The following is a 115343-nucleotide window of genomic DNA, read 5'->3' as shown; positions in this document are numbered from 1 at the left end:
GCTGTGCTCGACGACCTCGGGGGTCATGGCGCTCGACTCCGAGGAGTTGAACGGCAGCATGAGCGCGACCTGCACGTACGGCTCCGGGTTGCCCTCCGGCTCCTCCCACTGGTCCTGGACCCGCTGGTTCTCCTCCGCCACCTTCCGCACCAGTTCCGCTATCCGCTCGTCCGGCCCCTCCGCGCCCGGCTCGAAGGCCGGCGACTCGGCGGTGGCGTCGGCGACGCCGACGCACTCCTCGCCCTTCGCCGACTCCACGAGCCCGTCGCCGCACGGGTCGCCGCCGCCCAGCCGGACCACCAGCAGCACCGCCCCCGCGGTGACGGCCGCGAGGGCCAGTACCGCCAGGATCGCCTTCTCCGCCCGGCCCAGCGGGCGCCGCCTCCGGCCCCGCAGGCGTCGTCTAACGAATGCCATCGCCCCTCCCCTCCCCGCCGCCGTTCCGGTCCCCCGCGACCGAGTCCGGCGTGCGCAGGTCCTTGATCGCCGCGGGCCACTCCTGCGACGCGTCGTACAGCGTGCTGTTGCCCGTCGGGTGCTTCAGCGACAGGAAGTCAAGCTCCCGCCCGACCCGGCCGCGCAGGTGCGCGTCCGGTACGGACAGCGGGTCGGCGGCGAACCACACGGCGTGCAGCAGCCGGTTGACCGAGCGCTGGACGGAGTCGCCGACGAACGTGCCGTCCCGCTCCCCCGACGCCGTCGCCCGGCAGGCGTCGGCCCACGCGGGGTCGGGCGGGTGCGGGGCGGTGGCGATGTGCCAGAGGTCGTCGAGCCAGCGCTCCGCGGCGGCGTCGCGGAAGGTGTCGGCGAGCCACCGCACGGGCCCGTCCGGGAGGCCCGCGGCCAGTTCGTGGTGCCGGGCGGTGGCGGGCTCGCCCCGGCCGCCGTGGTGGTCGCTCAGCAGCTCGTGCAGCTCCGGCCAGGACACCGGCGGGTCCGCCGCGCGCGCCGGGCGGCGGCGCAGCTCGTGCACGAGCACGGCGCGCAGGAAGTCGTCGGCGACGAACGGCCGCCCGGCCTGCGGCCACTGCTCGGCGCGCAGGTGGCTGCGTACCGTCTCGACCGCGCCTGCCTGGTGGTCCCGGGTCAGGTACGCGGTGGCCAGAGCGCGCGCCGCGGCGGTGTCCTGGGCGACGCACAGGAGCACGAGGTACGCGCTCAGCTCCGCGGCCGGTACGAGCGCCTGGAGCATCTGCTCCGTCACGTGCTCCCCGCGCAGCCGCAGCCGCGCCAGCTCGTGCGTCTCGACGCCCGCCGGCTCCGGCGCGGCGTCGAGGGCGTCGTAGAAGATCCGGCAGCCGAGCGGGCTGCCGCCGGTGAACCGGTGGACGGCGCGGGCCACTTCCTGGGGCACCGCCCGCTCCTCGCCGACGTGCATCATCGACAGCAGCTCGGCGCGCTCCAGCGGCGGCAGGGGCAGGACGACGAGCCCGGCCGAGGCGGAGCCGCGCACCCGGCGGCGCCAGCCGGCCAGCTCGGGCACGTCGGCGAAGGTCCACCGGGTGGCCGAGGCGAACCGCGCGCCCCGCGGCTCGCCGAGCGCGGTGGCGAGCACGACGAGCGGGTCGGGGCGCTCGTCGGCGTCCGTGCGCCGGGAGAGCAGCAGGTCGAGCAGGTGCGCGCCGGCGGGGGTGTGGACGTTGTCGAGGAGGGCCAGCGGGCGGGGCGCGGCGTTGAGGTTCCGCCAGCCGCCGTACGCGGCGCGCAGGTCCTCCAGCAGCGCTTCGACGAGGTGGCCCTCGGTGCGCGTGCGGGTGTCGTCGCCGAGGTGGAAGCCGCGGCACAGGACGGTGAAGACGTTGTCGCCGCCGCGGCCCGCGGCCGGCAGGCCGTCCAGGCCGGCGTACCACTGGCGCGTCGCGCGGTTCTCCCGGAAGCCCAGATAGCGGTCGGTGAAGAGGTGCACGCCGGCGGCGGCGATCGGCCCCAGCTCGTCGCTGCCCCAGCCGCCGATGAGGTCGACCACGTCGCCGGGCCAGGAGCGGGCCCGCTCCTGGTCCTTCTCCAGCCCGCAGTCGACGAGCAGGTCCACCATCCGGTCGCGGGCGCACGCCTGCTCGTCGAGGTGCCCCCGGTGCCAGGCGCTGACCGCCACCAGGCCGGTGAGCAGCCGGGGCAGGCGGAGCCTGCCGAAGCCCGGGCGGTGCGTGCACAGGCCGCGGGCCAGGGTGGTCAGCAGTTCCGCGGTGGGCGAGGTGTTGGAGACCGCGGCGTCGCCGTCGTAGACGTCGGCGCAGTCCACCGCGGCGACGGGGACGCGGTCCCCGTACGCCTCGCGCACCTCGTCCAGCACGGCGGTGCGGCCGCTGCCGTGGCCGCCGTGGAGCAGCACGAGGGGCAGCTCGCCGCGCGGCTCCTGCCGCACCGTTTTGGTCTTCGTGTGGTGCAGCCCCACCATCCGGGGCACCAGCTCGTGCAGCACGGCATCACGTCCGTACAGGGTCAAGCTCCGCTTCCCTCCCGTTGCACGGCGGCGTCCCGGTCAGCCGAGCATGCTGCCGAGTCGTCCCGCCGTTTCGAGCAGAATCTGGCGGCCCGTGGTGTCCGGGGCGCTGCCGAGTTCGTGGCGCACCCGGTCGAACAGCGCCCGCAGCCGGCCCGGCCGCCCCTCCTCGGCGGCGCGGCGCATGTCGTCGGCGTCCCGCAGCAGGAGCCGCAGCCGCTCCTCGCCGAGGCCGAGCGCGGGGCCCCGGTCGGCGAGTTCGTCGGCCAGCCGGCCGGCGACGGTGACGGTGCTGTTGTTGATGACGGTGACGTCGCCCTCGACCCTGCCGATGGTGACGCCCGCCGGGGCCCGGTCGCGCTCGCGGCTCAGGAACGCGGCGAGGCCCCGGCCCTCGTGGCCGCAGTCCAGGCCGCGTTCGGTGAGCTTGACCTGCCCGGTGACCACGTCGCCGGTGACACCGGCGTCGAGGAGGTCGAGCATGCCCAGGGTCTGTAACGAGCGGGCCGCGGCGAGGACTTCGTCGGCCCGCAGGGCGTCGCCGTGGAAGAAGACGTGGTCGGCGACGAAGAAGTCGCGCAGCAGCAGCGCGTCGTCGCCGCGGTGCTCGAAAGCCCAGCGCAGCACCGCGTCCTCGGCGTACGCCTGGCGGGCGCCGGGGTCGCGGCGCTCGCGCTCCAGCCGCAGCGCGCGCTCGTGGCCCTCGGGGCGCAGGGAGGTGTCGGCGGGGACGTGCTCCGGCCACTGGTGGACGTCCACCAGGCCGCGGTCGGCCAGCGCGGAGATGACGGCGGAGACGCCGAGGGCCGGCTTGTTCTGCTCCAGGCCGAACGCGGCGGTGCGCACGGGTACGTCGGGCCGGTGGCCGGACTCCTCCAGCAGCCACAGCAGCAGGCGTGCCTCGTAGCGGCCGAGCTCAAGCCGGCGGTCAGCCATCGACGCGTAACCTCTGTTCTGCGTGCGGTCGTTGGGGATGCGCACGAATCTACCTATGTTGGCCGCCGGTCACCAGTTCGTTGCCGTACGCAATCGCCGCACTGCGGCCATCTCGCAGCCGTCCCGTAGCGGGACCGCGACCTGCGGGCGGCTCCCCCGCCGCGGCGGAGGCCCCCGCTACGGCAGCACCGCGATGCCGTCCAGTTCGACGAGCGCCTCGGTGTCCCAGAGCCGGGTGACGCCGATCAGCGCCATCGCGGGGTACGTCTCGCCGGCCAGCCGGCGCCAGATGCGGCCGAGTTCCGGGGCGTGGGCGCGGTAGTCCTCGGGGTCGGTGGCGTAGACGGTGACGCGGGTGAGGTGGGCGGGCTCCCCGGCGCAGGCGCCGAGCGCGGTGAGGAGGTTGCCGAGCGCCTGCTCGAACTGGGCCGGGAGGCTGTCGCCGACGATGCGTCCGGCGCCGTCGAGTGCCGTCTGCCCGGCGAGGAAGACCATGGTCGAGCCGGTGGCGGTGACGGCGTGGCTGAAGCCGGAGGGCCGGGCGAGGGCGGCGGGGTTGACGCGGTGGACGGACACGGCGGCGGGGTTCCCTTCGGTGGGCACGGGGCTCTGGTCGGCGGGCGAGGGGCGGGCGGTGGGCCGCGGCGGCGGTCGGGGGGCTGTCGCCGGCCGGGGCCGGCGTACGGGCCGGGGCCGGCCCCGTGCGTCCGCGGGTCAACTGCGGTACAGCTCCTTGGCGATGATGCTCCGCTGCACCTCCGTCGCCCCCTCGTAGATGCGCGGCGCGCGCACCTCGCGGTACAGGTGCTCCAGCAGGTGACCGGCCTCAAGTGCGCGCGCCCCGTGGATCTGCACGGCCGCGTCGACGGCCGCCTGCGCGGTCTCCGTCGCCAGCAGCTTCGCCATCGCCGACCGCCGGGCGACGTCCGGCGCGCCCGCGTCGTACGCCGAGGCCGCCGCGTACACCAGCAGCCTGGCCGCCTCAACACGGGTGGCGGTCTCGGCGAGGGTGTGCGATACGGACTGGAGGTCCTTCAGGGGGCCGCCGAACGCCTCCCGCCGCCCGGCGTGATCCAGCGCCGCGTCGAGCGCCGCCTGCGCCATGCCGACGGCGAACGCGCCGACGGAGGGGCGGAAGAGGTTGAGCGTCGCCATCGCGGTGCGGAAGCCGCCGTCGACCTCGCCGAGCACGTCGGCGGCGGTGACCGGGACGCCGTCGAAGCGGAGCGTGCCGATGGGGTGCGGGCTGAGCATGGCCAGCGGTTCGCCGGTCAGCCCGGGGCGGCCGGCGGGCACGAGAAAGGCGGTGACGCCGCGGGCGCCGGCGTCCGGCGTCGTGCGCGCGAAGACGGTGGCGACGTCGGCCTCCGGGGCGTTGGAGATCCACTTCTTCTCGCCGGTCAGCCGCCAGCGCCCGGGCCCGTCCGGCTCGGCGGCCAGCCGCAGCGCCGCCGCGTCGGAGCCCGCCTCGGGCTCGGTCAGCGCGAACGCTGCGACCGCGCGCCCGGCAGTCACCTCGGGCAGCCAGCGCTCCCGCTGCGCGGGGGTCCCGGCCTGGACGACGGGGTACGCGCCGAGCCCCTGGAGCGCGAGCGCCGTCTCGGCCTCGGTGCACTCGCGGGCCAGCGACTCGCGCAGCAGGCACAGCGTGAGCGCGGAGACCGGCCCGGCGGCGGGGAACACCCGGGCCAGCAGCCCGGGTTCGCCGTCGTCGCCGGGGGCGCCGAGGGCGGCGAGGAGCGGCCGGTTGACGCGGCCGGGCTCGCCCGCCTCGGCCAGCGGGCGCAGCCGCCGGGCGGCGAACGCGCGCAACTCGGCGCACCACGCCTGCAGCCCGGGGTCGAGCGCGAAGGGCCGCGGCTGCGGCTGGTGCTGCTCCGACATGCGGTACTCCTCTCTGCCGGTGGCCCGCCGTCCCGGCGCCGTCCGCCGTCCGGGGCGGTCGGGCCGGGCGCGGGGGCGGCGTCCGGTGCGTAACGGCGCGCGTGTCCCTGCGCGTGCGAGGTCCGGCCGGGCCGGATATCGCGGACTGTTGACTGTCGTCACGCCAACGCTACGCTCCATGAGGTACCGCAGGGCAGACCTAGGGGGCGTACCGACATGCAGCTCAAGCCTTCCGCCCACGCCGACACCTTCGCCCGCGACCACCTCCCGCCGTCCGGGCAGTGGCCGGACCTGGTCTTCCCGCTGCCCGGCCTGCGCTATCCCGACCGGCTCAACTGCGGCGCGGAGCTGCTCGACGCCACCGTCGAGCGGTTCGGCGCCGGCCGGCCCGCCCTGCACACCCCCGCCGGCGAGATGTGGACGTACGGCGAACTGCAGCGCCGCGCGGACCGGATCGCGCACGTGCTGACCGACGATCTCGGCGTGCTGCCCGGCAACCGGGTGCTGCTGCGCGGACCCACCACACCGTGGCTGGTGGCCTGCTGGCTGGCCGTCATGAAGGCGGGCGCGGTCGCCGTCACCGTGCTGGCCGCGCAGCGCGCGCACGAGCTGCGCGGGATATGCGAGATCGCGCGGGTACGGCACGCGCTGTGCGACGCCCGCTCGCTCGACGACCTGGTCCGGGCGGAGGTCGCGGACCTGACGGTGGTCCCGTACGGCGGCGATGACCCCGGCGACCTTCTGCGCCTCGCCGACTCCAAACCCGACGCGTACGCGCCCGTGGAGACCTCCGGCGACGACGTCGCGCTCATCGCCTTCACCTCCGGCACCACCGGCCGGCCCAAGGGCTGCGTCCACTTCCACCGCGACGTGCTCGCCATCGCCGACACCTTCTCCGTGCACGTGCTGAAGCCCGTCCCGGAGGACGTCTTCGCGGGCAGCCCGCCGCTGGGCTTCACCTTCGGCCTCGGCGGCCTCGTCGTCTTCCCGATGCGCGCCGGCGCCTCGGCACTGCTGCTGGAGCAGGCCGGGCCCGACAAGCTGCTGCCGGCGATCGCCGAGCACCGGGTGTCGGTGCTGTTCACCGCCCCCACCGCGTACCGGGCGATGCTCGACGGGCTCGGCACGCACGACACCGGCTCACTGCGCCGCTGCGTGTCCGCGGGCGAGAACCTGCCGGCGAACACCTGGCGGGAGTGGCGCGAGCGCACCGGGCTGCGGATCATCAACGGCATCGGCGCCACCGAGATGCTGCACATCTTCATCTCCGCCGCCGACGACGACGCCCGCCCGGGGGCGACGGGCGTGCCGGTGCCCGGGTACGAGGCGCGGATCGTGGACGCGGACGGGGACGACGTCCCCGACGGGGAACCCGGGCTGCTGGCGGTGCGCGGGCCCACGGGGTGCCGGTATCTGGCGGACGAGCGGCAGCAGGAGTACGTGCGGGACGGCTGGAACCTCACCGGCGACACGTATGTGCGCGAGCCCGACGGGTACTTCCGGTACGTGGCGCGCGCGGACGACATGATCATCTCGGCGGGGTACAACATCGCCGGGCCCGAGGTCGAGGACGCCCTGCTGCGCCACCCCGACGTGCGCGAGGCGGCGGTCGTGGGGCGGCCGGATGCGGAGCGGGGCACGGTGGTCGTGGCGTACGCGGTGCTGCGCGAGGGCGTGGTGCGGGGGCCGGAGACCGAGGCGGCGCTGCGGGAGTTCACGAAGGGCGAGATCACGCCGTACAAGTGCCCGAAGGAGATCCTGTTCACGGACGCGCTGCCGCGGACGCCGACGGGGAAGCTGCAGCGCTACCGGCTGCGGGAGGAGCAGGCCGGGCGGGCCCCCGGGAATCGCTAGAGTGATCGAGTGGCAGCCGAACGAACCCCGCGGTCTCTGATCGTCAGCTTCTACGGCGCGTTCGGCCGCGGCGGCCCGGACGCCGGGCGGGTGCCGGTGGCGGCGCTGATCCGGCTGCTGGACGCGGTCGGCGTGGACGCGCCGGCGGTGCGCTCGGCGGTCTCCCGGCTCAAGCGGCGCGGGCTGCTGGTGCCCGTACGGCACGCGGGCGAGGCCGCGTACGCGCTGTCGCCCTCGGCCCGCACCCTCCTCGACGACGGCGACCGCCGCATCTACCGCCGGGAGGCGCCGGCGGGCCCCGGCGACTGGCTGCTGGCGGTCTTCTCGGTACCGGAGTCGGAGCGCCGCAAGCGCCACGTGCTGCGCTCCCGGCTGACCCGGCTGGGCTTCGGCCAGGCGGCCCCGGGCGTGTGGATCGCACCGGCGCACGTCGCGGAGGAGACCCGGCACACCCTGAGCCGCCTCGGACTCGCCCCGTACGTCGACCTCTTCCGGGGTACGCACGAGGGGTTCACGCCGACGCCGGAGGCGGTGGCCAGGTGGTGGGACCTGCCGGCGATAGCGAAGCTGCACGAGGCGTTCCTGGACGCGCACGAGCCGGTGCTGGAGCGCGCGTCCGCCCGCACGGCGGGCCCGGACGCGTACCGCGACTACCTCCTCGCCCTCGACGCCTGGCGCCACCTCCCCTACGCGGACCCGGGCCTGCCGCGCGAGGTGCTGCCGCCGGACTGGCCGGGTGCCCGCGCGGCGGAGGTCTTCGCGGCCCTCGACGACCGCCTGCGGGCCCCTGCCACCCGGTTCGTGGCCGCGGCTCTGCACGCACCGGGCCGGCCGGCGCGCTGAGTCGCCGCCGCGGCCGGCCGTGCGCGGGCGAGCCGGGAGCCACGGGAGCGGCCCGGCTCAGAGGCGGTCCCGCGCCCGCAGCAGGTACGCGCGTTCCGCGGCGTTGCCCGTGGCGGCCGCGGCCTCCGCGTACTCCGCCGCCGCCTCCGCCGTCCGCCCCGTGCGGCGCAGCAGGTCGGCCCGTACGGCGTGGAAGACGTGGTACCCGGCGAGCGGCAGGGCGTCGACCTCCGCCAGCGCCGCCGCCGGGCCGGCAGTCTCGGCGACGGCGACGGCGCGGTTCAGCGCCACGACCGGGGTGGGGGCCATGGCCATGAGCTGGTCGTAGAGCCGCACGATCTGGTGCCAGTCGGTGGCCGCGGCGGTGCCGGCGTCGCTGTGGACCGCGTTGACGGCGGCCTGGATCTGGTACGGGCCGGGGCGGTTGCGGCGCAGGCAGCGCCGGACCAGGGCCTGCCCCTCCTCGACGAGCCGCCGGTCCCACCGGTCCCGGTCCTGGTCGGCGAGGAGCACGAGGTCCCCGCGGGCGTCCGTACGGGCCGGGCGCCGCGCCTCGGTCAGCAGCATCAGCGCGAGCAGCCCCAGCGCCTCCGGCTCGTCGGGCATCAGCCCGGCGAGGAGCCGGCCGAGCCGGATGGCCTCGGCGCCCAGGTCCGGGCGGCCGAGGACGTCGCCGGAGCCGGCGGTGTGGCCCTCGTTGAAGATCAGGTAGATCACGGAGAGCACGGCGCCCAGCCGCTCCGGCAGGTCCGCGTCCCGCGGCACCCGGTACGGGATGCGCGCGTCGCGGATCTTGCCCTTGGCCCGTACGAGCCGCTGGGCCATCGTCTTCTCGGGGACGAGGAACGCGCGGGCGAGGTCGGCGGTGGACAGCCCGCCGAGGAGCCGGAGCGTGAGCGCGACCCGGGCGGCGGGGGCGAGCGCCGGGTGGCAGCAGGTGAAGATCAGGCGGAGCCGGTCGTCCTGCACGGGCGTCTCCTCGGCGGCCGCCGCGCTCTCGGCGGGGTCTTCCGCGTACGCCGCACCGCCGCCCGCACCGCCGCCCGCGGCGCCGTGGAGCAGCGCCGCCTGGGCGTGCCGGTGCTCGCGGGTGGCCTCGCGGCGGAGCCGGTCGAGGGCGCGGTTGCGGGCGGTGGTGATGATCCAGCCGGCCGGGCTGGGCGGCAGCCCGTCCGCCGGCCAGCGGTCCGCCGCGGCGGCGAAGGCATCCTGGACCGCCTCCTCGGCGGCGTCGATGTCGCCGAAGCGGCGGACCAGAACCGCGACCGCGCGCCCGTACTCCCGGCGGAACACCCGGTCGATCTCCGCGGCGGACGTGTGGGACGGCACGCGGGTCAGCCCTGGGCCCAGTCGTGGAAGGGCCGCACCTCGATCGGCAGCAGCCGCACCGCGGCCGCCTCCTTGCGCGCCCAGAAGAGCGCGGCGTCGAGGTCGGGCACGTCGATGATGGCGAACCCGCCGAGGTGCTCCTTCCCCTCGGCGTACGGCCCGTCCGTGGTCAGCACGTCCCCGTCGCGCATCCGCACGACGGTCGACGCCTCGGGCCCGTGCAGCCCGCCGTCGAAGACCCACACCCCGGCGGCCTTCATCTCGTCCTTCACCGCACCCAGGTCCCGCATGATGGGATCCAGCACCTCGGGCGGCGGCGGGTCCCCGACGGGCTGGTGCATGGCGAGCAGGTAGTACGTCATGACGACTCCTCTTCGGCGGCCGGCCCCGTGCCGGCCTCTCACCCTCTACACGAACGGCACCCGCCCGTATCGACACCGACGCGCGGTGATTCTCCCCCGTCCCGGGTACGGGCCGTCGACGGGAGCGGCGGCACCGCGTCAGTCCCACCCGAATTGCCCGGTTCGCGGCGATCGCCGAGGATGGGATGCGGCAATGCCGCGCTCCTCCGCGGCTGCGAACCCCGCGGGAAGGGACGTCCGGACATGCCCGTATGCACGACGCGCGACGGTGTCGACATCTTCTACAAGGACTGGGGCCAGGGCCGCCCCGTGGTGTTCATCCACGGCTGGCCGCTGAACGGCGACGCCTGGCAGGACCAGCTCAAGGCCGTGGCCGACGCCGGGTTCCGCGGCATCGCGCACGACCGGCGGGGGCACGGGCGGTCCACGCCCGTCTTCGGCGGATACGACTTCGACACCTTCGCCGACGACCTGAACGACCTGCTCACCGGTCTGGACCTGCGGGACGTCACCCTGGTGGCGCACTCCATGGGCGGCGGTGAACTGGCCCGCTACATCGGCCGGCACGGCACCGGGCGGGTGCGGTCCGCGGTGCTCCTCTCCGCGATCCCGCCGCTGATGCTGCAGACGCGGGACAACCCCGAGGGCGTGCCGCAGCAGGCCTTCGACGACATCAAGGCCGGCATTCTCCAGGAGCGCTCCCAGTACTGGCAGGACGCGGCGGTCCCCTTCTTCTCCGCGAACCGCGAAGGCACGAAGGCGACCCGGGGCAACAGGGACGCCTTCTGGTACATGGCCATGTCCGAGACCATCGAGGGCGGCGTCGCCTGCGTCGACGCCTTCGCGGCCACCGACTTCCACGACGACCTGCGGAAGTTCGACGTGCCCACCCTCGTCGTCCACGGCGACGACGACCAGATCGTGCCGATCGACGCCACCGGCCGCAAGACCGCCGAGATCGTCGCGGACGCCGAGCTGAAGGTCTACGAGGGCGGCAGCCACGGCATCGCCCTCGTGCCGGGCGACAAGGAGAGGTTCAACGCAGACCTGCTGGCATTCCTGCAGAAGTGACGCCCCGCAACCCGCACCCCCCACCCGGAGCAGCGCGATGAGCGACCCGATCAGCACCGACAACACCGGAGCCCCCGTCGAGAGCGACCAGTACTCGCTCAGCGTCGGCGCAGACGGACCGATCCTCCTCCAGGACAGCTATCTGATCGAGAAGATGGCCCAGTTCAACCGCGAGCGGGTGCCCGAGCGGGTGGTGCACGCCAAGGGCTCCGGGGCGTACGGGACCTTCCAGGTCACGGGCGACGTCAGCGAGCTGACCCGGGCCCACGTCTTCCAGCCCGGGCACCGCACCCGGATGCTGGCGCGCTTCTCCACCGTCGCCGGCGAGCACGGCAGCCCCGACACCTGGCGGGACCCGCGCGGCTTCGCGCTGAAGTTCTACACCCACGACGGCGTGTACGACATGGTGGGCAACAACACGCCGGTCTTCTTCATGCGCGACCCCAGCAAGTTCCAGGACTTCATCCGTTCGCAGAAGCGCACCATCGACTCGGGACTGCGCGACAACGACATGCAGTGGGACTACTGGACGCTCTCGCCGGAGTCGGCGCACCAGGTGACGTACCTGATGGGCGACCGCGGGATCCCCAGGACCTACCGGCACATGAACGGCTACGGCTCCCACACCTACCTGTGGACCAACGCCGCCGGCGCCCGCACCTGGATCAAGTACCACTTCAAGAGCGACCAGGGCGTCGCCCACCTCAGCGACGCCGACGCCGCCGCGCTGGCCGGCGAGGACGCCGACTTCCACCGCCGCGACCTGGCCGAGTCGATCGCCCGCGGCGAGGCGCCGTCGTGGACGCTGTACGTGCAGGCGATCCCGTACGACGACGCGCCGGACTACCGCTTCAACATCTTCGACGTGACGAAGACCGTCCCGCACGGCGACTACCCGCTGATCGAGGTCGGCCGGATGACCCTCGACGCCAACCCCGAGGACTACTTCGTCCACATCGAGCAGGCCGCCTTCGAGCCCAGCAACCTGGTGCCCGGCATCGGCCCGTCGCCGGACAAGATGCTCCAGGCGCGGCTCTTCTCCTACGCCGACACCCACCGCTACCGCATCGGCACCAACTACGCGCAGCTGCCGCCCAACCAGTCCGAGACCGAGGTCCGCTCGTACGCCAAGGACGGCGCCATGCGCTACCACCCGCCCAACGTGGCCCGCCCGTACGCGCCCAACTCCTACGGCGGCCCCGCCGCCGACGAGGAGCGCTACAACCGCCCGGCGCGCTGGACGGTGGACACCGCGGAGATGATCCGCGCCGCCTACACCCTGCACGCGGACGACGACGACTTCACCCAGCCCGGCACGCTCGTGCGCGACGTCCTGGACGACGCCGGACGCGACCGCCTGGTCGGCAACGTCGTCCGGCACCTGCAGAACGGCGTCAGCGACCCCGTGGTGCAGCGCGCCGTCGCGTACTGGCGCAGCATCGACCTGCGCACCGGCGACAGGATCGCCGCCGGCGTCCGCCAGGTCTGACACCCGCGGCAGGGGCCGTGCCGCCGGCCGCGGTCAGCGGCCGTCCAGCGTCAGCCTCGGCTTCGGCCCGTCGGTGCGCCCCGTCGGCGGCCTGCGGCTGCCCGCGCGGTACGGCGCCGGCCACGGGGCGCCCGGCCCCGTGTAGCCCTGCTCCGCGGCGGCGTGGAGCGTCCAGTTCGGGTCGTACAGGTGCGGGCGGGCCAGGGCGCACAGGTCGGCGCGGCCGGCCAGGATCAGGGAATTCACGTCGTCCCACGAGGAGATCGCCCCGACCGCGATCACCGGGATCCCCGTCTCCGCGCGGATGCGGTCGGCGTACGGCGTCTGGTACGAGCGGCCGAACGCCGGCTGCTCCTCGGCGACGACCTGGCCGGTGGAGACGTCGATCGCCGCCGCGCCGTGGTCGGCGAACGCGCGGGCGACCGTGACCGCGTCGGCCGCGGTGGTGCCGCCCTCGGCCCAGTCGGTGGCGGAGATCCGCACGGTCAGGGGGCGGTCGGCCGGCCACGCGTCGCGTACCGCGTCGAAGACCTCCAGCGGGTAGCGCAGCCGGGCGCCGAGGTCCCCGCCGTAGGCGTCGGTGCGCTGGTTCGTCAGCGGGGACAGGAAGCCGGAGAGCAGGTACCCGTGGGCGCAGTGCAACTCCAGCAGGTCGAACCCGGCGCGGGCGGCGCGCCGCGCGGCGGCGGCGAACTCCTCGCGGATCTCGTCCATGCCGGCGCGGTCCAGCGCGCGCGGCGTCTGGTTCAGGCCCGCGCGGTACGGCAGCGGGGAGGGGGCGACGACGGGCCAGTTGCCGTCCGCCAGCGGCTCGTCGATGCCCTCCCACATCAGCTTCGTGGAGCCCTTGCGGCCGGAGTGGCCGAGCTGGACGCCGAGCGCGGTGCCGGGCGCGTGGGCGCGTACGAAGTCGGTGACGCGGCGCCAGCCGGCCTCCTGCTCGTCGGACCACAGGCCGGTGCAGCCGGGGGTGATGCGGCCGCCGGGGCTGACGCAGACCATCTCGGTCATCACCAGTCCGGCGCCGCCCAGCGCGCGGGCGCCGAGGTGGACGAGGTGGAAGTCGCCGGGCAGGCCGTCCTCGGCGACGTACATGTCCATCGGCGAGCAGACCACGCGGTTGCGCAGCGTCAGGCCGCCGAGGGTGTACGGCGTGAACATCGGCGGCGTGCCCTCCGGCACCCCCGCCTCGCGCTCGACGGAGGCGACGAACCCGGGGTCGCGCAGCCGCAGGTTGTCGTGGGTGATGCGGCGGCTGCGGGTCAGCAGGTCGAACGCGAACTGCCGTGGCGGGCGGCCGAGATGGCGCGCCAGGTCCTCGAACCACTCGCGGCTGGCGTGGGCGGCGCGCTGCGTCGAGGCGACGACGGGCCTGCGCTCCGCCTCGTACGCGGCGAGCGCCGCCGGCACGTCGGGCTGCTCCTCGACGCACGCGGCGAGGGCGAGGGCGTCCTCGACGGCGAGCTTGGTGCCGGAGCCGACGGAGAAGTGCGCGGTGTGCGCGGCGTCGCCGAGGAGGACGACAGCGCCGCCGCCGGGCGCGGGCTCGTGCCACCAGCGGTCGTTGACGACGGTGCGGAACGCCGTCCACTGCGAGCGGTTGCCCGTCAGCGGCCGGCCGCCGAGCGCGTCGGCGAAGTACGCGGCGCACCGCTTGGCCGTCTCCTCCTCGCCGCAGGCGTCGAGCCCGGCGCGCCGCCAGACCTCCTCGCGCATCTCGACGATGACGGTGGAGGCCCCTCCCGAGGACGCGGCCGACGCGGCCGGCACGGCGTACGGGTAGCCGTGGAGCTGCATGACGCCCGCGTCGGTCTCGACGATCTCGAAGCGGAAGGCGTCGAACGCGAACGGCGCGGACAGCCACACGTACCGGCAGCGGTGCTCGGCGATCCGGGGGCGGAAGACGCCGGCGTGCGCCTCGCGGGTGGCGCTGTTCACGCCGTCGGCGCCGACGACGAGGGCGTGGGTGCGGGCGAGTTCGGCGGCGGGCGGCGCCTCGGTGCCGAAGCGCAGGTCGACGCCGAGGTCGCGGCAGCGCTGCTGGAGCACCGCGAGCAGCCGGCGGCGGCCCAGCGCCGCGAAGCCGTGGCCGCCGGAGCGCTGGACGGTGCCGCGGTGGACGATGTCGATGTCGTCCCAGCGCACGAACTCCCGCTGCAGCGCGGCGTAGACGACGGGGTCGGCGTGCTCGATGCCGCCGAGGGTCTCGTCGGAGAGCACGACGCCGAAGCCGTACGTGCTGTCCGGGGCGTTGCGCTCGTAGACGGTGACCGCGCGGGCGGGGTCGAGCCGCTTGAGGAGCGCCGCGGCGTACAGCCCGCCGGGTCCGCCGCCGATGACCGCGGTCCGCACGGCGCTCAGCGCCCCTGCCACGCGGGGGGCCGCTTGCCGGTGAACGCGGCGTGGAACTCGGCGTAGTCGTCGCTGTTCATCAGCAGCGCCTGGGTGGCGGCGTCCATCTCGACGGCGGCGGCCAGCGGCATGTCCAGCTCGGCGGTGAGCAGCGCTTTGGTCTGCGCGTACGCGAGCGCCGGCCCGGCGGCGAGCCGGCGGGCGAGCGCCTGGGCGGCCTCGTCGGCGCGGCCCTCGTCGGCGAGTTCGCTGATGAGGCCGATGCGCTCGGCCTCGGCGGCGCGCACGGCGTCGCCGAGCATCAGCAGCCGGGTGGCGTGGCCGAGGCCGACGACGCGGGGCAGCAGGTAGGCGGCGCCCATGTCGCCGCCGGAGAGGCCGACGCGGGTGAAGAGGAAGGCGAAGCGCGCGGAGTGGTCGGCGACGCGGAAGTCGGCGGCGAGCGCGAGGACGGCGCCGGCGCCGGCGGCGACGCCGTGCACGGCGGCGACGACGGGGAACGGGGCCTCGCGCAGGGCCCGTACGACCTGCCCGGTCATGCGGTTGAAGTCGAGCAGCCGGCCGGTGTCCATGGCCAGGGTGGCGCCGATGATCTCGTCCACGTCGCCGCCGGAGCAGAAGCCGCGGCCGGTGCCGGCGAGGACGAGCGCGCGGGTGCCGCCGGTGCGGGCCAGCTCGGCGATGAGGTCGCGGAGGTCGGCGTACGCCTCGAAGGTCAGCGCGTTGAGCTTCTCGGGGCGGTCGAGCGTGACGGTGACGACGCCGTCGTCCTCGGTGACCCGCAGGTGGTCCCACTGCTCGGTGCGGGCGGCGGATCCGGTGAACGGGCTCATCGTGCGCGGCCCCTGTCTGCAGACGGTGGCGGGCGGTGGCGGTAAGCCGAAGTTATCACCCGTACGTGACTGTCGTCACGACCGCGCGATACGGGACCGGGCGCACGGGTCCCCGGGGACCGCTCCGCGGAGCGGCCCGGCGCGCGTGGACGGGGAGGAGGGCGTGAACGGACGGGCGGGCGGCGGGGGTCAGCCCAGGGTGGCGACCATGAGCGCCTTGATGGTGTGCATCCGGTTCTCCGCCTCGTCGAAGACGACGGAGTGCTCCGACTCGAAGACCTCGTCGGTGACCTCCAGCGACGTCAGCCCGTGCCGCTCGTGGATCTCCCGGCCCACGGCCGTGCCGAGGTCGTGGAAGGCGGGCAGGCAGTGCAGGAACTTCACGTCCGGGCTGCCGGTGGCGCGCAGCACGTCGGCCGTCACCGCGTACGGGCGCAGCGCCGTGATCCGCTCGTCCCACACCTCCTTGGGCTCCCCCATCGAGACCCACACGTCGGTGGCGACGAAGTCCGCACCCGCCACCCCTTCGGCGACGTCCGCGGTGAGGGTGATCCGCGCGCCGGAGGCGGCGGCGAGCCGGCGGGCCTCGGCGACGACGGCGTCCGCGGGCCAGTACGCCTCGGGCGCGACGATGCGCACGTCCATGCCGAGCAGGGCGGCGGTGACGAGGTAGGAGTTGCCCATGTTGAAGCGGGCGTCGCCGAGGTAGGCGTACGCGATCTCCTCGGCCGGCTTGGGGCTGTGCTCGGTCATCGTGAGGACGTCGGCGAGCATCTGCGTGGGGTGCCAGTCGTCGGTCAGGCCGTTGTAGACGGGCACGCCCGCGTACGCGGCCAGCTCCTCGACGGCCGCCTGGGCGGCGCCGCGGTACTGGATGGCGTCGTACATCCGGCCCAGCACCCGCGCGGTGTCCTTCACCGACTCCTTGTGCCCGAGCTGCGATCCCGCCGGGTCCAGGTACGTGGTCGACGCGCCCTGGTCCGCCGCCGCGACCTCGAACGCGGCGCGGGTGCGGGTCGAGGTCTTCTCGAAGACCAGGGCGACGTTCTTCCCGGCCAGCCGGCGCCGCTCGGCGCCCGCCCGCTTCTCCGCCTTCAGCGCGGCGGCCAGCGAGAGGAGGTGACGGAGCTCCTCGGCGGTGCAGTCCAGCTCCTTGACGAAGGTCCGGCCGGTGAGGTCTATCGCCATGGTCCCGCGCTCCTGAGATTCTATGCGTGCGAACGCATCACTATACAGACCCTAGACCGGGCCGCGCTCGACGGGGCAGCTCATGCAGCGCGGGCCGCCCCGGCCCCGGCCCAGCTCGCTGCCGCGGATCTCGATCACCTCGATGCCCTGCTTGCGCAGGAACGTGTTCGTCGTCGAGTTCCGCTCGTACGCCACCACCACGCCCGGCTCCACCGCCAGCACGTTGCAGCCGTCGTCCCACTGCTCCCGCTCCGCGGCGTGCACGTCCTGCGTCGCCGTCAGCACCCGGATGCGGTCCAGGCCGAGCGCGGCGGCGATGGCGTTGTGCATGTGCTCCGGCGGGTGGTCGGTGACCTTCAGGTCGTCGCTGCCCGAGCCGGGCTCGATCGTGTACGAGCGGAGCATGCCCAGGCCCGCGTACTGCGTGAACGTGTCGCCGTCGATCATCGTCATCACTGTGTCGAGGTGCATGAACGCCCGCGCCTTCGGCATGTCCAGCGCCACGATCGTGCGCGCGGAGCCCGCCGCGAACAGCCCCCGCGCCAGCAGCTCCACCGCCTGCGGCGTGGTGCGCTCGCTCATGCCGATGAGCACGGCGCCGTTGCCGATGACCAGGACATCGCCGCCCTCGATGGTCGACGGGTAGTCCTCCTGGCCGCCGGACCAGACGTGGAACCCGCCGGACGCCGGCCCCGCGAACAGCGGGTGGTGCTTGTAGATCGCCTCGAAGTGGACGGTCTCGCGCTGCCGCGCCGGCCAGCGCATCGCGTTGATCGACACCCCGTCGTAGACCCAGCAGGAGGTGTCCCGGGTGAACAGGTGGTTCGGCAGCGGGCCGAGGAGGAAGTCGTCCGGGTCCATCACGTGGAAGCGCACGGACGCCGGCTCCGCGAACCCGTCCAGGTACTCCCGCTTCGTCATCCCGCCGACGAGCGCCTCCACGAGCGCCGCGGAGTCCAGCGACTCGAACGTGGAGCGGAGCTTCTCGGTGGCGAGCGGCCCGTACTCCTTCTCGTCGAAGACCCGGTCGAGGACCAGCGCCCGCGCCTCGGGGATGTCCAGGCTCTCGGCGAGCAGCTCGCCGAAGAGGTGCACCTGCACGCCGCGGTCGCGCAGCACGTCGGCGAAGCCGTCGTGCTCCTCGCGGGCGCGGCGGACCCACAGCACGTCGTCGAAGAGGAGGGCGTCCTTGTTGCGGGGCGTGAGCCGCTTCAGCTCCATGTCCGGCCGGTGCAATATCACGCGGTGCAGGCGGCCGGCCTCGGAGTCGACGCGGAATGTGGGCGCTGGCATGGGATCAGACTGCCACGCGGGGCCGCGCGCGGGGCAGAGGTTCACCGACGGCGTCACGGCGCAGCACCGGCGGTCCCGGGTCGCTGCTCGGTGCTGCCGCAAGCTGCTGTTGCGTTCGAGCGCACTCCAGCTCGTAGGGTCCGCACCGTTGCGACGACGAGCACCGACGAAGCGAGGAGAGCCGCATGCGCCACCGCGTTCTGGGCGGAACCGGCATGGAGGTCAGCCCGTACTGCCTGGGCACGATGATGTTCGGCTCGGTCGGAAACCGCGACCACGACGACTGCGTGCGGATCACCCATGCCGCGCTGGACGCGGGCATCAACTTCGTCGACACGGCCGACATGTACTCGGCCGGGGAGTCGGAGACCATCGTCGGCAAGGCGCTGAAGGGCCGGCGTGACGACGTGGTGCTCGCGACCAAGGTCTACTTCCCGATGGGGGACGGGCCCAACAGGGGCGGCGGTTCGCGGCGCTGGATCGTCCACGAGGTGGAGGAGAGCCTGCGGCGGCTGCAGACGGACCGGATCGACCTCTACCAGGTCCACCGCCGGGACCACACCACCGACATCGAGGAGACGCTCTCCGCCCTGACAGACCTCGTCCGGCAGGGCAAGATCAGGGCGTTCGGCTGCTCGACGTTCCCCTCCGACGAGGTCGTCGAGGCCCACCACGTCGCCGAGCGCCGGGGCCTCATGCGGTTCCGCACCGAACAGCCGCCCTACTCCCTGCTGGCCCGGGGCGTGGAGCGGCACGTACTGCCGGTGGTGCAGCGCCTGGGGATGGGGGCGCTGACCTGGAGCCCGCTGGCCTCCGGCTTCCTGACCGGGCGCTACCGCAAGGGGCAGGCCCTCGACCTGAGCACGGGACGGCCCACCCTGAACCCGAACCGCTTCGACCCGTCGTCGCCGCTGACCGCGGCGAAGCTGGAGGCCGTCGAGAAGCTCGTCGACGTGGCCGCCGAGGTGGGCTGCTCGCTGCCGGAGCTGGCGGTCGCCTTCCCGCTCGCCCACCCCGCCGTGACGTCCGTGATCATCGGCCCGCGCACCATGGAGCAGCTGCGGAACACGCTCGCCGGCGCATCCGTGGCGCTGGACGACGCCGTGCTCGACCGGATCGACGAGATCGTCCCGCCCGGCACCGACGTCTACCCCCCGGACGGGGCCTGGACCCCGCCGTCGCTCACCGAGCAGGCCCGGCGGCGCCGCCCGGCGGCTGCCAGGTCCGCCGCCTGAGGCACCGGACGGGCGGCCCCGCGCGTCCCGGTCTCCCGGGGGCGCGGGGCCGCGCCGTCCTCACAGCCGCGGGTCGACCGGCTCCGACTCCAGCGCCAGCACCGCGAACACCGCCTCGTGCACCCGCCACAGCGGCTCTCCCGCCGCCAGCCGGTCCAGCGACTCCAGCCCGAGCGCGTACTCGCGCAGCGCCAGGGAGCGCTTGTGCCCCAGGTAGCGGCTGCGCAGCCGGGACAGGTTCGCCGGGCGGGTGTACTCCGGGCCGTAGATGATGCGCAGGTACTCCCGGCCGCGGCACTTCACGCCCGGCTGTACGAGCCGGCCCTCCCCGTTCCGTACGAGCGCCGCGAGCGGCTTGACGACCATGCCCTCGCCGCCGGCCGCCGTCAGCTCCTGCCACCAGCGCACGCCCGCGGCCACCGACGCGTCGTCGCCCGTGTCGACGAACAGCCGGCCGGTGCGCTGGAGGAGGCCGCTCGCGTCGTGCTCCACCAGGCGGTCGAGCAGGGCGAGCTGGGTGTCGTGCGGCTCGGTGGCCAGGTTGCGGCCCTCGGCGGCGAGGAGCTGGAACGGGGCCAGGCGCACGCCGTCGAGGCCGTCGACCGGCCAGCAGTAGCGGCGGTACGCGGCCGAGAACGCCTCGGCGTCGCCGGCCCGCTCACGCTGGCGGGCGAGGAGAGCGGCCAGGGCGGTCGCCGGGTCGGGGTCGCCGGCCCCGTCCGCCTCGCCGGCCCCGTCGCCCCCGGTCCCGGGCGGGGGTGCGGGTGCCTGCGGCGCGGCGGCGGCCAGGCGCGTGTGCGTCGCCTCCAGCGCCGCCAGCGCACCGGGGAACGCCGCGCGCGACGCCGCTCCCACGGCCGCGTACTGCTGGCGCAGCAGCCCGCCCGCCTTCAGCGACCACGGCAGCAGTTCGGCGTCGAGGAGCAGCCAGTCCGTGCCCAGCTCGTCCCAGAGCCCGGCCACCGTCGCCGCGTCGCGGACGCGGGCGAGCACCTGCTCGGTGCGCTCGGCATCGTCGAAGAACGGGCGGCCCGTGCGCGTGTGCAGCGCACCCGTCACGCCCGTGCCCGCGGGCAGGCCGAAGCGCTTCTCCGCGACGCCCGCGTCCCGGCACACCAGCGCCACGGCCCGCGAGCCCATGTGCTTCTCCTCGCACACCACCTGCGCCACGCCGTCCGCGCGGTACGCCGCGAACGCCTCCGCCGGGTGCTCCAGGTGCCCCTCCTCCGCGGAGGTGGCGGTGGGCGCCATCGTCGGCGGCAGGTAGAGCAGCAGCCGCGGGTCGACCGCGAAGCGGCTCATGACCTCCAGCGCCGCCGCCGCGTTCTCCTCCCGTACCGCGACACGGCCGTGCTGGCCGGTCTCCACGACGCGGCGGCCGTGCACGTCGGCGAGGTCCAGCGGGCGGTCGCCGGCGGTGCCGCCGGCCGCCGCGCCGTCCGCCGCGGCGCCCGGTCCTGCGGCCGCGGCGGCGAGCGGCTTGACCGGCTCGTACCAGACGCGCTCCGCCGGCACGTCGACAAGCTCGCGCTCCGGCCAGCGCAGCGCGGTCAGCTTGCCGCCGAAGACGCAACCCGTGTCGAGGCAGATCGTGTTGTTGATCCACGACGCCTCCGGCGTCGGGGTGTGGCCGTAGACGACGGCGGCGCGGCCGCGGTACTCCTCGGCCCACGGGTAGCGCACCGGCAGCCCGTACTCGTCGGTCTCGCCCGTGGTGTCCCCGTACAGCGCGAAGGAGCGCACCCGGCCGGACGTGCGGCCGTGGTACTTCTCCGGCAGCCCCGCGTGGCTGACGACGAGCCGGCCGCCGTCGAGGACGTAGTGGCTGACGAGCCCGTCGACGAACGTCCGCACCCGCTCGCGGAACCCGGGCTCCGCCTCCTCCGCGCGCTCCAGCTGCTCCACGGTCTCGGCGAGGCCGTGGGTGATCCTGACGTTGCGGCCGTGCAGGAGGCGGCCGAGCTTGTTCTCGTGGTTGCCGGGCACGCACAGCGCGCTGCCCGCGGCGACCATGCCCATCACGCGGCGCAGCACGCCGGGGCTGTCCGGGCCGCGGTCCACGAGGTCGCCGACGAAGACAGCGGTGCGGCCCGCGGGGTGCACCCCGTCCTCGTACCCGAGGTCCGCCAGCAGCGTCTCCAGCTCGCCCGCGCAGCCGTGGACGTCGCCGATGAGGTCGAACGGGCCGGTGAGGTGGGCCAGGTCGTTGTAGCGGCGCTCCAGGACGACCCGGGCGGCGTCGACCTCCTCGGTGCCGCGCAGGTGGTGCACGGTGCGGAAGCCCTCGCGCTGCAGCCCGCGCAGGCCGCGGCGCAGCTCGCGGCGCTGCCGCGGGATGACGTGGGCGCCCATGCCGGCGCGGTCGGGGCGGGCGGCGTTGCGCTCGCGGCAGACGCTCTCGGGGACGTCGAGGACGATGGCGACGGGCAGGACGTCGTGCTCGCGGGCGAGGCGGACGAGCTGGCGGCGGGCCTCCGGCTGGACGCTGGTGGCGTCGACGACGGTGAGGCGGCCGGCGGCGAGGCGCTTGCCGGCGATGTAGTGCAGCACCTCGAAGGCGTCGCCGGAGGCCGACTGGTCGTTCTCGTCGTCGGCGACCAGGCCGCGGCAGAAGTCGGAGGAGAGGACCTCCGTGGGCTTGAAGTGGCGGCGGGCGAAGGTGGACTTCCCGGAGCCGGTGGTGCCGATGAGCACGACGAGGGAGAGGTCGGGGACGCCGAGGCGGCGGGGCTCGGGCGCGGTGCCGGTGCCGGGTGCCGGGGTGGTGTCGCTCATGACGCCTCCTTCGGGGTGTCGGTGCGGGTGCGTGCCGTCTCGGTGTCCGTGCGGGCGTCGGTGCGGGTGTCCGTCCTGGTGAAGACCGCGAGCTGGGTGGGGGGTCCGACCTCCGGGTCGTCCGGGCCCACGCCCGCGTACGCCACGGCGTAGCCGAACCGCGCCGCCACCGGGCCCGCCCAGTCGCGGAACTCCGCCCGGGTCCACTCGAAGCGGTGGTCCGCGTGCCGGACGTGGCCGGCGGGCAGGGACTCCCAGCGCACGTTGTACTCCGAGTTGGGGGTCGTCACGACCACCGTCGCGGGGCGCGCGGAGCCGAAGACGGCGTACTCCAGGGCGGGCAGCCGCGGCGGGTCGACGTGCTCGACGACCTCGCTCAGCACGGCGGCGTCGTAGCCCGCGAGCCGGCGGTCCGTGTACGTGAGCGCGCTCTGCAGCAGCGACACCCGCGCGGCCTGGCGCTCGCCCATGCGCTCCAGCCGCAGCCGGCGGGCGGCGGCGGCGAGGGCGCGTACGGACACGTCGACGCCGACGATCTCGGTGAACCGCGTGTCACCGAGCAGCTCCTTGACCAACTGGCCCTGGCCGCAGCCGAGATCCAGCACGCGGGCCGCGCCGGCGGCGCGCAGTGCCTCGGCGATGGCGGCGCGGCGCTGCACGGCGAGCGGCACCGGCTTCTCCTCGGTGTCCGTCGTCTCGTCGACGGCGTTGTCCAGCTCCTCCGGCTCCGCGTCGTCGGACTCGGCGAGACGGGCCAGCTCCAGCCGCTCCAGCGCCTCGCGGGCCAGCGACCAGCGGCGGGAGAGGTAGCGGCCGGTGATGAGGCGCTGCTCCGGGTGGTCCTCCAGCCAGCCCTCGCCGGCGCGCAGCAGCTTGTCGACCTCGTCGGGGGCGACGCCGTAGTGCTTGGCGTCGTCCAGCACCGGCAGCAGGACGTACAGGTGGCGCAGGGCGTCCGCGAGGCGGACCTCGCCGTCCAGGACGAGCGAGACGTACCGCGAGTCGCCCCACTCGGGGAAGGCCGGGTCGAGCGGCACGGCGTCGGCGGTGACCTGCCAGCCCATGGGCGCGAAGAGGCGGGTGACGAGTCCGGGGCCGCCGCGGGCGGCGACGGCGGGGACCTCGACGCGCAGCGGCAGAGGCTGCGCGGCGCGCTCGGGGTGGGTGCGGCTGGAGCCGGCCATGGCGGTCCGGAAGACGCGGCTCAGCGCGACGGCGAGGAGGGACGACGCGGCGTAGGGGCGGTCGTTGACGTACTGCGCGAGGGCGGAGTCGGGGCTCTTGCCCTTGCCGCCCCTGCCCTTGCCCTTGGCGGCCCGCACCAGGCCGACGGGGTCCACCTCGAGGAGGAGCGCGGCGGTGCAGCGGGCGGTGGTCGCCTCGGGGTAGAAGACGTGGGCCGTGCCGCGCGAGGTGGCGAACTCCTGCGCCTTCCCGGGGTGCTTGTGCAGGAGGAAGCCGAGGTCGGTGGCGGGCGCGGCGTCGGTGCCGGTCGCGGTAATGGTCAGGAACACGTGAGCGAGTATTCCGCGGCGGGCGGGGCGGGGGCCATCGGGTTTCGGGTGGCCGGGCGGATCAGTGCAGTTCCGCCGCCAGGGCGGCGATCGACTCCGGGCCGACGCGGCAGCAGCCGCCCAGGGCCGCCGCGCCCGCGCGGCGCCAGCCCGGCGCGGCGGCCGGGTCGAACGAACCGGGGCCCCGCCAGGTACGGGTTCCAGCGCTCCAGCCCTCGCCGCTGTTCGGGTACGCCACCACCGGCTTGCCCGTGACGCGCGCCGCCGTCTCCACCGCGTACGGGACATCCTCCGGCGCGCAGCAGTTGACACCCACCGCCGCCACCCCCGGCTCGTCCGCCGCGAGCGCGAAGGCGTCGGCCAGCGGCTCGCCCGCCCGGGTCCTCCCGCCCGCGACCGTGTACGACAGCCATGCCGGCACCCCGAGACCCGCCGCCGCCCGCAGCAGCGCCTCCGCCTCCGCCGTCCCCGGCACCGTCTCCAGCGCCAGCACGTCCGGCTCCGCCGCGGCCAGCACCTCCAGCCGGGGCCGGTGGAAGCGCGTCAACTCCGCGACGCCCACGCCGTCCCCGTACCGGCCGTGGTACTCCGAGCCGTCCGCCAGCATCGCCCCGTACGGGCCCGCCGACGCCGCCACCCACACCGGACGCGGCGCTTCGTCCGCCACCCGCCGGGCCAGCGTCACGCTGCTCGTCAGCAGCCGGGCCGCCTCCTGCCGGCCGGTGCCCCGGCGCGCGAAGCCCTCGAACGTCGCCTGGTAGCTCGCCGTCAGCAGCACGTCGGCCCCGGCCCGTACGTACGCGGCGTGCGCGGCCTCGATCTGCGCCGGTTCCTCCGCGAGCACCCGGGCCGACCAGAGCGCGTCGCGGAGGTCGCAGCCCTGCGCTTCGAGCTGGTTCGACAGGCCCCCGTCGAGGACCAGCGGCGGGCCGCCGCCCGCGGCCCGCGCGACCGCCGCGGCGAACGGCACGCCGGGTCTCAACGCCTGTCCCCCGCCCCGCTCTCCTTCTGCGGCGGCGGGAACCGCTCCTCGTTGCGCTCGATCTTCGCCGTCAGCGCCGCCAGCGGGTCCACCCCCACCGCGGAGCAGAACTGCAGCAGGTACGACAGCACGTCCGCGACCTCGTCCGTCACCCGGTGCGCCGCGTCCGGGTCCGCCATGATCCGCGCCGACTCCTCGGGCGTGAGCCACTGGAAGATCTCCACCAGCTCCGCGGCCTCCACGCTCAGCGCCGCGGCCAGGTTCTTCGGGGTGTGGTACTGCTCCCAGTCCCGGGCCGCGGCGAACGCCGCGAGCCGCTTCTGCAGAGCCTGCACGTCGTCGGTCATACGCCCCTGTCTACCACCCGGTCCTCCGCCCCCGGCCGCGTACCGCCCGGCGCTAGTGCACCCAGCGCCGGAACCCCGACTCGGCGTCGACGGTGTTGCCCGTGATCGTCGCCGCGTCGTCGCCCAGGAGCAGCCGTACCGCGGCCGCCGCCTCGTCCGGCGTGTTCCACGTCCCGCGGGGCAGCGCCCGGCCGACCTGCGCGGCCAGCTCCGCGCCCGCCCAGCCCGTGTCCGTGGGGCCGGGGTTGACGCAGTTCACGGTGATGCCGCGGTCGACGAGGCTGTCGGAGAGCGTCAGCGTCAGCTGCTGGAGCGCCCCCTTCGTGGCGGCGTACGGGATCTCCTGGCTCATCGGCGCGAGGTGCTGGCCGGAGGTGAACAGCACGACCCGGCCGCCGCCCCGCTCCTTCCCCGCCGCCGCGTCGTACTGCTCCGCGAACGCCTGCACCAGCAGCAGCGTGGCGCGGACGTTCACCGCCCAGCACAGGTCCAGCTCGGCGGCCGTGAGCTTCTCCAGGTCGTACGTGGAGCTGCGGGCGTGGTTGACGACGAGCGTGTCCACCATCCCGTACCGCTCCCCCGCCGCGGCCAGCAGCGCGCCGGGGGCGGCGGGTTCCGCGAGGTCGGCGTGCGCGTAGGCGAGGCGGTCGCCCTCGCCGCCGAGCGCGGCGGTCACGGCGGCGGTGCCGCCGCGGTCGGCGCCCCAGGGCATCTCGTCGTCGTGCGGCGTCCAGCCGTGCGCGAACACGCGCGCGCCGTCGGCCAGCAGCCGGCGGGCGATGGCGAACCCGATTCCCTTCTCTCGGCTCACGCCGGTGACCAGTGCGGTCCGGCCGTCGAGGGGCATGTGCGCTCCGTTTCGCTGTCGTTCGTACGTCACCGGTCCGCGACGGCCGCGTCGGCCGCCGCGGGCAGTGTGATCTCCCAGGTGTTCACCGCGAAGTACACGACCATGCCGTGCCGCTCGTAGAGCGCCGGCGCGCCGGACTCGTTCCCGGTGTCGACGCCGAGCCCGACGGTCTCCCGCCCCCGCCCGGCGAACGCGGCGAAGGCGTGCCGCAGCAGCAGGCCGCCCAGGCCGCGGCCGCGGGCCTCGGGCAGGACCCCGAGGGTGGAGATCCAGCCCATCGCCTCGCGGTCGTCGCGCGCCAGCAGGGCGCCCGCGTCGCCGAGCCCGTCGACGTGGGCGATCCAGACGAGCGACCAGTCGAGGCTTGCGTTGGCGGGGTCGGCCAGCCAGGTCTCGTAGCTGTGCGGCTGGAAGTCGAAGTGCTCGGACATGGCGCGCTGGAGCAGGGCGTGTGCGCGGCGCCGGTCGGGCTCGGCGGTGCAGTCGCGCAGCCGCACGCCGGGCGGCGGGACCGGGACCGGGGCTGGTGCTGGGGCCGGGTCCGGGGCGGCGGCGTTTCCGGTGGCGTGTGCAGCGGTGGGGGCGAGGTCGCGGGTCAGGACGTGGTAGCGGCGTACGACGTGCCAGCCGCGGGCGTCGAGGAGCGCGGTGTCCGTCGTGGGCGCGGTGTTGAGGTGCAGGTGGACGACGGCCCGGCGGAAGCCGTTGGCGGCGGCCTTCACCGCGGCCCGGGCCTCCATCAGCTCCAGCAGCCGCAGCCCGGCGCCCTGGTGGCCGGGCAGCACGTAGTGGTCGACGTCGATGCGCTCGGCGTACGATTCGTCCCAGAGCAGCCCGTACGCGACGAGGGTGCCGGCTTCGTCGAAGGCCAGCCACGAGTTCTGCGGGAGATCGGCATCGGGGTGCCCGAGGTCCGCCTCGACGGTGTGCAGGTCCGTCTCCGGACGGCCGACCTCCAGGACGTCGATCTCGTTCAGGAGCGCACAGATGGCGGGGGCGTCGTCGAGCCGCGCCGCCCGCACGGTGAGTGGCATCCGCCAACTGTCCGGGGCCGGCCGGCGGTCCGCAACACAATTTCGCACGGCCTGACGACTGACGGACACGACCTGACGACTGACAGATTCGCGAATCTGAAATCTGACAGCCGTCAGGAACCTGGCCCATAGGCCAACCCCTCACCCCGCCGTCGCCGCCCCCTCCTGCCGCGGCGCCGGCCGGTTCGGCAGCGCGACCGCTGTCGCGCACTCCGCCTCCGCCAGCGCCGAGTCGCTCACGGAGCCCACCACCCGGATGTGCCCGCGCTCCGCCATCCGCCCGCACAGCGCCACCAGTTCCCCCGCCTGCCGCCCGTCGAGGCACCGGTCGAGCCCGTCCGCCACCACCGTCAGCACCTGCCGCGCCGGCAGCACCTCCGACGCCGGGTCGACGGCCAGCACCCCGGGCCCGGTGAGCAGCACCAGCGCCAGCGCGAGGTAGCGCAACTCCCCGTCGCCCAGCGTCTCGACCGGTGTGCTGCGCCGCCCCGGTTCGCGCCGCAGCACCGCCCGCACCAGCCCGTCCCCGTACTCCTCCGTCGTCAGGTCGTCCACCGGGCCCGCGCAGCCGCCGCGCAGCGCGTCCAGGAGCGCCGCGTGCCGGGTACCGCATTCGTCGCGTACGCGGCGCAGCACCGCGGGGAGGTTGCGGCAGTCGGGGGCGAGTTCTTCGCCGCCGATGGGTACGGCGGTGGCGGCCCGCATGTGCGCGGGGTGCGGGTCGCAGGGGTAGACGGAGCGCAGTGCGAGGACGGCTTGTTCCGCGGCGGCGAGCACGAGCCGCTCGCCGTCCGTACGGCCGCCGACGCGCAGTGGTAAGAGGGCCGTGCCGAGCCGGTCGTCGGGCAGCGGGGCGCGGGTGACGGGGGCGGAGCCCGCGGTGTGCCAGGACGCCTGGACGCGGTCGCGCCGGGGGTCGCGCAGTGCGGTGGCGAGGAGGGTGTGGCCGGCCCCGGTGAGGCGTTCGCCGACGATGCGCAGTTCGGGTTCTGCCTGGACGGCGACGTCGAGCCGGATGTCGCCGAGCGGGCCGCGGACGGTGCAGCCGAGGCGGACGCCGCGGCGGCCGGCGGCGTCGGGCTTGGCGTTGTGCGGTACGCAGGCGGCGGCGCCGCCGGGCACGGACGCGAAGGCTTCCTCCAGGGTGGCTCCGGCACCGAGTCCGGCCAGCACGCCGCATGCTTCGAGTGCCGCGGTCTTCCCGCTGCCGCTGCCGCCGGTGAACAGGGTGAGGGGTCCGAGCCGGAGCCGGGTGCCGCGGTGCGATTTGAAGGCGGACAGGCGCAGTTCGCCGAGGGTGGCCCGGTCGGTGCGGGGGTTGCGTGCGCCGTGGGCCGTGCGCGGGATGGTGGGGGAGGTCATGTCCCGCGACGCTATTGAGCCCGTCCCGAGCCGAACCGTTCCGGCAGCGCCACCTTCGCCCGAACGGGCGAGCCCCCGCGATTCGGCGGAGGCTCGCACCGCGGGCAGGGTAAGGCGGCGCGGGGCCGGGCTCACCCGTGCACGTGGCCTGCTGCACCCGCGCACGGGGGCCGGCTCACCAGCCGTTGAAGTCGTGGCCCTCGGCCGGCTGTCCGTCGGCGTCGTAGGTGCGCAGTTCGTCCGGATCGACTCCGCCTTCCGGTCCGGCGGCCGTGAACCAGCGCCCCGGCGATCCCGCCGCCTCGACCAGCTCCAGCTTCGACACGGTGCCGTTCTCCCACGCGATCTCCGCGCGGTCGACCCCTTCGGGCACGTAGCCGTAGAGCAGCTCGACGGTCCTCTCCTCGGCGTCGGCACCCTCGTTGCCGTCGCCGTCGAGGTTGCTGCCGGATACGTGCATCCGGTCGTTGCGGCCGGTGAGGACCCGTCCGCTCACGGCGGTGTCCCGTGGGTTGCCGTCCACCGAGACGTAGATGTAGAACCAGGACTTTCCCGGCGTGAAGGGCAGCTTGTCCTCGCCTTTGACGGGGGGGTGGTTGGCACCGTTCCCGACCTCGAACGGCATCTCGGTGTCGCTCTCGTACATCGCCCGGATCTGGTTCCAGACGTCGTCCTCGTCGGCGGCGGCCGCCCAGATGTCGACCTCGACGCGGAAGCGGTGGCCGTCCGCCGTGCCTTCGCCGAGGACCGCGTTGGAGGGCCGTGTCACCCCGGGCCCGGCGGGGGAGGGTGTCGCGGGCGGGACGAGGACCGCGGTGGGCTGACGCTTTTCGTCGGCATCCGGCAGTCCTCCCAGCGCGGCGGTGACGAGGCCGCCGCCGACCAGGGCGGCTGTACCGAGGGCCAGCCTCCTTGCGTTGCGCCGGCGGCGTGCCGTGCGCAGTACTGCGGTGGTGGGGACCGGGGTGATGACCACCTGGTCCGCGGCTGCCGCGAGTCGTTCCGGCAGAGCTGTGTCGATTCCGTCGTCGTGCACGTCCCTCACCTCTCTTTTCCGGCGGCGCGTTCGCGGACGTGCACCGTCGGCTGCTTCAGGGCGGGTGATTTCCGCAACTTGGCCAGTGCCTTGGCCGTCTGGCTCTTGATCGTTCCCGTCGAGCAGCCCATGGCTGCTGCCGCCTCGTCCACGCTGAGGTCCTCCCAGTAGCGCAGGACGACGGCCTGCCGCTGTCTGGGCGGCAGCGCGAGCAGTGCGGGCAGCAGCGCGAGGCGGTCGTCCGCCTGGGCGATGCGGTCCCGGTCCTCGGTGTGTTGCGTTCCTTCCGTGCCGCCGCTCTGCCCGTGGGGCAGTTCGGGTCGCCTGCCGTGGCGGAAGCGGCGGGAATGGGCGTTGATGAGGATCCTGCGGACGTACGCGTCCGGGTCCTCGGCCTGCGTCACCCGCCGCCAGGCGACGTACGCCCGTTCCAGTGCGGTCTGTGCGAGGTCTTCGGCGGCGTGCTGCTCGCCGGTCAGCAGGTATGCGGTACGCAGCAGCCGGGGCCAGCGGCTCGCCATGAAGCCCTGGAAATCGGCGTCCCTCTCACTCTGCTCGGCAGTCATGGGCACCCCCTTCACCCTTCAGAGTCCGCGGGGCGCGAGATGGGTTGCCCGTGGGCGGGGGTGAGTCGGAGTGGGAGGGGTGGTCCCCGGCGGGTCGCCGGCCGGCGTCGGCCGGCGTCCCGTCAGGTGCGGTGTGCGGTCAGCGGCTTGCGACCGGTTCGACTTCCGTGCCGACGGGGGCGAGGAGGAAGACGTTGCGGTCGACGCGGTGCATGCTGCTCTGGATGCCGAAGGTGACGCCGCTGGCGAAGTCGAGGATGCGTTTGGCGACGTCGATCTCGGCGCCGGTGAGGTCCAGCAGGACGGGGACCTGCGCTATCAGGTATTCGGCGACGCGCCGGGCGTCGGCGAAGACCTGGCAGCGGATGACGACGAACTGCCGCTGGTCGGCGTCGACTTCGGGGTCGTCGAGGGCTTGGTGCCCGGTCCAGGAGGGCCATTCGTTGCCGCGCAGGGGGACGACTTCGGCGAGCCCCTGCCACTGCTCGTCGGTGACGTCATGTCCGGTCAACGTGCCTCCTCGCAGTTTCGCGTGTTTCCCGGTGCGGCCATCGCGCGATTCTATCGATGGGCCGAACAGGTGACCGCGCAGGGACACACGGGTTTCCGGGTTTTTACGTCCCGGCTGCCCCAAGGTCAGCCTGGGCCCGGCGCAAGCAATTGCGAGGATTGACTTGGGTGTTGGGGGCGGCGGACGATCGGGCGGGGTCCCCAGGCGGCAACCCGGCCGGGTCCGTACGCCGTGCGGCCGACGGCGTGCGTGGTCCGGCCGGGTGCCGACCGCCCGCGGATGCCGGGCAGTTGCCGGGGCGGGCCGGGGGCGCCGGTGCGGCGTGTGTCAGTCGCGGCGGTACTGGGCCGGGGAGTTCTTCGTCGCCTCGTCCTCGTGGCTGCCGGGGGTGCCGCGGTCGACGTGGAACGTGGTGAGGGTGGTGACGGGCGAGTCGGGGTCGCGGCGGTCGCCGATGACGCGCATGTGGGCGCTGAAGCGTTCGGGGGTGACGTCGTAGACGTCGTAGCCGTAGCGGTTGCCCTCGAAGTACTTCAGGTGCGGGTTCGCGGCGCCCATGACGGGTCCGTTGGTCTGGTTCCAGTCCGGTGAGTACGCGCCGGAGGTGACGGAGTGCGCGGTGAACTCGGTGCCGACGAGCGGCGATTCGGGGTCGTCGTAGTCGGTGCGGATGTCGTCGACGAAGGCGGAGTGCCAGTCGCCGGTGACGACGACGAGGTCTTCGAGGCCGGCGGCGTGGGCGTGCTGGAGGACTTCTCTGCGTTCGGCGAGGAAGCCGTCCCACTGGTCGGTGAACATGTACGGGCCGCCGGGTGAGCCGCGGAGCTGGCTGAGCATGATCGAGTTGGCCCAGACGTGCCAGCCGTCGGGGGCGTTGTCGATGTGCTGCTTGAGCCAGTTCTTCTGGTCGGCGCCGAGGATGGTGCCGTCGGGGAGGTTCTGCGCGGAGCGGTGGGAGCGCAGGTCGAGGATGGTGAGCTGGAGGAGGCCGCCCCAGTCGCGGACGCGGTGGATCTCGGGGTCGGGGAGTGCGGAGTCGCCGAAGGAGTCGCGGTGCGGCATGTGTTCGTACCAGGCCTGGTAGGCGGCGGCGCGGCGGCGCACGAAGGGGGCGGAGCCGGTGCTTCCGCTGTAGTCGTTGGCGACCTCGTGGTCGTCCCAGGTGAGGTACCAGGGGTGGGCGGCGTGGGCGTCGCGGAGTGCGGGGTCGCCCTTGTAGAGGGCGTGGCGTTTGCGGTAGTCGGCGAGGGTGAGGGTCTCGGGTCCGTCGTGGTCGCGGACGTGGTCTTCGGGTACGCCGCCGACCTGGCCGTGTTCGTAGATGTAGTCGCCGAGGTGGATGACGAAGTCGACGTCTTCGGCGGCGATGCCGCGGTGGGCGGCGTAGTAGCCGTCGTGGAACGCCTGGCAGTTGGCGGCGGCGAAGCGGACGCGGCCGACGGGTGCGCCGGGGGCGGTGCGGGTGCGGCCGGTGCGGCTGGTGCGGCCGAGGGCGCTGAAGGCGTAGTGGTAGGTGCGGCCGGGGGCCAGGCCGGTGACGGGGATGTGGACGCTGTGGCCGAGGGTGGCGGAGGCGGGTGCGGTGCCGCTGGCGACGATGCGGCTCAGCGCGGGGTCTTCGGCGACGGTCCAGCGGACTTCGACGGTTTCGGGGAGGTCCTGGTCGGCGGCGAGGGGTTCGGGGGCGAGGCGGGTCCACAGCAGGACGGAGTCGGGCCGGGGGTCGCCGGAGGCGACGCCGAGGGTGAAGGGCGCGGTGTCGTACCGCGCGCCGAGTGCTTCGGCGGCGGTGCGGGCCTGGGCGGGGGTGAGTCCCGCGGTCAGCGGCCAGGCGGCGCCGAGTGCGCCGGTGGCGGCCGCGGCGCGCAGCAGGGTGCGGCGGTCGACGGTCATGGGCGGCGGCCTCCCTTGCGGGTGGTGCGGGCGGCGGTGGTGAGGGCGAGGGTGACGGCGTCGGCGTAGCCGTCGTTGGAGGTCCCGCCGGCGCGGGTGAGGGTGAGCAGGAGGCGGGCGGTGCGGCTGCCGGGTGGTACGGCTGCGGTGGCGGTGCGTTCGAGGAGGGCGGTGCGGCCCGCGCGTTCTTCGGCGGTGACGGGGCCGAGGACGCTGAGGGCGAGGGGGGTGCCGCGGGTGTCGCGGAGTTCGACGGAGAGGCGGGCGCCGTCCTGCTGGTCGGCGTAGCCGCCGAGCCAGGCGGCGAGGGTGTAGCGGACGCGGCCGGCGTCGATGGCCTGGTGGCCGGTGGCGCCTGTGGCGGGGAGTTCGATGTCCTGGAGGAGTGCGGTGCGCGGGCTGTTGCCGCCGGTGAAGAAGCGGGTGCCGCGGGTGGTGGGGCCGGGGTCGTCGGGGGTGGGGTAGCCGCCGCCGAGGTCGTACGGGACGAGGGCGGGGGCGCCTTGGGTGAGGCGCCAGCCGTGGACGGTGTCGACGGGCTCGGCGGTGCCTCCGGGCCCGGTCTCTGCGTCGCCGTTGACGACGAGGTTCACGCGTGCCTCCCTGGCGGTCGGGGTGGGGGTGTGCGGTTGCCGCGGTGCGGTTACCGCGGTGCGGGTGTGGTCGGGGTGGGGTGGGGGTGCGGTCTGCGGTCGGGCTCGGGTGTGCCCCGGTGGGGCGGTCGGGGTGGGGGTGCGGGTATCACACCAGCGGTGGGTGAACTTGCGGGGGACGTACGGCGAATGCCGCCGGACGCGGGTTCGGCGCGGGTGGGGCGCGGTTCGGCGGTCAGCCGTCGAGGAGGTGCCGGCCGCGGGCGGTGAGGCGGTGTACGACGTGGGGTCCGGTGCGTTCGCTTTCGGCGAGGCCGGCGCGGCGCAGGACGGTGAGGTGGCCGCTGACGGAGGAGGCGGGCATGCCGAGGCGGGCGGCGAGGCCGCCGGTGGTGGCGGGGGCGCTGGTGGGGGTGAGTGCGGCGAGGATGCGGGCGCGGCTGGTGCCGAGGAGTGCGGCGAGTGCGGTGTCGCGGTGGGGGGTTGCGCCGTCGGTGGCGGCGGTGGCGTCGGGGGCGGGGTGGCGGCGTACGGGGTGGACGACGACGGGCGGGAGTCCGTGGTCGGCGATGGCGACGGGGGTGGTGTGGCAGAAGTAGGAGGGGATGAGGCGGATGCCGCGTCCGTGCAGGTGGAGGGTGGAGTCGACGGGGTAGGGGGCGCTGAGTACGGGGTCGGTCCAGGTGAAGGGGTCGAGGGTGGCGAGGACGGCGGGCATGCCGGCTTCGAGTGCTTCGAGTTGGCGTGCGCGGTCGGCGGCGACGGTGGCTTCGATTTCGCTCCAGTCGGGGGCGATGAGCCGGTTGTGTACGTGCTGGAGGGCGTCGGCGAGGTCGCCGAGGACGGTGCGGTCGCCGGCGGCGAGGCGGCGGGTCCAGGGCGGCAGGGGGCGGTGGCGGGCGGCGAGGCGGATCTCGCGGGCGAGGCGGGTGGCGGGGGTGGCGCGCAGGGTGCGCAGTCCCGCGGTGATTCCGTCCTCGGATTCGACGGGGGTGAGGAAGTCGGGGAAGTAGGTGGCGTCGGCGGGTGCGATGCCGTTGAGGAGGCGGCAGGGCCGGCGCAGGTCGTGGTGGCGGAGGCGGTGCCGGGCGCGGCGGTGGAAGGGGCGCAGCCGGGCGGGGAGGAGGGGTGCGGGGGTGTAGGCGACGTGCAGCCCGAGGATCGCCTCCCAGATCGGGTCGGCGGTGCGCGCGAGCTGGACGTGGCGGAAGTCCCGATCGTTGAAGTGGACATGAAGCTTTCCGGCCATACCCGAGGGTAACCACCCGCGGCCTGCGCTGTCCCGCCCCCGGGGCACCCCGTTCCCGCGGCGGTGGACGTCGGGTTTTCGACGGTGGCGGAAAACCCGTGCGGCGCGGGGGTGAGGGGGTGCCTACGATGCGTCGCCGCACGGCCAGCACCTTCACGGGCATGACGAGAACACGGGAAGGAGCCAGATGCGGCGCACACCAACGACCAGCCGGTGGCGCAGGGTTGCGCTGACCGGCGCGATCTGCGCGGCCGCCGTCGCGCACCCGGCGTATGCCGGGGCGGCCGGCGGCGAGGCGGGGCCCGGCGGCCCCGCGCCGCCCGCCACGTGGCGGGCCGACCTCTCGGACGTCGGCGCCGACGACGTCAACGTCCGCTATGCACAGGGCGATCTGCGGCTGCGTTCGCAGACCGCCGCGCCCGCCTCCCTCGGCCCGGTCCCCGGCGAGGGCACCCAGGTGCTCGCCCCGGAGCGGCTGGATCGTCCGGTCAACCGGGTACGGGCCGAACTCGACGCCCGGCTCCCGGCGGGCACGGAGGCCGTGGTCGACGTCCGCGGCCGGGCGCCGGACGGCGGCTGGACGGAGTGGCTGCCGGCGGGCGAGGCCACGGCGGACGCCGCCGGGCTGCCGTTCGCGGTCACCGAGGTCCAGGCCCGGCTGACGCTGCGGGCCGGCGGCACCGGCGGCGCGTCGCCGGCCGTCGAGTCGCTGCGGCTGCGGGCCGACACCGACGCGGCGCCGCGCCCGCAGGCGGCCGCGGCCCCGCTGACGTACCGGCTGTTCGCCACCCGCGAGGGCCTGGTCGGCGGCACGACCGCCAACGGCCACGTCATCGTGCCCAACGACCACTTCGTGGCCCTGCCGTCGCGGCGCGGGCTGTCCCCCAAGGGCAGCGCCGAGTACTCGGTGCAGGTCTGCGGCCCGGCGCGCTGCGAGACGGCGCCGGTGTGGGACGTCGGCCCGTGGAACACCAAGGACGACTACTGGAGTCCGCCGGACGTCCGCGAGTCGTGGCGGGACCTGCCGCAGGGCATGCCGGAGGCGCAGGCGGCGTACCAGAACGGCTACAACGGCGGGCGCGACGAGTTCGGCCGCCAGGTCGCGAACCCCGCGGGCATCGACCTCGCCGACGGCACGTTCTACAACGTCGGCCTCAACGACAACGGCTGGGTCGACGTGACGTTCCTGTGGACCGGCGAACAGACCGGGAAGCAGTTCCCCACCTGGGGCACCGACGTGCGCGTACGCCAGCAGTCCAACACCTCCTCCGCGGTGCTGACCACCCTGCCCGGGCCGACGCAGGTGCGGGTGGAGTGCCAGGAGCGCGGCCAGGAGATCACGTACGAGGGCCACACCAACGACGCCTGGTCCTACCTGCCGGACTACGGCGGCTTCATCTCCAACATCTTCGTCGACGTCCCCGACGCCTGGCTGCCGGGCGTCCCCGAGTGCTGAACGCGCCACCCCCCACCCCTGGACCCCCACCGAAGGAGGCGACCAGATGCCTCGCAGACCCCGCCACTCCCCCGCCGCCGCCCGCGCGTCGGCCGACGCCGCCGCCCGCCGCCCGGCCCGCCGGGCCGCGGCCGTCGTCCTCGCCGCGCTGCTGGCGCTGCTGGGACTGACCGCGGCGGCGCCGGCACAGGCCGAGGCCGGCCCCGAGCTGGCGCCGAACTTCAAGGCGCCGTTCCCGTGCGGCCAGCAGTGGACGTACAGCCACCACAGCGCCGAGGTGCGCCGCGCGCTGGACTTCATCCGCTCCGACGGCGGCAGCACCGCGGGCACGCCGACGGTCGCCTCCGCCGCCGGCACCGCGACCCGGCACAGCCAGCCGAGCGGCGCCGGCAACTACATCGTCATCGACCACGGCGGCGGCTGGAAGACGTACTACTTCCACCTCGCGTCGTTCTCCGTCGCCGACGGCGCCTCGGTCGCACAGGGCCAGCAGGTCGGCGTCACGGGCAGCACCGGCAACTCCTCCGGCGCGCACATCCACTACGAGCAGCTCCTCAACGGCGTCGGCCAGGACATCCGCATCAACGGCTCGGCGCTGCCCTACCCCGGCTCGTACGGCCAGTACCACCTGCGCAGCGACAACTGCGGCAACACCAACTTCACCACCTGGGGCTCCGGCGTGCGCGTCCGCGCAGACGCGCGCCTCGACGCGCCGGTGGTGACGACCCTCTCCGGTCCGACGGGCGTGTTCGTCGAGTGCCAGAAGCAGGGCGACCCGGTGACCGCCGAGGGCTACACGAACGACTGGTGGAGCCGCCTGCGCGACCAGCGCGGGTTCATCTCCAACATCTACATCGACCATCCGGACGCGAAGCTCCCGGGCGTGCCCCTCTGCTGAGCCCCCTTGGTCCCGCAGGGGCCGGTGTCCCGCGCCGGCTCCTGCGCCGGGCCCGGTGCCGAGATCCCGCGCCGGGCCCGCCTCACCGGGGCGGCGCCTCGTCGCCCTCCCGGCCGTCGCCCCCGCCCCCGCCGCGTCGTCTACGGGCCATGCCCGCCAGCGCGACCGCGACGGGGGCGAGGGCCACCGCAGCGAAGACGCCCGCGAAGACCCCGCCGGGGATGTCCGGTACGGCGTCGGCATTGCCCGTGGCCAGGACGACGACGGCGGCGACCAGCACGCAGCCCACCAGCACGCGGACCGCGACCCAGCTTGCCCCCATCGCCTCCACCAGCGAGTTCTCGGTGCGCTCCGCGGCGTCGGCCTTGGCCCGCGCGGCGGTGGCGACCTCCGGCCGCGGCGTCCAGTCCGCGCCGCGGCGACGCTCCCAGACCTCGCGGATCGCCTGCGCCTCGCGGTGCGCGACCAGCCCGCGGGTGTCGATGACGTTGGGCAGCGTCAGCCGGCGGCCGTCGCGGTGGTAGACGACGACGCCCATGACGGGGCGCTTGCGCTCCGCCGACGCGGGCGCGTTGTGCTCCAGTTCGACGGCGAGCAGGTCGGGCCACGCCAGCCGCCTGGTGCGCAGCCAGCGGATCGTGATGCCGCCGTCGTCGACGACCGTCACCCCGCGTACGACGCAGAACGTGAGCACGAACAGGCCCAGCGCCACGGCGCAGAACGGGATCGCGACGGCGGCGGGCGCACCCGCCCCGATGACGAGCACCAGCCCGAAGAACGCGAAGAGGGCGCCGAAGACCGCGCACAGCAGGGCGAGGAAGACCATCGACGCGAGGTTCCCGCGGTACGTGCGCACCCGCTCCCCGCCACCGTTCGCGCCACCGTTCGCACCGGCCATCGCGCACCCCGTCCCGTACCGTCCCGCTCCGCCCCGGACTCCCCGGCCCGCTCAACCGCCGCGGGCGGGCCGAGAGTAGAGGGTAGAGGCCGCGCCCCGGGAGGTCACCCGGGCACGGTGTCGACGGCCGGGACGCACGGCTACGGGCGCGCGCGGCGGGCGGCGCGGGTGTAGCGGGAGGCGAGGGCGTGGTACGCCTCCTTCGGCTTCCAGTGCCAGGGCGACTCCGGGTCGCCGGGGGTGTCCTGGACCGGCTTGACGAGGGCGTAGCTGACGGTGTCGAGGTCGTGGACCGGGTCGCCCGGCCAGTGCCACGACCCGGGGGTGACGAACTCGAAGGCGTGCGCCGAGTGCAGCCCCATCGACTCGGCGACGTCGTAGACGTCGGTGACGTAGGCGGCCTGCGTACGCTCGCTGCGCACCAGCGGCTCGGTCAGCTCCGGCGGGTTCTTGTCGAAGTCGACCTTCGCCCACCCCATGCCGCCGTCCGCGGGGGCGCCTTCGTACGTGCAGCAGCCGAACTCGGAGAGGGACAGCGGCTTGCCGAAGCGCAGGTACGCGCGCAGGTCGCGGCGGTAGCCGGCGGGGCGCTCGTGGTAGCCGTAGTAGTCGATGCCGACGATGTCGAAGAGGTTCCAGTCGACCTCGTCGTCCTGGGCTGCGGCGTAGCTGAGTCCGCCGCCGAAGACGGACCTGCCGACGGCGGCGGCGCGGGCGGTGAAGTCGTCGAGCTTGCGCTGCATCTCGACGGGGTCGAAGGTGCCGTTCTGGAGGTTCTCGATCCGCTCCAGCACGTCCGCACCCGGCACGATCCCGGGGACGAAGAGCCAGAACTCGCACCCGACGCTCAACTCCACCCCGGCGCCCTGGCGGCGCAGACCCTCGGCGTGCCGGCCGACCTCGGCGAGATGGTCGAGGATCTCGCGCGGCGGCCGGTCGCCGAGAGTGGGCTCGGCACGCACGTACAGCCCGCGCTCGGCGGCCTCCTCGGCGGTAGCGGTCAGCCGGCGCACGCCGTCGCCGGTGACCTTCACGGCGTTGGCGTGCAGCCCGTCGCGGATGGCGCGGATGTCGCGGCGCATCCGGGCGGCACTCCACTCGGTGGCGGGGGTCTCCCCGGCGCCGATGGTGTAGCAGACGCTGCGGTACCGCACCCCGGCCCCACCGCTGCCGGTCCCCGTGCCCGTACGGGCCCCCGCCGCGGGCTCCGCCGCCGCGGGCCGTGCCGCCGCGCCGCTCCCGACGACGGCCGTCCCGGCCACGGCAGCGGCCCCGAGCCCGGCCGCCGCCGCAAGGAACCGCTTCCGGCTCAACCCCTGTGCCCGCACCCGACGTTCCTGCACCTGTGCCTCCCGTGGCTGCAGCCCTCACCCGACCCGGCGGCCTGTGCGCCGGGCCCTTCCCGGCACATTAACAGAGCACGTGCTCTAGTAATGGCGGAAGCCGTCGAGCCACGATGACGGGGACGGCCCCGCGCATAGGTTGGCCCGATGGACGACGACCTCCGGCACAAGATCGAAGTACGGCAAGTAACCGACGCCTGGCGGCGGATCGAAACCTGGCTGAGTGCCCACGCCCCGGCGTCGCTGGCAATGCTCCGACCCGGAGCGACGGAGGAGGAAACCGACGGGTTGCAGACGGCCATCGGCGTCAGGATCCCCGCGGGCCTCCGGGCGCTCTGGCGTCTCCACGCGGGCGTGTACGTCGATCCGTCGGCTTCCTTCCTCCTGGGCCGGTGGTCCCTGATGGACTTCGCATCGGTGGTCCGCACGTACCAGCGCGAGACGGCGTCGCAGCGGCGGCCCGGCGCCGATCGCTTCGACCGCACCAGCCAGACGCCCCGCGGGCGGCGTACTCACGGTCACCCAGCGCACCATCAACCGCGCGCTGTCCGGGGCCAGGGCACCGGTCGAGCGAGGCGTCGACCAGCTCAAGTCCTGGCGGATCTTCCGCAGGTCCCGTTGCTGCCCCGATCAAATGTCGTCAATCGCGAAGGCCGTCCTCACCCTGGAACGGCAGCACTGACAACGGTCACCGGTCCTGACCGGGCACCTTGATCACGCGCGGTGCCCGCAGTGTGTCATCGTTTGCTCATCGCCTGACCCGGTAGCGCAGGTGGGTGACGCCTGTGCCTTCGACCACCTCGACGGGTCCGTCGAACTGCACCGGCACGACGCCCAGCTCACCGAAGAGCGTCTTCCCGCTGCCCAGGACAACCGGCACGAGCGCCACCCCGACCTCGTCCAGCAGGCCGGCCTCCAGGCACTGCCGGGCCATCTGCCCACCGTTGACCACGACATCCTTCTCCCCGGCCAGTTCCTTCGCCACGGCCACCGCCGCCTCGATACCGTCCGTGACGAAGACGAAGTTCTCATCGTCCGCCGGACGGTCCTCGGGGCGGCGGTGCGTGAGCACGACCGTCGTCACGCCCATCGGGTGCCGGCCGCCCCAGGCGTTCGTCATGTCGTAGAGGTGACGGCCCACCAGGAGCGCGCCCGTGTTTCCCCACTCCCGCCTGATCAGCTCCGCGCTGGCCGCAGAGACGCGGAACGGCGGCACGTCCGGGCTGGACGACGGGATCTCGACATCCCCGTTGGCGTACCACTGGAACAGCAGGTCAAAGCCGCTCTCTTCCGGCCCGGCGATGTAGCCGTCCAGGGACATCGTGGTGGCGCCCGTAGTGATCTTGCCCATGTGCTTCTCTTCCTCGCGGGTGTGCATGTGTCGTGGGTACGTCGTAGCCGAATCCCACTTCTCGACATCCCCGCTCAGAATTCCTTGAAGGACAAGGAAGGCAAGGTCAGGAGCCCAGGCACGCCGTCCAGGCCCGACGAGCCACTCACCCGCCACCGACCAGTGCCCAATACCGCGCATCGCCCGGCCCCTGGCGACGGTCGAGCACGGCGCCGCCCCATCGCAGCGCAGACCGATCTCCACAGATCCCGATGCTACGAATCGAACACCGTCAATCCCGAGGGCCGTCCTCACTCCGGAACGGCAGAGCTGGAACAGCTCACCGAACGACGACCGCGAGGCCGACGCCCCCGTCGGCCTCGCGGGCTCCGGCCCGCCCTGTGGTACCCGGTCCCCCACCGGGTACCACAGGCCCCTGGGCCCGGTCCCTCCCCCGGAGCGGCGCGTCGCCATGCTCCCGACCGGACCCGACCGGCGGACCGCGGACCGTGAATCGGGGTACGGTCCCGCAGCCCGCCGCCGTACGGTTGCGGTCTGCCGCGCCTTTCTTTTTTCGGCCACGGAACACCTCCTGCACCGGGAGACTTCCACAACCACCCCGTGCAATCGGCCCCCACGCCGCACCGAAAGCACAGACCGACGCAGCCCCGTCCGACCTCGTCAATCCGGCTCAAACAGAAGTCTTCCGTCGATCCGGGCTCGGGTAATTGACGAAGGGTGCATAGTCGTTGTCACGATGTGAACAACCGGCACGAGGGGGGACAATGGGCGGGTCCGAGATGCATACGGCCGCCGTGCCGAAATCCGAGAGGTTCGGCTGGTGGCGCGACCTGCTGATGCAGGATCTGCCATCCGCGCACATCGCAAGTGAGCACTACGAGGACTTCCAGGGCTCCACCGCGACATTGGAGCTGGGCCCCGTCAAGGTGTCCGTCCTGTCGTTCTCGCCCCTGACCTCGGTACGCACCGCGGGGTTGATCCGGCAGTCGGATCCCGAGTTGTGGGAGCTGGGCTACGTGGCCAGGGGGATCATGACGGTGGACCAGGCACGCAACCACGCCCGGGTAGGGGCGGGCGACCTGCTGCTGTACGACACGTCGCAGCCGTGGCAGATGCAGGTGCCGGAGCACGGCGGCCTGACCATCCTCCACCTGCCGAAAGCCGCGGTGCCGCTGCCGGAACGGTCGATGCGGGACCTTCTCTCCCGCCGCCTTCCCGCACAGGGGACCGGATACCTGCTCGCGAGCTTCCTCCAAGGGCTTGCCGGCGGCCAGTGGAGCCGGCTCGAGGCCGAACGCCTCGGAGCGGCCGCAATCCAGCTCGCCTCCGCGTTCCTCGGCGGTCTCGCCGACCGGGAGGGCCTGCTGCCGCCGGAGACCCGGCAGACCGTGCTCGTGCGCCGCGTGAAGGCATTCATCGAGACGCACCTGAGGGAACCTCGATTATCCCCGCAGACAATCGCGGACGCGCACAACATCTCCGTGCGCTATCTGCATCACCTCTTCCGCTCGGAAAAGCAGACAGTGGGCGCCCTCATCCGAGACCTCCGCCTGGACCGCTGCCGTACCGACCTCGAACAACCCGCCTACGCCGCCCACCCCATCGGGGCCATCGGAGCGCGGTGGGGGTTCACCGATGCCGCGGTGTTCAACCGGACGTTCAAAACGGCCTTCGGAATGCCACCCGGCGAATACCGCAGGTGGCTGAGCACACACAGAAGCGCCGACGGACGTTTCTGACACCCCTGCCGGTCCACGGAGGCGGGTGCGCCCGACGGCGTCAATGACCTGCCCGGTCATCGACCCCGACGCGGCGGGATGCCATGATCGTCGGCATAGGAAGACCGACCCGAAGGACGGTGCCATGCCCGCCTACGTCATCGCCCACCTGCAAGACGCCGCCCCGCACCCGGAGATCGCCGAGTACATCGAGCGCCTCCCCGGCACCTTCGAGCCGTACGGCGGCCGCTACCTCGTGCACATGACGCAGCACGAGGTGAAGGAGGGAAGCTGGCCCGGGGCGGTCGTGATGATCGGCTTCCCCGGGATCACCGAGGCGCGGGCCTGGTGGGACTCCCCCGCCTACCGGGAGATCGCACCACTGCGCTCGCGGCACATCGAAGGCGACATCATCCTGGTCGAAGGCGTCCCCGAGGGCTACGACCCCTCCGGTGCCGTGAAGGCCATGCGCGAGGCCCTGTCCGCCGAGTAGAGACCGTCCCGTGGACGGCGCGCGGAGCGGCCGGGACGATGGCCTGTATGTCTACCTGGACGATCAAGCCGGAGCCCGTCGCCGGCGGGGACGTGGACGCCGTGATGCGGCAGTACTTCACCGAGATGGGGCAGCGGGTGCTGGGGCGTGACGTGACGGAGGAAGACCTTCGAACCGTGCTTGCCAGGGACCCGCACCACAGCCTCGGCCCGCCCGACGGCGAGTTCCTCGTCGCACGCGGCGGCAGCGGCGAGTTCCTGGGCTGCGCGGGACTGAGGCTGCTCGGCGGCACCCCCGGGGTCGCGGAGATCAAGCGGATGTACGTGCTGCCCGCCGGGCGGGGAGCAGGATTGGGCCGGGGGCTGCTCCTGGCCGTCGAGGAGGCTGCCGGGAGACTCGGCGCCACCCGGATCGTGTGCGAGACCAACACCCAACTCGCCGAGGCGCGGGCCCTGTACACGCGACACGGCTACCGGGAGACGCCGCCGTACGACGGCCACGGCAAGGCCGATCACTGGTACGCCAAGGACCTCGTGCAGCAGGCATGACTGGTGCGCCCGCGCGGCCGGGGTACGGCCGCACGGGCGGGGTGTTTCAGAGTTCGACGGCCTTGGCGAAGGCGACGAAGTCGGCCCAGGCCGCGGGGGTCACGGAGAGCTGACCGCCCTCCCGGTCCTTCGAGTCACGGACGTGGACAACCTGCGAAGTGACGGCGACCTCAACGCAGTTGTCGCCGTCGCCACCGCTGTAGCTGCTCTTGAACCACTCCGGTCCGATCCTGCTCATAGGTCTCCTCGCATCTGCTCCAACAAGTCCACCGTAGCCTCGTGGCTGAGCGCCTGGGAACTGATCTTCCGGTAGCGCTGCTGCAGAATACCCACGTCACCCAGGTCGCTGATCAGATTGCTCGACCGATGCCCCTCGTTGTAGCCAAGCCACTTGTGGTCGACGGTCTCGGCGAGGTAGAGCGATCCGTCTCCCCCAGCGTGTTTCTCCATGCGCCGCGGCATCACCTGGATCTCGACATTGCGTCGTTTGCCAGTTGCGAGCAGGTGGTCCAGCACGTCGCGAGTGACCTGCACACCGCCCATCTGCCGCTCCAGCAACGCCTGCTCCACGATGAAGCCGAAGAACGTGTTCGGCCGCTGGTCAAGCACGGCCTGCCGCTCCAGCCTTGCCGCGACCCGCTCTTCAACCTGCTCCTCGACCAGCGGCGGAAGGACCGCCTCGAAAACAGCGCGCGTGTACGGCTCGGGCTGTAGCAGCCCAGGAATCGTGCGGCATTCGTACGCGTACAGCGTGACCGCCTCTTTCTCGATCACCGCCCAGTGCCTGAACCTCGACGCCAGCCCCGCCTTCCTCGTCAGGCTCCTGCGCGTTTCCTTCAGCAGTCTCGCCGCCAGCGGGCCCAACACGTCCTCCGCCAGCTTGTCCAGATCCCTCGGCGGGAACCGCACCCCCCGCTCGATCTTGGAGATGTGGTCGTGCGAGTACCCCAGGCCCTCCGCCAGCGCCTCCTGCGTCAGCCCCGCCTCGTCCCTGAGTACCTTCAGCATCGCCCCGAAGGTCTTCAGGCTGTCCCCTGCTTCCGCTTCGCCCCCGTACAGGCTGACGTTGCCCACTTTCCCCATGTCCGGCCCCTCTCATGTGTCTCTGCCGGAACTCCGACACCACCATGATTACGGACAGTAACCATCGTAGTCCAGTGAGTAATCCGCCCAATCAAAGGCTGGGCGGGTTGTGGGCGGGTTCGCTCAACGGGCCGCGGCCGGGAGGCGGCCGACGGCGTGCGCGCCTCGGGGTGCGTCGGTGAAGTGCAGTGTCCCGCCGTGGCGGTCCGCGATCTCCCGGGCGATGGCCAGGCCGAGTCCGGCTCCGCCGGAGCTGCGGGTGCGGGCGTCCTCCAGCCGGCTGAACCGTTCGAAGACCCGCTCCCGGTCGCCTACCGGTATGCCGGGGCCGTCGTCGCGGATGTCGATCCGTACCGTCCCGGCGCGGGCGTCGCCTTCCGCGCGGACGGCGACCTCGACCTTCGCGTCGGCGTAACGGCAGGCGTTGTCCAGCACGTTGCGCAGCATCCGCTCCAGCTGGATGCCGCTGCCCGCCACCCACGCCGGCGGCCCCGGGGTGCCGAGGCGGATCTCCAGTGGGTGCGGGCGGTGCAGGTGGCGGTGCTCCTCGACCAGGTCGTGGAGGAGGTCGGTGAGGTTGACGGGGTCGCGGGGAAGGGTCGCGGTGCCGTCGAGCCGGGCCAGCAGGAGCAGGTCCTCGCTGAGGCCCTGGAGCCGCTCCAGGTCGTGCAGTGCGCTGCGCACGGCGGTCGGCCAGTCGACCTCGTCCGGGTGCGCCAGCAGCGATTCGAGCGACGCCCGGACCGCCGCGAGCGGGCTGCGCAGTTCGTGCGAGGCGTCGCCGATGAACTGCCGCTGGGCTTCGGTCGATCGCTCCAGGCGGTCCAGGATCTCGTTCGTCGTCAGCGCCAGTCCGGTCAGTTCGTCGCCGCCCCTGGGCACGGGCACGCGGCGGTCCAGCGAGCGAAGGGTGATGTCCTCCAACTCCGTGCGGATGGCGTTCACCGGACGCAGGGCCCGCCCGGCCGTCACCCAGGCGCCGGCGCCGATCAGGACGGCCGCTGTCTGTGCCAGGTAGAGCAGTTCTCCCTGGAACTCGTCGGGGCCCCAGCCGAGATGTCCGCCGTTGGCCGCTGCCAGCGCCGACGCGACCGAGACCACGGCGGACGAGGCGAGCACCGTGCCGCCGTACGCGACGAGCGCGAACCGGGCCCGCAGCGGCAGCCCCTGCCCGGCGGGCCGCGCGAGCAGCCAGGCCGTGACGCCGACCGTGACGCCGAGGAGAGGGCTGACGAAGGCAGGAGTCTCGACGACCGACATCACCGATTTGTTCGTTCCGTAGCCGTAGTAGGCGTCGAGCGGGCTGCCGAAGGCGGCGCGGGCGGCGAACTGGACCGCCGTCATCGCGCCCGCCCCGAGGGCGCCCCGGAGTCGCGGCCGCGGCGCGCCGCCCTGCCCCGCCGCCCAGGCGGCCAGCACCACGAGGACCACCCCCGGCAGCCCGCCGAGGCCCAGCAGCGGGCGTACGAAGAGGACCGCACCCGCCGCGGTGCCGGCGGCGAAGGCGATACGTGCCCGGGGATCCGCTGCCGCCGCGCGCCGCAGCAGGCGGGGCCGGGGGTTCACCGCCGCCCGGGGGTCAGCGGGCGGCGGCATGGCCGGTCATCAGGTAGCCGCAGCCGCGCACCGTGGTGATCGAGTGGCGGCCGAACGGCACGTCGATCTTCCGGCGCAGGGCACTGACGTACACCTCGACGATGTTGAGGTCGCCGTCGAAGTCCGCCGACCACACCTGCTCCGCTATCTCCGTCTTCGTGACGACCTCGTCGCACCTGCGGGCCAGGCACTCCAGCACGGCGTACTCCTTGGCCGTCAGCGCGACCCGGGTCTCCCCGCGTCCGCAGGCGCGGGCCGCCGGGTCGAGCCACAGGTCGCCGATGCGCAGCACCGCCCGCGTGCGTGAGCCGCCGCGGCGGAGCAGCGCGCGCAGCCGGGCCTCCAGCACCACGTACGAGAAGGGCTTCGCGAGGTAGTCGTCGGCGCCCGTGTCCAGTCCCTCGGCCTCGTCGTACTCGCCGTTCTTGGCCGTCAGCATGAGGATGGGCGTGTCGACGCCGTCCGCCCGCAGCCGGGCGCACACGCGGTAGCCGTTGAGGCCAGGGAGCATGATGTCGAGCACGATCGCCTGGTAGGGGTACTCGCGCGCCAGGTACAGGCCGGTGTGGCCGTCGTGGGCCACGTCCACGGCGTAACCGGCCGCCTCCAGGCCCCGTTTGAGGGACGCGGCGAGCCCTACCTCGTCATCGACCACGAGTAACCGCATGTGTCCAGTATTCCCGCGGCCCCCGTCCCCTTCCTGAAGGAACTCTTCAGGTCTGAGGCGTTCCTCAGGGTCCTTCAGCGTCCCCACAGCGGTCGCCGGAGAGCATCCGGTGCCCATGACGGCCTTGTCGCGTACGGACCCGGTCCCCTCCCCCTCCACCGCTCGGCGGTTGCTCCGGCCGCTGCGCGCCGCGGCGCCGGCGGCGGCGCCCGCGCTGGCGGCGTACGCGGCGGTGCGGCTCACCGGGCTGCTCCTGCTCTGCGCGGGCGCCGCGCTGGCGGACGAGGACCCGCTGCACCGGCTCAACGGACGCTGGGACTCCGTCTGGTACCAGCGCATCGCGCGCGACGGCTACGGCTTCGAGGCCCGTCTGCCGGACGGCGGAGTGCATCCGGACCTCGCCTTCTTCCCGCTTCTTCCCGCGCTGGAGCGGTCGTTGGCGGCGGCCTCCCCGCTCGGCGTCGCGGAGGCCGGGCTGCTGGTGGCGTGGGTGTCGTCGTTCACCGCGGCGTGGGGCGTCTACGCGGTGGGCGCCCATGTCGCCGGGCACCGCGCCGGCGTCCTCCTGGCCGCCCTGTGGGGCGCGCTGCCCACGGGGTTCGTACAGTGGATGGCGTACACAGAGTCGTTGTTCACGGCGCTGGCGGCGTGGTCCCTCCACGCCTGCCTGACCGGCCGCTGGCGGACGGCGGGCCTGCTGGCGGCGGTGGCCGGGCTGTGCCGCCCGACTGCCGCCGCGCTGATCGCCGCGCTGGGCGCGGCCGGTGCCGCGCACCTGGCGGCCCAGGTCCGCGGCGGTGCCCCGGTCGGCACGCTGCTGCGCCGGGACCGGCGCCTGCTCACCGGGCTGCTCCTCGCCCCGCTGGGCTGGTTCGCGTACCTGGCCTACGTCGGGGTGCACGAGCGCAGTCCCTTCGGCTACTTCCGCGTCCAGGCCGCCTGGGGCAACCAGGTCGACGGCGGCGCCGCCCTCGCGGCCTTCATCGGGGGCCTCCTCACCGGCCCCTGGCCCTCCCCTCTCGGCGGCGCCGCCCTGTGCGCGGCGCTGGGACTGGTCGGCCTGCTCCTGTGGCTGTGTGTCCGCCGGCGGCTGCAACTCGCCCTGGTCACCTACGCCTGTGCCGTCGTCGCCCTCTCCCTCGTCGGGTCGGCCTACTTCGGCTCCCGCCCCCGCCTGATGACGCCGGCCTTCCCGCTGCTGCTCCCCCTGGCGGCGCCCATGGCGCACTGGCCCGTGCGGCGGGCGGTGGCGGTGGTCGGCGCGGTGGCGCTGGTCTCGGGTGCGTACGGCGCGGTGGCGCTGCTGGGCAACGGGCCGCCGTGAGCGGCCCGTTGCCTCCGCGGTCTCCCGTCGGCTCACCTTCGGCGCCCGGCGGCACCGCTGGCGAGGCGTGCGACTCCCGCACCCGGGCCGCCCGGCGCTGGTCTTCGCCCACCTCTCCGAGTGGGCCACCGCCAACCTTCAGCACGTCGAGCAGGCCCGGCGGCACTACGACGACGCGGGGTCGCCCCGCGCCTGACCGCGATCTCCGTCCTCACCACCCGGGGCAACGGGCCGCGCTCGCAGCGCCCGTTGCCCCGGCGGCATGCCCTCAGCGGACCTTCAGCGCACCCAGCAGCATCGGCAGCGAGGCGTGCAGCTCCCGCTCCCAGTACGCCCAGCGGTGGGTCCCCGGGCCGTAGAGGTTGGTGATCAGCTTCTTCGCGCCGACCCGCTTCAGCTCGGCGGCCAGCGCCTGGTTCTGCCTGTTGAAGTCCGCCTCCAGGGCGTCCGTGGCGCCGGGCGGGTCGAGGGGTCCTGCCGTGCCGTCGCCGCAGGAGAGGTAGACCGGTATCGACTTCAGCTTCTTCGCCAGGTAGTACGGGTCGTGGGCCTGCCAGATGGCGCGCTGGTCGACCGGGTCGCCCCAGACGCGGCGCGGGTCGTCGCCCCGGCCGCCGAAGAAGCCCATGATGCGGCCCACGGACTCGTCGTTGAGCAGCGGGTGTGCGGCGCCGGAGTAGGCGGCGGCGGCCCTGAACATGCCGCGGTGGCGGGCCGCGTACATCAGGGCGCCCTGGCCGCCCATGGACAGGCCGGCGACCACGCGGTTGGAGCTGGCGCCCCAGTCGCTTTCGAGCAGCCGGCGCAGCTCGTCGGTGTGGAAGGTCTCCCACGCCGGGTCGCCGCCCTCGCCGAAGTTCCACCAGTTGCTGTACCAGCCGTTCCAGCCGGCCTCGGGCATGACCACGAGGACGTCGCGGAGGCTGTCGGTGTCCTCGACATCGGTGGCGGAGGTCCACGAGGTGTAGTCGCCGCAGCAGCCGTGCAGCAGCCACAGGGTGGGCCAGTTCTGCCCGGGCTTCTCCGGGTCCCAGCCGTCGGGGGTCAGCAGGCGTACGGGGACGGTGCGGCCGCCGAGGGCCGGGGACCGTACCGACAGGTCGACCAGGCGCTCGCCGACCTGGGTGACGCCGACGACCTCGGCGTCACCCCGGGGGCCGCCGCCCTGCGCGGCGGCTTCCGCGGTGGCTTCCGGTGCCGCCGCGGCGAGCGACGGGGCGGCGGGGACGAGGGTGAGGAGGAGGGCGGAGAGGAGGAGTAGCAAGCGGTTTCTCACGGTCAGAACGGGTACCACGGCGGCTCCTTGGTGAGGGTGGAACGTTCGGACGGTGCTGGGTTCTCGGGGTGCGGCGGCGTCAGCGCCGCTTCGGCAGGATCAGCAGCGCGTCGCCGACCGGGCGCTCCCCCGCCGCGTCGGACGGGTCGTTGACCACCTCGCCGCCGACGGCGAGCGTGGTCGAGCCGCCGCCGTCGAGGTTCACGGCGTCGCGCAGGCCCAGGGCGCGGGCGACGTCGGCGCTCTCGGGGATGCTGAGGCCGAGGGAGTCCGTGGCGCGGCCGTCCGCGGTGACGAGGACGGTGCGGCCCGCGGCGTCGACACCGGCGAGGGTGCGCGGGTTCCGCTTGTGCATCCAGCCGTAGTAGAAGCTCGGGTTGCCGGGCTGGACCATGCCGTCCGCGGTGGGCGTGACGTGCGTGCGGCCGTCGCGGACGAGTTCGGGGCCGCCGTTGACGACGGCCGTGCCGGGCGGGGTGGCCACCGGCCGGCCGCGGTCGTCGCGCAGCCCGTGGCGTATCCGCAGCTTCTCGCCGGTACGGGCGAGGGCGGCCAGTTCGCCGGCGTGCTCGCCGGTGGCCTGGACGGAGGTGCCGCCGGCCGGCAGCGGGCCGCCGCGCGGGGAGCGCACCTCGACGACGCGGCCGCGGGCGTCGAGTACGGCCTCGGTGCCGTCGCCCGCGGGGGTGCGGGCCCCGTACTCCTCGGTGAAGGCGACGACTTCGTCGGCGTCGGTGCAGGTCACGTCGTGGCGCGGCAGGGAGGTGGGGGTGTCGTCCGCGGTGCCGCCGCAGTTGCGGATGAGGCCCGGTACGCGGTTGGTGCCGTCCAGCGGGAGGCTCTCGCCGCGGGCGGTGACGCGGCCCGCCCAGCCGAGCCGGGTGACGCTCGTGCCGCGGGCGGAGTCGCGCAGCACGAGGGCCGGGCGGGTGCCGACGCTCTCGCTGAGGAGGCGGCCGTCGTAGACGCCGACGCCGGCCGGGTCGCCGGGGGCGCCGGCCTTCGGGTCGAGGACGAAGAACCCGGCGTTGACCGCGGCGGTCGCCCCGGCGTCGGTGGCCAGCCGGCTGGTCGTCTCGCGGTTCTCCAGGTCGGGGCCGTACGAGGCGGTGAGCCCGCCGCGGAACGTGCGGGGGTCGACGGTCAGCACGTCGACCCGCCAGGTTCCCCGGACTCCGGGGTCGCCGTCCCAGCCGGTGTACGCGGCGGAGCCGGCGTACCCGGCGGCGACCAGCCGGGCGCGTTCGGCGTTGGCGGCGCTCTGGGCGTCGAACTCGCCGACGCGGACGCGCCAGCCGAGGGTGCCGCCGGCGAAGTCGGCGAGGGCGCGGGTGGTGACCTCCTCGGCGCGGGCGGCGAAGCCCTCGCCGGTCAGCTCGGCGGCCAGTTCCTCGGCGCTGGCCCGGTCCCGCAGGGCGGCGGGCGGCGCGTCGGGGTCGGGTGAGCCGGTGCCGCCGGGGATGGACACCTCGACGGTCCAGGGCAGTTGCGCGCTGCCGGCGCCGCGGACGATGCGGGTGAGGGTGACGCCGGGCTGCAGCGTCTCGGTGGTCCTCGTCTCGGTGAGGCCGGGGTCGCCCAGGGGCAGGGGCGTCGCCTCCGCCGGGGAGGAGGGCGCGGACGGCGCGGAGGACGCCGCCGAGGACGGCATGGCCGCGACGGAGGCGAGGAGCGCCAGGACCGTGCCCGCGCCGAGCAGTTTGCTGTTCACAGGGACCTCTCCGAGGTGACGTACGGGACGCACGAGGCGGCCCCGCCGGCACCGGGTGGGGTGCCGGCGGGGCCGGTGGACCAGCCTCAGCAACGGTGAGCGTGATCGAGACCGCCGTCAAGACTTCGGAGGCAAGTACTCCGCGGTCAGCGGCTCCTGTGGGTGCGTACGTAGTCGAACTTCGCGACCGCTCCTTCCTTGTTCATCGACACCAGCCCGATCTGCAGCCGCTCGTCGCCGGGCAGCGTCCACACGCCGTTGTGGACCCAGGTGCGGCCGTCGCGGCTGGTGGCCGCGCGCACCTCGTGCTCGCCGTTCGCGCCGTCGTGGCGGTACGACAGCCGCAGCCACATGGTGTCGGCGGTGGGGCCGCCGAACATGGGCGCGCTCGCGACGGGCGTGGGCGGGGAGGTGGTGGGGCGTTCGCCTTCCTTCCCGAACTCGCTGACGTCGAGGACGGTGCCGCCGCCGCGGTTCAGCGGGAGCACGGAGTGGGTCATCTTGAAGTACTTGTCGTCGTTGGCGTAGAGGAGCAGCCCGGCCTGCTGGTTGGGCTGCGCGGGGTCGAAGTCGAGCTTCGTCGTGACGGTGTAGTCGCCCTCGGGGGCATCGCGCAGCAGTACGGAGGCGCTGTTGCTGTTGAGGTGCAGCTCGCCGTTCTGCGTGGGCCACACCAGGTCGCCGCCGTCCGCGGCCACGCCGGGCGCGGGACCGCGCAGCCAGCGCCACGGGGAGCCGGGCTCGGTGCCGGGCACGGCGGCGGAGTCGAACTCGTCGCTGTGGCCGGGCAGCAGCCGGCCGGTGGCGGGCTCGGGTACGCGCTTGGTGACCGGCTCGTAGAGGCGTGCCGCGCCGACGTTGTCGGCCGCCGCGCCGCCGCCGCGCGCCGCGGTGCCCACCGCGCCGGGCCGGGTGGCCGCACCGGGCAGCTTCCGCTCCTGGGCGGCGACGGCGTCGCGCAGCCGGTCGCCGCTGACCTCGACGCTCATGCGGCCGTCGCGGATCTCGGCGGTGACGTTGTGCCAGGAGCCCCAGTCGTACGAGGCGGGCAGCGGCGTCGCCTGCTCGCCGCGGCTGCGGCCGTTCACGACGACGTCGGTGACCAGCGCGCCGCGTGCGCGGTCGAGCCAGGCGGTGGTGTGGTTGCGCGGGTCGCGGTAGGCGACGGTCAGGCCCGCGGCGCCGTCCGCGGCGGGCACCCGCAGGTCGGCCTCGGCGCGCAGGTCGCGCGGCGCGGCCTCGTCGGTGACGAGGAACGCGGCGTCGGCGCCGCCGCCGTGGGTCGCGTACGGGCCGGAGTCCGCGTCGTCCGCCACGGACCAGCCGCCGGTGCCGGCGCCCTCGGCGCGCCAGCCGTCGAGGGAGCCGCCGGCAAAGGTGCCGCCGGCGTCCCAGTCGGTGACGGGGGCGCGCTGCGGGCCCTCGGAGGGTCCGGCGCCGGCGCGGACGACGGGCCAGCCGTCGATCCAGTCGAGCCGGTCCATCAGCATGGGGCGGCGGGTGAGCTGGCGGTCGGGCAGGTCGGGGAAGCGGTCGAGGTCGGGGTTGTCGGCGGGGATGCCGTGGTAGACCAGCCAGTCCTGGCCGGCGAGGTCGGTGGTCAGCCCGTTGTGTCCCGGGCCGATCCAGCGGTTGCCGTTGGCGCCGAGGACGATGGCGCCCTTGCTGGTCGGGGCCATCAGGTCGACGCCCTCGTCGTCGCGGAAGGGGCCGGTGGGGCTGGTGGAGCGGCCGGCCTTGACCTGGTAGCCGCTGTACGCGCCGTCGCAGCAGCCGGCGTCGGAGTAGAAGAGGTAGTAGTGGTCGTCGCGGCGGACGACGAACGCGCCTTCCATGCGGCGGCCCTGGGCGATCTGCGTGACCTCGCCGGTGATGCGGGTGCGCTCGGCGTTCATCTCGGCGACGCAGAGGATGTCGTAACTGCCCCAGTAGAAATACGTCTTGCCGTCGCGGTCGGTGAACTGCGCCTGGTCGATGCCGCCGGTGGGGCAGCCGCTGGGCGCGGGCAGCACGGGCCCGGTGTCCGTCCACGGGCCGGTCGGGGTGGGCGCGGTGGCGGCGCCGACGGTGTCGCGGCCGGGGACGGAGTAGTAGAGGATGTAGCGGCCGTCGTTGTAGCGGATGTCGGGGGCCCACAGGCGCGAGCCCCGGTGCCACTCGGGCTGGGTGGCGGGGGTGAAGACCTCGCCGGCGTACTCCCAGGTGGCCAGGTCCTCGGAGCGCAGGATCGGCAGCATCCGCTCGCCCTGCTCGCCGCCGGTCTGGAACACGGGGTTCTGGGTGCCGTAGGCGTACCAGTAGCCGTCCTTGCCGCGGATCGTCACGGGGTCGGGGAAGGTGTCGACGACGCCGTCGGTGACCGGGTTGGCGTACGTCCCGGGGGCGCTCTTCTCCACGGCGGCTGCCGCCGCCGGTTTTGTTGCCGGTGCCGGGGCCGGGGCCGGGGCCGCGGCCGTCGCCGACGACAGCGGCAGCAGCCCCGCCAGGAGCGCGCACAGCAGCAGCGCGGTCCGTGTCCACGTCCGTCTCATGCGGTGGTTCCTTCCGGTTCGAATGCGCTGAGGGTCGGGTCGTAGTCGAGGGCGCCGACGTCGTACATCGGCGTCATCCAGTGGTAGAAGTTGTCGCCGCGCTCGCGCAGCAGGTCGTACAGCCGGCGCAGCATCCGGCGGCGTACGGGCAGCATCTCGGGGTGCGCGTAGCGGTTGGTCAGCTCGTGCGGGTCGGCTTGCAGGTCGTACAGCTCGTTGACGGACTCGGGGTTGACGACGAGCTTGTAGCGCTCGTCGCGGATCATGCGCTGCGGGTACGGGAAGTGGTGGCCGTGGAACTCGGCGAGCAGCTCCGCGGGCCACTCGGGGTGCTCGCCGCGTACCAGCGGCAGCAGGCTGCGGCTGTCGACGGCGGGCGCGGTGGCGCAGCCGGCGAGGTCGAGGATGGTGGCGGTGCAGTCGGTCAGCGTCACGAACTCGTCCCTGACCTGCGGCGGGGCGCCGGGGACGCGGACGATGCCGGGGATGCGGTAGATGTCCTCGTACATCGCCGGGCCCTTGTCGTGGAGGCGGTGGGCTCCGGTGAACTCGCCGTGGTCGGCGGTGAAGAACACGGAGGTCTCGTCGGTGAGGCCGAGTTCGTCGAGGCGGGTGAGGATGCGGCCGATCTGTTCGTCGATGAGGGTGACGTAGCCCCAGTAGACGGCGATGAGCTTGCGGGTGACCTCGATGGGGATGGTGTCGAAGGTCCAGTGCGCGCTGTAGTTGCGCTGGACGGCCGGTTTGCCCTCGAAGGTCTCGGCGATGGACGGCGGCAGCTCGACCAGGTCCGGGTCGTACATGTCGTAGTACTCGTCGGGCAGCAGGTAGGGCAGGTGCGGGCCGAAGAAGTGGGTGGCGAGGAAGAAGGGGCGGCCGGTGGCTGCGTAGGCGTCGAGGTGCTCGATGGCGCGGGTGGCGAGGTAGTGCTCGAAGGTGGCCTCGGCGGGCTGGTGGAGGCGGGCCGCGAGCAGGTTGCCGGGGTTGCCGTTGGGGGTGGTGCCGCGCACCGGATCGGAGATCCGGTACGGCGGCAGCCCCCGTTCGTCGAGGTAGGCGAGGTAGTCGGGGTGGTCGACGGGGTTGTGCCAGCCGGGCAGGTCGGGGCCGTCGAAGCCGTAGGAGGCGGCGTTGCGGTGGGTGCCGCCGTGCCACTTGCCGACGAGCCCGAGCTGGTAGTCGCGTTCGGCGAGCGCACCGGGGAAGGTGAACGCGTCGCTGCGGAGGTCTTCCAGATAGCCGACGTTGCGCTCGTAGTTGGCGAGCAGCCGGTGCCGGAACGGCGCCTGGCCGGTGAGCAGGCTGGCGCGGGCGGGGGTGCAGATGGCGGTGGGGGTGTAGCACCGCTCGAAGCGGGTGCCGGAGGCGGCCAGCCGGTCGAGGTGAGGGGTGGCGACGTGCGGGTTGCCGTAACAGCCCAGGGTGTCGACCCGGTGCTGGTCGGTCATCAGGAAGAGCAGGTTCACTTGGCGGACGCCTTCGTGTAGAGGTCGCCGCGGTAGTACTCCGCCGGGTCGGGGGCCTCGTCGAGCTGGCCGGTGCCGACGAAGAACTCGGCGAGGTCGCCCAGCCAGCCTGCGACGGTGCCGTCCTCCGTCTTGGCGACGAGGTCCTCGGTGGTCAGCAGCTCCTGGTTGGCGGCGTCGGCCTTGACCTTCTCCTCGTCGAGCTTGAGCATCGCGGCGGTGTCGGTGACGGACTCCTCGGGGTTCTCGTAGCGCCAGTCGTTGGCCTTCTGGAGCACCCCGACGACCTTGGTGGTCAGCTCGGGGTCGACGCCGGTGCCGGCGACGAAGGCGTTGGGGAAGTAGCCGTCCTCGAAGTCGCGGGTGCTGGCGACCTCTTCGAGGTCGGGGACCTTGGCCTTGATCTCGTCGATCATCGGGTACCACAGGCCGGCGCCGTCGATCTGGCCGGAGGAGAACGCGGAGACGATCGTCGCCGGGTCCATCGGGACCTTCTCGACGTCGTCGATGGACATGCCCTCCTCCTGGAGGGCGAGGTTGAGCGCCATGTCGCCGGAGGTGCCCTCGGGGACGCCGACCTTCTTGCCCTTGAGGTCGGCGAGGGAGGTGATGCCGGGCTGGGCGATGACGCGGTCCGCGTAGCCGAGGGTGTTGACGGCGACGACGTCGGCCTTGCCGGAGGCGGGCAGCCACATGGCGCCGGGGCCGATGTAGCCGAAGTCGAGGTCGCCGGCGCCCAGCGCCTGGATCTGGATGGGGCCGTTGTTGAAGACGGAGACCTCGGCGTCGAGGCCGGCCTCCTTCCACAGGCCCTGCTTCTCGGCGATCGCCAGGAGGCTGGCGCCGTTGTAGTCGTTGATGTAGCCGAAGCGGACGGTGGAGCCGTCACCGCCGCCGCCGCTGTCGTCGGAGCAGGCGGCGACCGGGAGTGATATGAGCGCCACGGTGAGTGAGAGTGCGAGGGTACGGCGGGTCGCGCGCATGGCGGAGTGGTCCTTTCGGGGTGTGCTGAAGTCCTGTGCGGTGTACGGGCGTCGGGTGCGGGTCAGGCGGCGGCCGGGGCGGTGCCCTGGTGGTAGACGGAGTGCCAGACCTCGTTGCGTATCCGGCCGAACTCGGGCGACAGCCGGATCTCCTCGGTACGCGGATAGGGCAGGCCGACGTCGACGATCCGGTGGATGCGCCCGGGGCGGGCGGCCATCACCACCACCCGGCTGGCCAGGTAGACCGCCTCGTCGACGTCGTGCGTGATGAACATGACGGTGCGCTTGTCCTGGCTCCAGGTGTCCAGGAGCTGGTCCTGCAACTGCACCCGGGTCAGCGCGTCCAGCGCCCCGAACGGCTCGTCCATCAGCAGCACCTGCGGGTTGACCGCGTAGGCGCGGGCGATGGCGCAGCGCTGCTTCATGCCGCCGGAGAGCGTCTTGGGCAGCGCGTCGGCGAAGTCGGTGAGGTCGACGAGTTCGATGGCGTGGTCCGCCCGCTTCCGGCGCTCGTCGGCGGCCAGGCCGGCGAGCTTCAGTCCGAACTCGACGTTCTGCCGCACCGTCAGCCAGGGGAAGAGGGCGTACTGCTGGAAGATCACGCCGCGCTCGGGGCCGGGCCCCGTGACAGGGCTGCCGTCGACCAGGACGTCGCCCGAGGTGGGTTCCGCGAGCCCCGCGGCCATGTTGAGCAGGGTGCTCTTGCCGCAGCCGGACGGGCCGACGACGGTGACGAACTCGCGGTCGGAGATGTCTAGGGACACCCCGTTCAGGGCGGTGAAGTCGGTGCCCTTCATCGGGAAGGTCTTCACGACGTCCCGGAAGGAGATTTTCTCGGTCATCGGCGCTCCTGCCAGCCGGTGAGACGCCGTTCGGCGAGTAGCAGCAGCCGGTCCATGACCAGGCCGAGCACGCCGATGGTGATGAGTCCCACGAAGATGGTGTCGAGGTCGTAGTAGGTCTGGGCGTGCTGCATGCGGAAGCCCAGGCCCTCCTGGGCGGCGATCAGCTCCGCGGCCACCACGGTGGCCCAGGCGGCGCCGAGGCCGATGCGCATGCCGACGAGGATGAACGGGGTCGACGCCGGGATCACGACCTTCAGGAAGATGACGCGGTCGGAGGCGCCGAGGACGCGGGCGGCGTTGATGAGGGTGCGGTCGACGTCGACCACGCCCTGGAAGGCGGCGACGACGCACGACAGGAACGCCGCCAGGAAGATGACGAAGACCTTCGGCGTCTCGCCGATGCCCATGAGGACGATCGCCAGCGGGATGAGCGCCAGCGGCGGGATGGTGCGGAAGAACTGGACGTAGGGCTCCAGCAGCCCGCGGGCCGTGGGGTACCAGCCCATCAGGAAGCCGACGGGGATCGCGAGCGCCGTGCCGAGCGCGAAGCCGGTGAAGACGCGGCGCAGGCTGGCGAGCAGGTCGTCGGCGAGGGTGCCGTCGGCGATCAGGTCGCCGGCCTTCTCGGCCACGGCCAGCGGGCCGGGCAGGCTCTCGACGTTGAGCGCGGCCAGCACCGCCCAGACGGCCACGCCCACGGCGAGGGCGATGACGTTCAGTACGAGGGAGCGGACCTGGCCGCGCCGCTCGGTGCGGCGCGTGCGTGGCCGGGTGGCCCGCTTGCGGGGTGTGGTGATCACGGCCATACGTACCTCGTTCGTCTCACGCGTCGTCCTGGGGACCGGCGTCTGCGGGGTAGTGGGAGAGCAGGGGCGATTCGTGCAGCACCAGCGCGATGGCGCCGAGCGCGCCGCCGGTGGCGCCGAGGGTCGCGGGGCGCAGCACCACGCGGTCGCGGGAGGCGGGCATGATGTGCGCGCCGAGGGCTTTCTCGATGGGTCCGGTGAGGGCCTCGCCGGTGCGGGCGAGTTCGCCGCCGATGACGATGACGCCGGGGCCGATCGCGTTGCAGACGGCGGCGAGCACGGTGCCGATGTGGGCGCCGGCGACGGCGAGGACGGCGCGGGCCGCGGGGTCGCCGGCGGACAGTGCGGCGGTGAAGGCGGCGAGGTCGTCGGCGCGGCCGCCGGCGGCGCGGTAGGCGTCGAGCACGGCGCCGACGGAGGCCACGGTCTCCAGACAGCCGGCGCCGCCGCACTCGCATTGCGCGCCGGCCGGTACGGCGGTGACGTGGCCGAGTTCGCCGGAGAGCCCGAAGGCGCCGCGGTGCAGGGAGCCGCCGACGATGAGGCCGCCGCCGACGCCGTGGGAGACGCGCAGGTAGAGCACGTCGGCGTCGTCGGCGGCGGCGCCCCAGGTGGCTTCGGCGAGGGCGGCGAGGCGGGTGTTGTTGTCCAGCAGTACGGGCACGCCGAAGCTCTTGCGCAGCAGGTCCGACAGCAGGTCGAGGCGCCGGCCGCCGGCGGTGAGGTCGCCGGGGGCGCCGATGGGGCCGACGACGCCGACGCCGATGGCGTCGAGCGCGCCGAGGCGCAGGACGCCGCCGGTGAGGGTGCCGACGAGCCGTTCCGCGAGCCGTACGCGCTCCTCCCAGGACAGGTCGGGGGCGTGCTGCTCGCTGGCGGAACCGACGATCTCGTGGGCGACGTTGACGGCGGCGACGTGGACGGCGCGGCGGGCGAAGTCGATGCCGAGGGCCTGTCCGGCGTCGGGGTTGAGGGAGAGCTTCTCCACGGGCCGGCCGCGGCGCCGCTCCTCGGCCAGCGGCACCGTGGCGACGACGGCGCCGTTGGCGATGAGGTCGCCGACGATGTCGTAGAGCGTGGTGCGGGACAGCCCGCAGCGGGTCCCGAGTTCGCCGCGGCTGAGGGGGCCGTGCTTGCGCAGCAGGGAGAGCACGAGCTCTTCGTGCTCGCGGCGGAGGCGGGAGAGGGGGCCGGCGGAGGGGTGCATGGCCGACAGCATGGAGACGCCCCGAGTTTTTCGTCAACAGGTCGGAAAAAAGAAACACACGGCCGCAAGACTCCCGTCACAAAACTCCGCCGCGACTGCCGCACCATGGGATCTTGCGTGACCTGCGGCGATGCCCCGGGGCGCGGACCGGGCCGGGCGCGAGGCCCGACCGGATTATTTTTCCGACCTGTTGACGAAAATCTTGGGGCGTTCGCATGCTGTGCGCCAGGCCGCCGGCGCGAGCGGCATGACGAGGGAGGACGAAGGAAGATGACCCACTCAGCGAGCGGTTCGTCCATCGGCCGGCGGTCCCTGCTGGCCGGCGCCGGCTCCGTGGGAGCGGCGGCGGCGCTGGCGCCCGTACCGGCGTCGGCGGCGACTCCCCCCGGCGCGGCGGCGGCCCCGGCGGGGGGCGGCAGCGGCAACGCCGCGGGGAACTGGCCGGACCCCGAGCCGTACGGGCTCGCCGACACCCGCGCCGACCTGTGGCCGCGCGACGACAACTCCTTCGTGCTGCCGCTGGAGTTGCGCCCCCGCGACGAGGACCTGGGCCGGGTGTGGATGCGCGACACCTACGTCAACTGCTTCGAGGTCGACGGCCGCCCGCTGTACGTCACCACCGGGACGACCCGGGTCCCCGGGCTGGAGACGGCGAGCCCGTGGAACGACGGGATCTTCGTGTGGACGGCGCGCTCCCTGCGCGGCCCCTGGCGGCTCGCCGACACGACCGGCATCCGGCCGGACGCGGAGAAGGGCAAGGTGTGGTCGCCGGAGTTCGCCGGCGAGAACCGCCCGGGGCGTACCGTCGTCGCGCCGTGGCAGGAGTACTGGCACGACGAGATGTTCGGCAAGCGCGCCAACGCCTGGGCGCCGGAGGTGCACTACTTCGGCGGGCGCTGGTACATCGTGGCGTGCATGGGCGACCACTCGCGCCTGGTCGGCTCGTTCATGCTGGTGAGCGAGGGCGGGGTGGAGGGCCCGTACCGGCTGGTCGAGGGGAACCTCGGCAAGCCGTTCGGCGACCCGGTCAAGGGCGGTCCGTCGTTCATCGAGCCGGGCGCCTACCACCACATCGACGGCAGTCTGTACGGCGAGGGCGGCGACGCCTGGCTGGTGCTGCACAACGACCTGTACGCGAAGTTCCGCGACGACATGGAGGACATCGTCCCCGCGACGGACCTCCCGCGCTTCGAGCAGCAGCGCTACTCCCCCGAGCCCTACCTCGAAGGCGCCTACGTCTTCAAGCACCGCGGAAAGTACTTCCTCCTCCACGCCGCCTGGAACCGCGCCTCCCTCGACGCCTACGGCAGCACCCGCCACGCCTACGAACCGGGCGGCACCGGCCGCGTCCAATACCAGTACGACGCCGTGGTGGCCGTCGCCGACCGCTTCGAAGGCCCGTACTCCAAGCGCTGGACCGCCGGCGTCGGCGCCGGCCACAACAACTTCTTCACCGACGCGGACGGGCAGCTGTGGGCGACGTTCTTCCGCAACCCCAACTTCGGGTACTGGGCCGACCCCGCCCGCATCGCCGACGCCGCCGTCCCCGGCGTCGTACGCCTCGAATGGACCGGCCCCCGCGACGGGCGCATCTACGTACAGCGCCGGCGCGGGCGTACGGCCGGGGACTGACCGCGCTCCCCCGCTCCCCTCCCGGCTCCCGGTGATCGTCCCCGGGGCGCCCGGAGCGCGGCGGACCGGTGGCAGACTGGCCACCGGTCCGCCGAAGGAGCCCGCAGTGTCGATGATCAAAAGCCTCCGCCACGCGGTGCGCAGGGCACCCCGGCGCACCGTGGACCTGAGCCACCACGCCCGCTCGCCGCTCGGCAGCGCGGTGGTGAACTGCGTGTCGTACCTGGACGGCGCGCGCCTCCAGCAGGGCAACTGCCCGGCCGCCGAGGCGCTGCGCCAGGTGCGCAAGCGCGGGCAGGGCTTCGTGTGGATCGGGCTGCACGAGCCGCGGCAGGAGGAGTTCGCCGGGCTCGCGGACCTCTTCGAGCTGCACCCGCTGGCGGTCGAGGACGCCGTGCACGCGCACCAGCGGCCCAAGGTCGAGCAGTACGACGACACGCTGTTCGCCGTCTTCAAGACCGTGCGCTACGTGGAGCACGCCGAGCTGACCGCGACCAGCGAGGTCGTCGACACCGGCGAGCTGATGGTCTTCGCCGGATCCGACTTCGTGATCACCGTCCGGCACGGGCCGCACGGCTCGCTGGGCCCGCTGCGCGAGTCGCTGGAGGCGTCGCCGGAGCAGCTGGCGCAGGGGCCCGCGGCGGTGCTGCACGCGATAGCCGACCACGTCGTCGACGACTACCTCGCGGTGACCGACGCGGTGCAGCGCGACATCGACGACGTGGAGACCGCCGTCTTCAGCGAGCACGTCCGCGGCGGCGACGCGGGCCGGATCTACCAGCTCAAGCGCGAGCTGCTGGAGCTGCGCCGCGCCGTCGCCCCGCTGGACCGGCCGCTGCAGCGTCTGGCCACGAGCCCCATGCCGCACATCGCGCCGGGGATCCGCGCCTACTTCCGGGACGTGGCCGACCACCTCCAGCGGATCACGGACCAGATCACGTCGTACGACATGCTGCTGGACTCCATACTCCAGGCGCATCTGGCGCAGGTGACCGTGGCGCAGAACGAGGACATGCGAAAGATCACGGCGTGGGCGGCGATCATCGCGATCCCGACCATGGTGTGCGGGGTGTACGGGATGAACTTCGACCACATGCCCGGGCTGGACTCGGTCTACGGCTATCCGGCGACGCTGCTGGTCATCGCGGTGGCGTGCTACGTGGTGCACCGGGGCTTCCGCCGCAACGGCTGGCTCTGAGCCTCCCTACCACACCGCGGGGACATCTGTCCGAATCCGGCGGGTGCCCGCTACTCCGATCCGATACGAAGTTGGCGTCCTTCTTGACTTAGAATTTGTCCACCGTAGGATCGGAGTCGGCGACAGCCACAGGAAACAGGAAGACCTCGTACGGCAGGAGACGAAAGACTCCGACATGCGCGTACGCCGCCGTTTCGAACCGCAGGCTGCCCGGAGCCCGGTTCGAGGGTTGCGTCCAGGCGTAAACCGGCCACACCGCACGGTTTACCCATGCCTGCCCCGGCACTTCCGAACTTCCTCCGCCCCGCGGCCCCCGAGCACCGCACCCTCAACCGCATGGTCCGGAAGGATTTTCATGGCCGACAAGCCTGAAGCACACGTCACCGACACCAACCCGGAGGGCGCGGCAGGCTGCCCCGTCGCACACGGCCGCGCCGCGCACCCCACCCAGGGCGGCGGCAACCGCCAGTGGTGGCCCGAGCGCCTCAACGTGAAGATCCTCGCCAAGAACCAGCCCGCCTCGAACCCCCTCGGCGAGGACTTCGACTACGCCGAGGCGTTCCGGAGCCTGGACCTGGCCGCGGTCAAGCGGGACATCGCCGAGGTCCTCACGACCTCGCAGGACTGGTGGCCGGCCGACTTCGGCAACTACGGCCCGCTGATCATCCGGATGGCGTGGCACAGCGCCGGTACGTACCGCATCCACGACGGCCGCGGCGGCGCCGGCGCCGGCCAGCAGCGCTTCGCGCCGCTGAACAGCTGGCCGGACAACGGCAACCTCGACAAGGCCCGCCGACTGCTGTGGCCGGTCAAGCAGAAGTACGGCCAGCACCTGTCCTGGGCCGACCTGCTGGTCCTCTCCGGCAACGTCGCGCTGGAGACCATGGGCTTCGAGACCTTCGGCTTCGCCGGCGGCCGCGCGGACGTCTGGGAGGCCGAGGAGGACGTCTACTGGGGCCCCGAGACCGAGTGGCTCGGCGACAACCGCTACAGCGGCGACCGCGAGCTGGAGAACCCGCTCGGCGCCGTGCAGATGGGCCTCATCTACGTCAACCCCGAGGGCCCCAACGGCAACCCCGACCCGCTCGCCGCGGCCCGCGACATCCGCGAGACCTTCCGCCGGATGGCGATGAACGACGAGGAGACCGTCGCCCTCATCGCCGGCGGCCACACCTTCGGCAAGACGCACGGCAACGGCCCCGCCGACGCCGTCGGCCCCGCCCCCGAGGGCGCCCCGATCGAGGCCATGGGCCTGGGCTGGGCCAACGCCCACGGCTCCGGCAAGGGCGGCGACGCGATCACCAGCGGCCTCGAGGGCATCTGGACCGACACCCCCACCACCTGGGACAACAGCTTCTTCGAGATCCTCTTCGGCTACGAGTGGGAGCTGTTCAAGAGCCCCGCGGGCGCCAACCAGTGGCGGCCGAAGGACGGCGCCGGCGCGGACACCGTGCCCGACGCCCACGACCCGTCAAAGCGGCACGCCCCGACGATGCTGACGACGGACCTGTCGCTGCGCGTCGACCCGTCGTACGAGCAGATCTCGCGGCGCTTCAAGGACAACCCGGCCGAGTTCGCGGACGCCTTCGCCCGCGCCTGGTTCAAGCTCACCCACCGCGACATGGGCCCGAAGGTGCGCTACCTCGGCCCGGAGGTGCCGGCCGAGAACCTGATCTGGCAGGACCCGGTGCCGGAGGCCGCGCACGCGCTGGTCGACGCGGCGGACGTCGCGGCGCTCAAGGCCCGGCTGCTGGAGTCCGGCCTGTCCGTCTCCGAGCTGGTCTCCACGGCGTGGGCGTCGGCGTCGACGTACCGCGACAGCGACAAGCGCGGCGGCGCCAACGGCGCCCGCATCCGGCTCCAGCCGCAGATCGGCTGGGACGTCAACGAGCCCGACCGGCTGGCGCGCGTGCTGCGCACGCTGGAGGGCGTGCAGGAGGAGTTCAACGCGGCGGCCACCGGCGGCAAGCGGATCTCGCTGGCCGACGTGATCGTCCTCGGCGGCGTCGCGGGCGTGGAGCAGGCGGCCAAGGACGGCGGCGTCGAGGTCCAGGTCCCGTTCACCCCGGGCCGTACCGACGCCACCGAGGAGCAGACGGACGCCGAGTCCTTCGCCGCGCTGGAGCCCACCGCGGACGGCTTCCGCAACTACCTGGCCAAGGACCAGCGCCTCCCGGCCGAGTACCTCCTCCTCGACCGCGCCAACCTCCTCAGCCTGACCTCCCCGGAGATGACGGTCCTGGTCGGCGGCCTGCGCGTGCTGGGCGCCAACCACCAGCAGTCCGCCCACGGCGCCTTCACCGAGGCCCCGGGCACGCTGACGAACGACTTCTTCGTCAACCTGCTCGACCTCGACACCACGTGGACGTCGGTCGACGGCGAGGGCCAGGTCTTCGAGGGCCGCGCCGCGGCCACCGACGAGGTGAAGTGGACGGGCACCCGCGCGGACCTGGTCTTCGGCTCGAACTCGGAGCTGCGCGCGGTGGCGGAGGTGTACGCGAGCGACGACGCGAAGGAGAAGTTCGTGCACGACTTCGTCGCGGCGTGGGACAAGGTCATGACCCTGGACCGCTTCGACCTGAAGTAACCCGGTCCTGACCCGACGGGCCGGCCCTCCCGCGGGGGGCCGGCCCGTTCCCTGTCGTGGGGCCGGATGGCGGTCGAAGGGCTCGGCGAGGGCAAGGACTTCAAGCTGTTCCCGGGCGGCGGCCACGCCTGGGAACAGCAGCCGCCGGCCCCCTTCCGGGGCCGGGCCCTACGCGGCTACGCCGCGATCGCGACCGACGTCCTGGCCGCCCGCGGCTTGGGCAGGGCCCGGGTGTGGGGCCCGGGGTGGGGGGTGGTGAAGACCAGGGCTCGGAGGACTGCGAAGCGGGCTATGCCCGCCAGGGCCGAGGCGGAGAGGTAGACCGCCTGCTCCGTGGCGACCGAGGGGTTCGGCTGCAGCGCGTGCAGCGCCAGCAGGGCGGCCGTGGTGAAGGCGTAGCACACGGCGACCGTCAGCGCCGACTGCAGGTGTACGCGCCAGCCGCCGCGGTCGCTGCGGAACGACACCCGGCCGTGCAGCTCAGTGGCCAGCAGCGTGGAGACCACGGTGATCAGCGCGTTGGCCACCATCATCGGCATCGCCCCGTCGAGGAGCACGAGCGCGCCGCTGGAGGCCAGGCCGACACCGCCACCGCAGACCACGAACCGGGCGAACGCCGCGACGGCCGGGCGGCTGGGGAGCTGAATCACGGGGTCCTCCGAGGTCGGTGTGCACCGCTGCTGCGATGGCACCTTCGAAGTTACGGATCATCCGGCCCCGGCACGATCGGGGATCCCCCCGGCCTTGGTAGGGGTTACCCCCCCTCCGGCCCTTAGGGCTGGTGTCACCCCCTGGTATCACCCGGGCCCGCCCCGCCCCCGAAACCCCGCTCCTGCCGGCGCACTACCTGCACCGCCGCGTCGGGCCCGGTACGGGGCCGACCCCGGCATCCGCCGCCCGACCCGTGCTCACCACTCCGTGCCGGCCGGGCAGCCGTCGGGATGCGAAGCGGGCGCGCGTGGCCTTCTCGCCCGGACCCGGGCACGCCCGGGTCCGGCCGGTTCAGACGGCCCACATCCCGCTCTTGCGGTAGCGCGGTTCCCACAGCCTGCGGTTGATGACGCGCACCGGCGGGGGGAAGTGCGCGAGGAACCGCTCCCGCTCGGCGGCCGGCATCGAGTCGGTGATCCACGGTATGTAGACGGCAGCGCCCCGCAGGCCCTGGCGCTCGCGCATCCTGCTCGCGAAGACGCGCCAGTCGGCCGGCGTCAGCACCTCCTGTATGAGCGGCAGTGCGCTCTTCTCCTCGTGGTCGAGGTGCTCCACGAGCGCTGTCCTCAGCCGGTCCACCTGCTCGGCGAGGTCGGCGGCCGGTTCCTCCAGGGCCGCCTCGACGGAGGTGAGCAGCGGGTCGATGCGGGCGTGCTCGGCTTCCATGTCCGCCAGCAGGAGCAGGTCGTCGGGCCGGTGCGTCACCTTGTCCGCCAGGCGCGGCCACAGGACGTCGTCCTCCACGGTGTGGTGGAGGAGCAGTTGGTGCTTGAAGTTCGCCCAGCCCGCCTGGATCTGCGGGGTGTGCGCGGTGCCGGCGACCGCGGCGGCGAGGAGCCGGCCGAGGTCGCGGCGGAACGCGTCGTGGGTCACGTACATCATGGTGAAATCGATTGTTCCGGGCGGTGTGGCGGTCATGCGGTCTGTCCTTCGGTGACGGGTACTTCCCCGGGTTCGGGGTGGGTATCGGGCAGGCCGTGTCCGGCAGTGGCCGGGCCGGTGCGGCGGCGGACGGCGAGGCAGACGGCGACACCGAGGAGGAGCACGGCGACCGAGACCGAGATCGTCGGGCCCATGGCGTTCACGAAGCCGTCGCCGAAGACCTGTTGGCCCAGTTCGTCGAACCGCCGGGCCACGTCCGGCGGCACGTCCGCCGGCAGTCCCGCGCCACCGCCGCTCTGTACGGCGCCCGCGTCGGCACCGGCGACGTCGGTGCCGACGAAGCTCTCGGCGAACGGTTCGCGGTAGCCGGCGGGCAGCTCCGCGGCCCGGCGCCCGGCCTGCTCGGTGAGTGAGGCAGCGAGCCGGGTCTGCAGCACCGCGCCGATCACCGCACCGGCCAGGACGGACCCGACCTGGCGCAGCGCATTGTTGACACCGGAGGCCGCACCCGAGAGGTGGGCCGGCACGTTGCGCATGACCTCGGTGGCCATCGGGGCGAAGGTGCAGCCGGCGCCCAGGCCGATGAGGAGCAGCGGGGCCGAGATGTCCGCCCAGCCTGCGCCGACGTCGGCGGCGGAGACCACCCACATCAGCCCGCCCGCCCAGGCCAGCAGCCCGGACATCAGGACGTACTTGCCCCCGACCCGGTCTGCCAGGACGCCGGCCGGACCGGCCGTGATCATCGAGCCGAGCGCCAGCGGCAGCAGCACGAGACCGGACTTGAGGGCACTGAAGCCGAGCACGGACTGCATGTAGATCGTCAGCGGCAGCAGCATGCCGACGAAGCCGAACGAGACCGTGACGCCGACGACGTTGAGCACCGAGAAGTTGCGGTCGCGGAAGAGCGAGAGCGGCAGGAGCGGCTCGTCGTCCTGCTTTCGGTGCTCGTAGCGCAGGAAGAGGACGAGCAGCGCGCCGGCCGCGCCGATGAGCGTCCAGATGCCTGCGTTCCAGTCGTAGCGTTCCCCCTCGATCAGCGCGAAGGCGAGGCAGAAGAGAGCGGCGGAGGCGAGCACCACCCCCACGAGGTCGAACCTGTGCTTCACCGTGCGCTGCGCGCCGGGAATGATCGCCATCGCCAGGACCAGCACCAGCGCCCCCAGGGGCAGGTTGACCAGGAAGATCCACCGCCAGTCCAGCTCGTTGACAAGCGCGCCGCCGATGATCGGCCCGAGCGCGCCGGAGACGCCCGCGACGGCACCCCAGACGCCCATCGCCCTGCCGCGCTTGTCGGCGGGGAAGACGTCGGCGATGATCGACAGGGTCTGCGGCATGAGCAGCGCCGCCCCCAGCCCTTGGACGGCGCGGAACGCGATGAGTTGCGTCGCGTTCTGGGCGAGGCCGCACGCCAGGCTGGCGGCCGTGAAGAGCGCGACGCCGGCGACGAACAGGTTCCGCTTTCCTCGCAGGTCACCGAGCCGGCCGGCGGTGATCATCAGGACGGCCAGGGCCAGGGTGTAGGCGTTGACAACCCACAGGATCTCGTCCAGCGAGGCGTCAAGATCGTCGACCATGTCGGGGATCGCGATGTTCACGATCGTCAGGTCGAGCAGGGTCATGAAGAACCCGAGGGAGAGAGTGAGCAGAACCGCCCACGGATTCCCGCGCCATTTTCGCAGCACTTTGCTTCCTTTCCTCCTTGCCGTGACCCGGTGAACCCGGCTGTCGCTCACGGACTCGCCTTCAGGAGGGCGGCGGGGGCGCGGGGTGTGACATCACCACCGCCTCATGAGGCATGGACCACACGGACGGCTCCGGATGTCACACTCGGAGCGGTGTGCACCCTCTCAGGCGCGGGGATCCGCATTCACGCACCAGGAGGGCACCATGGAACCGGACACGGCGTCCGCGTCCGAGACGGCGGCCGAGCCGCGGGACACCGGGACCCAGATCTTCGTCGACCACCGCGAACTGCTGTTCTCCGTCGTCTACACCATGCTCGGCAGTGTCGCCGACACCGAGGACGTACTGCAGGAGACCTGGTTGTCGTGGACCGGGAAGCGTGACCGGGCGGCATCGACGCAGATCGGCAACCCGCGGGCGTATCTGGTACGGATCGCGGTCAACCACGCCCTCGCCCGGCAGGCCCGCATACGCAACCGCCGCGAGACGTACGTCGGAGCCTGGTTGCCGGAGCCGCTGCTGACGGGCGCCGTCGGCGAGGCCCCGGACACCGCGGGCGCTGCCGAGACGGCGTTGCGCACCGAGTCGGTGTCGCTGGCGATGCTGGTGGTGCTGGAGACCCTGACACCGCTGGAGCGCGCGGTGTTCGTCCTCAACGAGGTGTTCGGCTACGCCCACACCGAGATCGCGCAGGTCCTCGACCGTAGCCCCGCCGCGGTGCGGCAGGTGGCGCACCGCGCCCGGGAGCATGTACGCGCCCGCCGCCCCCGCTACCAGGCCCACCCCCGCGTGCAGCAGGAAGCGACAGAACGCTTCGTCGCCGCGGCGCTCGGCGGCGACGTCGAGGCCCTGATGGAGGTGCTGGCCCCGGATGTGACGGTGTGGACCGACGGCGGCGGCAACACCCGCGGCTCCGGCCTTCTGCCCGTACGGGGCCGGGAGAAGGCCGCCCGTCTGCTGTCCGGGTACGCCTCGTCACGCCGGCGGCCCGACGAGTTCTCCGTCCAGTACCGGAGCGTCAACGGCGATCCGTCCGCCGTGGTGTACACGGGTGACTCCCCCTACGCGGTGATGGTCATGGACCTCACCGCGGACGGCGAGCAGGTGTCGGACGTCTACATCGTCTCGAACCCCGAAAAGCTCACCCATATCCGCTCGCACGAAGCCCCGGACACCGTCTGACCACAACCGGATGCCCACGGCACGCACTCTCAGGGTTCTGAGGCTGCACCCGATGCCGGTGCGTACGGGAAGCTCCGCTCGGCGACAGTTGCGTGGAGGTGGGCGTCAGTGGATGACGTCGAAGACGTTCTTCTGCAGACCGTTGCTGTAGACCTCGTGGTCGACCAGCTTCAGCTTCTGGGTGTCCTTCGAGGTGTCGCTGTACAGCCTCTTGCCCGCGCCCAGCAGTAGCGGGAAGACCAGCAGGTGGTAGCGGTCGATGAGGCCGGCGTCGGAGAGGTTGTGGTTGAGGGTGGCGCTGCCGTGGACGATGATCGGGCCGCCCTCCGTCTCCTTCAGGGCGGCGACGTCGTCGAGGGAGCGCAGGATGGTGATGTCGTTCCAGTCGGTGACGAGGTCGTCCTCGGCGAGGGTGGTGGAGACGACGTACTTCGGCATGACCTTGTAGCGGGCGAACTCGTCCATGCCCGGCCACACCGGGCTGAACGCCTCGTAGCTGAGGCGGCCCATCATCAGGGCGCCGGCCTCCTCCTGCTCCCGGGCCTTCAGCTCGTACGCCTCGGGGACGAACTCGACGTCCTTGAAGGTCCAGCCGGAGTTGCGGTAGCCGGGCTCGCCGCCGGGGGCTTCCACGACGCCGTCGAGAGAGACGAAGGCGGTGCTGATCAGGGTACGCATGGCTTGATGACTCCCGGTCCGTGACTCCGGCGGGGGTACGTCCCCGCGCCGCTTGCGGTCATCCTGTACGACGGCGCCGACAGCCGGAACTCATCGCTCCCGCCGGTGCGGAAGCCGTTCAGTAGCGCAGCACGGCCGCGATGCGGCCGTGGTCCGCGAGGGCGTCGTCGGGGACGAACGTGACGTCGGCGCCGGTGTCGAGGGCCTTCTCGACGATCTCGTCCACGATGTCGTGGCGGGCCTGCGGGTCGTCGTCCTCGGCGGGGACCAGGTGGTCGTCCTCGGCGGAGCGGACGGTGATGCGGTAGTTCTCCTCGACGACCAGGCGGTGGACGCGGCCGTCGGAGACCTTCGACCACACCTCGTCGACGCCGCCCGCGAAGGCGCGGCGGCCCCGGGCGTCGTCCAGGGCGGCGACGGCCGCGGCGGCGTGCTGGCGCGCCTGTGTCTCCCGGGCCGGGGCGACGGTGCCGGCGACCGCGTCCGGCGGGCCCTGGGCCAGGCCGCCGTGGGGGATGTGGACGGCGGTGGCGGCGGCGGTGCCGGTGTCGGCGAGGAGGGAGAGGGCGGCGTCCTCGCCGGTGGCGTAGAGGGGCCTGGGGTCCCTGGCGAGGACGGTGTGCAGGGCGGCGTCGGCGTCGCGCAGGAAGTTGCGGACCTCCTCGTCGCGGAACTTGCTGGGGGTGTCCCCGATCCGCTCCTCGCGCTCCACGTCCGGGTTGTCGAGGCTTCTGGTCATCGGGAAGCCGCCGGCGGTGGCCTCGGTGACGTGCCCGTCGGAGCCGCTCCACAGGGTGACGCGGTCGGCGGCCAGGGACAGCACCCAGTACGGGCGCTGCGCCGCGTAGGCCGCCACCAGGTTGCGGGTGAGGAACGTGTCGGCCAGCACGACCCGTTCGGGGACGGTGCGCGGGAGGGCGTACACGTGGTGCTCGCCGACGGTGGCGAAGATGACGAGGCCGTCGAGCGCCATGGAGAGGTCGGTCTCCCCGACCGCCGCGGCCAGCTGGGCGCGGACCTCCTGGCGGGCCGCGCGGGTCACGCCGGGGTCGCGGTCGAGCTGCCGGTCGGCCTCGGCGAGGACGTTGCGCAGCCGCACGGGGTCCTCGGCGTTGCGGGGCGCGCGCCGGTGCGTGGGGAGGGTGATCGAGACGGCGGGGTACGGGCGCCGCTCGCGCAGCTCGGCGAGTGCCGTAGCGGTGATCGAGGTGTCCATGGTGCCTCTCCAGGTCCTTCGGCCGTCGGTGCGGCGGGTGTCGGGGCGGGTCGGCGGCCGGTCAGGTGTGTTCGCCCGCGCCGCGGACCACGGCCACCGGGCAGTGCGCGTGCTGCAGGAGGGCGTGGCTGACCGAGCCGAGGAGGAGCCCGGTGAAGCCGCCGCGGCCGCGGGCGCCGGTGACGAGGAGGCCGGCGTCCCTGCTCGCCTCGATGAGCAGTTCGCGGGCCGAGCCCTCGACGGCGGTGCGTTCGACGCGTACGCCCGGGTACGTCTTCTCCGCTCCCGCGACCGCCTCGGCGAGCACCCGGTCGCCCTCCGCGGCCGGCCCGTCTGCGGCGGCGCGGCCGGAGTCGTCCGGTCGCCGCGAGTACCGGGTCCAGGCGCTCCACACGTGCAGGGCGACGAGGCCGACGTCCCGCCGCGCGGCCTCGGCGAAGGCGAAGTCGACCGCGCCGGCGCCGGCCGGCGATCCGTCGACCGCCAGCAGCACCGGGCCGCCCGGGTGCCGCCCGCCGGCCCGTACGACGAGCACGGGGCAGTGGCCGTACGCGGACAGGTGGACCGCCGTGGACCCGACGAGCAGCCGGGTGAACGTGCCGAGGCCGCGGCCGGCGACCACCGCCAGTTGCGCGGTCCGCGTCTCCTCGACCAGGACCTGCATCACCTCGCCGGTGACGACGGCGCCGTGGGCGGTGACGGAAGGCTCCGCCCTGCGGGCGTGCGCGACGGCGTCGGCGACGGCCTTCTCGGCCTCCTCGCGCAGCCCGGTGTCCCCCGGGAGCATCGAGGCCGAGCCGGGGTACGCGCCGAAGGCCGGCCAGAGGAACGCGTGCACCACGCGCAGGCCGCACCCGCGCAGCTTCGCCTCGCGGGCGGCGACGGCGACCGCGTCGAGGCCCGCCGCGGAGCCGTCCACGCCCACGACGACCGGCGCAGTCTCCATCCCAGCCACCCTCCGTTCCCCCGGTCCTCACGCCCGGGGTGCGCTCCCCGGTCCTCTCCCGAGCCTGGGCCACACCCGCCGGACGCACCAGCGCTGCGCCCGCAGTCGGGTGAGGGCCGCGGCGGGCGCACCGCGCCGGTTCACCGGAGGGCTTCGAGCCGCTCCATGTGCTCCTCGCCCCACTCCCCGAGGGGGGTGAGCGCGTCGAGGAGGGAGCGGCCGAAGTCGGTCAGCGAGTACACGACCTTCGGCGGGACCTGTTCGTGGACCTCGCGGTGCACCATGCCGCTGGCCTCCAGCTCCCGCAGTTGCAGGATCAGCATCCGCTCGCTGATGCCGTCCACCGTGCGGCGCAACTCCCCGAACCGCAGCGGCTCCTCGCCGAGCCAGAAGAGGATCAGCCCCTTCCACTTCCCGCCCATGACGTCGATCGCGGCGTCCAGTCCGCAGGTGTAGCTCCGCTTCTTCACCGGCAGCCTCCCTTACAAAAGTGTGGGTACCTCACAGAATTGTAGGTACTTGCGGAAAGTTTGGTGTACCTCGCAGCATGGACCCACGAAGATCGGCAGCAGACAGGAGCAAGGCATGAGCGGGCAGCACCGCACCCCCGTGACCGTGGTCGGACTGGGTTCGATGGGCAGCGCGCTGGCGGAGGCGTTCCTCGACGCGGGACATCCGACGACGGTCTGGAACCGGACTCCGGCGAAGGCCGCGCCGCTGGTGGCCAAGGGGGCCGTGCACGCGCCCACGACGGCGGCGGCGGTCGCGGCGAGCCCGCTGGTCGTCACCTGCCTGACCACGTACGACCAGACGGTCGCGGCCCTGGCGCCGGCCGCCGCCGCACTGCGCGGCCGGGCCCTGGTGACGCTCAACAGCGGTTCGCCGGCCGGGGCCCGCGAGACGGCCGCGTGGGCACAGGGGCACGGCGCCCGCTTCCTGGACGGGGCGGTCAAGAACGTGCCGGCGGCGGTGGGTGCCGAGGACACCCTGTTGTACTACGGCGGCGACGAGGGCGTCTTCGAGGAGTTCGCCCCCGTGCTGCGCGTGCTGGGCGGCGACACCGTGTACCTCGGCGAGGACGCCGACCTCGCCGCGCTGTACGAGATGGCGGTGGGCGGCACCCTGCTCCCGGCGCTCGTCGGCTTCTTCCAGGGCGCGGCGGCGGTGCAGGCCCGCGGCCTCACGGCGGCCTCGATGGTCCGGTTCACGGTCAAGTGGTTCGAGATGATCAACTCGATTCTGCCGGGCTTCGCCGACGAGATCGACCGCGGCGCGTACGGCGAACCCGCGTCCTCGGTGAACATGTTCCTGGAGGGCGCGGAGCACGACGGGGACCTGGCCAGGGAGGCGAACCTGGACATGGAGTGGCACAGGCCGTTCCACGACCTGCTCAGGCGCGCGGCCGACGCCGGCCACGGCGAGCACAGCATCTCCGCCCTGACCGAGGTGCTCAAGAACCCGGGCCGGGCCGCGTAGCCAGACCGGCCCGGGTTCCCGACGGGGGTGCTACGGCGCCGCGTTCATCAGGTCCAGTGCGCTCTGCTGGCGGGCCGCGTCCGTCTTGTCCAGCGGCCCGTACCAGCGCAGGCCGTACTGGTCGAGCGCGTTGCGGTCGGCCGCGTGGGCGCGGTCCGCCTGGCGCTGGAGGTAGGCGGTGTACGGGTGGTCGGGCAGGGCGGCGTTGAGCTTGCCCAGGCCGCGGACGTGGGCGCCCTTGAACGACGGGCCGTCCGCGCCGCAGTCGCCCGACTCGCAGGGGTCGCGGAGTATGCCGTCCGCGGTGTGCAGGGACGGGGCGGTGGTGGCGGCGTCCGCGAGCCGGCGGGCGGTGGCCAGGAGGGCGTCCTCGCCCGTGGCGCGGTGGAGTTCGGTGAGGGCGCCGAGCAGCACGCCCTGGTTGTACGACCAGACCGGCTGGCCGTTGTTGCGGCAGGTGCCGAGGTCGATGCCGTCGTTGACCAGGGAGGACCCGTTGATCATGCCGGTGCCCTGGAACCAGCTCCAGCCGTCGCGCGCCCGCTGCAGATACGCGGTGTCGCCCGGGATCCGGTTGTGCAGGGCGGCGTTGAGCTGGATGTAGAGGGAGTTGGAGATGGCGTTCTTGTACGTCTTCGCCTGGCTCCACCACACGCCGCCGCCGCAGGTGCCGTCCCAGTAGGCGGCCATGTGGTCGGCGTCGGCGCGGGCCGTGTCGAGGTAGCGGCTCTCGCCGGTCAGGTCGTACGCGGCGATCCAGGCCAGGCCCCACCAGCCGGTGTCGTCGATGTAGTCGTTGCGGAACTGGCCCTGGTGGGCGCCGAGCTGCTTGTCGTACGTGGTGGCGACGGCGTACTCGTAGCTGCGCATGCCGCTGACGCGGATGTTGTCGATCACGGCGGTCAGCGCGTTGGCGGAGTTCCACCAGCCGGTGGTGGCGAAGAGTCCGGTGGCGTTGTCGTAGAAGGACATCTGCGCGGTGGCGGCGGCGGTTCTGCGGTCCCAGGCGTTCCAGGTGCTGCGGGCCCAGGGGGTGCAGGCGATGTCGGGGCGGTCGGCGGCCTTGCCGCAGGCACGCAGGGCGCCGACGCCGCGGGCCGCCCAGTCGTCGACGTTGTACATGCCGGTGCGCCAGCCGCTTCGGCCTGCGGGGATGCTGGTGCTGCCGAGCCGGCTGCCGGAGGCCCAGGTACGGCCGCCGTCGAAGGAGCGGTCGAGCCAGACCTCGTCGCCGGGGCTGCCGTTGTCGATGGCCGCCCAGCCCATGGCGCTGTCGTCGTCGACGTGCAGCGCGAGGGTGCGGGAGAAGAGGGTGGCGGTCACCGGGGTGCGGTCGGCGGTGGCCTGGGCGGGGTCGCGGGCGTCGCAGTAAACGTTGCAGACCTGCGCGAGTCCGGAGGCGGCGGCGGGCGCGGGGGGCGCCGCGGATGTGGGGGCGGGGACGGCGGCCAGACAGCCTGCGGCCAGTGCCGCCGTCGCCGTAAGCGTACCTAAGCGCTTCATATCCACCACACTGACCGTCTGTCATGTTTACGTCAATGACTTCGGTCCCGGGTCTGGACGGCGCGGCCGGGTGGTGGTGTCGTACGACGTGAGCCGTTTCTTTATAACGTTGTAGAGCCGGAGGAATCCCGTGCCCACTCCCCCACGCCCCCCGATCCCCCCACCCGCACGCCGGTTAGGCGGCCCCCTGCGCGCCGCCGTCGCCGTCTTCGCCCTCGTCGCCGCCCTCCTCGGGACGGGGCTCACCGCGGAGCGCGCCACCGCCGCCGACTGGACGCCCAAGCCCCCGCCGATGACCACCCCCTGGACCGGCGACGTCCCCGTCGACGACCCGCTCCCGGAGTACCCGCGCCCCCAGCTCACCCGCCCCGACTGGGCCAACCTCAACGGCATCTGGGACTTCGCCGTCACCGGCCGCGACGCCGGGCCGCCCGGGTCGTACGACCAGCAGATCCGCGTCCCGTTCGCCGCCGAGTCCGCGCTCTCCGGCATCCAGCGCCGCGTCACCGAGAACGACAAGCTCTGGTACCAGCGCACCTTCACCGTCCCCGCCGACTGGTCCGGCCGCCGCGTCGTGCTCAACTTCGGCGGCTCCGACTGGGAGACGACCGTCTTCGTCAACGGGACCCGGGCCGGCGAGCCGCACCGCGGCGGCTTCGACGCCTTCGGCCGCGACATCACCGACCTGCTGACCTCCGGCACCAACACCCTCACCGTCTCGGTGTACGACCCCACCGAGGCCGGCGGGCAGGCGGTCGGCAAGCAGCGCCGCGACCACGACATCGTCCCGCACCCCGGCGGCGGCATCTTCTACACCGCCGCCTCCGGCATCTGGCAGACCGTCTGGCTGGAGCCCGTCGCACCCGCGCACGTCACCCGGCTCGACCTGGTGCCCGACCTCGGCGACGACACCCTCGACGCCACCGTCCACGCCGCCGGCGCCGCCGGGCACACCGCGCGCGTCACCGTCCGCGACGGCGAGAGGGTGGTCGGCACCGCCACCGGACCGGCCGGCAGCGCGTTCCCCGTCCCCGTACCGGATCCGCGGCTGTGGTCGCCCGACGACCCGTTCCTCTACGACGTGACGGCCGAACTCCTCGCCGCCGACGGCACACCCGTCGACACCGTCGGCAGCTACGCCGGCATGCGCTCCGTGGGGCTCGCCGAGGTGGACGGCGTGCAGCGGCCCGTGCTCAACGGCGAGTTCGTCTTCCAGACCGGCACCCTCGACCAGGGCTACTGGCCGGACGGCATCTACACCGCGCCCACGGACGAGGCGCTGAAGTACGACCTCCAGGCGATGAAGGACCTCGGCTTCAACATGGTCCGCAAGCACATCAAGGTCGAGCCGCAGCGCTGGTTCTACTGGGCCGACCGCCTCGGCCTGCTCGTCTGGCAGGACATGCCGTCGATGGCCACCGGCAGGACCCCGGACGCCGCGGCGCGCGTGCAGTGGGAGGCGGAGTACGACGCGGTGATCGACCAGCACCTCAGCTCCCCCGCGCTGGTGACCTGGGTGAACCAGAACGAGGGCTGGGGGCAGTACGACCAGGCCCGGATCGCCGACGAGGTGAAGGCCCGCGACCCCTCCCGGCTGGTCGACAACATGAGCGGGGTCAACTGCTGCGGCTCCGTCGACGGCGGCAACGGCGACCTCGTCGACAACCACGTCTACGTCGGCCCCGGCAACACCGCGCCCGAGGCGGACCGCGCCGCGGTCCTCGGCGAGTACGGCGGCCTCGGCTACAAGGTCCCCGGCCACGAGTGGTACCCGGGCGGCGGCTTCAGCTACGAGGACCAGCCGACCCTCGCGGCGCTGAACGACCGCCTCACCGGGCTCCTCGACGACCTGCGCGAGCACTCCCTGCCCGCCGGCCTGTCGGCGTCGGTCTACACCGAGACCACCGACCTGGAGAACGAGGTCAACGGGCTGCTCACGTACGACAGGCAGGTCACCAAGGTCGACGCCGCGCGCGTCCGGGCGGCGAACGAGGCGCTGATCGCCGCCTCCCGCGACCCCGCGCCGCCGGCGGCGCTGCCGGTGGGCTCGTACGTCTCGCTGCGCGTGACCACGCCCGGCCACACCGACCGCTACCTGCGCCACACCGACGCCCTCGCCACCACCGAGGTCGTCACCGCGGGCAGCGGCGACCTGCTCAAGCAGGACGCCACCTGGAAGGTCGTACGCGGCCTCGGCAACCCGCTGTGCTACTCCTTCGAGTCCCGCAACTACCCCGGCGAGTACCTGCGCCACCGGGAGCACCGGGTGCGCCGCGAGGCGGGCGACGGCGTGCTGTTCCGCGAGGACGCCACGTTCTGCCCGGCGCCCGGCAGCGGCGGCGTGCGGCTGTCGTCGGCGAACTTCCCCGGCAGCTTCGTCCGGCACATCGGATCCGAGGTCTGGCTCGCCCGGCAGGGCGGGGGGAATCCCTGGGACGACCCCGCCACGTTCACCGAGGACACCACCTGGTCGGTGGCGCCGCCCTGGGCGCCGTGACCCGGTGAGCGACGCCGGCCGGGGAGCACGTCCCCGGCCGGCGTACGAGCGGTCCCGGCGTCTGGCCCCTACGCCGGGCTCCGTTGTGCGATCGGACGACGGGCCCCGGTGTGTCAGGCGATCCTCATGGTCGCCATCATGCCCATCGCGGAGTGGTCGAGCATGTGGCAGTGGTAGACGTACGCGCCCCGGTGGGTGTCGAACGTCGCCTGGACCCTGACGGTCTCGTTCGGCCGCAGGTTGACGGTGTCCTTCAGCCCCGCCTCGCCCGGGCCCGGGGCCTGGCCGTTGCGGTCCAGGACGCGGAACTGCACCAGGTGCATGTGGAAGTTGTGCCACGCCGTCTGGTTGAGGTTCCTGACGGTCCAGATCTCGCTGGCGCCGAAGCGGACCTGCTGGTCCACCCGGGCCGGGTCGTACAGCTTCTCGTCGATGTACGCCTGCGGGTCCGGGCGGCCGTCCTCGTCCATCCGCAGGGTGACGGTGCGCTCGGCGGTCGGCCGGGGCAGCGGCGGCAGCTCGCGCAGCACGTCCGGGACGCTGCTGGAGTCCTTCGCCGTCCGGACGATGTCGAAGCGCAGCACCTGGCCGACGAGTTCCGGGTTGCCGAAGCCGCCGGTGTTCTTCAGCACGACGCTGCTGCCGACGGCGTAGCGGGAGAAGTCGATGACGACGTCGGCGCGCTCGGCGGCGGACAGCGGGATGGCGGCGGTGCGGTGCGGGCGGGGCAGCAGTCCGCCGTCGGAGCCGATCTGGATCATCTCGCTGCCGTCCTCCAGGCCCAGCTCCATGAAGCGCTGGTTGGAGCAGTTGAGCAGGCGGATGCGGTACTTGCGGGCGGCGACCTGGACATACGGGTACGCCTTGCCGTTGGCGATCATCGTGGAGCGCTGCCGGTCGCCCATCGTGTAGTGCAGGCCGGTCGCGTCCACGTTGGCGTCGCGGATGGCGATGGGCAGGTCGTACTGCCCGGTGGGCAGCGGCAGGGCCTCCTCGACCTCGTCGGTGATGAGGTACTGGCCGGCCAGCCCGCGGTAGACGTTCTCGGACTCGATGTGGTGGGCGTGGTCGTGGTACCAGAGCGAGGCGTGCGGCTGGGTGTTGGGGTAGTAGTACGTACGGTCCTCGCCCGGGGCGATGGTCTCCATCGGCTGGCCGTCGTGCTGCGCCTCCACCTCCCCGCCGTGCAGGTGCACCGAGGCGGGCACGTCGAGCCGGTTGCGCTGCTCGATGACGACGGGCCGGCCCCGGCGCGCCTTGATCAGCGGCCCCGGGAAGCTGCCGTTGAACGTGAGCACCTGCGACTGGACGCCGGGGAGTATCTCCGCGGTCGCCTGCCGCATGGTCATCACGTAGACGTCGACGCCGCCGCCCGTCGAGACCGGCGACAGCACCGTGGGCCGCGGCATGGGCTGGGTGAAGGGTGTGGCCGCGGGCGCCGCCCCGGCCGGCGCCGCACCGCCGGGTGCCGCCCCGGCCGGTGCGGTCGCCAGCGGCACTAACGCCGCCCCGGTCACCCCCACGCTCGCTGTGGCCATACCTGCAGCGAGCACCCTGCGCCGACTCACCATGAAAGTTGCCTCCATTGAACTGTGTAACCCCGTGCGCCCGGGATCGCGCGCCGCCACGGCGCTGTGGCGGGCGGAGATCGGGGATGAGGGATGAGGGTCGTGGTGTCCCCGAGGTCCCGAGGTCCTGTCACCCGGGCCGTGGACCGTCCGTGCGGTGCGGTCACCACCTGGGCGACCCGCACCTCGCGTCGGCAGTATGGAACGTCCCACTTGGTGATGACTTGATTTCATGCAGGAGGGATGGGAGGCAAAGCCCGAAGCAGACTGATTTATTCTTCAACGACATGAACACGGGCCGCACGCGGCGCACCGGCCCCGCCGCGGCGGGGCCGGTCACCGATCACTTCTTGACGGCTGCCTTGCCGCTCACCGCTTGCCGGTCAGGCGGGGCGGCGGCGGCACCGCGGTCTGCGGCTCGGGGCCGCTCTCGCTCAGCCCGAAGCGGCCGTGGAACCGGCGCAGCGGGCCCGGGGCGTACCAGGCGGAGCGGCCGAGGAGGCGCATCGCGGCGGGTACGAGGACGCCGCGTACGGCCACCGCGTCGATGAGGATGGCCAGCCCGCTGCCCAGGCCGAACATCTGCATGAAGCTGATCTGGGCGGTCCCGAAGGCGAAGAAGCTGACCGCGAGCAGGCAGGCCGCGGCGCTGACGATACGTCCCGTGTGCGCGAGGCCGTCGGCCACGGCGGTGCCGGTGTCGGCGCCCCGGTCGTGCAGTTCCTTGATCCGGCTGGTGACGAACACCTCGTAGTCCATGGACAGGCCGAAGGCGATGCAGAACATCAGCATGGTCATCGAGACCTCCATCGGCTGGGCGGTGAAGCCGAAGACCGAGGAGAGGTTGCCGTCCTGGAACATCCACGTCATCACGCCCAGGGTCGCCCCCAGGCTGACGAGGTTGAGCACCAGCGCGCGCAGCGGCTGCACCACGCTGCCGGTGAAGAGGAAGAGCAGCAGGAAGGTGGTGCACACGACGAGCGCGACGGCGATCGGCAGCCGGTCGGAGATCGAGTCCTTGGAGTCCACGAGCGCGGCGGCGGTCCCGCCGACCTGGGGGTCGGCGCCCCCGGGCGGTGCGACCGCGCGTACGTCCTCGACCAGCCGCTGGCCGGCGTCCGACTTCGGCGCCGCCTCGCCGACGACGCTGAGCTGCTGCGCGTCGGGGCGGCCGAGCGCGGCGTTGCCCTTGCCGGCGGGCTCCCCGGCCGCGTACGTCGCGGTGCCGGTCTCGACCCGGACGACGCCGTCCAGCGCGGAGAGTTCACTCGCGTACACCGCGAGCGGGGCGTCGGCGACGGCCCCGTCGATGACGACGTGGACGGCCCCGTCGTCGTTGCCGGCGAAGTCCTCGCGCAGCACCGTGGCGACCTGCCGGCTCTCGGAGTCCTCCGGCAGCACCCGCTCGTCCGGGGTGCCGAACGTGATGCCCAGCAGCGGGCTCGCCGCCAGCAGCAGCACGGCGAGCACCGGCAGCGCCGTGACCGCGGGCCGCCGCATGACGGTACGGGCCAGCCTTCCCCACAGCGGCGAACGCGAGTCCCCGCGCCCGGGCCGGGCCCACGGCAGCTTCCCGCTGTTGACGCGGTGGCCGAGCACGGCGAGCAGCGCCGGCATCACGAACAGCGTGCCCAGCGCGGCGATGGCGACGACGCCGACCCCGGCGTAGCCGAAGGACCGCAGGAAGTACTGCGGGAAGACCATCAGCGCCGCGAGCGCGGCGGCCACCGTGGCGGCGGAGAACACGACGGTACGGCCCGCGGTGTGCACCGTGGTCCGCACGGCGTCGGCGACGGAGGCGCCCGTGCCGAGCTGCTCGCGGAACCGGCTGACCATCAGCAGCGCGTAGTCGATGCCCAGGCCCAGGCCGAGGGCGGTGGTCAGGTTGACCGCGGAGACGGAGACGTCGGTGACGCTGCCGAGGACGAAGAGCTGTGCGAACGTGCCGACGATGGCGATGAGCGCGATGGCCAGGGGCAGCAGCGCCGCGACCACGCTGCCGAAGACGAACAGCAGCAGCACCAGCGTCAGCGGCACGGCGATCGCCTCGGCGAGCACCAGGTCCTTCTGCACCTGCGGCGACATCTCGGTGTCCACGGCGCTGCCGCCGCCGGCCCGGACGTCGAGGCCGCCGGCCCGCTCCCCGGTGAAGGCGTCGACGACGCCTTCGGCGTTCTCCGCGCGTTCGGTGTCCTCGCCCTCGACGTGGGCGAGGACGAGGGCCTCGCCGCGGTCCTCCGAGCGCAGGGCGGGGTTGCCGGCGTCCCAGTAGGAGACGACGTTGGTGACCCGGTCGTCGGCCTTCAGTTCGGCCACCAGGTCCCGGCCGCCCTCCGCGACCGGCCGGGCGTCGACGTCGGCGCCGCCCCGCGCGGCCCGTACGAGCAGGACGAGGTTCGTCTCCCCGCCGAACTTGTCGTCGATGATCTCGCCGGCCCGGGTGGACTGGGACGACGGGTCGTCGTAGCCGCCGCCCTTGAGCTGGGCGAACGCGCCGGCACCGAGGGCGCCCATGAGGGCGACGACCACGGCGGCGACGACGAGGACCAGCCGGGACCGGCGGATCGCCAGCTCGGCTATGCGGTTGAACACGAGGGTTCTCCTTTAGGCATGTAATGCGATATGTCCGGTGGATGGCAAGAGCCGGTCCGGGGCGATGGGGAGGGGGAGCCGGCGCGCACGACGGTAGTCAGGCGGCGGGGAATTTGGCAGTGTTAAGTTTTTCTGACAAGCCGCCGCGGAAGCGGCGGGACGGGGGGGCATGGCCGTGGACGAACGACCCGCGCGCCCGCTGTCGGTGCGCGAGCGGCGCCGGGCGGTCGCGGTCCGGGAGATCGTGGACGCCGCCGAGGCGCACATCGCAGAACACGGCCCGGCGGCGCTGTCGCTGCGGGCGGTGGCGCGGGGGCTGGGGATGACGGTGCAGGCGCTGTACCACTACTTCCCCAGCCGGGACGCGCTGCTGACGACGCTCATCACCAAGACGTACGACGACCTGGTGGCGGCGGTGCAGGAGGCCGCGGACACGGGCGGGGCCGGAGAAGGCGACGGGGACGGGGGCGACGGGGCGGGGTTCGTGGCCGCGACCGAGGGCTACCGCCGCTGGGCCGTGGCCAACCCGGAGCGGTTCCAGCTGATCTACGGCACGCCGCTGCGGTACTACGCGGCGCCCGCCGAGGGGCCGACCACGCAGGCGGTACGCCGGATGAGCGCCGTCTTCGAACGCGAGCTGTTCGGCGGGTACACGTACGAGCAGCTCATGGCGGCCGAGATCCCGCCGCTCTCCCCCGAACTCAGCGCCCACCTCGGCCCCCTGCGCCCGGACGACCCGGGGGCGCTGCCCCCGGCGGCGTTCGCGCTGCTGTTCAGCGGGTGGGGGCACATGCACGGGCTGGTGGTGCTGGAGGTGTTCGGCCACACCTCGTTCCTCGGCGAACACCGCGCCGAGCTGTTCCGCATGTCGATGCGCAACCTGCTGGCCGACATCCGCCGCCGCATCCCGGACGCCGCGTAGCCCGCGCGCGTTCGGTCAGGCGGCGGGAGCCCCTTCGGCACGGGCCCGGCAGGCGTCGACCTCCGCCCTCAGCCGCTCGGCCTCCTCGTGCTCGCCCATCTCGTCGAGGTGGTACGCCTGCCACTCGCGGGCGAACTGGACTTCGTGATGGTCGGGGCCCTCGACACGCGCCCACTCGGCGGCGACCCGGGCCATCAGCCGCGCTGCCTCGGCGTGGTCCCCCGTCCCGCCGACGTAACGGGCGTGGAAATGGTGCGCGTTCATGGTGTCGCGGTGGTCGGGCCCCACGGTGCGCTCCCAGTCGGCCGCGACCTCGCCCATCAGCCGCGCAGCCTCGGCGTACTCCCCCGCCTCGCCCATCTCCCACGCGCTGAGGTGGCGGGCGAGCACGGTGTCGTAGTGGTCGGGGCCCTGGACGCGCGCGCGGTCGACGGCAACCTCGGCGTGCAGCCGCGCCGCCTCCGTGTGTTCGCCCACCGCACCGAGAAGGGAGGCGTGGCGCTCACGCGCGCGCAGGGTCTCCTCGTGGTCCGGCCCCAGGACGCGGGCTCTGTCGGCGGCCAACTCCGCGTACTCGCGTGCCGCCTCCCCGTGTTCCCCCGCCAGGTCGAGGTGACGGGCCCGGCCGCCGCGGGCGGCCAGGGTCTCCAGGTGGTCGGGGCCCCGCACCCGGGACAGGTCGGGCAGGAGTTCGCCCAGCAGCCGGGCGCCCTCCGCGTGGTCCCCCGCCTCTCCGGTGAAATGCGCGTGGAGCATCTGGGCGACCAGGGTCTTGAAGTGCTTGCGCCCGTGCACCCGGATCCGGTCGTCGAGGAGGACGGTGAACAGACGAGCGGCCTCCGCGTAGTCGCCCATGTCCGCGATGTTGCAGGCGTGGATGTGGCGGGCGAGGAGCGTGTCGCGGTGCTCGGCGCCGAGCACGCGCACGGAGTCCGGGAGGACGTCCGCCATCAGGCGGACGGCCTCCTCGTGCCGGCCCGAGTTTCCGAGGGCCTCGGCGTGGCTCCGGCGGGTGGTCAGGGTGTTCCGGTGCTCCGGCCCCAGCCGGCGCACGAACTCCGGGACCAGCTCGCCCAGCAGCTCCGCTGCCTCCGCCTCCCGGCCCGCGTCCGCGAGGGCCATGGCGTGGTGCTGGCGGCTGTAGAGGACGTCGATGTGGTCGGGCCCCTGCACGCGGGTGCGGTCCGCGACGACCTGGGCCAGTTGGCGGGCGGACTCCTCGTGCTCGCCCGTCCTCCTGAGCTTGAGGGCCTGCCGGTGGCGGCGGCGCAGCGCGCGGGGGCGGTCCTCCTTCGGTACGCGACCGGAGGCGGCGGGCCCGGGTCGCGGCTCGGGCTCCGGGGGCGGGTCGGCGGGCTGGGTGGGCTCGTACCGCGGGGGTGCGGTCATCGTGGGCGCGTCGTGCGGTGGCGGCGGTGCGCTGTCCGGCTCGGTGTTCGGGGCGGTGCCGCGTGCGGAGTCGCGCGCCGTGGACGGTACGGCACGGGCCTGGATGAGGGTGTTCACGGCCTCGGGCCACGGCGCCGCGCCCGGGAAGTCGTCGCCCGGGTCCCACTCCGCGGCGATCAGGCCGAGGATGTCGGCGGGGGTGGGCCGGTCGTCCGGGTTCTTCGCCAGACAGGCGGCGACGACGGTGCGTATCCGCTCCGGCACGCCGTCCAGCCGCGGTTCCGCCGTGACCACGCGGTGCAGGACGCCCAGCGGCGCGCCGCGGCCGAACGGCTCGACGCCGCCGGCGGCGTAGGCCAGCACGGCGCCGAAGGAGAAGACGTCGCCGGGCTGCCGCACGTCGCCGTCCTGGGCCTGCTCGGGGGACATGAAGCCGGGCGTGCCGATCGTCGCACCGGTCCCGGTCAGCACGGTGCCGTCCATGGCCCGGGAGATCCCGAAGTCGATCACGCGCGGGCCGTCCGCGGCCAGCAGCACGTTCGCCGGTGTGAGGTCGCGGTGGAGGAGCCCTTGGGCGTGGATGGCCTGCAACGCCTCGACCAGCCCGGCCGCCAGCGGCCACACCGAGTCCTCCGGGAACGCCCCCGCCGCGCCCACGGCGTCGGCGAGGGAAGGGCCGGGGACGTACAGAGTGGCGATCCACGGCGGATCGTCCTCGGGGCCCGCCGCCATCACCGGCGCGGTGTACGCGCCGCTGACCGACCGCGCGGCGGCCACCTCCCGCCGGAACCGGCTCCGGAACTCCGGCTGCCGCGCCAGATGGGCGTGCACCACCTTCACCGCCGCCGCGCGGCCGCCGGGCGACCGGCCGAGGAACACCTCCCCCATGCCGCCCGCGCCCAGGCGGCCACGTAGCACGAAGTCGCCCACCCGCGCGGGGTCCCCAGCCGCCAGCGGCTCCACAGCGCTCCTCCTTCCGCGCCGGACCACACCCTCCGGCACTGCTCACCCCCTACCCAACCACCTGGAGGCCCCGGGTAGTTGACCTTGGCGGTAACCGCGCGGTCCCCGCCCGGGGCGGGGGCGGTGCGCGGTGGGAAAGAGCGGGCACTGCGGGGCGCGCGGCCGGAGAGACCCGGGTCGCCGGCCTCGGCGGGACCGGCCCCCGATCGGCGGGGACCCGTCCCGGGGCGTGGCGGTACGGTTCGGGCGGACGCCGGTCGTGGCGGGAGGGAGCGGGCATCGTGGGACGCGTGCGGCGGGGCGTGGCCGGGCTCGTGCTGGTCGTGGCCGCCGGGCTGGCGGGGCCTGCCGCCTGCTCCGGCGGTGACGGCGGCGACGACGCGAAGGGTCCGGAGGACGCGAGCCCGACGTCCTCCCACGACCCGCTGCCGCGTACGCCGCCCCCGCCGGCGCGGCAGACCGTGCGGAGCAGCGAGGAGGTCTGCGACTTCAAGGAGCCGTTCGAGGCCGGCAAGGTGAAGGCGTACCTGCCCGAGGGCCCCGCCTACGACGGTCCGGGGCCGCACCCCGCCGTGCTGTTCAAGGACGAGGTCCCCGGCGCGGAGAGCGAACCGCCGTATCTGCCCGACGGCTGGGATCCGGCATACGACAACCACGACACCCAGCTGGTGGTCTGCCAGTACGACGACTGGGAGCACCCGAGCCGGACCGTCGGTACCTGCACCTACCTCGGCGGCGCGAACAACACCGGCGACGGCGAGGTCGACGTCCAGAGTGCGCGGTACATCTACCGGGTCTTCGAGGCCGCCACCGGCGAGCCGGTGACGACGTTCGCTCTGGACGGCACGACGAGCCCCGAACAGACGTGCCCGGACTCGGCCCTCTATATCGCCGACGACTTCCAGCTCGTCACCACCGAAGCCCTCGCCGACAAGCTCCGGCCGTACGTGACGGGCCGCCGCTGACACCGGCGACCGCCGCGCCGCCCCGGGGAGGGGGCGGACGCGACGGTCGCGGTGTCGTTGCGTACGCGATCAGGCCGTACGCGACCGGGCCCGGCGCGATCCGGTCCTCAGGACAGCAGTTGCTTCCACACCGCCGTGTTCAGCTCCCGGCTCGACGGCGCCCGCCGTCCGCGGCCGAGCAGCGTGTCGACGGCCTTCGCGACCTCGCCGTCCGCCCCGGCGCGCCCGCGCGGGGTGATCAGCGGCCAGATGTCGGAGCCGAGGTAGCCCGTCTCGTCGGTGCGCTTGTGGAACTCGGCCGAGCAGGAGTGCCGTTCGACTCCACTGGACTCCGCGAGCTTCGCCACGGCCCGCTTCGTCGACGGCCCGAAGAGGCCGTCGGCCGGCAGGCCGGTGAACCCGCGGGCGCGCAGCAGGTGCTGCGCCGCGCGTACCACGGGCCCGCTGTCGCCGGGGCGCAGCAGCGGCCAGACGGCGGCCCGTTCCGGCCGCGGCGCGCCGAGGACTCCGGCCACCGCCTCGCGCAGCTCCGGCAGGCGCCCGTAGAGCACGTCGCCGGGGCACTGGGTGGAGTTGAAGTCGCGGTGGCCCATGATGTTCTCCACCGGCCGCCCGTACTGGCCGGCCATCCAGGCGACCATAGCGACGAGCGCGTCCCACAGCGCGGGGGGCACGTCGACGTCGACGTACAGGCCCTCGTTCTCGATGCCGATGACCTCGCTGTTGCGGCCGCCGACGTTGGCGCCCTGCACGTGCTGGGTGCCGCCGCGGACGACGTCCAGGCTCTGGTGCCGGCCTTCGAGGGAGTAGCCCCCGCGGCTGATGGTGAACTGCTGGCCGGTGTCGCCCCAGCCCTGGGTGTCCATGTGGAAGTTCTGGATGGACCGGCAGATTTCCATTGCGTGTTCGAGCGAGTAATCCTCGCTGTTGCCGGGTTCTGCGGTGTGGTGGACGACGATGTACGTCGGCACGTGGTCGAGGACGACGATGTCGATTTCCGGCGGTCGGGCGCCCCATTCCGCGGTGGTGTAGATGCGCGGCTCGGGCGCGGCGAGCGGGCGGGCGCCGCGGGGCGGGGCGGGGGCCGCAACGGCCCCGGAGGTGGTCGCTGACCTGGGCGCGGCGTGTGCGAGACCCGCCGCGCCGAGCCCGAGCGCTCCGGCCGCGGAGGCGGTCAGTCCGCCGCGCAGCACCGCGCGGCGGTCGAAACCCGGATGTGCAGCCATCCTGGTCTCCTTCTTCAGGTGGGGGGTGGATGTGGGGGGATCAAGGATTGTGCGCGCGCATGTCCGGTCGGCCATGAAAACATCCGGGACATGCACACGACAACCCCTGAGTAACAACGGCCCCAATTTCACGGGGAATTGGGGTCAACTCCCGCGCGCCAATGGGCCGACCAATGAAAACGACGATACGCGAATAGTGAATACGTCCGTCGCCGCCTCGCCGGGCGCGGGGTAGCCTCTCGCACGACTGTCGAGGAGGTCCGGTGGTACGGGAACAGGCAGGCCGGGTGCTCGGGGCCAACCTGCGGGCGCTGCGGACGCAGGCGGGACTCACCCTCTCCGGGCTGGCGCGCGCCTCCGGGATCGCCAAGGGCACGCTGTCGCAGCTGGAGTCCGGGACCGGGAACCCCACCATCGAGACGGTGTTCAGTTTGTCGAACGCCCTGGGGGTTCCGGTGTCGTCGCTGCTCACCGAGCGCGAGGACCCGGACGTGCTGCTCGTCCGCTCCGCGGGCCTCGAGGTGCTCAGCAGCAACGCGGTCGACCTGCGGATGCTGCGCCGCATGGACCTCACCGACACGGTCGTCGAGCTGTACGACCAGCGGGTGCGCCCCGGCGAGGTGCAGCACTCCGCCGGCCACCCGGGGCGCGAGCACGTCGTCGTCACGTCCGGGCGGCTCCGGGTGGGCCCGCCGGAGGCGCCGTACGAGCTGGGCCCCGGCGACTACGTCTGTTTCCCGGCCGCGGCGCCGCACCTCTACGAGACCGTCGAGGGCCCGGTGCTCTCGGTGCTGATGCTGGAGTACCCGGCCGCCGCGCACCCGGTCCCGCCGGTCGCCTCGTGCGCCGTGCCGGCGCCCCGACAGAACGCACAACGCGTACCCGGAACAGGGGCTTGACCGCCGATCTGCGGCCTCCATACGCTCGTTGCCGTTCGTTTTAATGAACGGAGGTGGCGGCACGTGGCGTACGACGTCGTGGTCGTGGGCGCCGGTGTGATCGGCGCGGCCTGCGCCGAGGCGCTCACCGCCGCCGGACTCTCGGTGGCCGTGCTGGACCGCGGCGCGCCCGCGAGCGGCACCACCGCCGCCGGCGAGGGCAACGTCCTGGTATCCGACAAGGCGCCGGGACCCGAGCTGGCCCTCGCCCAGCACTCCCGCCGCCGCTGGCCCCACCTCCTCGCCGAACTGCGCGACCTGCTCGGGCCGCGCCGCGCGGAGGCGGAGTGGGACGCCAAGGGCGGCCTCGTCGTCGCCACCACACCGGCGGCGGCCGGCGCGCTCGCGGACTTCGCCGCCGCCCAGCGCACCGCGGGCGTCCGGGCGGAGCCGGTCGCCCCGGCCGAGGCCGGGGCCCTGGAGCCGCACCTCACCCCGGCGGTGACGGCGGCCGTGCACTACCCGCAGGACGGCCAGCTCCAGCCGGTGCTCGCGACGACCGCGCTGCTCGCGGCGGTACGGGCGCGGGGCGGGCGGGTACGCTCCGGCGTCACCGCGCTGGGGGTCACGACCGGCGCCGCGGGCGCCGTCACCGGCGTGCGCACCGACCGGGGCACCGTGCCGTGCCGCGCGGTCGTCAACGCCTGCGGGCCGTGGGCCGGCCGGTTCGCCGCTTCGGCGGGCGCCCCGGTCGCGGTGCTGCCGCGGCGCGGGATGGTCCTCGTCACCGCCGCGCTGCCGGCGGGCACGGTGCGGCACAAGGTCTACGACGCCGACTACGTCGGCGCCGTCGCCGGCGGCACCGCCGACCTGCAGACGTCCACCGTCGTAGAGGCGACGCGGTCCGGAACGGTGCTCGTCGGCTCCAGCCGGGAGCGGGTCGGCTTCGACGAGACCGTGCGGGTCGCGGTGCTGCGGGAGCTGGCGCGCAAGGCGGCCGGGCTGTTCCCCGTGCTCGCCGGGGTGCCGGTGATCCGCACGTACGGCGGCTTCCGGCCCTACGTACCGGACCACCTGCCGGTGATCGGCGAGGACCCGCGGCGGCCCGGGCTGTGGCACGCCACGGGGCACGAGGGCGCGGGCATCGGCCTGGCGGCGGGCACGGGGCAGTTGCTGGCGGACCTCTTCACGGGGCGGACGCCGGAGACGGACGCGAAGCCGTTCCGGGTGGACCGGCCGGGGGTCATGAGGAAGGCGGCGGCCGATGAGGCGGCGTAGGCGGGGGCCGGAGCAGGGCGGCGGCGCCGGTGCCGCGGGGCGGGCCGGGAGCCTGCTGATCGTGCGGGTCGACGGGGAGGAACTGGTCACCGAGTCGGGGCAGACCGTCGCCGGGCTGCTGCTGGCGCTCGGCCGGGTCTCCTGGCGGACGACCCGCGGCGGTGGCCGGCCGCGCGGCGTCTTCTGCGGCATCGGCGTCTGCCACGACTGCCTCGTCGTCGTCAACGGCGCCCCCGACGTACGCGCCTGCCAGCGCCTCGTCCGCGACGGCGACGACATCCGCACCCAGGACGGCGCGGAGCTGCCGGCGTGAGCGCCCCCGAGGAGAACGGGCAGGGCGCTGGTGAGCCCGGGGGGCACGGCCCCGCGGCGGAGCGGACCGGCGTGGCGGGACAGGTCGCGAAAGGTCCCGGCGCGGACCCGCCGGATGCGGACCCGCCCGGCGCGGACCCGCCCGGCGCGGAACCACCCGGCGCCGGACGGCTCGGTGCCGGCCCGCCCGGTGCGAGCACGGCCGGCCCGGACCCCGCCGGCATGGACCGGGCCGCCGGGCCCGGCGTCCCCCGCCGCTCCCCCGTCGTCGTCATCGGCGGCGGCCCCGCCGGGATGGCCGCCGCCCGGGCCGCCGCCCGGCTCGGCGTCCGCGTCCTGCTCGTGGACTCCGGTGCCGCGCTCGGCGGGCAGTACCACCGGCAGAACTCCCTCGCCGGCCGCGACCGGTTCGCGCTGCCGCCCGGCGTGGAGCACCTGCCGCACTCCGTCGTCTGGGCGCTGGAGCCGGTGCCCGGCGGCGGGCACCGGGTGCACCTGCGCACCGGGCCCGCCGACGGCCCGGGCCGTACCGGGCGCAGCGTCGAGACCCGCGCGCTGGTGCTGGCCACCGGCGCGTACGACAGGGCGCTGCCCTTCCCCGGCTGGGACCTGCCAGGCGTCTTCACCGCCGGCGCCGCGCAGGCCCTGGCGAAGGGGCAGGGCGTGCGGGTCGGCGAGCGCGTGCTGCTGGCCGGCACCGGGCCGTTCCTGCTGCCGGTCGCCGCCTCGCTGACGGCGGTCGGGGCGGAGGTCGCCGGGGTGCTGGAGGCCGGGGAGCCGGTCACGGCCTGGCTGCACCGGCCCGCCGACGCCGCCGCCGGGTGGCGCAAGTTCGGCGAACTCGCCGGCTACGCCGCGCTGCTGGCCCGCCGCCGCATCCCGTACCGGCGCCGCACCGCCGTCGTCGCCGCGCACGGTGCGGACCGCGTCGAGGCGGTCACCACGGCGCGCCTCGACGCCGGGTGGCGGATCGTGCCGGGCAGCGAGCGGCGGACGCCGGTCGACGCGGTGTGCGTCGGCTTCGGGTTCGTACCGCAGCTGGAGACGGCCCTGGCCGCCGGCTGCGCGCTCGACGGCGGGTTCGTCGCGGTCGACGCCGCGCAGGCCACATCGGTGCCGGGGGTGTTCGCGGCGGGCGAGCTGACGGGCGTCGGCGGCGCGGCCCCGGCCGCCGCGGAGGGCGAGGTCGCGGGCACCGCCGCGGCCCGGCTCCTCGGCGCCCGCGCGGCGCCCCCGGCCGCGGCGCTGCGCCGGGCACGGGCCGGGCGCAGGTTCGCCGCCGCGCTGGCGCGGGCGTACCCGGTGCGGGACGGGTGGCGTACGTGGCTGCGCGAGGACACCCTCGTCTGCCGCTGCGAGGAGGTCGCGTACGGCGAGCTGCACCGCTCGGTGCAGGAGCGCGACGCGCTCGGGGTACGCGCCGTGAAGCTGGTCAGCAGGGCCGGGCTCGGCCAGTGCCAGGGGCGCGTGTGCGGCCCCAACGTCGCCTGTCTGACGGGCGTGCCGGACGCGGCGGCGTTCGCGCGGCGCCCGATCGCCTCGCCGGTGCGGCTGGGCGAGCTGGCGGAACCGCCGGAGGCGGATCCGGAAGCGCGACCGCAGTGACCCGTCCCCGTACCGCCGCAACACCGCCGTACCGCCACACCGCCCACGCCAAGGAGACCGCCATGCCGCAAGAGACGTTCGACGGAGCCTTCCCCGCCGCCCGGGCGGGGGTGTGACGTGCGCGCCTCCCGCTACTTCACGGCCGTCGACTCGCACACCGAGGGGATGCCGACCCGGGTGATCACCGGCGGCGTCGGGGTGGTGCCGGGCGCCACCATGGCCGAGCGCCGCGAGTACTTCGCCGAGAACATGGACGACATCCGGCAGCTGCTGGTGAACGAGCCGCGCGGGCACGCCGCGATGAGCGGCGCGATCCTCCAGCCGCCGACCCGGTCCGACGCCGACTACGGCGTGCTGTACATCGAGGTCTCCGGCCTGCTGCCGATGTGCGGCCACGGCACGATCGGCGTGGCCTCGGTGCTGGTGGAGACCGGGATGGTGCCGGTCACCGAGCCGGTCACGGAGGTCCGGCTGGACACGCCCGCGGGGCTGGTGATCGCCCGGGTCGCGGTCTCGGGCGGGCGGGCGGAGTCGGTGACGTTCCGCAACGTGCCGTCGTTCGCGCTGGAGCTGGACGCGGCCGTCGAGGTGCCGGGGGTGGGGCGGGTCGCGTACGACATGGCGTACGGCGGCAACTTCTACGCCATCCTGCCGATCGAGAGCCTCGGCATCCCGTTCGCGAAGGCGGAGAAGGAGCGGATGCTCGCCGCGGGCCTGGCGATCATGGACGCGGTCAACGAGCAGAACCGCCCGGTGCACCCCGCGGACCCGGGGATCTCCGGCTGCAAGCACGTCCAGTTGACGGCGCCGCCCGCGGAGGGCTCCGCGGACGCGCGCAACGCGATGGTCATCCACCCGGGCTGGTTCGACCGCTCGCCGTGCGGCACCGGCACGTCGGCGCGGATGGCGCAGCTCTACGCACGCGGGGAGCTGGAACTGGGCGCGGACTTCGTCAACGAGTCGCTGCTCGGCACTCTGTTCACGGGCCGCCTGGAGGCGGAGACGGAGGTCGGCGACCTGCTCGCGCAGGTCCCCACGGTCACGGGCCGCGCCTGGATCACGGGCATGGGCCAGTACCTCCTGGACCCCGAGGACCCCTTCCCCGCCGGCTTCACGCTCTAGACGTCCCGGTCGGGCGGGTGGAAGTAGACCGTCCCCGACCGCCAGAGCCCGTGCTCGGTCGCCTCCGACTCGATGACGACATGCTGGACTTCGACGGGGCCCAGCGCCTCGATCGAATCGGCCAGTCTCCGCAGGAGCGCCGGCACGCTGTCACAGCCGGGACCTGCGGGATTGGCTTGCGAAAAGTGGCGTATTGTCCAGGATTCCGGAGCGCTCGGCATGCGTCCGACGATAGGCTGCCGCCCCGCCCGGCCGGTCGGGAGGTATGCCCGCGGGGTGTCGGTGGTGGGGCATAAACTCGCCGGATGAGTTCCACCGAGGCGCTGCAGGTCCTCAGCAAGGTCTTCGGCTACGAGTCGTTCCGCGAGGGCCAGCAGGAGATCATCGACCATGTCGTGGGCGGCGGCGACGCCCTCGTGCTGATGCCCACCGGCGGCGGCAAGTCGCTGTGCTACCAGATCCCGGCGCTCGTGCGGCCGGGCACAGGTGTGGTGATCTCGCCGCTCATCGCCCTGATGCAGGACCAGGTCGACGCGCTGCGCGCGCTCGGGGTGCGGGCCGGGTTCCTGAACTCCACGCAGGATCCCGACGAGCGGCGGATGGTGGAGGCGGAGTTCGTCGCCGGCGAGATCGACCTGCTCTACCTGGCGCCCGAGCGGTTGCGGGTGGAGTCCACGATGCGGCTGCTCGACCGCGGGACCATCGCGCTGTTCGCCATCGACGAGGCGCACTGCGTCTCGCAGTGGGGCCACGACTTCCGGCCCGACTACCTCGCGCTGTCCGCGCTCTCCGAGCGCTGGCCGGACGTGCCGCGCATCGCCCTGACCGCGACGGCGACCAAGGCCACGCACGCGGAGATCGCCGGCCGGCTCCAGCTGGAGCAGGCGCGGCACTTCGTGGCGAGCTTCGACCGGCCCAACATCCAGTACCGCATCGTGCCCAAGCGGGAGCCGAAGAAGCAGCTCCTGGAGCTGCTGCGCACCGAGCACGCGGGCGACGCGGGCATCGTCTACTGCCTGTCGCGCAAGTCGGTCGAGGACACCGCGGAGTTCCTCGTGCGCAACGGGATCGACGCGCTGCCGTACCACGCCGGCCTGCCTGCGGCGACCCGCGCCGAGCACCAGTCGCGGTTCCTGCGCGAGGAGGGCATGACGATCGTCGCCACCATCGCGTTCGGCATGGGCATCGACAAGCCCGACGTGCGCTACGTCGCCCATCTCGACCTGCCCAAGTCCGTCGAGGGGTACTACCAGGAGACCGGCCGCGCCGGCCGCGACGGCCAGCCGTCCACCGCCTGGCTGGCGTACGGGCTGCAGGACGTGGTGCAGCAGCGCAAGCTCATCGACGGCTCCGAGGGCGACGACGCGCACCGGCGGCGGGCGGGCGCGCATCTCGACGCGATGCTCGCGCTCTGCGAGAGCGTCGACTGCCGGCGCTCGCAGCTCCTCGCGTACTTCGGCCAGAGCGGCTCCCCCTGCGGCAACTGCGACACGTGCCTCACACCGCCGGAGTCGTGGGACGGCACGGTCGCCGCGCAGAAGCTGCTGTCCACGGTGGTGCGGCTGCGGCGCGAGCGGCGGCAGAAGTTCGGCGCCGGGCAGATCGTCGACATCCTGATGGGCCGCAAGACCGCCAAGGTCATCCAGCACGACCACGACACCCTGTCCGTCTTCGGCGTCGGCGACGACCTCGCGGAGCACGAGTGGCGCGGTGTCGTACGGCAGTTGCTCGCCAAGGGGCTGCTGGCCGTCGAGGGCGACTACGGCACGCTGGTGCTCACCGAGGAAGCCGACGAGGTGCTGTACCGGGGCCGCAAGGTGCCGCTGCGCACCGAGCCCAAGCGGGCGGCGAAGGCCGCGAAGGCGAAGTCCGGGTCCAAGCGCGCGGAGGCGGTCGACCTGCCCGCGGAGGCGGCGTCGCTCTTCGAGCGGCTGCGCGCCTGGCGCGGCGCGACGGCGAAGGAGCAGGGGGTGCCCGCGTACGTGATCTTCCACGACGCGACGCTGCGGCAGATCGCCACCGAGCGCCCCGGGTCGCTCGCCTCGCTGGGGTCGGTCAGCGGCGTCGGCGAGAACAAGCTCGCGAAGTACGGCGAGGCGATCCTGCAGACCGTCGCGGAGGACGACGCGGGCTGAAGGGCCCCGGGCTGAGGGACCGCGGCCTCAGGGCGTGCCGCTCCAGTCCAGCAGCCGCGCCGGGTTGGCCACCGTGACGGCGTCGGCCAGCGCCTCGCCGCCCTCGGCCGCGACGCGCGGCAGGAAGCGGCGCGGCAGGTAGTCCAGGCCCGGCATGCCGCCGTACGCGCGGTAGCGGGCGCGGCGGGCGACGTCGCCGCCGAGGAGCAGCCGGTCGGGTCCGGCGCGCTCGGCGGTGGCGAGCAGGCAGCCCAGCACGGTCGAGTCGGGGTGGCCGCGGTGGCGGGCCATGCCGTCGTAGCCGAGGTACGCGCCGGCCGCGCACAGCTCCGCGTGCAGCCCGGGGTCGGGGTTGCGGTCGGCGTGCGCGAGGACGACCCGGTGGGCCGGCACCCCGTGCCCGGCCAGCTCGTCCAGCACCTCGAACGCCGCGCTGCCGTACTCCAGGTGCACCATCACCGGCGCCCCCGTGGCCCGGTGGGCGGCACCGGCCGCCGCGAGCACCCGGTGCTCGAACGGGCTGATCGACCAGTACCCGACGCCGGCCTTGACGATCCCGGCACGCACGGCGGGCCCGGTCCGCACCGTCAGCTCCGCGTCCGCGTACATGCCGTCCATCAGCTCGGCGGTGAAGAGCGCGGCCAGCTCGGCTTCCGTCCTCGCGAGCAGCGGGTGGCCGGGCGCGTAGTGCGGCTCGCGGTGTGCGCCGGTGGTGTGCACGACGTGCAGCCTCGCGGCCCGCGCGATGCGGGCGACGCCCGCCGGGTCGCGGCCCAGGCCCACCGGGGTCGCCTCGATCATCGCGGTGAAGCCGGCCGCCCGCAGGTACGCGGCCTCCTGCCCGCTGCGCGCCTCGTCGTCGAGTTCGTCGCCGGGCAGCAGCGGCGAGACCTGGAAGAGGTGCTCGTGGTAGTCGGTCCTGCCGAGCCGGTCCGCGGGCAGGTCGCCGAGGACCGTGCGCACGCTCACCGGACGGCCTCGGCGGCGGCGGAGAGCCGGTCGACGGTCGCGGTGTCCAGGCTCAGGCCGAACACCTCCGCTGTCACCTGGGACCAGCCGTGGATGAAGTACCGCCAGCCGTCGACCACTTCGAGGTCCCGGTCGGCTGCCTGGGCACGCGCGGCGTGCAGGAACGGGAGCGCGCCGCGGTAGTTCAGCTCCCACACCACGGCCCCGCGCGGGTAGCGCGCCGCGGGCGAGAGCGGCGAGCCGGGCCGGTCCTTGCCGAGGCCCGTGGCGTTGACGACGAGGGTGCCGGGGGGCGCCGCCGCGAGCAGTTCGTCGGCGGGCCCTTCGGTGACGACGGTACGCAGCCGGGCCGGGTCCGCGCCGCCGCGCCGGAGCACGTCGGCCAGCTCGGCGAGCCGGTCGGCGGAGCGGTCGGTGCAGACGATGCGGGCGGGGGCGTCGGGTCGGCGGGCCAGGTAGTAGGCGATCGCGGTGCCGGCGCCGCCGGCACCCAGGCAGAGCAGCTCGCCGCCGGTGGCGGCGAAGTGCGCCGGCGCGAGGAACTCCTCGATGGCCAGGCCCGCGGTCAGCGGGTCCTTGGCGTGGCCGACGAAGCGGCCGTCCCGCTTGGAGACGGAGGAGACCTCGCCGCACAGCCTGGCGAAGTCGTCCAGCTCGTCGAAGAGGTCGGCGGCGGCCCGGTACACGCCTATCTTGTGCGTGGTGATCAGCGCGCCGAGCAGCAGCGGGTCGCGCCGGATCCGCTCGGCCACGGCCCGGTGGCGGGCGGGTTCGGCGTCCGGCGGCAGGTCGAAGCCGACGAGCCGGGCGGTGGGCAGGCCGAGGAGGCGGGCCCACTCGGGGAAGATCCGCATGATGGACGACTCGCCGGTGCTGACGCCGACGAAGGCCATGGCCGCCGTGTCCGCGGCGGTGCCTGCGGCGGCCTCGGTCTCCGCGCTCAACGGACCGCCTCCGCACCCGGGGCGGCCGTGTCGCCCGGGTCGCCCGGGTCGCCCGGGTCGCCCGCGCCGGACGCGTCCCGGCGGGCCTCGGCCAGCGCCGCGGCGAACGCCCGGGCCCGTACGGTCAGCGAGTCCCAGCGCCCCGCGGCGATGTCCGCGGACGAGGCCAGCTCGCCGCCCGCGCCGACCGCCAGCGCGCCGGCCCCGAACCACTCCCCCAGGTTGCCGGCGGAGACCCCGCCGGTGGGCACAAGCGGCACGTCGGGGAACGGGCCGCGCAGCGCGCGCAGATAGCCGGGGCCGCCGAGGGAGGCGGGGAAGACCTTGACCGCGTGCACGCCGAGGGCGGTGGCGGTCATGACCTCGCCGGGGGTCAGGGCGCCGGAGAGCACGGGCAGGCCCGTCTCCAGCATCGCGGCGGCCAGTTCGGGGGTGGTGCCGGGGCTGACCAGGAAGGCCGAGCCGGCGTCGGCCGCGGCGGCGGCCTGCGCGGGGGTCAGCACGGTGCCCGCGCCCACCAGCGCCTCGGGGTGGCGGGCGCGTACCTCGGCGATGACCGCGGGCGCGTCGGGCGTGGAGTACGTGATCTCGATACCGGTGACGCCGCCGTCGACCAGCGCCGCCACCGCGGCCAGCGCGCCTTCCGGGGTCGGGGCGCGGAGGACGGCGACGACGCCGGCGCGGCGCAGGCCGGCGAGGGGGGACGGGGGCTGCTGGGCGGTCACGGTGCGCTCTCTTCGGTGGCGGGTACGGGCAGGGGTACGGGGTGCGCGGGCTCGCGGCCCGCGAGCACGTCGAGGACGGCCCGTACGGCGCCCGCGCCCATCCGGTCCACCGCCTCGACGGTCTGCGCGCCGAGGTGCGGGGTGAGGACCACCCGGTCGGCGAACTCCGCGGCCAGCAGCGGGCTTTCGGCGGCGGCGCCGCCCTCGCCCGCGAGGGTGTCCGCGGCGTACGCGGCGAGCCTGCCGTCCCGCAGCGCCGCGGCGACGGCGTGCTCGTCGACGAGGTCGGCCCGCGCCGTGTTGACGACGATCAGCCCCGGCCGGGCCCCGGCGAGCCACCGCTCGTCGACCACCCGGGTGCCGCCGGGGGCGTGCAGGCTCACCGCGTCGCACCACCGGGCCAGCTCCGCGAGCGGCGTGCGGCGGACGCCCAGCACCTCGAAGACCACCGGGTCCAGGTACGGGTCGTGCCCCAGCACCTCGGTGCCGAACCCGGCGGCGCGCCGCGCCACCCCGCGCCCGACCCGGCCGAGGCCGACGACGCCGAGCGTCAGGGAGCCCAGCTCCCGGCCGCGGCGCGGCTGCCACGACCCGGCGCGTACGGCCCGGTCCCCGGCGGCGACGCCGCGCAGCGCGGCGAGCAGCAGCGCGACGCCGAGGTCGGCGACGGCGTCGCTGTTCGCGGCGGGGGTGTTGGTGACGGCGACGCCGCGGCGGGCGGCGGCGGCCAGGTCGACGCTGTCGACGCCGACGCCGTAGCGCGCGACGACCCTGAGCCGGGGCGCGGCGGCCAGGTGCGCGTCGGTGACCGGCGCGGTGCCGGCGATCCAGGCGACGGCATCGGCCAGCAGCGGGGCCAGCTCCGCCGGGTCGTGGACGGTGGAGCCGCGCACCACGCGCAGCCCGGCGGCGGCGAGTTCGGCCTCGACGGGCGCGGTGCCGCTGCCGAAGGACCGCGACGTCACCAGCACCATGGGCGCCACGCCGGCCGCGCCGGGCGTTCCCGCCGCGCCGTCTCCGGCCGTGCTTCCGCTCATCGCTTCTCCTTCGCGAACCACGGTTCCAGCCGCTCGTACGCCTCCAGGAACAGGGCGTGGCGCCGCCGGTAGTCGGCGTGCCGGCCGGGGTCGGGAGTGAACTCGGCGGTGACTTCGGACAGGTCGCGGGCCACGGCGAAGCCGTCGACCAGGCCCGCGCCGACGCCCGCGGTGACGGCGGCGCCCAGGCTGTTGGCCTCCTCGACGATGCTGCGGCGGCGCACGGTCGCGCCCCAGACGTCGGCGAGGATCTGCAGCCACAGGTCGCTGGCCGCGCCGCCGCCGATCGCGTCCACGCGGTCGACGGGGTGGCCGGCCTCGCGGAACGCGCCGACGCAGGTGGCGAGGTTGAACGCCACGCCCTCCAGCACCGCGCGGGTCAGGTGGGCCTCCTCGTGGTGGCGGGTGAGGCCGAGGAACGCGCCGGCCGCGGCGGCGTTCCAGTACGGGGAGCGCTCGCCCAGCAGGTGCGGCAGGAAGTACAGGCCGGCGGTGTCGGCGTCGGCCGCCGCCGCGAGCAGCTCGGGGAAGCGGTCCCCGCCCTGGCCGGGGCGCAGCACCTCCGCCACCCAGTCCAGCGACGCGCCCCCGGCCTGCATGGTCGCGGTGGGCACGTAGCGTCCCGGGACGACGTGGTCGAAGGTCATGGTGCGCATCCGCGGGTCGTGCAGCGGCCGTTCGGCGGAGAGGGAGACCCAGGAGGACGAGCCGAGGTAGGTGTACGCGCCGTCGGCGGGGTCGATGACCCCGGCGCCCAGCGCGGCCAGCGGGCCGTCGCCGCCGCCGAGGACGACGGGCGTGCCGGCGGCCAGCCCGGTGGCCGCCGCCGCCTCGGGCAGCAGCCCGCCCGCGACGGTGGTGGACGGCACGATCTCGGGGAACAGCCCGGCGTCGATGCCGGCCGCCGCCAGCACCTCGGCGGACCAGGCGCCGGCGGGCTGGTCGTAGGCGTTGGTGCTGGAGGCGTCGGAGCGGTCGGTGGCCAGCACGCCGGTGAGGCGGTGCACGACGTAGTCCTTGGCCAGGCAGACGTGGGCGACCCGGGCGAAGGCCTCCGGCTCGTGGTCGCGTACCCACATCACCTTGGTCAGCGAGTACGTGGGGTGGAGCTGGTGGCCGAGCAGGCGGTACGCCCGCTCGGCACCCAGCGCGGCGACGAGCCGGTCGGCCTGCTCCTGGCTGCGGTGGTCCGCCCAGATCAGCGAGGGCCGCACCGGCCGGTACGCGGAGTCGAGCAGCACCGCGCCCATCATCTGGCCGCTGAACCCGACGGCGGACACCTCCGCGGGGCGTACGCCGGTGTGCTCCAGCAGCCGCCGGGTGGCGGCGCACACGGCCCGCCACCACACCTCGGGGTCCTGCTCGGCGACGCCGCCGGCGCGGAAGTCGGTGCTGTAGTGCTCGGTCAGGGCGGCGACCGGGGTGCCGTCGTCGGCGTGCAGCGAGGCCTTGTCGCCGGTGGTGCCGAGGTCGTGCGCGATGATCATGGTGCCGCTCGTTTCGTCGGGGTCGGCTCACCGGCAGTCTTGTCCTCCGCGGCCCCCGTATCCGGTTGTGGCGCGTCCGGTTGCGGCGTGCCGTCGGCCTGTCCCCGCTGCCCGTCGCGCGCCGCCGGTTTGGCCTTGCCGCCGCGGCGCAGGTTGTGGACGTGCTCGGTGGCGACGGCGGCGAGGATCAGCACGCCGATGACGATCTGGAGCCAGAAGGGGTCGATGCCCAGCAGCGTGCCGCCGTTGTTGAGCATGCCGACGACCAGCGCGCCGACGAGTGCGCCCAGCGCGCTGCCCTTGGCGCCGAAGAGGCTGGCGCCGCCGATCACGCAGGCGGCGATGGCCTGGAGTTCGTAGCCGTTGCCGGAGGTGGGCACGCCGTTGCCGAGGCGGGAGGCGAGCAGCACGCCGGCCGCGGCGGCGAGGGTGCCGGAGAGCACGTACGCGCTGACGAGGACGCGGCGTACGGGCACGCCCGTCAGCCGCGCGGACTCGGCGCTGGAGCCGACGGCGTAGACGTATTCGCCCCAGACGGTGCGCCGCAGCAGCAGCGCGAAGAAGATCGTGATGAGCACCATCAGCCAGGTCAGATGGGAGATGCCCAGCAGGCTGCCGCCGCCGAGTTCGGCGAATCCGTCCGGGAGCGGCTGCACGGTGCGGCCGTCGCTGAGCAGCAGGGTCGCGCCGCGGGCGGCGCCCATCATGCCGAGCGTCACGATGAACGGCGGCATCTTGAGGAACGCCACCAGCAGGCCGTTGACGAGCCCGGCGGCGGCGCCGACGAGCAGCGCGAGGAGCACGGCGGCCAGGATGGGCAGGCCGCCGCTCGTGTCGTAGACCATCTTGGCGGCGACGATCCCGGACAGTCCGACGACCGAGCCGACGGACAGGTCGATGCCCGCGGTGAGGATGACGATGAGCTGGCCGACGGCGATGATCGCGAAGATGGACACCTGCCGGCCGAGGTTGTCCAGGTTGGTGCCCGTGAGGAACGACTCGGTGGACATGGTCAGCGCGAAGGCCAGCACCAGCAGTACGGGGATGCCGCCGGAGGTGCGGCCCAGCACCTGGCCCAGGCGCAGGATCTCCCCGTCGGCGGGCTGCCGGGCGGGTCGCTTGCCGAACTGGATGCCCTTGGACGTGCCGCCGCCTGCGGCGGGGGCGGTGGCTCTGGCGAGGTCGGTCATCGGTTCTCCAGGGACGGTGCGGAAGGTTCGGCGGGGCCGGGCGGGCCGGCCGCGGGGGCGGCGGGGGCCGCGGCCGGGTCCGCGCCGGCCGCCGGGCCCACGGGACTCGCCAGCCGCAGCACGGCCTCCTCGGTGGCCTCCGCGGCGGGCAGCGAGCCCACCAGCCGGCGCTGGCGCACCACTTCGACGCGGTCGCACAGGCCCAGCAGCTCGGGGAGGTAGGAAGAGACGACCACGATCGCCAGGCCGTCGGCGGCCAGTTCGGCGATCACCTGGTAGATGTCGGCCTTGGAGCCGACGTCGACGCCCTTCGTGGGCTCGTCGAGCAGCAGCACCTTGGCGCCGGTGGCCCGCCAGCGGGCGACCAGCGTCTTCTGCTGGTTGCCGCCGGAGAGCGAGGAGACCGGGTCGCTCCAGTCGCCGAGCTTGATGCGCAGGCCCTCGGAGGCGGCGGTGACGTGCTCGCGCATCCGGCGGCGGCGCAGCACCCCGAGGGTGCCGGTGCGCGGCAGGCTGGCGATGGCGACGTTCTTCTCGATGCTCAGCCCCAGCAGCAGCCCGGACTCCTTGCGGTCCTCGGGCAGCAGCCCGAGCCCCGCCCGGGCGGCGGCGCGGGGGGACGTGGCGTTGACGCGGCGGCCGTCGAGGAGGATCTCGCCGCCGAGCACGGGGTCGGCGCCGAAGACGGCGCGCAGGAGTTCGGTGCGCCCGGAGCCGAGCAGCCCGGCCAGGCCCACGACCTCGCCGCGGCGTACGGTCAGGTCGACCGGCGCGGGGAAGCCGGCGGGGCGCAGGCCCCGCAGCTCCAGCCGTACGTCGCCGGGCCGCGCGCGCTCGCCGGGGTAGAGGTTCTCGATCCGGCGGCCGACCATCGACTGCACGAGGGAGTCCTCGTCGTAGTCGGCCATCGGCCGGGTCTCGACCAGCCGGCCGTCGCGCAGCACAGTCACCCGGTCGCCGACGGCGAACATCTCCTCCAGCCGGTGGGTGACGTACAGGACGGAGACGCCCTCGTCGCGCAGCGCGGCGATGCGGGCCAGCAGCGCGTCCGCCTCCTGCGCGGACAGCGCGGTGGTCGGTTCGTCGAAGACGACGAGCCGGGCGTCCTGGCCCAGCACCCGGGCGATCTCGACCAACTGCCGGGTGGCGGTGGTCAGTTCCGACACGCGGGTGCGCGGGTCCAGGTCGGCCAGGCCGACGCGGGCCAGCATCTCGCGGGCCTGCGCGCGCTGCCGGCGGCGGTCCACCCAGCCGGCGCGGCCGGGCATCCCGAACATGCTCAGGTTGCTCGCCACGGTCAGCTCGGGCATCAGGCTCAGCTCCTGATACACCACGCCGATGCCGGCGGCGCGCGCCTCCGCGGGAGTGACGTGGGTGCGCATCTCGCGGCCGCGCACCCGGTACGTGCCGCCGTCGCGGGCCACCGCGCCGGTCAGCACCTTGATCAGGGTGGACTTCCCGGCGCCGTTCTCGCCGGCGAGGCAGTGCACCTCGCCCGGCGCGATGTCCAGGTCCACGTCGGCCAGCGCCGTGACGGCGCGATAGCTCTTTCCCACGCCCCGCAGGCTGACCACGGGGCTCGGCTCGGGGGTCGCCATGGCCGGCCCTCAGCCCTTGGTCTTGGGCGGGTTGAGCAGCTGCTCGTACTGCTCCTCGTCCACGGTCGACTTGTCGATGACCACGGCGCCCGGGTCGAGCCGGACGGGCGGCGTGCTGTCGCCCGCGGCCATCGCGGCCTCGACGACGCCCTGGTAGCCGAAGAAGAACGGGTTCTGGACGATGATCGCGTCGATGGACCCGTCGCGTACGCCCGCGATCTCAGCGGGGTCGGAGTCGAAGGCGACGACGGACACGCGGTCGCTCGCGTTGCGCTCGGCGACGGCCTTGGCGGCGCCGGTGCCGGAGGTGTTGTTGTCGGCGAAGACCCCGGCGAGGTCGGGCGTCGCGGTGAGGGCGTCGTTGACCTGGGAGACGGCCTTGTTGAGGTCGTTGTCGTTGACGGAGGTCTGGATGATCTCGGCGTCGGGGCACTCGGCGGCCAGGCCGCTCTTGAAGCCGTTGAACCGGTCGACGAGGACCTGCTGCCCGGAGGTCGAGCTCTCGTGGAGGATCTTGCCGTCCTCCTGGCCCTTGTCGGTGAGCAGTTCACACATGCGCACCCCGGCCTGTTCGCCGGCCTTGACGTTGTCGGTGCCGATGAACCCCTCGGCCTCGGTGGTGATCGCGTTGTCGACGGTGATCACCTTGATGCCGGCGTCGCGGGCCCGGTCCACGGCGCTGTTGAGCGCGGTGGAGGAGTTCGAGGCCAGCACGATGGCGTCGGCGCCCCGGGAGATGGAGTTCTCGACCAGGCTGACCTGCTCCTCGATGTCGGTCTCCGAGGTGGGGCCGAAGAGGCCGAGGTCGATGCCGAAGTCGTCGCCCGCCTGCTTGGAGCCGGCGAGCATCGACTGCCAGAAGTCGGAGTCGGTGGCCTTGGTGATGACGTCGACCTTGGTGCCGCCGACCGCGGCGCCGCCGCCCGAGGAGGACCCGGAGTCGTCGAACGCCGCCTTCCCGGCGGCGACGCCGCCGGCCGCGAAGACCACGGCCAGGGCTGCGGCCACCCCCGAGGAGACGAAACGGATGCGCGCCATGGCTACTCCTGGTTGCTGGGGGACGTGGGGGAGGGAGAGGACGAGGGTGCCGAGGGGGACGGTGCGGTGAAGGGGACGAGCAGGGGCGCGCCGCCGTCCGGGGCGCGCCGGGCGCGGTAACCCATGCCGTGGGCGAGGACCCAGCCGTAGTCGTGGCCGGCGTTGCCGGGGTAGACGGCCAGGAAGCGGTACGGCTCGTCGCCGGTGTTGACGCTGCGGTGCGCCCAGCCCGGCGGGATGTAGCCGATGGCGCCCGGGTACATGTCGATCCACTGCGGCCGGTCGCCGTCGAAGAGCAGCAGCCCGCCGGTGCCCGCGAGGCCGAGGTAGATCTCGCCCTGCGGGTTGGGGTGCTGGTGGCCCTTGGTCATGTGGAACTCGCCGCCGACCGTGCCCGGCCGGATCGTGGTGATCGACTGCGGCAGCTCGCCCTCCGCCTCCGGTACGGGCGAGGAGGCGACGTCGTACACGACGGGGTCGCCGCCGTCCCGTACCGCGGCGCGCCAGGCGTCGCCGTCGGCGAAGAGGCCGTCGAGATCGGACATGCGCCGGGTGAGCACCGGGCCCGACGGGCTCATGCCGCCGGCCCGCGGATCGAAGGTGATGAGACTCGGCTCGATGGGGGGCGATGCGTATGACGGCACCGTGGCCTCCTGGGGTCGTGCGGGGTGTTTCCGGAGGGCGTCAGCGTGACGACCTGGTCATTTGACATCCTGTACGGTCAGGATGTCAAGGGTTCCCGCAGCGGCCCCTCCCGCTCCCCGCGCACGCGTCAGCGGCCGGCCCGCTCGGGTGAGCGGACCGGCCGCGAAGGTCGGGGTGCAGGGGGCGTACGGGACGGACAGGGCCCCTGGGGCGTCAGTCGGTGACGATCATCAGCGGGCGGGGCGGGGCGCCCGACTGCCGGGACAGCTCCACCTCGAAGCGGCTGCGGTCGCCGCGGTGGAAGGCGACGAAGCTCTCGACCGGACGGCCCTGCTCGCCGACGCTGACGCTGCGCAGCACGAGCACCGGGGCGCCCCGGTTGACGCCGAGGCTGCGGGCCAGTTCCGCGGAGGCCACCGCCGCCTCCACCGAGCGGCGGCCCTGCACGAGCCGCACCCCGAAGCGGCCCTCCAGCAGCGCGTACAGCGACTCCTGGGTGAGGTCCTCGTCGACGAGGCCTGGGGCGACCTCCTGCGGGACGTGGGTGATCGTGAGCACCCACGGCTCCTCCTCGACGAACCGCAGCCGCTCGATGACGATCACCGGGTGCCCGGGCGGCACCTCCAGCTCGCCGGCGACCTGCGCGTCCGCCGGGACGACTTCGAGCCTCCGGACCTGGCTGCGCAGGTGTCCGCCGCGGGCGGCGACGTCCTCGTACAGCCCGGTGAGGGACTGGACCAGGCCCTCGGGGGTCTTGGGGTGGGCGACGAAGGTGCCGCGGCCCTTGATCCGCTCGATGACCCCTTCGGACTCCAGCTCCGCGAGGGCCTGGCGGACGACCGTCCGGGAGACCCCGTAGCGTTCGCACAGCTCGTGGTCCCCCGGCAGCCGGTCGCCGGGCCCCAGCTCGCGGCTCTCCATCTCGCCCAGGAGGATCTGCTTGAGCTGGTGGTAGAAGGGGAGCAGCGACGAACGATCGATACTTGACTGCATGTCATGAGAGGATAACAACCCTCCCGGACCGATCGCCCGCCGCCGTCCCCGGCAGGGCCTCCCTCAGCCCTGGTCCTCGTCCTGGTCCTCGTCCTGGTTGTCGTCCTGGTCCCCGTCCTGGTCGCCGTCCTGGTTGTCGTCCTGGTCCTGCGGCACGAACATCTTCAGGTCGGTCAGGCTGGCGCTGCCCTCGTAGACGTTGGTGTAGAGGTCGCCGATCACGAACGAGTCGGGGTAGGCCGAGCCCTGCGGCCACTGGTCCGCCCAGGTGGTGCTGCCGTTCTTGTCGTTCTGCACCAGGTCGCCGTTGAACCGGCCGTCGTACTCCTCCGGCTTGGTGTTGTAGTGCCAGATCGGCGCATCGCCCACGACGAACGGCCGGTGGAAGCGGAGCGTCTGCCGACCGGCGCGGGCGAAGTTGCCGCTGGCCTCCAAGGTGTAGCCGGTGGCGTCGCGCTCGATGGCGAAGGTGTAGTCCTCGTTCGGCATCAGCTCCGGCTGCAGCTCGCCCGCGGAGGAGAGCTGCTGCTCGGCGACGCCGCCGGAGCAGCTCGACATGAACCACTGCGAGTTCCCGGCGAGCCCGCCCTGGCCCGGGGTCCAGTTGGGCATCCCGCTGATCCACATGTTGACGGTGTTGAAGCTGCTGTCCTTGTAGTCGTAGTACTGCGCGGTCGAGGCGTCGCAGATCCGGCCGCCGGTGCCGCCGCCGACACGGTCGGGGTGCTGGGCGAAGGAGTCCATGAGCACCTTGCGGCGGTAGTGCCAGAAGTGGTTGTTGCGGGGCGCGGGATCGGGGAAGTCGACGATCGACATGTAGTGGAAGCCGTTGTAGCCGTACGGGCCCTCGCGCACGTCCTGCCACTCGCAGTACGGCGCGGAGGCGTCGCCCTCCCAGCCGGGGCTGTTCGAGCCCTCGCCCCAGGGGTGCTGCGTCTTGCAGCCCTCGGCGCCGTAGCCGTTGATCCGGCCGTCGTACTCGATGGAGCCGTTGCGCTTGCCGCCGAAGTCCAGCGTCTTCAGCCTGTACTCGATGCGGTACTCGTCGGGCAGTTGCTCGGTGGGCCGCAGGATGGCGCCGCCGGTGTGGTCGGGCACGTCGAGCCGGGCGACGGGGTCGCCGCCCGCGGTGCCGTTGGTGATCGACGGCGGCTCCTCGATCTCGCCGTCCTTGTTCCAGTCGCGGGCCGAGAGCGAGGCCGTCAGCCAGCCGCCGTCGCCGACCGGGAACTCCTTGCGGTACGTGTCGAAGGAGCCCATCGCCTCCTCCCAGTCGGGACCGTAGTCGTTGCGGTACCACTGGCCGTTGTCGTCCATGATCGTGTCGAACGGCTCGTCGTAGGTCTCGCGGGTCCAGGACGCGCCGTCGGGGTCCAGCGGGTCGGCGAAGTCCTCCTCGTGCAGCAGCTGCCACTCCACCGCGGAGCCGGCGGCGGCGCCCTCGGGCGCGGCCGAGGCCGTCGCCGTGCCGCCCTGGAGGGCGGGGGTGAGCGCCAGGGCGCCGGCGGCGAGCGCGAGGCCGGCGCGGCGGGAGCGGGCGGCGAGTCCGCCGGAGCGGGCGGGGGGTCGGGACGTAGACGTCATCAGAAGTTCCCGTCGGGGTCGTAGTACTTCTTCGCGTTGTCCTCGGTCACCATCGGCGCGGGGACGACGGTGTCCTTCTCGGTCTCCTCGCCGTCGAGGATCTGGACGGCGCGGTCGAGGCCGAGGCTGCCGATCTCGTCCGCGTCGTTGAGCCCGGTGACCAGGTAGTTGGTGCCGTCGAGGATCGCCTTCACGGCCTCCGTCTGGCCGTCCACGCCGGCCAGCACGATGTCCTTCTCGCGTCCGGCGTCCGCGACGGCGCGCTGCGCGCCCAGGCACATCGCGTCGTTCTCGCAGAACACCGCGTCGAGGTCGGAGTGGGCGGCGAGCAGGTCCTCCATGACCTTCAGCCCGCCGTCGGTGGTCCAGTCGCCGAAGCCGGGCGCCTCGACCAGCTCGATGCCGGGCGCGCCGTCGAGGGCCTGCTTCACCCCGTCGGTACGGGCCAGACCGATGCTGTTGTCCGCGGGGCCGCCCTTGATGATCGCGACCTTGCCGCCGTCGGGCAGCCGCTCCAGCAGGAAGTCGCCGTTCTGCCTGCCGATGGCCTCGTTGTCCGGGCCGATCCAGCTCGTGTAGTCGCCGGTCTGGAACTTCCGGTCGACCAGCACGGCCGGCTTGCCGGCGGCCTTGATGGCGTTCAGCACCGCGGGCGCCGACTCCAGCGGGCCGCCGGAGACGATCACGGCGTCGACGCCCTTGGCGAGCATGTCGTCCACGTTGGCGGCAAGCTTGGCGGCGTCGCCGCCCGCGTCGGTGGAGCGGACCTCGACGCCCTTCTTCTTCGCCCGGGCCTCGATCGCCTTGTCCATGCCGTTGAAGTAGGGGCCGCTGAGGGTGAAGTTGGCGACGCCCACGGTGTACGAGCCGTCCCCGCCGGAGCCGCCGGAGTCGTCGGAGCAGCCGGCCAGCGCGGTGGCGGTGAGGAGGCCGGCGGCGAGCGCCCCGGCCGTACGGATGCGGATCATGTCGTACTCGCCTTCGTTCGGTCGGTGCCGCCGCTCCCGCCGCGCAGCCGGCCGGCGCGCTGCACGAGGATGACGGCCACGATGATCAGGCCCTTGAGGACCTGCTGCCAGAAGCTCTGCACGTTGTGGAGGTTCAGCAGGTTGTTGATGAGGGCCAGCAGCAGGACGCCCGCGAAGGTGGCGCGGACCGAGCCCTTGCCGCCGGCCAGGCTCGCGCCGCCGATCACGCAGGCGGCGATGGCGTCCAGCTCGAACGCGGTGCCCACGCTGGGCTGCGCGATGCCCACCCGGCTGGCCAGGATGACGCCGGCCAGCCCTGCGCAGGCGCCGCTGATCGTGTACGCGAGCACGAGGTGCCGGCGCACCCCGATCCCCGCGAGGCGCACCGCCTCGGCGTTGCCGCCGATGGCGACGAGCGCCCGGCCGGGCGCGGTGCGGGTGAGGAAGATCCCGCCGAGGAGGAAGACGCCGAGCATGATCAGCGTGGCGACGGGAAACGGCCCGGCGGTCGCGGAGCCCAGCTCGAAGAAGCTCTCCTCGGTCGGCGCGACGGGCGTCTCGGAGTAGACGAACGCCAGCCCGCGCACCGTGGTCAGGGCCGCCAGCGTCACCACGAACGGGGCGATCGCGAATCTCGCCACGAGCGTGCCGTTGACCGCCCCGCAGCCGATGCCGACGGCCACCCCGGCCAGCAGGGCGAAGGGCACGGGCATGTCGGCGGCGAGGCCGGCGGCCATGATGCCGGTCAGCGCGACGACCGAGCCGACGGACAGGTCGATGCCGCCGGTGACGATGACCACGAGCATGCCGTAGGCGAGCAGGCCGGTGGTCACCATCTGCTTCATCAGGTTGGTGAGGTTGGTGTCGGTGAGGAACGCGTCGGTCGTGGAGCCGGCGACGGCGACGAACGCCGCGAGCAGCAGGAGCATCCCCGCCTCGGCGGTGAGGTCCCGGCCGCGCACCACCAGCCGCGGCAGCCGCAGGCGGGCCGGCGCGGAGGCGGGTGTCCGGTCCGCGGGCTCCTTCCCGGTGCTCCCGGTGGTCCCGGCGCTCCCGGGGTCCGGCGCCGCGTCGGTCCTGCCGGTCTCTGCCGACCGCGCGGCGTCCGCCGCCGAGGGGCGCCCGTTCACGCCGCACGCCCGATCGCGTACGAGAGGACGCCGTCCTCGGTGGCGCCCTCCGCCGGCACGTCCGCGACGAGCCGGCCCTCGTGCATCACCAGCACGTGGTCACTCGCCCCGATCACCTCCGTGAGGTCCGAGGAGACCAGCAGCACGGCCATCCCGCCGCGGGCCAGTTCGTCGAGCGTCCGGTAGATCTCCGCGCGCGTTGCCACGTCCACTCCCCTGGTCGGCTCGTCGAGCAGCAGCACCCGCGGCTTGGTCAGCAGCCACTTCGCGAGCACCGCCTTCTGCTGGTTGCCGCCGCTGAGCGTCCACACGGGCAGCGCGGCGCAGTTCGCCGGGCGGATGTCCAGCCGGCGCACCATGTCCGCGGCCTCCCGGCGGCGGCGCGGCCCGTCGAGCAGCGGGCCGCGGGTGGCGGTGCGCAGCGTGGTCAGGCCGATGTTCTCGGCGGCGGTCAGCCCGAGCACGAGACCGCTGCGCTGGCGGTCCTCGGTGACCAGGGCGAGCCCGGCGTCGATCGCCGCGCGCGGCCCGGCGAACCGCGTTCCCGGCGCGGGCGGTGGCGCGTCACCGTCCCGTACGGGCAGCGCCCGCACCGACCCGGCCGCCGGCGGCTCGGCGCCGAACACGCACCGCACCAGCTCGCTGCGACCCGCGCCGACGAGCCCGAACAGCCCCGTGATCCGGCCGGCGTGCAGCCGGAACGACACGTCGCGGAACTCCCCCGGCCGGCTCAGGCCCTCGACCTCCAGCAGCGCGGGGCCCGGCTCGGTGCGCTTCGCCGGGTACAGCTGCCCGGTGCCGCGGCCGGCCATCAGCCGGATCAGCCGGTCCTCGTCGGTGTCCGCGGGCAGCGTACGGGCCACCACCCGGCCGTCCTTGAGCACCGCGATCGAGTCGGCCAGCTCCCCGATCTCGGCGAGCCGGTGGGACACGTAGACGATCAGCACGCCCTCGGCGCGCAGCCGCCGCACGAGCGCGAACAGCGCCTGGAGGTCGGTGCCCGCCAGCACCGCGGAGGGCTCGTCGAGGATCAGGACCCGGGGGCGGCCCCCCGCCAGCGCCTTGGCGATCTCCACCATCTGCCGGCGGGCGACGCTGAGCCGGCCGGCCCGCGCGCGCGGGTCGACGGCGCCGAAGCCGATGCCCGCGAGGAGTTCGGCGGCGCGGGCGTGCGCGGTGCGCCAGTCGACGAGCCCGCCGAGGCGCCGGGGCAGCTTGCCGAGCAGCAGGTTCTCGGTCACCGACAGCTCGGGGACCAGCGTCAGTTCCTGGTGCACGGTGCGGATGCCGTGGGCCTGCGCCGCGTGCGGGGAGCCGAACGCGACGCGCTCGCCGCCCACCCGCAGTTCGCCGGCGCTCATCGGCTCGGCGCCCGCGAGCACCTTGATGAGGGTGGACTTCCCGGCCCCGTTGGCGCCGACGAGGGCGAGGACTTCGCCGGCGTGCCCGACGAGGTCGACGCCGTGGAGCACTTCGGTGCGGCCGTACGACTTGTGCACGTCGCTCATCCGCAGCACCTCGGGCCCGGCGGCGCGCTTCTCCCGGGCGCTCATGCGAGGACGTCCTGCACGATGACGGTCTTCTCGCGGGTGAACTCGCGCGCGGTGTCGTGCAGTCCCTCCCGGCTGCCGCCGGTGTCGCCGGGGCCGCCGAACGGCAGGTTCTCGGCGCGCAGCGCGGTGGAGCCGTTGATGACGACGCCGCCGACCCGCAGCCGGCCCGCCATCGCGAACGCCCGGTGCAGGTCGCGGGTGTGGACGGCGGCCTGCAGCCCGTACGGGGAGTCGTTGGCCATCCGGACCGCGTCCATCGGGTCCGTGAACCGGGCGACGGGCGCGACCGGACCGAAGATCTCCTCGGCCAGCGCCGGACTGCCGTCGGGGACGTCGACCAGCACCGCCGGTTCGTAGAACGCCTTGCTGCGCCAGCCGCCGGCCGCCCGCCGCGCGCCGTCCCTGATCAGCGCGGCCACCGCGGTCTCCACCCGCTCCGCGGCCTCCTCGCTGATCAGCGGGCCGACGTCGGTGCCGGGCGCCAGCTGGTCCCCCACGCTGAGGCGGATGGTGCGGGCCAGCAGGGCGTCCACGAACTCGTCGTGCACGGCGTCCTGGACGTAGACGCGCTTGACGGCGCAGCAGATCTGGCCGTTGCCGCGGGCCAGCCGGCCGAGGACGACGGCCTCGGCGGCGGCGTCCACGTCGGCGTCGTCGCAGACGATGAGCGCGTCGTTGCCGCCCAGCTCCAGGTGGGTCTTCTTCAGCGTCGCCGCCGCGCGGCGGGCGATCTCGCGGCCCGCCGCGGTGCTGCCCGTGAGGCTCACGGCCGCGATGGCGGGGGCGTCGGCGAGCCGGCGGGAGACGTCGGGGCCGCCGGTGAACACCTGGTGCGCCTCCGGCGGGAAGCCGGCCGCGGCGACGAGTCCGGCGACGCGCAGCACGGTCAGGGGGCAGCGCAGCGGCGCCTGGACGACGACGGCGTTGCCGGCGGCGAGCGCGGCGGCGGCCTTGTGGGCGTACAGCTCGACGGGGTAGTTGAACGGGACGAGGGCGGCGATCGGGCCGAGCGGCTCGGTGAGCGTCACGGCGAGGTGGCGCTCCAGGCCGGGTACGGCGTCCAGCGGTATCTGGCGCCCGAACAGCCGGGTCGACTCTCCGGCGAAGCCGCGGAAGATGCGGGCGGCGGCGGCGAGTTCGTCCGATGTCTGGGCCAGGGGCTTGCCGTTCTCGGCGGCGAGCAGCGCGGCGAGTTCGGGGGTGTGGGCGTCGAGCAGGGCGGCGACCTTGGTCAGCCGGGCGGCACGCTGGTGGGCGGGCATGGCGGCCATGGCACGCTGCCCGCGTACCGCCGACTCGGCCACGTGATCGACGTCTTCGGGGGTGAACTGCGGTACCTCTCCCAGGTGCTCGCCGGTTCCTGGGTTGCGGACGTGACAGGTGGGCATGGCGGCTCTCCGTGGGGCAGCGGCGGCGTTCGAGATTCCGAACGGCGCCGATGCTGACAACGGCCTGTCAATTTGTCAATCCACCTGACTAATTAACATCCCACGTATTTCCCCTGGTCACGCTGGGAGCGATCCCGGGGGCGGGCTCCGCGCCGGGCCGAGGCGGGCGGGGATGGGGGTACGGCTCCGGGCCGGACGCCCGACCGGGACCGGTCCCCGGGCGCGGCGCCTAGCGTGGCCGTCTGCCCGGCCGGCAGGGGCAACGGGAGGAGTCAGGAGTGGCGGCGTACGACACCGGGGGATTCCACTTCCCCGGGCACGACGACCCCGTGCCCGAACTGACGGACGCGGTGGAGCGGCTGCGGCGCGAGCGCCGGTACGGGTCGGCGCTCGACGCGACCCTGCGCCACCTGCGGGCGCACGGGCAGTCGTCCGAGGCGTACCGCCTCGCCCTGCCGCTCCTGCACACCGGGATGCGCCGCACCGCGGACCCCGGCATCGCCGAACCGGTCGCCCGGCGGCAGTACGGGAACCCCTACTTCGCACCCATCGCGACCGAATGCAGTCGTTGCACGCAGTTCTGGTACTCGGGCCACGACATCGCCTCTCAGGTGCGCCTGGTCGTCACCAACCCGATCGGCCTCCAGTGCCAGGTCTGCCGCTACACCCTGTGCCGCAACTGCCTCGATCCGCAGAAACCGCGCTGCCCGCAGCAGGGCTGCCGCGGCGAACTCGGGACGCCGGTGGTACCGACCGGGCGGCCGCGCGGGAAGCCCGCGAACGAGTTCACCGAAAAGCTGGAGCACGTGATGATCCTCTGGCGGTCCACGCCGACCAGCCAGGAGGAGGCCGAGGAACTCCTCGACCTGGCCTGCACCTGGCAGGACCGCGGCGGCATCACCGTCAGGTCCCAGGTGAACCAGTCGGACACGCGGGACGGGGAGGAACTGGAGCGGCGCATGGGCCTGGTCCTGGTGAGCCTCTACGAGCGCGAGGGGATGATCAGCGAGAACGGCCTCTACCGCACCCGGGTGCTGCCGATCGAGTCCCCCGGCCGCGGACGGCGGCTGGTGTTCGTCACCGCCGCGCCGGAGACCGGCGCCGCGTCCCGGCTCTCCGGACCGGTGGAGTACCTGCTGTTCGACGATCCGGACGGGGCGGGCGAGGACGCACCGGCATCGAAGCGGCGCTGGTTCCGGCGCCGCAGGTGACCCGCGGCGCGTCCCGGGCGGCAGGCGGAGCCGGCCGTACGCGCCCCGGGGCGGGGGCCGGACCGGCAGGGCTCGTACGCATACGGGGGAAGAACCGGCCCCGGCGGGCAGCGTTGCGGCTGCCCGCCGGGGCCGGGTGAGGCGCGCGGGACGGGGACCGTGCGTGACGGGGCCGCGCGCCTCGGGCCGCGGAGCCCTGGGCGGTCAGACCTTCCAGGGCATCTCCAGGCCGAACTCGTACAGATAGATACCGAGCAGCACCCCGCAGATCACCAGGCCGATGGCGGTCAGGATCGCGTTGCGGCGGCGCACCTTCGGGTCGAGGGCGCGCTGCGCCGCCTCGGTGACCTTCCGCTTCGTCCAGCGCAGGATTATCTGCGCCCACACGAACTCCGTCGCCCAGACGGCCATGCCCGCGAAGATCACCAGCCAGCCGGGGCCCGGCAGCGGCAGCAGGATGATGCCGCCGATGACGATGGCCAGGCCCACGATGAAGACCCCGACCTGCCAGCTCACGTGCAGCGCGCGCGAGCGCTGGATGAAGCTCGGCGCCCTCGACCCCCACGCCTGGTGCTCCGGAGTGTCCGGTTTCTGCGGCTCGTCCAGCTTCGCCACCGGAGCGTCGGTGTCGGTTTTGTCCATTCTGTCGCCCCCCTGATCGCCACGCTCGACATGCATGAGCACACGTTACGGGGTAAGCCGCCCCCGGCCGTCCACCCGATGGACAGTCGTGCCGGGGGAAGCTCCTCCCCAGGGTGTAGGCCGGCTTTGCGCCCCAGCGGCGTCGGCTCAGCCTCCCATCTCCCGGAGCGTCTGCTCCAGGGTGTTCGCGTACAGCCGGGCTCCGTCGGTCTTCGGGTGGAAGGACTGGGCGGAAATGCCGCCCTCGATCGCTCCGAAGTCCCACAGCGGGTCGTCGCCGGGAGTGAGGTCCGTGACCACGCCGTGGACGACCTCCGGGTCACCGCAGACCGACTTGCCCTCGAATGCCTCCGTCGGATCGGAGAACGTGGCATACGTCTCACCCGAGGCCGCGTTCGCCTCCGTGACAGCGTCGGCCATGCTCTCGTTCATGACCCCGCCCATCTCATTCATCCACGCGGCCTCCTCGCCGCTGATCCCGAGGTAGTTGAGGCAGCTCCCGCTGTCGGAGTAGAGCAACGGATAGCCCATCAGCACGACCTCCGCGTCGGGCGCCTTGGCCCGGATCGCCCCCAGGGTCTCGACGATCGCCGCCTTGACCTGGTTGCGGATGTACGCGGGCTCCGCTTCCTCAAGTGGCGCGTCGTCACCGTCCAGGGTCTCCCGGTAGCACTCGTCGAAGGCGCGGATGCACTTGTCGACGATGTCGGTGAAGCGGGCGTCGTTGCCGCCGATCGACAGCGTCACCAGCGAGGTGTTCTGGTCCAGGTAGCCCTGGGCGAGCTGCGGCAACTCGCCGTAACCGCCCTCGCCGCCCACCGGGAAGTTGTGCGTCCGGGCGCCGGAGCAGGCGGTCATGTGGTAATCGAGCGTCTCGTCCCAGTTGGCGACGCGCTCCCCCACGCTCGTCCCGTTGCCCGGCAGCGCCGCCTGGCGCGACCACGCCTCGGTGGAGCGGTGGCAGGCGTGGCGCAGGTCGCCCTGGTCGCCACCCCAGTCGGTCTCGGGGAAGTAGTCGCCGCCGCCGGACACCGAGGCGCCCTCGCCGGAGGAGTACGAATCGCCCATCGCCACGACGAAGTCCGCCGGCTTCTCCGGCAGCGGCTGGAAGGCGACGGCGTCCCAGGCGACGTCCTCGCTGCCGTTGCCGTCGGCGGTATCCGTGCCGAGCGACACCTTGGGGGTGCCGGTGAAGCGGAAGACCCCCAGGTCCACCCACCGGTTCTCCCTGGTGCGCTGCGGGTGCACCCGCACCGGGCTGGTGGAGTCGGTGCCGTCGATCACGTAGGCGGCCTGGCGGGTGTGCGCGCCGTGGTCCGGCATGTGCACCAGCACCCGGGCCCAGCCGTCGAGCTGCCGGTCCAGCGTCCAGGTGCCGGTGGTGGCCAGGCGTCTGCCGTCGGTGTCCTGCGGATCGTGGGTGTCGCGGGTGTGGCCGAACCAGAAGTGGTTGCCGTAGCCCGCGCCGATCTGATGGGTGTCGATCTTCCCCGGGTACTGCCCCTCGTCCTCCGCGAAGGTGAACTCGAACGTGCCCTGGGAGCGGAAGCCCGCGCACTGCCGTTGGGACGAGCCGGCCGATCCGGCCTGGTCTGGCAGGTCGTCCACGATCAGCGCCCCCTGCGGCAGCCCGCTGATGCAGCGCGGCGGGTACGAGTTGAGGTCCGGCTGCTCCGGATACGTGTCGTCGAAGCGGTGCAGCGCGTACCCGCAGGCCGCGTTGAGATCACAGTCCTTCCACGCGGTGGACTCGTGGAACCAGCAGTAGAGGTCCTCGCGCGTGCAGGCGCCGAGCCCGGGGTCGTTCTCGTCGTCCGGACCGATGAGGCCGGGGTCGCACTCGTTGGATTCGTCGCAGAACAGGCTCTCCGGCGGCTTGACCGCGGTCCGGTCCGCGTTCGTGTTCCACCACGCCTTGCGGTAGCCCGCCTCGAACTCACCGGGCTCCACCAGTGCGGAGATCGGCCGCCCCGCCCAGCCGAGCACCTTCTCCTGGTACGGCCAGTCCTGCGGGTGCGCGGCGTGCGAGTAGTCGTCGCCGCCCGAGGCGCTCTCCAGGAACGGCAGCCGGTTGGCCTTCCAGAGCGGGTTCGCCGGGTTGTTGGTCCACCCCACGCCCCACTTGCCCTTGTTCTGGTCCGCCTGCGACTTCGGGTAGAAGCCGGAGTTGTACGCCCACAGGGCGTAGAACCAGTTCTCGATCCACCGCGGCTCACCGTTGTTGACGGTCATTCCGGCCGTGCGGGTCTGGTTCCACTTCTCCGCCAGGATGTCCGCGCCGGCGGCGATGTTCGCTGTGTAGTCCAGGGCCACGGCCTCCTGCTGCTTCTCACTCAGGGTCGGCTGGCCGTGGCCGGGGAGCCGCATGCCGTCGGTGACCTGCGTGATGCCGTAGCCGCAGTCGGCGTCCGCCCAGTTGATACGCCACGGGTCGACCTGGGTGCCGTCGGAGGCGTAGTTGGTGCCGTAGTAGTTCCCGATCAGCGGGTTGGCCGTGACACCGGGCACGGCGAAGCGGGTGGCCTGCCACATGTTGGACTCCTGCGCGGTGATGCCGAGCAGGATCTGCGCGGGTATGTGCCACTCGTCGTCGCGGTCCACGGTGCCGTTCGGGTCGCCGGCCAGCACCCGCAGGGGGAACAGCTCCTGCGGGCTGTACGCCTCCATCCCGGTGTTCTTCCAGTTCGCCGGGCGGTCGATCCACTTGTCCAGCCCGTCGATCACGGCCTGGTCCACGGCCCACTCGACCTGCCGCGGGCTCGGCTGGAACGCCTGCTTGCGGGGGTCGCCGCGGGGCACGGAACAGGTCCGTTCCGACTCCACCGGATCGTTCGGATCAGCGGAGGCCGCGGTCCCGCTCCGCGCCGTACCACCGGCCCCGGTGAGGGCGGGCGAGGTCTCCCGGCCCGACGCCACCGCGCTCCCGGCCACCGGTTCGGCGGCGGGCAGGGCGCCGAGCCGCGCCGTCTTCCCGGTCCCGGGCACGGTGAGGTCGACGGTGACAGGGCGCGCGTCCACGGCCTCCTCGACGGCCGACCGGGATTCCCCGCCGTCAGCCCACCCGGTCGCCA

96 protein-coding genes and 1 pseudogene (2 of these 97 running past the window's edge) are annotated in these 115343 nt (G+C 73.7%); 28 read left to right on the top strand and 69 right to left on the bottom strand.

Translation table 11 applies throughout. The annotated features are described in order from the left end of the window. From LG396_RS06315 to LG396_RS06295, 5 genes are all read right to left on the bottom strand, one after another. Nucleotides 1-417: the 5' end (the start) of a type 1 periplasmic-binding domain-containing protein gene (locus LG396_RS06315; RefSeq protein ID WP_225793971.1), read on the bottom strand. Its footprint begins 1218 nt before the window's first position; 417 of the gene's 1635 nt are visible here — the first part of the coding sequence; it begins with the start codon at nucleotides 415-417; the stop codon falls past the left edge of the window. After that, nucleotides 404-2446: an ATP-binding protein gene (locus tag LG396_RS06310; RefSeq protein WP_225793970.1), complete on the bottom strand. Its 2043-nt coding sequence runs from the start codon at nucleotides 2444-2446 to the stop codon at nucleotides 404-406. Before LG396_RS06310 ends, LG396_RS06315 begins: the two co-directional genes overlap by 14 nt. A gap of 36 nt (nucleotides 2447-2482) precedes the next feature. Continuing rightward, nucleotides 2483-3379 (bottom strand): hypothetical protein, encoded by an 897-nt coding sequence (locus tag LG396_RS06305; protein WP_225793969.1) that lies wholly within the window; start codon nucleotides 3377-3379, stop codon nucleotides 2483-2485. A 177-nt stretch (nucleotides 3380-3556) separates the two neighbouring features. Next, complete coding sequence (locus tag LG396_RS06300; RefSeq protein WP_225794016.1) at nucleotides 3557-3955, bottom strand: RidA family protein; 399 nt, start codon at nucleotides 3953-3955, stop codon at nucleotides 3557-3559. Between the two features lie 138 nt (nucleotides 3956-4093). Then, a complete protein-coding gene (locus tag LG396_RS06295; RefSeq protein WP_225793968.1) occupies nucleotides 4094-5263 on the bottom strand; it encodes an acyl-CoA dehydrogenase family protein in 1170 nt (389 codons plus the stop codon). A 216-nt stretch (nucleotides 5264-5479) separates the two neighbouring features. Between LG396_RS06295 and LG396_RS06290 the strand changes: the two genes are divergently transcribed. Together LG396_RS06290 and LG396_RS06285 are read left to right on the top strand one after the other, a co-directional pair. Then, nucleotides 5480-7117, top strand: a complete 1638-nt coding sequence (locus tag LG396_RS06290; protein WP_225793967.1) for an AMP-binding protein — start codon at nucleotides 5480-5482, stop codon at nucleotides 7115-7117. A gap of 9 nt (nucleotides 7118-7126) precedes the next feature. Beyond that, nucleotides 7127-7960 carry a PaaX family transcriptional regulator gene (locus LG396_RS06285; protein WP_027766242.1) on the top strand — a complete coding sequence of 278 codons (834 nt, stop codon included), beginning with the start codon at nucleotides 7127-7129 and terminating at the stop codon, nucleotides 7958-7960. 57 nt (nucleotides 7961-8017) lie between these two features. On the opposite strand, the gene LG396_RS06280 is transcribed toward LG396_RS06285, so the two are convergent. Then, nucleotides 8018-9289, bottom strand: a complete 1272-nt coding sequence (locus LG396_RS06280) for an RNA polymerase sigma factor (protein WP_225793966.1) — start codon at nucleotides 9287-9289, stop codon at nucleotides 8018-8020. A 5-nt stretch (nucleotides 9290-9294) separates the two neighbouring features. Then, complete coding sequence (locus LG396_RS06275) at nucleotides 9295-9651, bottom strand: YciI family protein (protein WP_018844455.1); 357 nt, start codon at nucleotides 9649-9651, stop codon at nucleotides 9295-9297. A gap of 243 nt (nucleotides 9652-9894) precedes the next feature. On the opposite strand from LG396_RS06275, the gene LG396_RS06270 reads away from it, so the two are divergent. After that, the gene (locus LG396_RS06270; protein ID WP_225793965.1) at nucleotides 9895-10722 is read left to right on the top strand and encodes an alpha/beta fold hydrolase; all 828 of its coding nucleotides are present in this window, start codon (nucleotides 9895-9897) and stop codon (nucleotides 10720-10722) included. Between the two features lie 37 nt (nucleotides 10723-10759). Beyond that, a complete protein-coding gene (locus LG396_RS06265) occupies nucleotides 10760-12211 on the top strand; it encodes a catalase (protein WP_018844456.1) in 1452 nt (483 codons plus the stop codon). A 33-nt stretch (nucleotides 12212-12244) separates the two neighbouring features. Here LG396_RS06265 and LG396_RS06260 read toward each other — a convergent pair whose 3' ends face one another. The 4 genes from LG396_RS06260 to LG396_RS06245 form a co-directional block, all read right to left on the bottom strand. After that, nucleotides 12245-14563, bottom strand: coding sequence for a bifunctional salicylyl-CoA 5-hydroxylase/oxidoreductase (locus LG396_RS06260; protein WP_225794015.1), 2319 nt, complete (start codon nucleotides 14561-14563; stop codon nucleotides 12245-12247). Between the two features lie 5 nt (nucleotides 14564-14568). Continuing rightward, complete coding sequence (locus LG396_RS06255) at nucleotides 14569-15396, bottom strand: enoyl-CoA hydratase family protein (RefSeq protein WP_100301235.1); 828 nt, start codon at nucleotides 15394-15396, stop codon at nucleotides 14569-14571. 189 nt (nucleotides 15397-15585) lie between these two features. Then, nucleotides 15586-16584 (bottom strand): ornithine carbamoyltransferase, encoded by a 999-nt coding sequence (gene argF, locus LG396_RS06250; RefSeq protein WP_037751696.1) that lies wholly within the window; start codon nucleotides 16582-16584, stop codon nucleotides 15586-15588. A 51-nt stretch (nucleotides 16585-16635) separates the two neighbouring features. Continuing rightward, nucleotides 16636-17877, bottom strand: a complete 1242-nt coding sequence (locus tag LG396_RS06245) for an arginine deiminase (protein WP_037730336.1) — start codon at nucleotides 17875-17877, stop codon at nucleotides 16636-16638. Between the two features lie 185 nt (nucleotides 17878-18062). Between LG396_RS06245 and LG396_RS06240 the strand changes: the two genes are divergently transcribed. Then, nucleotides 18063-19112 (top strand): aldo/keto reductase, encoded by a 1050-nt coding sequence (locus tag LG396_RS06240; RefSeq protein WP_225793964.1) that lies wholly within the window; start codon nucleotides 18063-18065, stop codon nucleotides 19110-19112. A 60-nt stretch (nucleotides 19113-19172) separates the two neighbouring features. Here LG396_RS06240 and LG396_RS06235 read toward each other — a convergent pair whose 3' ends face one another. The 13 genes from LG396_RS06235 to LG396_RS06175 form a co-directional block, all read right to left on the bottom strand. Beyond that, nucleotides 19173-21887: a polynucleotide kinase-phosphatase gene (locus LG396_RS06235; protein ID WP_225793963.1), complete on the bottom strand. Its 2715-nt coding sequence runs from the start codon at nucleotides 21885-21887 to the stop codon at nucleotides 19173-19175. After that, nucleotides 21884-23401: a 3' terminal RNA ribose 2'-O-methyltransferase Hen1 gene (locus tag LG396_RS06230; protein WP_225793962.1), complete on the bottom strand. Its 1518-nt coding sequence runs from the start codon at nucleotides 23399-23401 to the stop codon at nucleotides 21884-21886. The genes LG396_RS06235 and LG396_RS06230 overlap by 4 nt, the downstream gene beginning before the upstream one ends. A 61-nt stretch (nucleotides 23402-23462) precedes the next feature. Further along, on the bottom strand, nucleotides 23463-24371 hold the full coding sequence (gene mmuM / locus LG396_RS06225; RefSeq protein WP_225794014.1) for a homocysteine S-methyltransferase: 909 nt from the start codon (nucleotides 24369-24371) through the stop codon (nucleotides 23463-23465). A gap of 8 nt (nucleotides 24372-24379) precedes the next feature. Then, nucleotides 24380-24730: a nucleotide pyrophosphohydrolase gene (locus tag LG396_RS06220; RefSeq protein WP_225793961.1), complete on the bottom strand. Its 351-nt coding sequence runs from the start codon at nucleotides 24728-24730 to the stop codon at nucleotides 24380-24382. A 52-nt stretch (nucleotides 24731-24782) separates the two neighbouring features. Further along, a complete protein-coding gene (locus tag LG396_RS06215) occupies nucleotides 24783-25577 on the bottom strand; it encodes an SDR family oxidoreductase (RefSeq protein WP_100301228.1) in 795 nt (264 codons plus the stop codon). A 29-nt stretch (nucleotides 25578-25606) separates the two neighbouring features. Then, on the bottom strand, nucleotides 25607-26614 hold the full coding sequence (locus LG396_RS06210; protein WP_225793960.1) for a GNAT family N-acetyltransferase: 1008 nt from the start codon (nucleotides 26612-26614) through the stop codon (nucleotides 25607-25609). A gap of 141 nt (nucleotides 26615-26755) precedes the next feature. After that, a complete protein-coding gene (locus tag LG396_RS06205; RefSeq protein WP_225793959.1) occupies nucleotides 26756-27976 on the bottom strand; it encodes an AAA family ATPase in 1221 nt (406 codons plus the stop codon). Nucleotides 27977-28151: 175 nt separating this feature from the next. Then, nucleotides 28152-29012 (bottom strand): hypothetical protein, encoded by an 861-nt coding sequence (locus LG396_RS06200; protein ID WP_225793958.1) that lies wholly within the window; start codon nucleotides 29010-29012, stop codon nucleotides 28152-28154. A gap of 5 nt (nucleotides 29013-29017) precedes the next feature. Then, on the bottom strand, nucleotides 29018-29578 hold the full coding sequence (locus LG396_RS06195; RefSeq protein WP_225793957.1) for a SigE family RNA polymerase sigma factor: 561 nt from the start codon (nucleotides 29576-29578) through the stop codon (nucleotides 29018-29020). A gap of 139 nt (nucleotides 29579-29717) precedes the next feature. Then, the gene (locus LG396_RS06190) at nucleotides 29718-30089 is read right to left on the bottom strand and encodes a cell division protein SepF (RefSeq protein ID WP_018840171.1); all 372 of its coding nucleotides are present in this window, start codon (nucleotides 30087-30089) and stop codon (nucleotides 29718-29720) included. A 327-nt stretch (nucleotides 30090-30416) separates the two neighbouring features. Beyond that, the gene (locus LG396_RS06185) at nucleotides 30417-31982 is read right to left on the bottom strand and encodes an alkaline phosphatase D family protein (RefSeq protein ID WP_037751670.1); all 1566 of its coding nucleotides are present in this window, start codon (nucleotides 31980-31982) and stop codon (nucleotides 30417-30419) included. Next, nucleotides 31979-32575 (bottom strand): phosphoesterase, encoded by a 597-nt coding sequence (locus tag LG396_RS06180; protein ID WP_225793956.1) that lies wholly within the window; start codon nucleotides 32573-32575, stop codon nucleotides 31979-31981. The genes LG396_RS06185 and LG396_RS06180 overlap by 4 nt, the downstream gene beginning before the upstream one ends. Nucleotides 32576-32810: 235 nt before the next feature. After that, a complete protein-coding gene (locus tag LG396_RS06175) occupies nucleotides 32811-33824 on the bottom strand; it encodes an ArsR/SmtB family transcription factor (protein ID WP_145899127.1) in 1014 nt (337 codons plus the stop codon). A 187-nt stretch (nucleotides 33825-34011) separates the two neighbouring features. Here LG396_RS06175 and LG396_RS06170 point away from each other — a divergent pair, with 187 nt between their 5' ends. Then, complete coding sequence (locus LG396_RS06170) at nucleotides 34012-35280, top strand: DUF8814 domain-containing protein (RefSeq protein ID WP_225793955.1); 1269 nt, start codon at nucleotides 34012-34014, stop codon at nucleotides 35278-35280. Nucleotides 35281-35326: 46 nt separating this feature from the next. Next, nucleotides 35327-36178 (top strand): peptidoglycan DD-metalloendopeptidase family protein, encoded by an 852-nt coding sequence (locus LG396_RS06165; protein WP_225793954.1) that lies wholly within the window; start codon nucleotides 35327-35329, stop codon nucleotides 36176-36178. 82 nt (nucleotides 36179-36260) lie between these two features. Here the strand turns inward: LG396_RS06165 and LG396_RS06160 are convergent, their stop codons facing one another. Together LG396_RS06160 and LG396_RS06155 are read right to left on the bottom strand one after the other, a co-directional pair. Then, on the bottom strand, nucleotides 36261-37076 hold the full coding sequence (locus LG396_RS06160; RefSeq protein ID WP_225793953.1) for a hypothetical protein: 816 nt from the start codon (nucleotides 37074-37076) through the stop codon (nucleotides 36261-36263). Nucleotides 37077-37216: 140 nt separating this feature from the next. Next, complete coding sequence (locus LG396_RS06155) at nucleotides 37217-38389, bottom strand: glycoside hydrolase family 113 protein (RefSeq protein ID WP_225794013.1); 1173 nt, start codon at nucleotides 38387-38389, stop codon at nucleotides 37217-37219. Between the two features lie 514 nt (nucleotides 38390-38903). On the opposite strand from LG396_RS06155, the pseudogene LG396_RS06150 reads away from it, so the two are divergent. Further along, nucleotides 38904-39101: pseudogene (locus LG396_RS06150) on the top strand (transposase family protein); the annotation flags it as partial. 66 nt (nucleotides 39102-39167) lie between these two features. On the opposite strand, the gene LG396_RS06145 reads toward LG396_RS06150, so the two are convergent. Beyond that, complete coding sequence (locus LG396_RS06145) at nucleotides 39168-39797, bottom strand: dihydrofolate reductase family protein (RefSeq protein ID WP_225793952.1); 630 nt, start codon at nucleotides 39795-39797, stop codon at nucleotides 39168-39170. A 737-nt stretch (nucleotides 39798-40534) separates the two neighbouring features. Here LG396_RS06145 and LG396_RS06140 point away from each other — a divergent pair. The 3 genes from LG396_RS06140 to LG396_RS06130 all read left to right on the top strand — a co-directional run bounded on the left by LG396_RS06140 (nucleotide 40535) and on the right by LG396_RS06130 (nucleotide 42529). Next, a complete protein-coding gene (locus LG396_RS06140; RefSeq protein ID WP_225793951.1) occupies nucleotides 40535-41509 on the top strand; it encodes a helix-turn-helix domain-containing protein in 975 nt (324 codons plus the stop codon). Between the two features lie 124 nt (nucleotides 41510-41633). After that, nucleotides 41634-41981 (top strand): DUF1330 domain-containing protein, encoded by a 348-nt coding sequence (locus tag LG396_RS06135; RefSeq protein WP_018840159.1) that lies wholly within the window; start codon nucleotides 41634-41636, stop codon nucleotides 41979-41981. A gap of 47 nt (nucleotides 41982-42028) precedes the next feature. Further along, complete coding sequence (locus LG396_RS06130; RefSeq protein ID WP_225793950.1) at nucleotides 42029-42529, top strand: GNAT family N-acetyltransferase; 501 nt, start codon at nucleotides 42029-42031, stop codon at nucleotides 42527-42529. A gap of 46 nt (nucleotides 42530-42575) precedes the next feature. Here the strand turns inward: LG396_RS06130 and LG396_RS06125 are convergent, their stop codons facing one another. The 4 genes from LG396_RS06125 to LG396_RS06110 form a co-directional block, all read right to left on the bottom strand. Next, nucleotides 42576-42767 carry a DUF397 domain-containing protein gene (locus tag LG396_RS06125; protein ID WP_225793949.1) on the bottom strand — a complete coding sequence of 64 codons (192 nt, stop codon included), beginning with the start codon at nucleotides 42765-42767 and terminating at the stop codon, nucleotides 42576-42578. After that, a complete protein-coding gene (locus tag LG396_RS06120; protein WP_225793948.1) occupies nucleotides 42764-43612 on the bottom strand; it encodes a helix-turn-helix domain-containing protein in 849 nt (282 codons plus the stop codon). Before LG396_RS06120 ends, LG396_RS06125 begins: the two co-directional genes overlap by 4 nt. Nucleotides 43613-43735: 123 nt before the next feature. Beyond that, entirely contained in the window at nucleotides 43736-45208 is a 1473-nt protein-coding gene (locus LG396_RS06115) for a sensor histidine kinase (protein WP_225793947.1), read from the bottom strand. Beyond that, nucleotides 45192-45875, bottom strand: coding sequence for a response regulator transcription factor (locus LG396_RS06110; protein ID WP_037751649.1), 684 nt, complete (start codon nucleotides 45873-45875; stop codon nucleotides 45192-45194). The genes LG396_RS06115 and LG396_RS06110 overlap by 17 nt, the downstream gene beginning before the upstream one ends. 115 nt (nucleotides 45876-45990) lie before the next feature. On the opposite strand from LG396_RS06110, the gene LG396_RS06105 reads away from it, so the two are divergent. Beyond that, the gene (locus LG396_RS06105) at nucleotides 45991-47199 is read left to right on the top strand and encodes a putative hexosyltransferase (protein ID WP_225793946.1); all 1209 of its coding nucleotides are present in this window, start codon (nucleotides 45991-45993) and stop codon (nucleotides 47197-47199) included. 67 nt (nucleotides 47200-47266) lie between these two features. Beyond that, nucleotides 47267-47395 (top strand): hypothetical protein, encoded by a 129-nt coding sequence (locus LG396_RS39165; protein ID WP_263978728.1) that lies wholly within the window; start codon nucleotides 47267-47269, stop codon nucleotides 47393-47395. Between the two features lie 72 nt (nucleotides 47396-47467). Here the strand turns inward: LG396_RS39165 and LG396_RS06100 are convergent, their stop codons facing one another. The 8 genes from LG396_RS06100 to LG396_RS06065 all read right to left on the bottom strand — a co-directional run bounded on the left by LG396_RS06100 (nucleotide 47468) and on the right by LG396_RS06065 (nucleotide 58036). Continuing rightward, nucleotides 47468-48493 carry an alpha/beta hydrolase gene (locus tag LG396_RS06100; protein WP_225793945.1) on the bottom strand — a complete coding sequence of 342 codons (1026 nt, stop codon included), beginning with the start codon at nucleotides 48491-48493 and terminating at the stop codon, nucleotides 47468-47470. Between the two features lie 61 nt (nucleotides 48494-48554). After that, a complete protein-coding gene (locus tag LG396_RS06095) occupies nucleotides 48555-50186 on the bottom strand; it encodes a phosphodiester glycosidase family protein (RefSeq protein WP_225793944.1) in 1632 nt (543 codons plus the stop codon). 146 nt (nucleotides 50187-50332) lie between these two features. Then, on the bottom strand, nucleotides 50333-52717 hold the full coding sequence (locus LG396_RS06090) for a glycoside hydrolase family 43 protein (RefSeq protein WP_225793943.1): 2385 nt from the start codon (nucleotides 52715-52717) through the stop codon (nucleotides 50333-50335). Beyond that, nucleotides 52714-54183 carry a sulfatase family protein gene (locus LG396_RS06085; RefSeq protein ID WP_225793942.1) on the bottom strand — a complete coding sequence of 490 codons (1470 nt, stop codon included), beginning with the start codon at nucleotides 54181-54183 and terminating at the stop codon, nucleotides 52714-52716. Before LG396_RS06085 ends, LG396_RS06090 begins: the two co-directional genes overlap by 4 nt. Next, on the bottom strand, nucleotides 54180-55166 hold the full coding sequence (locus LG396_RS06080; protein WP_225793941.1) for an aliphatic sulfonate ABC transporter substrate-binding protein: 987 nt from the start codon (nucleotides 55164-55166) through the stop codon (nucleotides 54180-54182). Before LG396_RS06080 ends, LG396_RS06085 begins: the two co-directional genes overlap by 4 nt. Before the next feature lie 62 nt (nucleotides 55167-55228). Then, nucleotides 55229-56008, bottom strand: coding sequence for an ABC transporter ATP-binding protein (locus LG396_RS06075; RefSeq protein WP_225793940.1), 780 nt, complete (start codon nucleotides 56006-56008; stop codon nucleotides 55229-55231). Then, nucleotides 56005-56817 carry an ABC transporter permease gene (locus LG396_RS06070; protein WP_130457686.1) on the bottom strand — a complete coding sequence of 271 codons (813 nt, stop codon included), beginning with the start codon at nucleotides 56815-56817 and terminating at the stop codon, nucleotides 56005-56007. Before LG396_RS06070 ends, LG396_RS06075 begins: the two co-directional genes overlap by 4 nt. 16 nt (nucleotides 56818-56833) lie before the next feature. Continuing rightward, on the bottom strand, nucleotides 56834-58036 hold the full coding sequence (locus LG396_RS06065; RefSeq protein ID WP_100301202.1) for an ROK family transcriptional regulator: 1203 nt from the start codon (nucleotides 58034-58036) through the stop codon (nucleotides 56834-56836). Between the two features lie 258 nt (nucleotides 58037-58294). Between LG396_RS06065 and LG396_RS06060 the strand changes: the two genes are divergently transcribed. From LG396_RS06060 to katG, 3 genes are all read left to right on the top strand, one after another. Further along, entirely contained in the window at nucleotides 58295-59656 is a 1362-nt protein-coding gene (locus LG396_RS06060) for a family 43 glycosylhydrolase (protein ID WP_225793939.1), read from the top strand. 112 nt (nucleotides 59657-59768) lie between these two features. Next, on the top strand, nucleotides 59769-60854 hold the full coding sequence (locus tag LG396_RS06055; RefSeq protein WP_018839579.1) for a magnesium and cobalt transport protein CorA: 1086 nt from the start codon (nucleotides 59769-59771) through the stop codon (nucleotides 60852-60854). Nucleotides 60855-61209: 355 nt separating this feature from the next. Beyond that, nucleotides 61210-63441 carry a catalase/peroxidase HPI gene (katG, locus tag LG396_RS06050; protein WP_225793938.1) on the top strand — a complete coding sequence of 744 codons (2232 nt, stop codon included), beginning with the start codon at nucleotides 61210-61212 and terminating at the stop codon, nucleotides 63439-63441. Nucleotides 63442-63617: 176 nt separating this feature from the next. On the opposite strand, the gene LG396_RS06045 is transcribed toward katG, so the two are convergent. From LG396_RS06045 to LG396_RS06035, 3 genes are all read right to left on the bottom strand, one after another. Further along, nucleotides 63618-64091 carry a GtrA domain-containing protein gene (locus LG396_RS06045; RefSeq protein WP_225793937.1) on the bottom strand — a complete coding sequence of 158 codons (474 nt, stop codon included), beginning with the start codon at nucleotides 64089-64091 and terminating at the stop codon, nucleotides 63618-63620. A gap of 352 nt (nucleotides 64092-64443) precedes the next feature. Then, nucleotides 64444-65070 (bottom strand): hemerythrin domain-containing protein, encoded by a 627-nt coding sequence (locus tag LG396_RS06040; RefSeq protein WP_225793936.1) that lies wholly within the window; start codon nucleotides 65068-65070, stop codon nucleotides 64444-64446. Further along, nucleotides 65067-66716 (bottom strand): MFS transporter, encoded by a 1650-nt coding sequence (locus tag LG396_RS06035; protein WP_225793935.1) that lies wholly within the window; start codon nucleotides 66714-66716, stop codon nucleotides 65067-65069. The genes LG396_RS06040 and LG396_RS06035 overlap by 4 nt, the downstream gene beginning before the upstream one ends. A gap of 205 nt (nucleotides 66717-66921) precedes the next feature. Here LG396_RS06035 and sigJ point away from each other — a divergent pair, with 205 nt between their 5' ends. Beyond that, nucleotides 66922-67899 carry an RNA polymerase sigma factor SigJ gene (gene sigJ, locus LG396_RS06030; protein WP_225793934.1) on the top strand — a complete coding sequence of 326 codons (978 nt, stop codon included), beginning with the start codon at nucleotides 66922-66924 and terminating at the stop codon, nucleotides 67897-67899. Between the two features lie 105 nt (nucleotides 67900-68004). Here the strand turns inward: sigJ and LG396_RS06025 are convergent, their stop codons facing one another. The 4 genes from LG396_RS06025 to LG396_RS06010 form a co-directional block, all read right to left on the bottom strand. After that, nucleotides 68005-68577 (bottom strand): dihydrofolate reductase family protein, encoded by a 573-nt coding sequence (locus LG396_RS06025; protein ID WP_100301190.1) that lies wholly within the window; start codon nucleotides 68575-68577, stop codon nucleotides 68005-68007. A gap of 118 nt (nucleotides 68578-68695) precedes the next feature. Further along, entirely contained in the window at nucleotides 68696-69793 is a 1098-nt protein-coding gene (locus LG396_RS06020) for a baeRF3 domain-containing protein (protein ID WP_225793933.1), read from the bottom strand. 61 nt (nucleotides 69794-69854) lie between these two features. After that, complete coding sequence (locus LG396_RS06015) at nucleotides 69855-70739, bottom strand: universal stress protein (protein ID WP_225793932.1); 885 nt, start codon at nucleotides 70737-70739, stop codon at nucleotides 69855-69857. 140 nt (nucleotides 70740-70879) lie between these two features. After that, nucleotides 70880-71209 carry a winged helix-turn-helix transcriptional regulator gene (locus tag LG396_RS06010; protein WP_018843256.1) on the bottom strand — a complete coding sequence of 110 codons (330 nt, stop codon included), beginning with the start codon at nucleotides 71207-71209 and terminating at the stop codon, nucleotides 70880-70882. A 115-nt stretch (nucleotides 71210-71324) separates the two neighbouring features. Between LG396_RS06010 and LG396_RS06005 the strand changes: the two genes are divergently transcribed. Continuing rightward, nucleotides 71325-72215: an NAD(P)-dependent oxidoreductase gene (locus tag LG396_RS06005; RefSeq protein ID WP_225793931.1), complete on the top strand. Its 891-nt coding sequence runs from the start codon at nucleotides 71325-71327 to the stop codon at nucleotides 72213-72215. Nucleotides 72216-72245: 30 nt separating this feature from the next. Here the strand turns inward: LG396_RS06005 and LG396_RS06000 are convergent, their stop codons facing one another. Continuing rightward, nucleotides 72246-73718 carry a glycoside hydrolase family 76 protein gene (locus LG396_RS06000; RefSeq protein ID WP_225793930.1) on the bottom strand — a complete coding sequence of 491 codons (1473 nt, stop codon included), beginning with the start codon at nucleotides 73716-73718 and terminating at the stop codon, nucleotides 72246-72248. Between the two features lie 130 nt (nucleotides 73719-73848). On the opposite strand from LG396_RS06000, the gene LG396_RS05995 reads away from it, so the two are divergent. Continuing rightward, nucleotides 73849-76215 (top strand): AbfB domain-containing protein, encoded by a 2367-nt coding sequence (locus LG396_RS05995; RefSeq protein ID WP_372483337.1) that lies wholly within the window; start codon nucleotides 73849-73851, stop codon nucleotides 76213-76215. A 113-nt stretch (nucleotides 76216-76328) separates the two neighbouring features. On the opposite strand, the gene LG396_RS05990 is transcribed toward LG396_RS05995, so the two are convergent. Next, nucleotides 76329-77753 carry a multicopper oxidase family protein gene (locus tag LG396_RS05990; RefSeq protein ID WP_225793929.1) on the bottom strand — a complete coding sequence of 475 codons (1425 nt, stop codon included), beginning with the start codon at nucleotides 77751-77753 and terminating at the stop codon, nucleotides 76329-76331. Nucleotides 77754-78152: 399 nt separating this feature from the next. After that, complete coding sequence (locus LG396_RS05985; protein WP_225793928.1) at nucleotides 78153-80375, bottom strand: MMPL family transporter; 2223 nt, start codon at nucleotides 80373-80375, stop codon at nucleotides 78153-78155. Between the two features lie 169 nt (nucleotides 80376-80544). Between LG396_RS05985 and LG396_RS05980 the strand changes: the two genes are divergently transcribed. Beyond that, nucleotides 80545-81297, top strand: a complete 753-nt coding sequence (locus LG396_RS05980; protein ID WP_225793927.1) for a TetR/AcrR family transcriptional regulator — start codon at nucleotides 80545-80547, stop codon at nucleotides 81295-81297. Nucleotides 81298-81312: 15 nt separating this feature from the next. Here LG396_RS05980 and LG396_RS05975 read toward each other — a convergent pair whose 3' ends face one another. Then, entirely contained in the window at nucleotides 81313-83649 is a 2337-nt protein-coding gene (locus LG396_RS05975; protein WP_225793926.1) for a serine/threonine-protein kinase, read from the bottom strand. A gap of 281 nt (nucleotides 83650-83930) precedes the next feature. On the opposite strand from LG396_RS05975, the gene LG396_RS05970 reads away from it, so the two are divergent. Continuing rightward, nucleotides 83931-84614, top strand: a complete 684-nt coding sequence (locus LG396_RS05970) for a hypothetical protein (protein WP_225793925.1) — start codon at nucleotides 83931-83933, stop codon at nucleotides 84612-84614. Nucleotides 84615-84721: 107 nt separating this feature from the next. On the opposite strand, the gene LG396_RS05965 is transcribed toward LG396_RS05970, so the two are convergent. Further along, on the bottom strand, nucleotides 84722-85840 hold the full coding sequence (locus LG396_RS05965; RefSeq protein WP_037748631.1) for a peptidoglycan recognition protein family protein: 1119 nt from the start codon (nucleotides 85838-85840) through the stop codon (nucleotides 84722-84724). Between the two features lie 263 nt (nucleotides 85841-86103). Here LG396_RS05965 and LG396_RS05960 point away from each other — a divergent pair, with 263 nt between their 5' ends. The 5 genes from LG396_RS05960 (at nucleotide 86104) to LG396_RS05940 (ending at nucleotide 91035) form a co-directional block, all read left to right on the top strand. Further along, entirely contained in the window at nucleotides 86104-86739 is a 636-nt protein-coding gene (locus tag LG396_RS05960; protein WP_225793924.1) for a helix-turn-helix domain-containing protein, read from the top strand. 63 nt (nucleotides 86740-86802) lie between these two features. Then, complete coding sequence (locus LG396_RS05955; RefSeq protein ID WP_225793923.1) at nucleotides 86803-87996, top strand: NAD(P)/FAD-dependent oxidoreductase; 1194 nt, start codon at nucleotides 86803-86805, stop codon at nucleotides 87994-87996. Further along, a complete protein-coding gene (locus LG396_RS05950; RefSeq protein WP_225793922.1) occupies nucleotides 87983-88309 on the top strand; it encodes a (2Fe-2S)-binding protein in 327 nt (108 codons plus the stop codon). The genes LG396_RS05955 and LG396_RS05950 overlap by 14 nt, the downstream gene beginning before the upstream one ends. Next, entirely contained in the window at nucleotides 88306-89913 is a 1608-nt protein-coding gene (locus LG396_RS39620; RefSeq protein WP_225793921.1) for an FAD/NAD(P)-dependent oxidoreductase, read from the top strand. Before LG396_RS05950 ends, LG396_RS39620 begins: the two co-directional genes overlap by 4 nt. Nucleotides 89914-90030: 117 nt before the next feature. After that, a complete protein-coding gene (locus tag LG396_RS05940) occupies nucleotides 90031-91035 on the top strand; it encodes a proline racemase family protein (protein WP_225793920.1) in 1005 nt (334 codons plus the stop codon). On the opposite strand, the gene LG396_RS05935 is transcribed toward LG396_RS05940, so the two are convergent. Then, on the bottom strand, nucleotides 91032-91181 hold the full coding sequence (locus LG396_RS05935) for a hypothetical protein (protein WP_225793919.1): 150 nt from the start codon (nucleotides 91179-91181) through the stop codon (nucleotides 91032-91034). The two genes, LG396_RS05940 and LG396_RS05935, sit on opposite strands and share 4 nt — an antisense overlap. Before the next feature lie 159 nt (nucleotides 91182-91340). On the opposite strand from LG396_RS05935, the gene recQ reads away from it, so the two are divergent. Next, a complete protein-coding gene (gene recQ, locus LG396_RS05930; RefSeq protein ID WP_225793918.1) occupies nucleotides 91341-93170 on the top strand; it encodes a DNA helicase RecQ in 1830 nt (609 codons plus the stop codon). Nucleotides 93171-93197: 27 nt separating this feature from the next. Here the strand turns inward: recQ and LG396_RS05925 are convergent, their stop codons facing one another. From LG396_RS05925 to LG396_RS05855, 15 genes are all read right to left on the bottom strand, one after another. Then, on the bottom strand, nucleotides 93198-94139 hold the full coding sequence (locus tag LG396_RS05925; RefSeq protein WP_225793917.1) for a phosphotriesterase family protein: 942 nt from the start codon (nucleotides 94137-94139) through the stop codon (nucleotides 93198-93200). Next, nucleotides 94136-95083 (bottom strand): saccharopine dehydrogenase NADP-binding domain-containing protein, encoded by a 948-nt coding sequence (locus tag LG396_RS05920; RefSeq protein WP_225793916.1) that lies wholly within the window; start codon nucleotides 95081-95083, stop codon nucleotides 94136-94138. Before LG396_RS05920 ends, LG396_RS05925 begins: the two co-directional genes overlap by 4 nt. Further along, nucleotides 95080-95808, bottom strand: a complete 729-nt coding sequence (locus LG396_RS05915) for a bifunctional 4-hydroxy-2-oxoglutarate aldolase/2-dehydro-3-deoxy-phosphogluconate aldolase (RefSeq protein WP_225793915.1) — start codon at nucleotides 95806-95808, stop codon at nucleotides 95080-95082. The genes LG396_RS05920 and LG396_RS05915 overlap by 4 nt, the downstream gene beginning before the upstream one ends. Beyond that, entirely contained in the window at nucleotides 95805-96845 is a 1041-nt protein-coding gene (locus tag LG396_RS05910; protein WP_225793914.1) for an NAD(P)-dependent oxidoreductase, read from the bottom strand. Before LG396_RS05910 ends, LG396_RS05915 begins: the two co-directional genes overlap by 4 nt. Further along, nucleotides 96842-98332, bottom strand: a complete 1491-nt coding sequence (xylB, locus tag LG396_RS05905) for a xylulokinase (RefSeq protein ID WP_225793913.1) — start codon at nucleotides 98330-98332, stop codon at nucleotides 96842-96844. The genes LG396_RS05910 and xylB overlap by 4 nt, the downstream gene beginning before the upstream one ends. Continuing rightward, complete coding sequence (locus LG396_RS05900; protein WP_100301170.1) at nucleotides 98329-99522, bottom strand: ABC transporter permease; 1194 nt, start codon at nucleotides 99520-99522, stop codon at nucleotides 98329-98331. Before LG396_RS05900 ends, xylB begins: the two co-directional genes overlap by 4 nt. After that, the gene (locus LG396_RS05895; RefSeq protein ID WP_225793912.1) at nucleotides 99519-101078 is read right to left on the bottom strand and encodes a sugar ABC transporter ATP-binding protein; all 1560 of its coding nucleotides are present in this window, start codon (nucleotides 101076-101078) and stop codon (nucleotides 99519-99521) included. Before LG396_RS05895 ends, LG396_RS05900 begins: the two co-directional genes overlap by 4 nt. Nucleotides 101079-101129: 51 nt before the next feature. Then, nucleotides 101130-102158 carry an ABC transporter substrate-binding protein gene (locus LG396_RS05890; RefSeq protein WP_225793911.1) on the bottom strand — a complete coding sequence of 343 codons (1029 nt, stop codon included), beginning with the start codon at nucleotides 102156-102158 and terminating at the stop codon, nucleotides 101130-101132. 2 nt (nucleotides 102159-102160) lie between these two features. Continuing rightward, complete coding sequence (locus LG396_RS05885; protein ID WP_037748595.1) at nucleotides 102161-102802, bottom strand: glucose-6-phosphate isomerase family protein; 642 nt, start codon at nucleotides 102800-102802, stop codon at nucleotides 102161-102163. Nucleotides 102803-103016: 214 nt separating this feature from the next. Then, nucleotides 103017-103796 carry a GntR family transcriptional regulator gene (locus LG396_RS05880; protein WP_018839542.1) on the bottom strand — a complete coding sequence of 260 codons (780 nt, stop codon included), beginning with the start codon at nucleotides 103794-103796 and terminating at the stop codon, nucleotides 103017-103019. 63 nt (nucleotides 103797-103859) lie between these two features. Then, on the bottom strand, nucleotides 103860-105380 hold the full coding sequence (locus tag LG396_RS05875) for a mucin-5B (protein WP_225793910.1): 1521 nt from the start codon (nucleotides 105378-105380) through the stop codon (nucleotides 103860-103862). After that, on the bottom strand, nucleotides 105380-106348 hold the full coding sequence (locus LG396_RS05870; protein ID WP_225793909.1) for a substrate-binding domain-containing protein: 969 nt from the start codon (nucleotides 106346-106348) through the stop codon (nucleotides 105380-105382). The genes LG396_RS05875 and LG396_RS05870 overlap by 1 nt, the downstream gene beginning before the upstream one ends. Further along, entirely contained in the window at nucleotides 106345-107478 is a 1134-nt protein-coding gene (locus LG396_RS05865) for an ABC transporter permease (RefSeq protein WP_225793908.1), read from the bottom strand. Before LG396_RS05865 ends, LG396_RS05870 begins: the two co-directional genes overlap by 4 nt. Then, nucleotides 107475-109031, bottom strand: a complete 1557-nt coding sequence (locus LG396_RS05860; RefSeq protein ID WP_225793907.1) for a sugar ABC transporter ATP-binding protein — start codon at nucleotides 109029-109031, stop codon at nucleotides 107475-107477. Before LG396_RS05860 ends, LG396_RS05865 begins: the two co-directional genes overlap by 4 nt. Further along, on the bottom strand, nucleotides 109028-110419 hold the full coding sequence (locus tag LG396_RS05855; RefSeq protein WP_225793906.1) for an aldehyde dehydrogenase family protein: 1392 nt from the start codon (nucleotides 110417-110419) through the stop codon (nucleotides 109028-109030). Before LG396_RS05855 ends, LG396_RS05860 begins: the two co-directional genes overlap by 4 nt. A gap of 278 nt (nucleotides 110420-110697) precedes the next feature. On the opposite strand from LG396_RS05855, the gene LG396_RS05850 reads away from it, so the two are divergent. Further along, nucleotides 110698-111630 (top strand): hypothetical protein, encoded by a 933-nt coding sequence (locus LG396_RS05850; RefSeq protein WP_225793905.1) that lies wholly within the window; start codon nucleotides 110698-110700, stop codon nucleotides 111628-111630. A 204-nt stretch (nucleotides 111631-111834) separates the two neighbouring features. Here LG396_RS05850 and LG396_RS05845 read toward each other — a convergent pair whose 3' ends face one another. Then, nucleotides 111835-112272 carry a TIGR02611 family protein gene (locus LG396_RS05845; protein WP_225793904.1) on the bottom strand — a complete coding sequence of 146 codons (438 nt, stop codon included), beginning with the start codon at nucleotides 112270-112272 and terminating at the stop codon, nucleotides 111835-111837. A 147-nt stretch (nucleotides 112273-112419) separates the two neighbouring features. Beyond that, nucleotides 112420-115343, bottom strand: partial view of a golvesin C-terminal-like domain-containing protein gene (locus LG396_RS05840; protein ID WP_225793903.1) — the 3' portion only. Its footprint extends 1060 nt past the window's final position; only the last 2924 of its 3984 coding nucleotides appear in the window; its start codon lies off the right edge, out of view; its stop codon occupies nucleotides 112420-112422.

It is taken from the genome of Streptomyces aculeolatus (assembly GCF_020400605.1).
In the GTDB taxonomy this organism is placed as follows: domain Bacteria; phylum Actinomycetota; class Actinomycetes; order Streptomycetales; family Streptomycetaceae; genus Streptomyces; species Streptomyces aculeolatus.
This window is presented reverse-complemented; position numbering and strand designations above follow the sequence as displayed.

Excerpts from the sequence above, each read along its gene's own strand:
- LG396_RS06000 (WP_225793930.1), bottom strand. The coding sequence starts at position 73,718 with ATGAAGCGCTTAGGTACGCTTACGGCGACGGCGGCACTGGCCGCAGGC.
- LG396_RS06240 (WP_225793964.1), top strand. The coding sequence starts at position 18,063 with ATGCGCCACCGCGTTCTGGGCGGAACCGGCATGGAGGTCAGCCCGTAC.
- LG396_RS06205 (WP_225793959.1), bottom strand. The coding sequence starts at position 27,976 with ATGACCTCCCCCACCATCCCGCGCACGGCCCACGGCGCACGCAACCCC.
- LG396_RS06005 (WP_225793931.1), top strand. The coding sequence starts at position 71,325 with ATGAGCGGGCAGCACCGCACCCCCGTGACCGTGGTCGGACTGGGTTCG.
- LG396_RS05980 (WP_225793927.1), top strand. The coding sequence starts at position 80,545 with ATGGCCGTGGACGAACGACCCGCGCGCCCGCTGTCGGTGCGCGAGCGG.
- LG396_RS05900 (WP_100301170.1), bottom strand. The coding sequence starts at position 99,522 with ATGACCGACCTCGCCAGAGCCACCGCCCCCGCCGCAGGCGGCGGCACG.
- LG396_RS06115 (WP_225793947.1), bottom strand. The coding sequence starts at position 45,208 with ATGCCGCCGCCCGCTGACCCCCGGGCGGCGGTGAACCCCCGGCCCCGC.
- LG396_RS05910 (WP_225793914.1), bottom strand. The coding sequence starts at position 96,845 with ATGAGCGGAAGCACGGCCGGAGACGGCGCGGCGGGAACGCCCGGCGCG.
- LG396_RS05880 (WP_018839542.1), bottom strand. The coding sequence starts at position 103,796 with ATGCAGTCAAGTATCGATCGTTCGTCGCTGCTCCCCTTCTACCACCAG.
- LG396_RS06070 (WP_130457686.1), bottom strand. The coding sequence starts at position 56,817 with ATGGCCGTGATCACCACACCCCGCAAGCGGGCCACCCGGCCACGCACG.
- LG396_RS06270 (WP_225793965.1), top strand. The coding sequence starts at position 9,895 with ATGCCCGTATGCACGACGCGCGACGGTGTCGACATCTTCTACAAGGAC.
- LG396_RS06125 (WP_225793949.1), bottom strand. The coding sequence starts at position 42,767 with ATGAGCAGGATCGGACCGGAGTGGTTCAAGAGCAGCTACAGCGGTGGC.
- LG396_RS06275 (WP_018844455.1), bottom strand. The coding sequence starts at position 9,651 with ATGACGTACTACCTGCTCGCCATGCACCAGCCCGTCGGGGACCCGCCG.
- LG396_RS06160 (WP_225793953.1), bottom strand. The coding sequence starts at position 37,076 with ATGGCCGGTGCGAACGGTGGCGCGAACGGTGGCGGGGAGCGGGTGCGC.
- LG396_RS06025 (WP_100301190.1), bottom strand. The coding sequence starts at position 68,577 with ATGCGTACCCTGATCAGCACCGCCTTCGTCTCTCTCGACGGCGTCGTG.
- xylB (WP_225793913.1), bottom strand. The coding sequence starts at position 98,332 with ATGATCATCGCGCACGACCTCGGCACCACCGGCGACAAGGCCTCGCTG.
- LG396_RS06130 (WP_225793950.1), top strand. The coding sequence starts at position 42,029 with ATGTCTACCTGGACGATCAAGCCGGAGCCCGTCGCCGGCGGGGACGTG.
- LG396_RS06015 (WP_225793932.1), bottom strand. The coding sequence starts at position 70,739 with ATGGAGACTGCGCCGGTCGTCGTGGGCGTGGACGGCTCCGCGGCGGGC.
- recQ (WP_225793918.1), top strand. The coding sequence starts at position 91,341 with ATGAGTTCCACCGAGGCGCTGCAGGTCCTCAGCAAGGTCTTCGGCTAC.
- LG396_RS06170 (WP_225793955.1), top strand. The coding sequence starts at position 34,012 with ATGCGGCGCACACCAACGACCAGCCGGTGGCGCAGGGTTGCGCTGACC.
- sigJ (WP_225793934.1), top strand. The coding sequence starts at position 66,922 with ATGGAACCGGACACGGCGTCCGCGTCCGAGACGGCGGCCGAGCCGCGG.
- LG396_RS06110 (WP_037751649.1), bottom strand. The coding sequence starts at position 45,875 with ATGCGGTTACTCGTGGTCGATGACGAGGTAGGGCTCGCCGCGTCCCTC.
- LG396_RS05845 (WP_225793904.1), bottom strand. The coding sequence starts at position 112,272 with ATGGACAAAACCGACACCGACGCTCCGGTGGCGAAGCTGGACGAGCCG.
- LG396_RS06210 (WP_225793960.1), bottom strand. The coding sequence starts at position 26,614 with ATGCCACTCACCGTGCGGGCGGCGCGGCTCGACGACGCCCCCGCCATC.
- LG396_RS06245 (WP_037730336.1), bottom strand. The coding sequence starts at position 17,877 with ATGCCAGCGCCCACATTCCGCGTCGACTCCGAGGCCGGCCGCCTGCAC.
- LG396_RS06220 (WP_225793961.1), bottom strand. The coding sequence starts at position 24,730 with ATGACCGACGACGTGCAGGCTCTGCAGAAGCGGCTCGCGGCGTTCGCC.
- LG396_RS05855 (WP_225793906.1), bottom strand. The coding sequence starts at position 110,419 with ATGCCCACCTGTCACGTCCGCAACCCAGGAACCGGCGAGCACCTGGGA.
- LG396_RS06105 (WP_225793946.1), top strand. The coding sequence starts at position 45,991 with ATGACGGCCTTGTCGCGTACGGACCCGGTCCCCTCCCCCTCCACCGCT.
- katG (WP_225793938.1), top strand. The coding sequence starts at position 61,210 with ATGGCCGACAAGCCTGAAGCACACGTCACCGACACCAACCCGGAGGGC.
- LG396_RS05990 (WP_225793929.1), bottom strand. The coding sequence starts at position 77,753 with ATGGCCACAGCGAGCGTGGGGGTGACCGGGGCGGCGTTAGTGCCGCTG.
- LG396_RS06175 (WP_145899127.1), bottom strand. The coding sequence starts at position 33,824 with ATGGCCGGAAAGCTTCATGTCCACTTCAACGATCGGGACTTCCGCCAC.
- LG396_RS06255 (WP_100301235.1), bottom strand. The coding sequence starts at position 15,396 with ATGAGCCCGTTCACCGGATCCGCCGCCCGCACCGAGCAGTGGGACCAC.
- LG396_RS05875 (WP_225793910.1), bottom strand. The coding sequence starts at position 105,380 with ATGACGTCTACGTCCCGACCCCCCGCCCGCTCCGGCGGACTCGCCGCC.
- LG396_RS06065 (WP_100301202.1), bottom strand. The coding sequence starts at position 58,036 with ATGCTGTCGGCCATGCACCCCTCCGCCGGCCCCCTCTCCCGCCTCCGC.
- LG396_RS06080 (WP_225793941.1), bottom strand. The coding sequence starts at position 55,166 with ATGCGCGCGACCCGCCGTACCCTCGCACTCTCACTCACCGTGGCGCTC.
- LG396_RS06040 (WP_225793936.1), bottom strand. The coding sequence starts at position 65,070 with ATGACCGCCACACCGCCCGGAACAATCGATTTCACCATGATGTACGTG.
- LG396_RS06165 (WP_225793954.1), top strand. The coding sequence starts at position 35,327 with ATGCCTCGCAGACCCCGCCACTCCCCCGCCGCCGCCCGCGCGTCGGCC.
- LG396_RS06290 (WP_225793967.1), top strand. The coding sequence starts at position 5,480 with ATGCAGCTCAAGCCTTCCGCCCACGCCGACACCTTCGCCCGCGACCAC.
- LG396_RS06055 (WP_018839579.1), top strand. The coding sequence starts at position 59,769 with ATGATCAAAAGCCTCCGCCACGCGGTGCGCAGGGCACCCCGGCGCACC.
- LG396_RS06215 (WP_100301228.1), bottom strand. The coding sequence starts at position 25,577 with ATGCCCCTCGACGGCCGGACCGCACTGGTCACCGGCGTGAGCCGAGAG.
- LG396_RS06145 (WP_225793952.1), bottom strand. The coding sequence starts at position 39,797 with ATGCACACCCGCGAGGAAGAGAAGCACATGGGCAAGATCACTACGGGC.
- LG396_RS05860 (WP_225793907.1), bottom strand. The coding sequence starts at position 109,031 with ATGAGCGCCCGGGAGAAGCGCGCCGCCGGGCCCGAGGTGCTGCGGATG.
- LG396_RS06265 (WP_018844456.1), top strand. The coding sequence starts at position 10,760 with ATGAGCGACCCGATCAGCACCGACAACACCGGAGCCCCCGTCGAGAGC.
- LG396_RS06090 (WP_225793943.1), bottom strand. The coding sequence starts at position 52,717 with ATGAGACGGACGTGGACACGGACCGCGCTGCTGCTGTGCGCGCTCCTG.
- LG396_RS06135 (WP_018840159.1), top strand. The coding sequence starts at position 41,634 with ATGCCCGCCTACGTCATCGCCCACCTGCAAGACGCCGCCCCGCACCCG.
- LG396_RS06020 (WP_225793933.1), bottom strand. The coding sequence starts at position 69,793 with ATGGACACCTCGATCACCGCTACGGCACTCGCCGAGCTGCGCGAGCGG.
- LG396_RS06060 (WP_225793939.1), top strand. The coding sequence starts at position 58,295 with ATGACCCACTCAGCGAGCGGTTCGTCCATCGGCCGGCGGTCCCTGCTG.
- LG396_RS06305 (WP_225793969.1), bottom strand. The coding sequence starts at position 3,379 with ATGGCTGACCGCCGGCTTGAGCTCGGCCGCTACGAGGCACGCCTGCTG.
- LG396_RS06075 (WP_225793940.1), bottom strand. The coding sequence starts at position 56,008 with ATGACCGAGAAAATCTCCTTCCGGGACGTCGTGAAGACCTTCCCGATG.
- argF (WP_037751696.1), bottom strand. The coding sequence starts at position 16,584 with ATGGCGATAGACCTCACCGGCCGGACCTTCGTCAAGGAGCTGGACTGC.
- LG396_RS05950 (WP_225793922.1), top strand. The coding sequence starts at position 87,983 with ATGAGGCGGCGTAGGCGGGGGCCGGAGCAGGGCGGCGGCGCCGGTGCC.
- LG396_RS05890 (WP_225793911.1), bottom strand. The coding sequence starts at position 102,158 with ATGGCGCGCATCCGTTTCGTCTCCTCGGGGGTGGCCGCAGCCCTGGCC.
- LG396_RS06235 (WP_225793963.1), bottom strand. The coding sequence starts at position 21,887 with ATGAGCGACACCACCCCGGCACCCGGCACCGGCACCGCGCCCGAGCCC.
- LG396_RS06295 (WP_225793968.1), bottom strand. The coding sequence starts at position 5,263 with ATGTCGGAGCAGCACCAGCCGCAGCCGCGGCCCTTCGCGCTCGACCCC.
- LG396_RS05870 (WP_225793909.1), bottom strand. The coding sequence starts at position 106,348 with ATGATCCGCATCCGTACGGCCGGGGCGCTCGCCGCCGGCCTCCTCACC.
- LG396_RS06185 (WP_037751670.1), bottom strand. The coding sequence starts at position 31,982 with ATGACCGTCGACCGCCGCACCCTGCTGCGCGCCGCGGCCGCCACCGGC.
- LG396_RS06120 (WP_225793948.1), bottom strand. The coding sequence starts at position 43,612 with ATGGGGAAAGTGGGCAACGTCAGCCTGTACGGGGGCGAAGCGGAAGCA.
- LG396_RS06140 (WP_225793951.1), top strand. The coding sequence starts at position 40,535 with ATGGGCGGGTCCGAGATGCATACGGCCGCCGTGCCGAAATCCGAGAGG.
- LG396_RS05965 (WP_037748631.1), bottom strand. The coding sequence starts at position 85,840 with ATGGCTGCACATCCGGGTTTCGACCGCCGCGCGGTGCTGCGCGGCGGA.
- LG396_RS06195 (WP_225793957.1), bottom strand. The coding sequence starts at position 29,578 with ATGACTGCCGAGCAGAGTGAGAGGGACGCCGATTTCCAGGGCTTCATG.